Origin of the sequence: Pedobacter cryoconitis (genome assembly GCF_014207135.1) — a bacterium.
Taxonomy (GTDB): domain Bacteria; phylum Bacteroidota; class Bacteroidia; order Sphingobacteriales; family Sphingobacteriaceae; genus Pedobacter; species Pedobacter cryoconitis_D.
The window spans coordinates 1-115,343 of record NZ_JACHCC010000011.1 but is presented as its reverse complement, the minus strand read 5'-3'; the positions used below and the strand labels follow the sequence as shown (position 1 = coordinate 115,343).

At 39.2% G+C, this 115,343-nt stretch carries 110 protein-coding genes (1 of these 110 running past the window's edge); 59 read left to right on the top strand and 51 right to left on the bottom strand.

Going from position 1 to position 115,343, the window contains the following annotated elements; genetic code table 11:
- The 4 genes in view from HDF25_RS20030 to HDF25_RS20015 are tightly spaced (at most 1 nt apart) and all read right to left on the bottom strand, a layout consistent with a single transcriptional unit that may run on beyond the window.
- On the bottom strand, positions 1–218 hold the 5' end (the start) of the coding sequence (locus HDF25_RS20030) for a hybrid sensor histidine kinase/response regulator (protein ID WP_184628082.1). Its footprint begins 862 nt before the window's first position; only the first 218 of its 1,080 coding nucleotides appear in the window; its start codon is at positions 216–218; its stop codon lies off the left edge, out of view.
- A gap of 1 nt (position 219) precedes the next feature.
- A complete protein-coding gene (locus tag HDF25_RS20025) occupies positions 220–2,376 on the bottom strand; it encodes a 7TM diverse intracellular signaling domain-containing protein (RefSeq protein WP_184628081.1) in 2,157 nt (718 codons plus the stop codon).
- Positions 2,363–3,070 (bottom strand): hypothetical protein, encoded by a 708-nt coding sequence (locus HDF25_RS20020; RefSeq protein ID WP_184628080.1) that lies wholly within the window; start codon positions 3,068–3,070, stop codon positions 2,363–2,365. Before HDF25_RS20020 ends, HDF25_RS20025 begins: the two co-directional genes overlap by 14 nt.
- Positions 3,057–4,223 (bottom strand): ThiF family adenylyltransferase, encoded by a 1,167-nt coding sequence (locus tag HDF25_RS20015; protein ID WP_184628079.1) that lies wholly within the window; start codon positions 4,221–4,223, stop codon positions 3,057–3,059. The genes HDF25_RS20020 and HDF25_RS20015 overlap by 14 nt, the downstream gene beginning before the upstream one ends.
- Before the next feature lie 128 nt (positions 4,224–4,351).
- Between HDF25_RS20015 and HDF25_RS20010 the strand changes: the two genes are divergently transcribed.
- Entirely contained in the window at positions 4,352–4,819 is a 468-nt protein-coding gene (locus HDF25_RS20010; protein ID WP_111631876.1) for a response regulator, read from the top strand.
- A 73-nt stretch (positions 4,820–4,892) separates the two neighbouring features.
- Here the strand turns inward: HDF25_RS20010 and rpoN are convergent, their stop codons facing one another.
- Entirely contained in the window at positions 4,893–6,365 is a 1,473-nt protein-coding gene (gene rpoN / locus HDF25_RS20005; protein ID WP_184628078.1) for an RNA polymerase factor sigma-54, read from the bottom strand.
- Between the two features lie 172 nt (positions 6,366–6,537).
- On the opposite strand from rpoN, the gene mscL reads away from it, so the two are divergent.
- Positions 6,538–6,987 carry a large conductance mechanosensitive channel protein MscL gene (gene mscL, locus HDF25_RS20000; protein WP_184628077.1) on the top strand — a complete coding sequence of 150 codons (450 nt, stop codon included), beginning with the start codon at positions 6,538–6,540 and terminating at the stop codon, positions 6,985–6,987.
- 66 nt (positions 6,988–7,053) lie between these two features.
- Here mscL and HDF25_RS19995 read toward each other — a convergent pair whose 3' ends face one another.
- On the bottom strand, positions 7,054–7,914 hold the full coding sequence (locus HDF25_RS19995; RefSeq protein ID WP_184628076.1) for a ChaN family lipoprotein: 861 nt from the start codon (positions 7,912–7,914) through the stop codon (positions 7,054–7,056).
- A gap of 129 nt (positions 7,915–8,043) precedes the next feature.
- Between HDF25_RS19995 and HDF25_RS19990 the strand changes: the two genes are divergently transcribed.
- From HDF25_RS19990 to tsaB, 7 genes are all read left to right on the top strand, one after another.
- On the top strand, positions 8,044–8,889 hold the full coding sequence (locus tag HDF25_RS19990; RefSeq protein WP_184628075.1) for a LiaF transmembrane domain-containing protein: 846 nt from the start codon (positions 8,044–8,046) through the stop codon (positions 8,887–8,889).
- 10 nt (positions 8,890–8,899) lie between these two features.
- Complete coding sequence (locus tag HDF25_RS19985; RefSeq protein WP_317618228.1) at positions 8,900–9,943, top strand: sensor histidine kinase; 1,044 nt, start codon at positions 8,900–8,902, stop codon at positions 9,941–9,943.
- Complete coding sequence (locus tag HDF25_RS19980; RefSeq protein ID WP_184628074.1) at positions 9,940–10,674, top strand: LytR/AlgR family response regulator transcription factor; 735 nt, start codon at positions 9,940–9,942, stop codon at positions 10,672–10,674. Before HDF25_RS19985 ends, HDF25_RS19980 begins: the two co-directional genes overlap by 4 nt.
- A gap of 102 nt (positions 10,675–10,776) precedes the next feature.
- Positions 10,777–10,935, top strand: a complete 159-nt coding sequence (gene rpmH / locus HDF25_RS19975; RefSeq protein ID WP_083251894.1) for a 50S ribosomal protein L34 — start codon at positions 10,777–10,779, stop codon at positions 10,933–10,935.
- Positions 10,936–10,996: 61 nt separating this feature from the next.
- Complete coding sequence (gene rnpA / locus HDF25_RS19970) at positions 10,997–11,416, top strand: ribonuclease P protein component (RefSeq protein ID WP_184628073.1); 420 nt, start codon at positions 10,997–10,999, stop codon at positions 11,414–11,416.
- Positions 11,403–11,633: a membrane protein insertion efficiency factor YidD gene (gene yidD, locus HDF25_RS19965; protein ID WP_184628072.1), complete on the top strand. Its 231-nt coding sequence runs from the start codon at positions 11,403–11,405 to the stop codon at positions 11,631–11,633. Before rnpA ends, yidD begins: the two co-directional genes overlap by 14 nt.
- Positions 11,634–11,658: 25 nt before the next feature.
- Positions 11,659–12,345: a tRNA (adenosine(37)-N6)-threonylcarbamoyltransferase complex dimerization subunit type 1 TsaB gene (gene tsaB, locus HDF25_RS19960; RefSeq protein WP_184628071.1), complete on the top strand. Its 687-nt coding sequence runs from the start codon at positions 11,659–11,661 to the stop codon at positions 12,343–12,345.
- Here tsaB and HDF25_RS19955 read toward each other — a convergent pair whose 3' ends face one another.
- Both HDF25_RS19955 and HDF25_RS19950 read right to left on the bottom strand, forming a co-directional pair.
- Complete coding sequence (locus HDF25_RS19955; protein ID WP_184628070.1) at positions 12,346–13,758, bottom strand: DUF5723 family protein; 1,413 nt, start codon at positions 13,756–13,758, stop codon at positions 12,346–12,348.
- A 47-nt stretch (positions 13,759–13,805) separates the two neighbouring features.
- Complete coding sequence (locus HDF25_RS19950; RefSeq protein WP_184628069.1) at positions 13,806–15,389, bottom strand: hypothetical protein; 1,584 nt, start codon at positions 15,387–15,389, stop codon at positions 13,806–13,808.
- Between the two features lie 263 nt (positions 15,390–15,652).
- Between HDF25_RS19950 and HDF25_RS19945 the strand changes: the two genes are divergently transcribed.
- The 3 genes from HDF25_RS19945 (at position 15,653) to priA (ending at position 19,657) form a co-directional block, all read left to right on the top strand.
- On the top strand, positions 15,653–16,528 hold the full coding sequence (locus HDF25_RS19945; RefSeq protein ID WP_184628068.1) for a hypothetical protein: 876 nt from the start codon (positions 15,653–15,655) through the stop codon (positions 16,526–16,528).
- Positions 16,529–16,789: 261 nt separating this feature from the next.
- Positions 16,790–17,176: a DUF423 domain-containing protein gene (locus tag HDF25_RS19940; protein ID WP_184628067.1), complete on the top strand. Its 387-nt coding sequence runs from the start codon at positions 16,790–16,792 to the stop codon at positions 17,174–17,176.
- On the top strand, positions 17,177–19,657 hold the full coding sequence (priA, locus tag HDF25_RS19935; protein WP_184628066.1) for a primosomal protein N': 2,481 nt from the start codon (positions 17,177–17,179) through the stop codon (positions 19,655–19,657).
- On the opposite strand, the gene HDF25_RS19930 is transcribed toward priA, so the two are convergent.
- The gene (locus tag HDF25_RS19930; RefSeq protein ID WP_184628065.1) at positions 19,654–20,337 is read right to left on the bottom strand and encodes a hypothetical protein; all 684 of its coding nucleotides are present in this window, start codon (positions 20,335–20,337) and stop codon (positions 19,654–19,656) included. The two genes, priA and HDF25_RS19930, sit on opposite strands and share 4 nt — an antisense overlap.
- 279 nt (positions 20,338–20,616) lie before the next feature.
- Between HDF25_RS19930 and HDF25_RS19925 the strand changes: the two genes are divergently transcribed.
- Positions 20,617–21,273: a protein-L-isoaspartate(D-aspartate) O-methyltransferase gene (locus tag HDF25_RS19925; RefSeq protein WP_184628064.1), complete on the top strand. Its 657-nt coding sequence runs from the start codon at positions 20,617–20,619 to the stop codon at positions 21,271–21,273.
- Here HDF25_RS19925 and smpB read toward each other — a convergent pair whose 3' ends face one another.
- From smpB to HDF25_RS19910, 3 genes are read right to left on the bottom strand one after another with little or no spacing between them, the layout of a single operon-like run.
- The gene (smpB, locus tag HDF25_RS19920) at positions 21,274–21,723 is read right to left on the bottom strand and encodes an SsrA-binding protein SmpB (protein WP_184628063.1); all 450 of its coding nucleotides are present in this window, start codon (positions 21,721–21,723) and stop codon (positions 21,274–21,276) included.
- Positions 21,724–21,775: 52 nt separating this feature from the next.
- Complete coding sequence (locus tag HDF25_RS19915; protein WP_184628062.1) at positions 21,776–23,638, bottom strand: Nramp family divalent metal transporter; 1,863 nt, start codon at positions 23,636–23,638, stop codon at positions 21,776–21,778.
- A 28-nt stretch (positions 23,639–23,666) separates the two neighbouring features.
- Positions 23,667–24,320 carry a metal-dependent transcriptional regulator gene (locus HDF25_RS19910; protein WP_184628060.1) on the bottom strand — a complete coding sequence of 218 codons (654 nt, stop codon included), beginning with the start codon at positions 24,318–24,320 and terminating at the stop codon, positions 23,667–23,669.
- 137 nt (positions 24,321–24,457) lie between these two features.
- Here HDF25_RS19910 and HDF25_RS19905 point away from each other — a divergent pair, with 137 nt between their 5' ends.
- Entirely contained in the window at positions 24,458–24,928 is a 471-nt protein-coding gene (locus tag HDF25_RS19905; protein WP_041884810.1) for an Lrp/AsnC family transcriptional regulator, read from the top strand.
- Between the two features lie 50 nt (positions 24,929–24,978).
- Here the strand turns inward: HDF25_RS19905 and ung are convergent, their stop codons facing one another.
- Together ung and HDF25_RS19895 are read right to left on the bottom strand one after the other, a co-directional pair.
- Positions 24,979–25,656 (bottom strand): uracil-DNA glycosylase, encoded by a 678-nt coding sequence (gene ung, locus HDF25_RS19900; RefSeq protein WP_184628058.1) that lies wholly within the window; start codon positions 25,654–25,656, stop codon positions 24,979–24,981.
- A 3-nt stretch (positions 25,657–25,659) separates the two neighbouring features.
- On the bottom strand, positions 25,660–26,067 hold the full coding sequence (locus HDF25_RS19895) for a thioredoxin (protein ID WP_184628056.1): 408 nt from the start codon (positions 26,065–26,067) through the stop codon (positions 25,660–25,662).
- Between the two features lie 227 nt (positions 26,068–26,294).
- Between HDF25_RS19895 and HDF25_RS19890 the strand changes: the two genes are divergently transcribed.
- Entirely contained in the window at positions 26,295–26,834 is a 540-nt protein-coding gene (locus tag HDF25_RS19890) for a DUF2892 domain-containing protein (RefSeq protein WP_184628054.1), read from the top strand.
- Positions 26,835–26,890: 56 nt separating this feature from the next.
- Here the strand turns inward: HDF25_RS19890 and HDF25_RS19885 are convergent, their stop codons facing one another.
- The 6 genes from HDF25_RS19885 to HDF25_RS19860 all read right to left on the bottom strand — a co-directional run bounded on the left by HDF25_RS19885 (position 26,891) and on the right by HDF25_RS19860 (position 33,239).
- On the bottom strand, positions 26,891–27,103 hold the full coding sequence (locus HDF25_RS19885; protein WP_184628052.1) for a hypothetical protein: 213 nt from the start codon (positions 27,101–27,103) through the stop codon (positions 26,891–26,893).
- Positions 27,104–27,189: 86 nt separating this feature from the next.
- Positions 27,190–28,911: a lysine--tRNA ligase gene (gene lysS / locus HDF25_RS19880; RefSeq protein WP_184628050.1), complete on the bottom strand. Its 1,722-nt coding sequence runs from the start codon at positions 28,909–28,911 to the stop codon at positions 27,190–27,192.
- Positions 28,912–29,050: 139 nt separating this feature from the next.
- The gene (locus HDF25_RS19875) at positions 29,051–30,964 is read right to left on the bottom strand and encodes an AMP-dependent synthetase/ligase (protein ID WP_184628048.1); all 1,914 of its coding nucleotides are present in this window, start codon (positions 30,962–30,964) and stop codon (positions 29,051–29,053) included.
- Between the two features lie 149 nt (positions 30,965–31,113).
- Entirely contained in the window at positions 31,114–31,440 is a 327-nt protein-coding gene (locus HDF25_RS19870; RefSeq protein WP_184628046.1) for a HesB/IscA family protein, read from the bottom strand.
- A 100-nt stretch (positions 31,441–31,540) separates the two neighbouring features.
- A complete protein-coding gene (gene iscU, locus HDF25_RS19865) occupies positions 31,541–31,954 on the bottom strand; it encodes a Fe-S cluster assembly scaffold IscU (protein WP_183878635.1) in 414 nt (137 codons plus the stop codon).
- A gap of 73 nt (positions 31,955–32,027) precedes the next feature.
- Positions 32,028–33,239 (bottom strand): IscS subfamily cysteine desulfurase, encoded by a 1,212-nt coding sequence (locus HDF25_RS19860; RefSeq protein WP_184628044.1) that lies wholly within the window; start codon positions 33,237–33,239, stop codon positions 32,028–32,030.
- A 124-nt stretch (positions 33,240–33,363) separates the two neighbouring features.
- Here HDF25_RS19860 and mce point away from each other — a divergent pair, with 124 nt between their 5' ends.
- The 8 genes from mce to HDF25_RS19820 all read left to right on the top strand — a co-directional run bounded on the left by mce (position 33,364) and on the right by HDF25_RS19820 (position 39,393).
- A complete protein-coding gene (mce, locus tag HDF25_RS19855) occupies positions 33,364–33,765 on the top strand; it encodes a methylmalonyl-CoA epimerase (RefSeq protein WP_184628042.1) in 402 nt (133 codons plus the stop codon).
- 8 nt (positions 33,766–33,773) lie between these two features.
- On the top strand, positions 33,774–34,061 hold the full coding sequence (locus tag HDF25_RS19850) for a hypothetical protein (protein WP_184628040.1): 288 nt from the start codon (positions 33,774–33,776) through the stop codon (positions 34,059–34,061).
- 94 nt (positions 34,062–34,155) lie between these two features.
- A complete protein-coding gene (locus HDF25_RS19845; RefSeq protein WP_184628038.1) occupies positions 34,156–34,404 on the top strand; it encodes a type B 50S ribosomal protein L31 in 249 nt (82 codons plus the stop codon).
- Between the two features lie 171 nt (positions 34,405–34,575).
- Positions 34,576–35,751: a GlmU family protein gene (locus HDF25_RS19840; RefSeq protein ID WP_184628036.1), complete on the top strand. Its 1,176-nt coding sequence runs from the start codon at positions 34,576–34,578 to the stop codon at positions 35,749–35,751.
- A gap of 125 nt (positions 35,752–35,876) precedes the next feature.
- Positions 35,877–36,638 carry a triose-phosphate isomerase gene (gene tpiA, locus HDF25_RS19835; RefSeq protein WP_184628034.1) on the top strand — a complete coding sequence of 254 codons (762 nt, stop codon included), beginning with the start codon at positions 35,877–35,879 and terminating at the stop codon, positions 36,636–36,638.
- Positions 36,638–37,477, top strand: coding sequence for a 50S ribosomal protein L11 methyltransferase (gene prmA, locus HDF25_RS19830; protein ID WP_184628031.1), 840 nt, complete (start codon positions 36,638–36,640; stop codon positions 37,475–37,477). Before tpiA ends, prmA begins: the two co-directional genes overlap by 1 nt.
- A gap of 205 nt (positions 37,478–37,682) precedes the next feature.
- Positions 37,683–39,035: a UDP-N-acetylmuramate--L-alanine ligase gene (locus HDF25_RS19825; protein ID WP_184628029.1), complete on the top strand. Its 1,353-nt coding sequence runs from the start codon at positions 37,683–37,685 to the stop codon at positions 39,033–39,035.
- Between the two features lie 28 nt (positions 39,036–39,063).
- Positions 39,064–39,393 (top strand): helix-turn-helix domain-containing protein, encoded by a 330-nt coding sequence (locus HDF25_RS19820; protein WP_041884843.1) that lies wholly within the window; start codon positions 39,064–39,066, stop codon positions 39,391–39,393.
- 12 nt (positions 39,394–39,405) lie between these two features.
- Here the strand turns inward: HDF25_RS19820 and HDF25_RS19815 are convergent, their stop codons facing one another.
- The 4 genes from HDF25_RS19815 to HDF25_RS25945 all read right to left on the bottom strand — a co-directional run bounded on the left by HDF25_RS19815 (position 39,406) and on the right by HDF25_RS25945 (position 44,966).
- Positions 39,406–40,527, bottom strand: a complete 1,122-nt coding sequence (locus HDF25_RS19815) for a GNAT family N-acetyltransferase (protein WP_184628027.1) — start codon at positions 40,525–40,527, stop codon at positions 39,406–39,408.
- 68 nt (positions 40,528–40,595) lie between these two features.
- A complete protein-coding gene (locus HDF25_RS19810; protein WP_184628025.1) occupies positions 40,596–40,790 on the bottom strand; it encodes a hypothetical protein in 195 nt (64 codons plus the stop codon).
- 467 nt (positions 40,791–41,257) lie between these two features.
- Entirely contained in the window at positions 41,258–44,206 is a 2,949-nt protein-coding gene (locus HDF25_RS19805; protein WP_317618225.1) for a two-component regulator propeller domain-containing protein, read from the bottom strand.
- Complete coding sequence (locus HDF25_RS25945; RefSeq protein WP_317618224.1) at positions 44,196–44,966, bottom strand: LytTR family DNA-binding domain-containing protein; 771 nt, start codon at positions 44,964–44,966, stop codon at positions 44,196–44,198. Before HDF25_RS25945 ends, HDF25_RS19805 begins: the two co-directional genes overlap by 11 nt.
- 164 nt (positions 44,967–45,130) lie before the next feature.
- Here HDF25_RS25945 and HDF25_RS19795 point away from each other — a divergent pair, with 164 nt between their 5' ends.
- Both HDF25_RS19795 and HDF25_RS19790 read left to right on the top strand, forming a co-directional pair.
- Positions 45,131–45,844 carry a ferritin-like domain-containing protein gene (locus HDF25_RS19795; RefSeq protein ID WP_184628021.1) on the top strand — a complete coding sequence of 238 codons (714 nt, stop codon included), beginning with the start codon at positions 45,131–45,133 and terminating at the stop codon, positions 45,842–45,844.
- Positions 45,845–45,854: 10 nt separating this feature from the next.
- Positions 45,855–46,691, top strand: a complete 837-nt coding sequence (locus HDF25_RS19790) for a ferritin-like domain-containing protein (protein WP_184628018.1) — start codon at positions 45,855–45,857, stop codon at positions 46,689–46,691.
- Between the two features lie 104 nt (positions 46,692–46,795).
- Here the strand turns inward: HDF25_RS19790 and mqnC are convergent, their stop codons facing one another.
- Positions 46,796–47,920, bottom strand: coding sequence for a cyclic dehypoxanthinyl futalosine synthase (gene mqnC, locus HDF25_RS19785; RefSeq protein WP_184628016.1), 1,125 nt, complete (start codon positions 47,918–47,920; stop codon positions 46,796–46,798).
- 99 nt (positions 47,921–48,019) lie between these two features.
- On the opposite strand from mqnC, the gene HDF25_RS19780 reads away from it, so the two are divergent.
- On the top strand, positions 48,020–49,264 hold the full coding sequence (locus HDF25_RS19780) for a M16 family metallopeptidase (protein WP_184628014.1): 1,245 nt from the start codon (positions 48,020–48,022) through the stop codon (positions 49,262–49,264).
- Entirely contained in the window at positions 49,257–50,531 is a 1,275-nt protein-coding gene (locus tag HDF25_RS19775; RefSeq protein ID WP_184628012.1) for a M16 family metallopeptidase, read from the top strand. The genes HDF25_RS19780 and HDF25_RS19775 overlap by 8 nt, the downstream gene beginning before the upstream one ends.
- Positions 50,532–50,586: 55 nt before the next feature.
- Here HDF25_RS19775 and HDF25_RS19770 read toward each other — a convergent pair whose 3' ends face one another.
- Positions 50,587–52,485, bottom strand: coding sequence for a DUF3857 domain-containing protein (locus HDF25_RS19770; protein ID WP_184628010.1), 1,899 nt, complete (start codon positions 52,483–52,485; stop codon positions 50,587–50,589).
- Positions 52,482–54,503, bottom strand: a complete 2,022-nt coding sequence (locus tag HDF25_RS19765) for a transglutaminase domain-containing protein (protein ID WP_184628008.1) — start codon at positions 54,501–54,503, stop codon at positions 52,482–52,484. Before HDF25_RS19765 ends, HDF25_RS19770 begins: the two co-directional genes overlap by 4 nt.
- A gap of 230 nt (positions 54,504–54,733) precedes the next feature.
- Between HDF25_RS19765 and HDF25_RS19760 the strand changes: the two genes are divergently transcribed.
- The 16 genes from HDF25_RS19760 to HDF25_RS19685 all read left to right on the top strand — a co-directional run bounded on the left by HDF25_RS19760 (position 54,734) and on the right by HDF25_RS19685 (position 73,924).
- On the top strand, positions 54,734–55,204 hold the full coding sequence (locus HDF25_RS19760) for a GNAT family N-acetyltransferase (protein ID WP_184628006.1): 471 nt from the start codon (positions 54,734–54,736) through the stop codon (positions 55,202–55,204).
- A 97-nt stretch (positions 55,205–55,301) separates the two neighbouring features.
- Entirely contained in the window at positions 55,302–56,771 is a 1,470-nt protein-coding gene (guaB, locus tag HDF25_RS19755) for an IMP dehydrogenase (protein WP_184628004.1), read from the top strand.
- Between the two features lie 95 nt (positions 56,772–56,866).
- Positions 56,867–57,430, top strand: a complete 564-nt coding sequence (locus HDF25_RS19750) for a hypothetical protein (protein ID WP_184628002.1) — start codon at positions 56,867–56,869, stop codon at positions 57,428–57,430.
- Positions 57,431–57,461: 31 nt separating this feature from the next.
- Positions 57,462–58,046 (top strand): TIGR00730 family Rossman fold protein, encoded by a 585-nt coding sequence (locus HDF25_RS19745; RefSeq protein WP_184628000.1) that lies wholly within the window; start codon positions 57,462–57,464, stop codon positions 58,044–58,046.
- Between the two features lie 332 nt (positions 58,047–58,378).
- On the top strand, positions 58,379–60,007 hold the full coding sequence (locus HDF25_RS19740; protein WP_184627998.1) for an acyl-CoA carboxylase subunit beta: 1,629 nt from the start codon (positions 58,379–58,381) through the stop codon (positions 60,005–60,007).
- Positions 60,008–60,027: 20 nt separating this feature from the next.
- A complete protein-coding gene (locus HDF25_RS19735; protein WP_184627996.1) occupies positions 60,028–60,663 on the top strand; it encodes a toxin-antitoxin system YwqK family antitoxin in 636 nt (211 codons plus the stop codon).
- A 106-nt stretch (positions 60,664–60,769) separates the two neighbouring features.
- Positions 60,770–61,738, top strand: coding sequence for a thioredoxin-disulfide reductase (gene trxB, locus HDF25_RS19730; protein ID WP_184627994.1), 969 nt, complete (start codon positions 60,770–60,772; stop codon positions 61,736–61,738).
- Positions 61,739–61,961: 223 nt separating this feature from the next.
- The gene (locus HDF25_RS19725) at positions 61,962–62,225 is read left to right on the top strand and encodes a hypothetical protein (protein ID WP_184627992.1); all 264 of its coding nucleotides are present in this window, start codon (positions 61,962–61,964) and stop codon (positions 62,223–62,225) included.
- A gap of 545 nt (positions 62,226–62,770) precedes the next feature.
- A complete protein-coding gene (locus HDF25_RS19720) occupies positions 62,771–65,461 on the top strand; it encodes a glycoside hydrolase family 2 protein (RefSeq protein ID WP_221450972.1) in 2,691 nt (896 codons plus the stop codon).
- 25 nt (positions 65,462–65,486) lie between these two features.
- Positions 65,487–67,406, top strand: coding sequence for a glucosamine-6-phosphate deaminase (nagB, locus tag HDF25_RS19715; protein ID WP_221450971.1), 1,920 nt, complete (start codon positions 65,487–65,489; stop codon positions 67,404–67,406).
- Positions 67,407–67,438: 32 nt separating this feature from the next.
- Complete coding sequence (locus HDF25_RS19710; RefSeq protein ID WP_184627990.1) at positions 67,439–68,710, top strand: sugar MFS transporter; 1,272 nt, start codon at positions 67,439–67,441, stop codon at positions 68,708–68,710.
- A gap of 14 nt (positions 68,711–68,724) precedes the next feature.
- Complete coding sequence (locus tag HDF25_RS19705; RefSeq protein ID WP_184627988.1) at positions 68,725–70,143, top strand: glycoside hydrolase family 125 protein; 1,419 nt, start codon at positions 68,725–68,727, stop codon at positions 70,141–70,143.
- Positions 70,144–70,226: 83 nt separating this feature from the next.
- Entirely contained in the window at positions 70,227–72,107 is a 1,881-nt protein-coding gene (locus tag HDF25_RS19700; RefSeq protein ID WP_184627986.1) for a beta-N-acetylhexosaminidase, read from the top strand.
- Positions 72,108–72,184: 77 nt separating this feature from the next.
- A complete protein-coding gene (locus HDF25_RS19695; protein WP_184627984.1) occupies positions 72,185–72,817 on the top strand; it encodes a hypothetical protein in 633 nt (210 codons plus the stop codon).
- Entirely contained in the window at positions 72,795–73,589 is a 795-nt protein-coding gene (locus tag HDF25_RS19690) for a DUF4369 domain-containing protein (protein WP_317618223.1), read from the top strand. Before HDF25_RS19695 ends, HDF25_RS19690 begins: the two co-directional genes overlap by 23 nt.
- 20 nt (positions 73,590–73,609) lie before the next feature.
- Complete coding sequence (locus HDF25_RS19685; RefSeq protein ID WP_184627979.1) at positions 73,610–73,924, top strand: hypothetical protein; 315 nt, start codon at positions 73,610–73,612, stop codon at positions 73,922–73,924.
- On the opposite strand, the gene HDF25_RS19680 is transcribed toward HDF25_RS19685, so the two are convergent.
- Together HDF25_RS19680 and HDF25_RS19675 are read right to left on the bottom strand one after the other, a co-directional pair.
- Positions 73,925–74,524, bottom strand: a complete 600-nt coding sequence (locus HDF25_RS19680) for a hypothetical protein (RefSeq protein ID WP_184627977.1) — start codon at positions 74,522–74,524, stop codon at positions 73,925–73,927.
- Entirely contained in the window at positions 74,511–75,008 is a 498-nt protein-coding gene (locus tag HDF25_RS19675; RefSeq protein WP_184627975.1) for an RNA polymerase sigma factor, read from the bottom strand. Before HDF25_RS19675 ends, HDF25_RS19680 begins: the two co-directional genes overlap by 14 nt.
- A gap of 300 nt (positions 75,009–75,308) precedes the next feature.
- Between HDF25_RS19675 and HDF25_RS19670 the strand changes: the two genes are divergently transcribed.
- The 4 genes from HDF25_RS19670 to rpmA all read left to right on the top strand — a co-directional run bounded on the left by HDF25_RS19670 (position 75,309) and on the right by rpmA (position 78,098).
- Entirely contained in the window at positions 75,309–76,694 is a 1,386-nt protein-coding gene (locus HDF25_RS19670) for a dicarboxylate/amino acid:cation symporter (RefSeq protein ID WP_184627974.1), read from the top strand.
- 45 nt (positions 76,695–76,739) lie between these two features.
- A complete protein-coding gene (locus HDF25_RS19665) occupies positions 76,740–77,252 on the top strand; it encodes a hypothetical protein (RefSeq protein ID WP_184627972.1) in 513 nt (170 codons plus the stop codon).
- 84 nt (positions 77,253–77,336) lie between these two features.
- The gene (gene rplU / locus HDF25_RS19660; protein WP_184627970.1) at positions 77,337–77,648 is read left to right on the top strand and encodes a 50S ribosomal protein L21; all 312 of its coding nucleotides are present in this window, start codon (positions 77,337–77,339) and stop codon (positions 77,646–77,648) included.
- Between the two features lie 60 nt (positions 77,649–77,708).
- Complete coding sequence (gene rpmA, locus HDF25_RS19655) at positions 77,709–78,098, top strand: 50S ribosomal protein L27 (RefSeq protein ID WP_184627968.1); 390 nt, start codon at positions 77,709–77,711, stop codon at positions 78,096–78,098.
- Positions 78,099–78,171: 73 nt separating this feature from the next.
- On the opposite strand, the gene HDF25_RS19650 is transcribed toward rpmA, so the two are convergent.
- The gene (locus tag HDF25_RS19650; protein WP_184627966.1) at positions 78,172–78,534 is read right to left on the bottom strand and encodes a helix-turn-helix domain-containing protein; all 363 of its coding nucleotides are present in this window, start codon (positions 78,532–78,534) and stop codon (positions 78,172–78,174) included.
- A 337-nt stretch (positions 78,535–78,871) separates the two neighbouring features.
- On the opposite strand from HDF25_RS19650, the gene HDF25_RS25940 reads away from it, so the two are divergent.
- On the top strand, positions 78,872–79,690 hold the full coding sequence (locus tag HDF25_RS25940) for a response regulator (protein WP_184627956.1): 819 nt from the start codon (positions 78,872–78,874) through the stop codon (positions 79,688–79,690).
- 15 nt (positions 79,691–79,705) lie between these two features.
- Here HDF25_RS25940 and HDF25_RS19640 read toward each other — a convergent pair whose 3' ends face one another.
- Genes HDF25_RS19640 through rnr form a run of 3 tightly spaced genes read right to left on the bottom strand, consistent with a single transcriptional unit; the run spans position 79,706 to position 83,981 of the window.
- Positions 79,706–80,674, bottom strand: a complete 969-nt coding sequence (locus tag HDF25_RS19640; RefSeq protein WP_184627954.1) for a polyprenyl synthetase family protein — start codon at positions 80,672–80,674, stop codon at positions 79,706–79,708.
- Positions 80,674–81,840, bottom strand: a complete 1,167-nt coding sequence (locus HDF25_RS19635; RefSeq protein WP_184627952.1) for a carboxypeptidase-like regulatory domain-containing protein — start codon at positions 81,838–81,840, stop codon at positions 80,674–80,676. The genes HDF25_RS19640 and HDF25_RS19635 overlap by 1 nt, the downstream gene beginning before the upstream one ends.
- A gap of 8 nt (positions 81,841–81,848) precedes the next feature.
- A complete protein-coding gene (rnr, locus tag HDF25_RS19630) occupies positions 81,849–83,981 on the bottom strand; it encodes a ribonuclease R (protein WP_184627950.1) in 2,133 nt (710 codons plus the stop codon).
- Positions 83,982–84,142: 161 nt separating this feature from the next.
- Between rnr and HDF25_RS19625 the strand changes: the two genes are divergently transcribed.
- Entirely contained in the window at positions 84,143–85,018 is an 876-nt protein-coding gene (locus HDF25_RS19625; protein ID WP_184627948.1) for a mechanosensitive ion channel family protein, read from the top strand.
- Positions 85,019–85,025: 7 nt separating this feature from the next.
- On the opposite strand, the gene HDF25_RS19620 is transcribed toward HDF25_RS19625, so the two are convergent.
- Positions 85,026–86,744 carry an ABC transporter ATP-binding protein gene (locus HDF25_RS19620; protein ID WP_184627946.1) on the bottom strand — a complete coding sequence of 573 codons (1,719 nt, stop codon included), beginning with the start codon at positions 86,742–86,744 and terminating at the stop codon, positions 85,026–85,028.
- Positions 86,745–86,945: 201 nt separating this feature from the next.
- Here HDF25_RS19620 and HDF25_RS19615 point away from each other — a divergent pair, with 201 nt between their 5' ends.
- The gene (locus HDF25_RS19615; RefSeq protein WP_184627944.1) at positions 86,946–88,259 is read left to right on the top strand and encodes a nicotinamide mononucleotide adenylyltransferase; all 1,314 of its coding nucleotides are present in this window, start codon (positions 86,946–86,948) and stop codon (positions 88,257–88,259) included.
- A 36-nt stretch (positions 88,260–88,295) separates the two neighbouring features.
- Here the strand turns inward: HDF25_RS19615 and HDF25_RS19610 are convergent, their stop codons facing one another.
- The 4 genes from HDF25_RS19610 to HDF25_RS19595 are packed head-to-tail and all read right to left on the bottom strand — an operon-like array spanning position 88,296 to position 90,193.
- Positions 88,296–88,733, bottom strand: coding sequence for a hypothetical protein (locus HDF25_RS19610; protein ID WP_184627942.1), 438 nt, complete (start codon positions 88,731–88,733; stop codon positions 88,296–88,298).
- Between the two features lie 40 nt (positions 88,734–88,773).
- Positions 88,774–89,211, bottom strand: a complete 438-nt coding sequence (locus HDF25_RS19605) for a hypothetical protein (protein ID WP_184627940.1) — start codon at positions 89,209–89,211, stop codon at positions 88,774–88,776.
- A 44-nt stretch (positions 89,212–89,255) separates the two neighbouring features.
- Positions 89,256–89,702, bottom strand: a complete 447-nt coding sequence (locus tag HDF25_RS19600) for a GNAT family N-acetyltransferase (RefSeq protein ID WP_184627938.1) — start codon at positions 89,700–89,702, stop codon at positions 89,256–89,258.
- Complete coding sequence (locus HDF25_RS19595; protein ID WP_184627936.1) at positions 89,702–90,193, bottom strand: YajQ family cyclic di-GMP-binding protein; 492 nt, start codon at positions 90,191–90,193, stop codon at positions 89,702–89,704. The genes HDF25_RS19600 and HDF25_RS19595 overlap by 1 nt, the downstream gene beginning before the upstream one ends.
- Before the next feature lie 170 nt (positions 90,194–90,363).
- Here HDF25_RS19595 and HDF25_RS19590 point away from each other — a divergent pair, with 170 nt between their 5' ends.
- The 3 genes from HDF25_RS19590 (at position 90,364) to HDF25_RS19580 (ending at position 94,164) form a co-directional block, all read left to right on the top strand.
- Positions 90,364–91,104, top strand: coding sequence for a hypothetical protein (locus tag HDF25_RS19590; protein ID WP_184627934.1), 741 nt, complete (start codon positions 90,364–90,366; stop codon positions 91,102–91,104).
- Positions 91,105–91,216: 112 nt separating this feature from the next.
- Complete coding sequence (gene ppk1, locus HDF25_RS19585) at positions 91,217–93,274, top strand: polyphosphate kinase 1 (RefSeq protein ID WP_184627932.1); 2,058 nt, start codon at positions 91,217–91,219, stop codon at positions 93,272–93,274.
- 5 nt (positions 93,275–93,279) lie between these two features.
- Positions 93,280–94,164 (top strand): exopolyphosphatase, encoded by an 885-nt coding sequence (locus HDF25_RS19580; protein WP_184627930.1) that lies wholly within the window; start codon positions 93,280–93,282, stop codon positions 94,162–94,164.
- Here the strand turns inward: HDF25_RS19580 and HDF25_RS19575 are convergent.
- The 13 genes from HDF25_RS19575 to HDF25_RS19515 all read right to left on the bottom strand — a co-directional run bounded on the left by HDF25_RS19575 (position 94,130) and on the right by HDF25_RS19515 (position 107,451).
- Complete coding sequence (locus tag HDF25_RS19575) at positions 94,130–94,696, bottom strand: 4'-phosphopantetheinyl transferase superfamily protein (RefSeq protein ID WP_184627928.1); 567 nt, start codon at positions 94,694–94,696, stop codon at positions 94,130–94,132. The two genes, HDF25_RS19580 and HDF25_RS19575, sit on opposite strands and share 35 nt — an antisense overlap.
- Positions 94,683–94,946, bottom strand: a complete 264-nt coding sequence (locus tag HDF25_RS19570; protein ID WP_184627925.1) for an acyl carrier protein — start codon at positions 94,944–94,946, stop codon at positions 94,683–94,685. Before HDF25_RS19570 ends, HDF25_RS19575 begins: the two co-directional genes overlap by 14 nt.
- A complete protein-coding gene (locus HDF25_RS19565) occupies positions 94,924–96,216 on the bottom strand; it encodes a beta-ketoacyl-[acyl-carrier-protein] synthase family protein (RefSeq protein WP_184627923.1) in 1,293 nt (430 codons plus the stop codon). Before HDF25_RS19565 ends, HDF25_RS19570 begins: the two co-directional genes overlap by 23 nt.
- Entirely contained in the window at positions 96,209–96,655 is a 447-nt protein-coding gene (locus HDF25_RS19560; RefSeq protein ID WP_184627921.1) for a 3-hydroxyacyl-ACP dehydratase FabZ family protein, read from the bottom strand. The genes HDF25_RS19565 and HDF25_RS19560 overlap by 8 nt, the downstream gene beginning before the upstream one ends.
- Positions 96,656–96,707: 52 nt before the next feature.
- Positions 96,708–97,760, bottom strand: a complete 1,053-nt coding sequence (locus tag HDF25_RS19555) for a type III polyketide synthase (RefSeq protein ID WP_184627919.1) — start codon at positions 97,758–97,760, stop codon at positions 96,708–96,710.
- On the bottom strand, positions 97,744–98,469 hold the full coding sequence (locus tag HDF25_RS19550) for a methyltransferase domain-containing protein (RefSeq protein ID WP_184627916.1): 726 nt from the start codon (positions 98,467–98,469) through the stop codon (positions 97,744–97,746). The genes HDF25_RS19555 and HDF25_RS19550 overlap by 17 nt, the downstream gene beginning before the upstream one ends.
- Before the next feature lie 2 nt (positions 98,470–98,471).
- The gene (locus HDF25_RS19545) at positions 98,472–99,602 is read right to left on the bottom strand and encodes an NAD(P)/FAD-dependent oxidoreductase (RefSeq protein ID WP_184627914.1); all 1,131 of its coding nucleotides are present in this window, start codon (positions 99,600–99,602) and stop codon (positions 98,472–98,474) included.
- A 124-nt stretch (positions 99,603–99,726) separates the two neighbouring features.
- Positions 99,727–100,452, bottom strand: coding sequence for a 6-phosphogluconolactonase (pgl, locus tag HDF25_RS19540; protein ID WP_184627913.1), 726 nt, complete (start codon positions 100,450–100,452; stop codon positions 99,727–99,729).
- Between the two features lies 1 nt (position 100,453).
- Positions 100,454–101,968 (bottom strand): glucose-6-phosphate dehydrogenase, encoded by a 1,515-nt coding sequence (gene zwf, locus HDF25_RS19535; RefSeq protein ID WP_184627911.1) that lies wholly within the window; start codon positions 101,966–101,968, stop codon positions 100,454–100,456.
- A gap of 18 nt (positions 101,969–101,986) precedes the next feature.
- Positions 101,987–103,402, bottom strand: a complete 1,416-nt coding sequence (gndA, locus tag HDF25_RS19530) for an NADP-dependent phosphogluconate dehydrogenase (RefSeq protein ID WP_184627909.1) — start codon at positions 103,400–103,402, stop codon at positions 101,987–101,989.
- A complete protein-coding gene (locus tag HDF25_RS19525; RefSeq protein ID WP_184627907.1) occupies positions 103,392–104,168 on the bottom strand; it encodes an ROK family protein in 777 nt (258 codons plus the stop codon). Before HDF25_RS19525 ends, gndA begins: the two co-directional genes overlap by 11 nt.
- 206 nt (positions 104,169–104,374) lie before the next feature.
- The gene (locus HDF25_RS19520) at positions 104,375–105,052 is read right to left on the bottom strand and encodes a YiiX/YebB-like N1pC/P60 family cysteine hydrolase (protein WP_221450970.1); all 678 of its coding nucleotides are present in this window, start codon (positions 105,050–105,052) and stop codon (positions 104,375–104,377) included.
- A gap of 29 nt (positions 105,053–105,081) precedes the next feature.
- Complete coding sequence (locus tag HDF25_RS19515; protein WP_221450969.1) at positions 105,082–107,451, bottom strand: M1 family metallopeptidase; 2,370 nt, start codon at positions 107,449–107,451, stop codon at positions 105,082–105,084.
- 150 nt (positions 107,452–107,601) lie between these two features.
- On the opposite strand from HDF25_RS19515, the gene HDF25_RS19510 reads away from it, so the two are divergent.
- The 6 genes from HDF25_RS19510 (at position 107,602) to HDF25_RS19485 (ending at position 115,097) form a co-directional block, all read left to right on the top strand.
- Positions 107,602–108,084 (top strand): DUF6702 family protein, encoded by a 483-nt coding sequence (locus HDF25_RS19510; protein WP_221450968.1) that lies wholly within the window; start codon positions 107,602–107,604, stop codon positions 108,082–108,084.
- A gap of 56 nt (positions 108,085–108,140) precedes the next feature.
- Entirely contained in the window at positions 108,141–108,338 is a 198-nt protein-coding gene (locus HDF25_RS19505; protein ID WP_184627903.1) for a hypothetical protein, read from the top strand.
- A gap of 215 nt (positions 108,339–108,553) precedes the next feature.
- Complete coding sequence (locus HDF25_RS19500) at positions 108,554–109,153, top strand: TetR/AcrR family transcriptional regulator (protein ID WP_184627901.1); 600 nt, start codon at positions 108,554–108,556, stop codon at positions 109,151–109,153.
- Between the two features lie 207 nt (positions 109,154–109,360).
- Entirely contained in the window at positions 109,361–110,494 is a 1,134-nt protein-coding gene (locus HDF25_RS19495; protein ID WP_184627899.1) for an efflux RND transporter periplasmic adaptor subunit, read from the top strand.
- 12 nt (positions 110,495–110,506) lie between these two features.
- On the top strand, positions 110,507–113,698 hold the full coding sequence (locus HDF25_RS19490; RefSeq protein ID WP_184627897.1) for an efflux RND transporter permease subunit: 3,192 nt from the start codon (positions 110,507–110,509) through the stop codon (positions 113,696–113,698).
- The gene (locus HDF25_RS19485; RefSeq protein WP_221450967.1) at positions 113,685–115,097 is read left to right on the top strand and encodes a TolC family protein; all 1,413 of its coding nucleotides are present in this window, start codon (positions 113,685–113,687) and stop codon (positions 115,095–115,097) included. The genes HDF25_RS19490 and HDF25_RS19485 overlap by 14 nt, the downstream gene beginning before the upstream one ends.
- Positions 115,098–115,343 lie beyond the last annotated feature (246 nt).

Sequence of the window (115,343 nt, the reverse complement as noted above, 5' to 3'; positions counted from 1 at the left end):
GTATGTGCAATGCTCTTGAAGAATTCTACACCAGTGGTTTGTGGCATCTTCTGATCGGCAATAATAACCTCTACTGGCAGGTTTTCTAATACTTTTAATCCTTCAGCGGCAGAATTTGCTGTGTAAATTTCATATTGTCTCCTAAAACTTGCTTTGAATGCGAGGAGGTTATTCTCTTCATCGTCAATATATAAAACTTTAACAGGCGAGCGAGTCATATTATTGTATGTTTAGAGGCAAGGTAATAATAAATTCTGTACCTATATTTACTTTTGTTACAACATCGATATGGCCTTTATGTTTTTCTATGATACTAAATACAATAGAAAGGCCTAATCCTGTGCCTTCTCCAACCTGTTTGGTCGTGAAGAATGGTTCGAAAATCTTCTGTTTAACCTCTTCTGTCATTCCTGTACCAGTATCCTTAATACTGATTTTTACCTGATTTTCTTCTGCTGTGGTAGTAATATAAATATATTCTTCGGGTTGAGGGTTTTCTTTAATCTTCAGGGCATGGATAGCATTGGTAATCAAATTCATAAAAACCTGATTTATTTTTCCGGGCAGACATTCTACCAGGGGAAGCTGCTGAAAATCCTTGACCACATTAATATAGGGTGGAAGAGTGCTCCTTAACAGAACCAGGGTAGACTCCAGCCCTTCATTTAAGTCAACAGGTTTGGTATCGCTTTCGTCCAGCCTGCTAAAGTTTTTAAGGCTTCTGATAATCTCTGCTGTCCGTTTAGCTCCTTCGCCAATTCCGGAAAGCAATGAATTAATTTCAGTTTTTATAAAGTCTATATCAATCTGTTTTTTGAACTTGTCTATTGAGGTCAGCTGTTCCTGGATATTCTGATCTGGATCGAGGTTTTCATACTTTTCGATAACTTCGTACAGATCGTTAATATCTAATCCCAGAGGTTTAATATTTGACGTTACAAAATTGATCGGGTTATTGATCTCGTGTGCTATACCAGCTGTTAGCTGACCTAAACCTGCCATTTTCTCAGCGTCAACCAATTGGGACTGGGCTTCTTTTAACTCTTTAAGTGTAAGGTTTAATGTGAGATTTGAATTTTGTAATTCTTCGGTACGTCGGTTAACCTGGATTTCGAGTTCGACGTTTTGCTCGCGGATCAACCTTTCATTCTCTTTGGATATTTGAAGGGCCTGTTCCTGTGATTGTTCCTTGTCCTTTCTGTAAATATTGATTTTATCTGCCAACGCAAACGAAAGTAAAGTAATCTGTATGACCGAACCAATTTCTAAAATGTAAGAAGTAAAGAGATTGTACTCAATTAAGTTGAAATTCCTTAAAACAAAGATGACTACACAAAGAAGGAATATGGTATAGGCAACCAGGAAAAACAGTGCCGGACGCGAGCCTTTTCTCCTGATTACATTGGCTACGTAAAGAAAGTACAGGGATCCGAATAAAGCCAGGGTTTGCAGGCATTTTATGCTATTAATATGCTGACCGGAAATCCACAGACCAAGCGCAATAAAATAAAACAGAATAAAGAGGTTTATTCCAATATGTAATTTCGGGGTCTCTATTTTTGTCTGTAAAAATCTCTTTAAAAATAAGGCAGTTGTTATCCCTGAAAAGAAAGGGACCAGAAATGAGCTGTTTATGGCCAGCCACGGACTATCCGGCCAGAGAAATTTAAAGGCATATCCCTGGAAAGTTGCCTGTGTGAGACCTACGAAAAAGATATAAAAAATATAGTAGATGTAACTTGGGTCCTTAACCGTGAATGATATAAACAGATTGTATAAAATCATAATGATAATAATCCCTGCATAAATCCCAAACAGGATATTCTTATTGTTATCATTGACCAGTACGATTTTTGCCGTTCCCAAAGAAATAGGAAGCTGGATCTGATCCGTGGAACTGATGCTGATATAAAAAGTTTCCCTGCCTTGTCTGGCAATTTTTATCGGGAATATGTAATTCGGGTTATTAACCAGTCTTTCGTGAAAAGGTCTGAATTTTCCCAGTTTTGAGGAGGTATAGAGCTTATGATTATTGATCCGGTATAAGGTAATGCTGTCAATTGCAGGCTGAGCGATAACAAGCATCAGGTTTTCTGCTGCGCTTTGATTATCTATAGTGAATTTAACCCATATTTTATCAGAGGTTATACCAAGATTAGGAACCTTTTGATTAAGGTAATTGAATTTACGGCCAATAATATCAGCTATAGTTAACGTTTTGGAAGGGTCTTTGAAAATCGAAATACCATTTTCGACTCTTAGGATCTGGTCCTCATTTTTAAAAACTAATGTACTGTCTTGTGTTGCAGCATAAGTTAATGCCGTATTCAATGTCAGCGCAAGAAGCAAAAAAAGTATTTTTTTATACAGGGTCATGGAGATTTGGAATGTGTAAATTATATTCTAGCTGGTACATCCCTTTGGGGCCTCTTTCTTCAAAGACCTGATGTGGGTTATCACGCAGGGAGAGGATCTTTATCCGCTCAGACTCGTCTGCATTACTCAGATCTTCGGGATTTCTAAGACGCATTGCGGTGGCAACCAGATCGTCTTTTGGATAATAGAAAAGACCGTTGTTACCTAACGAGGTTTCGATCACACAACCAACCCTTTTCCCCATCCGGACCGTTACTGGCGCACATAATACAAACAGGCTCACAATAGGTAGTTTAGCGGCCAGCACTGAACCTACTCTGGCCAGTACGTGACTTCCGATTCCCATACCTGCAACCTCCCTTGAATTCCATAAACCGCATAGTTCGCAAGTTCCTCCACGCTGCTGGTCAATGTCAATCATATCATAGACCTTGGGGTCATATTTACCAATAGCAGAAGCGATAGGTAAGTCATATTTTTCACTCTTTATCTGAATTCTCGCCCCGCCATATACAAATTTTGTTTCTTTATCCTCAACTAAGATGACAACGGTTTTAGGATCTTCAACCCAGTCCTGTCTGTTTGAAGTAATCTGTGTTATCCCATAGAGCTCAAGCAATCTTTTGTGACCAACAATAAATTTCGAGCATGCCTCAGGATCATCAGGAGCTCTGAATGTTCTAATGTGTATCATTGTCTCCGTTTATATTAGTAATCGTATTAAACTCATCCAGGAAGAGATTGTCAAAATCCACGAAATATCTACCTGAAGAGCTAAATTGTTTAAGCAGGATTCTTCTGCTTATATCAGTGATCATTGCACCACCCAGTGTAACTGCAGATGCAAGTTGTGGCCACCCGACTATCGTTTTGTTCATTTCTCCGACTGATCTCATCATGGCTTCAGATAAGTTTTCATAGCCAATGATTTTTGCCAGGTAACCTATCTTTTCAGGAATGGTAAGCTGATTTAATTTTTCGGTCAGCTGGTCGGTAGTCAGTTCCTCCAGTTCATTTACTTTTCCATGGAAAATTGGTCTTCCAGGCTCCAGATCGAAGCGTTCCACATCGAGCATGCCTTTGTCGTTGGTATCCATGACTACCGGGATACCCAACTCTTTAGCTTTGATACGGGCAAGGATTTTGATGTCAATACCATCACATTCTTCTACGAGGATATCGAGTTTGCCACCAGCTGTAAAGAAGTCATCAATGTTATCCGCTGTAATGCCTTTTGTGAAACAAACTACATTGATAAAAGGGTCTAATTCAGCAATTTGTCTTGCTGCAACGATAGATTTATTCAGTCCGAGATCTTGTACATTGACTTTGATCCTGTTCATATTGCTGAGCTCTATCTCATCAAAATCGGCCAGACGCAATTCTCCGCAGGTACGTTCCATAGCGAGGGTTAAAGCGATACTTTGCCCCACAGATAGTCCGATAACGCCTATTTTTTTATGTTTAAGGATATTTATTTCTTCGGGTGTGATTTTATAAACATTCCTGCTGGTTCTTACCTGGGCAAACTCCTGTTCATCCAGGGTATGTACCAGTTTATTTGACCATGGGAAATATACCCATACGCCATATTTATCTGTTTCAGTGTTCAGATGGAGTTTGATCAGCTCAGCTGACTCTTCAGGAGTCAGTCTTTTTTGTGGATTATTCAGTTTAATCAGCTCTGCCAGCTGACTTAAAATAGTATCATAAATGATCAGGTTTGGATTGTTTGAGATTAAGTTTTTAAGCTTCTCACCTTCATCCGGATTGATTAATCTGAAATATACGGGACGGTAAATCATTGAATGGTCGGGAGCATTAATACTAGAATTAATCTTATCCATTTTTGCAGTATTGTGTGAGCTTTTGTGTAAAATTGATCAATTATTATTTAGAAATAATTTTTATCCGAAATTAGTTTTTTAGAATTTATAAAAGCAATATATTTAACAAAAAAATCCAATAAATAACAATGAATTCCGACGCCCCAATTAATGTGCTTTATGTGGATGATGAAGTTCATAATCTTAATTCTTTTAAAGCTGGCTTTAGAAGGAAATTCAACATTTTTACCGCAGAATCTGCGGTAGAGGGACGGAAGGTATTAGAAACTGAACTCATTCATGTGATTATTACGGATCAGCGTATGCCGGTAACAACCGGTATAGAATTTCTGGAGTCTATCATTCCTGATTTTCCTGATCCGATCCGAATATTACTGACTGGTTATGCAGATATAAATGCTGTGATCGACGCGATTAACAAAGGGCAGGTTTATAAATATATCCAAAAGCCATGGATGGATGAGGATCTCCGGATCAACATTGAGAAGGCTTATGAGATTTATGCACTGAGAAAAGAGAATAAAGAACTGACTGAAGCTTTATTGGTTGCGAATAAACAACTGGAGTTCCTCTTAAGACAAAATCTCCTTTCTTAAATTTAAACAGGCGCTAAGCTAAATGCAAATGGAACCCTGAAGGTTCCATTTGTGTAAATAGGGTATTGATATTTTATAGTTCTTTTCTCAATCTTGCAACCGGGATATTCATCTGCTCCCTGTACTTCGCAACAGTCCTTCTGGCAATGTTATAACCCTGTTCTTTCAGGATTTCAGTTAGTTTCTCATCTGCCAGTGGTTTACGTTTATCTTCATTACCAATACAATCTTCCAGAATCTTCTTGACTTCTTTATTAGAGACTTCTTCACCACTTTCTGTCTGAATAGCTTCTGAGAAGAATGATTTCAGCAGGAATGTCCCAAATTCGGTTTGGACGTATTTTGAGTTGGCTACCCTGGAGACAGTAGAAATATCCATGTCAATTTTATCTGCAATATCTTTCAGGATCATGGGGCGCATTTTACGCTCATCTCCGGTTAATAAATATTCATATTGATACTGCATGATCGCATTCATTGTTTTTAGTAATGTCTGCTGGCGCTGTTTAATTGCATCGATAAACCATTTGGCTGAATCGAGTTTTTGTTTTACAAATTGTACAGCTTCTTTAAGCTTTTTGTCCTTCTGTGCAGCTTTATCATAGTGCTGGAACATATCGATATAAGAGCGGCTTACTCTGAGTTCAGGAGCATTTTTAGAATTCAGGGTCAGAATCAGGACTGAGTCATTATTTGAAATATGGAAATCAGGAATGACTTGTAATTGTTTGGTAGTTACCTGGTTGGAGTCTCCTGGTTTTGGGTTCAGACGAAGGATTTCTGCAATGATTTCCTTGAGGTCTTCACTGCTTAAACCTAAAGATTTTTCCAGCTTGTCATAATGTTTCCTCGTAAATTCATCAAGGTAGTTTTCTACAATCGTGATCGCTTTCTGAATAATCGGATTGTTCGGATCTTTTCTGCGCAATTGTAAAGTCAGACATTCCTGAAGATCACGGGCAGCAATTCCGGGAGGATCAAAACTCTGGATAACTTTCAGCATTTCCAGAACATCTTCTTCTTCGACCATTGCATTTTGTGAAAAGGCCAGGTCATCAATCATGGAAGTTACGGGTCTTCTCAGGTATCCGTCGTCATCCAGGCTACCGATGATTTGTTTACCGATGATGAAATCCTGATCAGATAAGGGAACAAGGTCAAGCTGTTCCTGCAGGCTTTCGAAAAAAGTACTTTCAATAGCTATTGGAGTTTCTTTTTTTTCTTCGTCATCATCACTGTTGTTATAGGAAGTGCTGTAATCGTTTCCACCATCATCCTGTAAATAATCATCTACATTAAATTCATCAGTACTTTCTTCCTTAGATCCTCCATCAAAGTCATCAGGAGCGTCGTTTAGGTCATCGTATTCTCCTTTGGGTTCATCAGCGATCATTAAACTCGGGTCTTCAAGCGCTGGATTTTCTTCTAACTCTTCTTTTATTCTGGTATCAAGGGAAACAGTAGGCACCTGCAGCAATTTGATAAATTGAATTTGCTGAGGCGATAACTTTTGAAGTAACTTTTGTTGTAGATGTTGTTTTAGCATGTTTTGTAGCAAAGGTATTTTGACCCGTTTCAAAAATAAGCATTTGGTTTATATATCACCCATAGTGTTGAGCTAATATTGCGTTTGAATGAGTTTTTCGAAGAAAAAAGATAGTTTTTATAATAAAGTTTATATTTTTATTGATAGTTGAACACCATGAAAAATTAAAATTATGAGTTTTGTAAAAGAATTTAAGGAATTTGCCTTAAAAGGAAATGTAGTCGACTTAGCAGTCGGTGTGATTATTGGAGGTGCTTTTGGCAAAATTGTAACCTCCATGGTTAATGATTTAATTATGCCGCCTATCAGTTTAATAATTGGTGATAAGGGCTTTGTTAATTACTATTTGCCATTAAGCGATAAGGTAAGGGCCTTCGTCGCAGCTAACCCGACTGCTTCTCTGGAAGATGCAAAAAAGGCTGGTCCTGTTTTGGCATGGGGTAACTTTGCAACAGAAGTTATCAATTTCGTTATCCTTGCGTTTATTATCTTTTTAATGGTGAAAGCTATTAATAAACTGAAACGTAAACAGGAAGAGGTAGTTGCTGCTGATCCGGCTCCAACTAAGGAAGAAGTGTTATTAGGCGAAATCAGAGATTTATTAAAAACGAAAAGTTTATAATTCATATACTTAAAAGGACAGACAAGCCCCTTCACCAGGGCTGTCTGTCTTTTTTTTTGCGACGGATTACTTTTTTGAAGTCAATATGATAAAATCACCAGGTTCAGCCTGGTTTTTGGCCCAGTCCGGACTTGAAATGTCTTCGGCAGCGAAACAGGATATAGTTAATAACTTTAGTTTTGGGGCGTATTTTCTAAGCTGGTTAGTAATTCCGAGATGTTCATCACTATGAAATCTTCCATTCACCTGAAATATCTTTTTACCCGGATTCTGAAGGGCGTATTGGGCAATCGACCAGGCCATAGTTGCATCCCATAAATTCTGTGTCTGATAGATCTTCATCGCTCCCATATCATGTCCCCCGAGGGTTTCAATAAATTTATTGTAATATCTGCCAGTAGCGGTGTCAATAGGCAGGGGAGGGAGGAATGCTTTTGAAGCAGCAGGGAAATCATTTAATTTATTCAGGCCCGAGAAAGTTACGGCATTGCTGTACCTTGTAGCAGCATTAGCGGCAATAACATTTGCTTTGTTTTGCTTTGCCAGTTCAATCAGGGGTTTATAATCATTGTAATTGTTCCAGGCACGGGCTTCTTTGATAAAGTTCTTTTCAGAGATGACACCGGCAAGGTATTCATTCATGATTGGCTGTACATCGGTAGAGAACATTTCCATGGAAAGGGCAGTGCCGGGATAGGTTTGGAGCAGTCCGCTGAAAATCTGTGTTTCCAGCAAATGACCAATAGAATCATTGTGTTCCTCACCAAAAAACAATACATCTGCATTTTTTGTTTTTTTGATCAGTTCTGCTACACTAATAGTTTTCTTAGTTTTTGTTTCAAATATTTTATAAGATTGATCTGTATTCTGAGCGAATAAGAAGACGGGGATGAATACCCAAAAGAGGATCAGAAGGTTCGTTTTCATACTTCAAAGTAACACATTATATTTTACCGGTAAAAAAATGATGTTCACCGGGGTTTTGCAGCTATATGGACAATCGTTATATAGTAGTCCGGGTTTATCTGGTAGTTTTGACTAAAAGAAATCAAGGTTATGGAAAAGTATAAATATAATAGTCACTCTAACAGAATCTGGAGTGGTTTGATCCTGCTGCTTATAGGATTAGTTTTTTTGTTAAGGAATTTTGGACTTGATATCCCTTATTGGGTATTCAGCTGGTCTACATTATTAATATTGATAGGTTTGGTCATTGGGTTTAAACGTAATTTTCATGGTGGCGCCTGGTTAGTCATGGTCCTTGTTGGCACCTATTTTACGTTACAGAATGTCGTTGATATAGATCTGTCACAATATTATTTTGCTGCCGGATTTATTATCCTGGGTTTATTCCTAATTTTAAAGCCAAAAAGCAAATATCATAGCCGGTTTCAAAAGAACCCTTTTGATCCTGCAGCTGTTGGGGGAGATAGTTTTTCGGCAGATCCGGCAGGAAACACCAATGAAAACGGAGAAAAAACTGCAGATCCTGCAGCGCAACATTATAATTATGGCGGCTGGAAACGTGGCTATAGACATAGTGGCTGGACATCCGAAGATGAAAACGACTATATAGATTCGGTCAATGTATTTGGTGGCAGCAAACAGCAAATCTATTCAAAGAACTTTAAAGGTGGGGATGTGATTTCAATTTTTGGAGGTTGTGATCTGGATCTAACCCAGGCGGATTTTGAAAATGGAGTAACCATAGATATAGTTGCCATATTCGGGGGTGTTAAATTAATTATTCCTTCTACATGGGTGGTGAAATCTCAGGTGTCACCCATATTTGGCGGATTGGATGATAAAAGAACGGTTAGCCCGGTTAACGTTGAGCCACTTAAAATAATTACGATAAAAGGAGTAGCTTTATTTGGTGGAGTAAGCATAAGCAACTATTAAATAATTAATCGTGACGGATAACCCATTGTTAAACAGGAAGGCACAAAAAACGGCAGCTCTACTCTATCTGTCCTGGACAGGAGCGTTTATACTGCTGTTTTTTTACACGCTGAATTTCAGCTGGCCCGAATCTGTTGCGGACAGCGTGATTACCAATACGCTTTTGGCCTTCTCCTGCATTATCATTAGTACTGTTTTAAGATTTTATCAGCCTAAAGATGAGATCATCTTGTTTGTGATCATACTTGCTGTTGCCTTAGCAGTACTGATTGCTTTTATAAGCAGGTTCCTGTTGAGCCATCTTTTTTTTAACGATCATACTTATGTGAATTTTCTGGGGTTTTCTCTGATTTTCAGAATTATTGTTCTATTTGTTTTTCTGGCCTGGTGCGCATTTGCAAATGTGTTATGGTATCGTCTCGAAGAGCAGTCAGAAATGAAGGAGCGGCTTTTTACTACGCAGAATTTAGCAAAGGAAGCAGAACTGAATAAGCTGAGACATCAGCTACAGCCACATTTCTTATTCAATAGTTTAAATTCAGTATACGCACTGACAATTGTAAATCCTAAGGAAGCAGGGACGATGATTACTAAACTTGCTTCTTTTTTACGGGGGACCCTGAAGCGGGACGATGAGGTGTGGGTGAGTGTAGCTGAAGAAATGGAGTATATTCAGTTATATCTGGATATTGAAAAAGTGAGATTCAGTCACCGGTTAAATCTCAATGTTAATATTGATGAAGATACTCTTGGGCTTTCTTTGCCCGGGACGTTATTGCAGCCTATTGTAGAGAATGCTATAAAATTTGGTCTTTATAATACCTCGGCGGCCATTCTGATTTCTCTTTCTGTTAAAGTTGAAGACAATCTATTGAAAATCAGTGTTGAAAATCCATATGACCCGGATATGAAAGCTACCGGTGGTACGGGGTTCGGTTTATCTGCAATCCGCAGAAGATTATATCTTCTTTTTGCAGACAGTACACTTTTGCAGACCAGCGCGACAAAAGAAAATAAATATATTACTACGCTTAAAATACCACAAAGAATATGATAAGAACGATACTTATTGATGATGAACCTTTAGCCAGGGATATTGTGAAACATTACCTGAGCAATTTTCCTGAAGTGGAAATCGTTGCAGAGTGCAGCGATGGTTTTGAAGGGATAAAAGCAATTACGCAATTTCGTCCTGATTTCATCTTTCTGGATATACAAATGCCAAAGATTAATGGTTTTGAAATGCTTGAGCTGGTTGAGAACCCTCCGGCAGTAATATTTACAACAGCATTTGATGAGTTCGCTATTAAAGCTTTTGAAGTGAATGCGGTTGATTATTTACTCAAACCGATAGAACTGGAAAGATTTGATCAGGCTATGCAAAGACTCCCTTCTAAATTAAAGCAGCCTGAAGCGACAGCTGAGCTGTTGGAAACTGCTTCGCTGAGTCCTGCTCAGCATAACAGGGTAGTGGTAAAGAGTAACGGAGTCATCAAAATTATCGCTGTTAATGATATTCATTATTTCGAGGCCGATGATGATCATGTGAAATTAAGCACTACTGATGGTATTTTCTATAAGAATAAGACGATGAGTTTCTTTGAAAAAACACTGGATCAGGAACAATTTATACGGATTCATCGTTCTTATCTGATTAATCTGGGGCAGGTAACAAAAATTGAACTCAAAGAAAAAGATAGCTATATTGTGCTCCTGAAGTCCGATATCTGGCTGCCTGTCAGTAAAACCGGATATGTTAAACTAAAGGCTGCCCTGGGTTTATAAATAAAAATGCAAACATAGGCTGCATGTATTTGCATTTAAGAAAAAATCGCATTATATTTGCACCTCTCAATTAAAAAATAATAGTTAAGATATCATACAGTTATGAAAAGAACATTCCAACCTTCGCAAAGAAAGAGAAGAAACAAACACGGCTTCCGCGAAAGAATGGCTACAGCAAACGGTAGAAGAGTATTAGCTTCTCGTCGTGCAAAAGGAAGAAGAAAATTATCAGTTTCTGACGAACGTCGTCACAAAGCATAATTTTGATTGCAGCACTTTAAGTGCTGGCAGATCTTTATTCTGCAAATCTGCGATCAAAAACATGAAAAATTTTACCAAAGAAGAACGGTTATGTAGTAGGAAATCATTAGACCTGCTATTTAAGAACGGTTCTTCTTTTTTATTATATCCCTTCAGGGTTTCGTACTTATTTGTACCTGAGAAAAGTGCTTTTCCGGTACAGGTGGTAATCAATGTCTCCAAAAAGAGGTTTAAGCGTGCGCATGACAGGAATCTGATCAAACGCAGGACCCGTGAAGCCTACAGGTTACATAAAGCATCTGCGCTTTATCCTCTGCTCAATCATCCGGATCAGTTACTTCTGCTTTCCCTTCAGTTTGTTGGAAAGGAGCATTACGATTATGCATTTTTTGAAAAGAAATTAGGTAATGCATTCAAAAAACTGATGCTGACTATTGAACCTTCCGTGGATTTATCTGCTTCGAAACATGAAACCGATTAAACAGATCATTGGCTGGTTCTTTCTTGCCCTGATTAAATTTTATCAGTGGTTTTTGTCGCCGCTCCTTGGAGCCAGCTGTCGTTTTACGCCAACCTGTTCGCAGTATGGAATAGAAGCCATTAAAAAACACGGCCCTTTTAAAGGAGGCTGGCTTACACTTAAACGTATTGGACGTTGTCATCCCTGGGGTAAACATGGGCACGATCCTGTTCCATAATTTTAAATCTGCTATCTTTGTCTTAATGGCTACAATACTTCAATTAGAAACTGCTACCCAAGTGTGTTCAGCTGCAATAGCTGTAAACGGTGAAACAATTGCATTAAAAGAACTTGCCGCTCAGAATATCCATGCAGGTAGTCTGACGTTATTCATCAGAGATGTAATGGAAAGTGCTGGTCTGGCCTATCCAGAACTTGATGCCGTTGCCGTAAGTAAAGGACCTGGTTCTTATACTGGATTGAGAATTGGAGTTTCTACAGCGAAAGGACTTTGTTTTGCTTTAGATAAACCATTGATCGGAATTGATACCTTAAAAATGATGGCGCAGGGTTTCCTGAACACAGCGGGTAATTACACAGGTTTGGTTTGTCCGATGATTGATGCCCGCAGAATGGAGGTTTTTACAGGTCTGTATCAGCGCGATCTTACTGAGGTTTTGCCGGTAGAAGCTAAAATTATTGATGGAACCTCATACCAGGAGCAGTTAAACAATCATCTGATTACTTTTATCGGAGATGGAGCTATGAAATGCAGTGATTCCATTGTTTCTCCGAATGCGTTGTTTTCTGATCTTAATTTTAATTCTGCATCAAATATGAGTGCTTTGGCTTATTCGGCCTTTAGCACTGGTGATTTTGTGGATTTAGCTTATTTTGAACCTTATTATCTTAAGGATTTTGTCATTACTCAGGCAAAAAAGAAAGTCTGATTATTGTTTCTTCTTGAAAACACTAAATAATTTACTGAAGAATCCGGTTTCTTTCGCATCATCTCCAACCCCTGGCATATAACTGCTGTTCAGCGGGTGTTCAACGGTATAGCCAAATTTAATCCCGACACCCATGTAGACAGATGCACCGGCGTAGCTGTTGTTTACTGTAGGTTGCTGTTGGTAGGCCGCTGATTTCAGAACATTATCACTCCCCAGGAAAAATTCAAAGTTAGGTGTCTGATATTTGGCTTGTGCACCTAACATCATAAATCCATTCAGATTATAAATGGGAGAAAGACTGACTGAATACTCATTGTAAGCGAAATTGTTCACAAAGGCAATGTCACCGCCTTTATTCCATAAGTTTTTAGAGACAATGAAATTAGGGGTGTAAAAGTCGAATTTTTTGGAAACGAGGAAATCGGCTTTGGCATTTGTTGGGGTATAAAAGCTTTTTTGCTGGTCATGGCTGATAAACAAATCTTCCAGGTTTTTCTCGAACACACTTGGCGGTTCTCCGTTTACAGCTGTTACCTGTCCTTCATTGTCAGGAATGAAGATAGAATGGGAATTTTTATTCCATCTGATAAAACCTAAATCCTTAATACTTCCCATCAGGAACACGCCACTTTTTGCGGTATACGTTGTGCCAAATCCTACAGACAGACCTGGATTTTTGAAATCAGGTATCAGTGTTTTCGTATCCAGTTCTTTAGCACGCAGGAAATTTGACTGATACGTACCCCCGACACCAACGGTAAGCTGTTGTGCTACCGGGTTGAATTGCAGATCCGATTGGGTTATGTTTATTTTGTTATAAGTAATTCCGCTAAGCAGACTTAGCTTTACACCAAAGGCCAATCTCTTATCAATGTTCTCTCTGTAATTCATACTGAACTGATGATAGGACTGGACATTTCCATTTCCGTTAAAGGGGGAGTCCTGGTTGCTTTGTCTGTCAATAAATCGCTGGATATCATTAAAAAGAATCAGCGATTCATTGGTATAATCTGCGTAGCTGTCAGTACGGAGCTGCCAGGAAAAACCAAGTTCCTTGTGATATTTATAAGATTGAAAAATCCTGAAAGTAAAAAGATAGATATTGGAGTTTTGATAGACTTGATTTCTGGCATTGTTCCCTATAGGAATGCCATTGGTATTAAAAGTTCCATTATTGATTAAACTCCTGAGACCAAAGTTGGAATCTCCTTTATTAGCCACATTAAGACCAAAGTAAGGTATCAGGAAGTTTGAAGCATACTGACGTGATGAATCCAGTAGAAATGCTTTTTGCGCTGGATTTTCAAATGCATCAAATAAAGTCTTTGTATTAAATAGCCCGTATTGCTGTGCTTTCAGTTGTGTAGTTAAAATCAGAAAAAGGCTTAATATTAGGTATCTTTTTGCCATAGGGTCAAAACAAGCCTAAATATGGGGATTTAAAAAATAGATCCTGCTTATTTATTTGTTAAATTTTCGAGTGTATCCGGACTGATTTCGGGTATGGTATTGAGCAAAAGATTGGTTTGGAACTCTCCTTTATCACCACTCAGCTGATAAACGAATGAGCTAAAGCCTTCAAGCCCCTGTTTATTGATGTAATGATTATAATAAGGAAGATAAATAGTTTTTCTGACCAGGTCTCCAGAGTTTTTACGGTTAATATAATAAGTGATATTAGCTGTTTTTGAAATCTGGCTGTAGATGTTAATATAATCCTGGGTGTTGATGAGTAGTTTATTACTCCGGTAAGCCTCCAGAAAGGAACTGAGTGCAGCAGGCTGATTGGAGACAATCATATTGTTGTCAATGATGGCATAGTATGGTCTGCTGAATTGTTTAAAGGGTTCACCAAAATAGCAGTATAAAAGACCCGATTTTTTGAATCTTTTGATATCCGGATTATAATCATCACTCATATCCAGTAAAAACTGCTTTACCTTGTCTCCGTTAGTCAGGTTGACAGCAGCCAGATTTTCTGAAGATTTAAGCTGGAAAGTGATAAATTGATTCTTGAAGTATGCGGGGAAAATATCTGCTGTATTCAGGTGATATTCCTTGTTGAAATCTTGTATGGTCCTGTTGACCTTCTGATCCTCTTTATTAATCTGAAACCAGTTGGCCAGCGATTTTTTCCAGATATTATAATCTGCCATTGCATATAACCTGAAGTTCGCTGTGTTTTCTGGTAGTAAGTTATCAATGCTGTTTTGCTGTGGACTGAGTGCCGTAAACAGTTTCAGGTAATTTTTCGGATCATGGATTTCGGAATTACCATTGAAAAATACTCTTTCCCGGCTGAAATTATAATTAAATGTGGCAAACGAATTCTGATGATTAAAGACTGAAAGGCCCCCGTTTAAATTGCCTGGCAGGATTGACTTTAAAATAGCAGGGACTTTATTGAAATCGACATATAAATTTCCCAGGCTGTTTTTACTGAATTTATTGCCTGATTTAATATAGGCTACAAACTGATGATTCTCTTCGGTCGGTTCATGTACCATCGCTGTTTTAATCAGTTCGCTATTATTTGATAAAAGGATCAGGTTCTTTTCGATATTCAGATAAAATAAGGAACTGTCTTTCAGTGCCAGTTTCAGAATTCCGTTTTCTGTAGTAATCGTTATTCCTTTGGACTGTATTGCAGTGATTAGTTTTGGCTTTTCTAATTCATCATTTAACTGTGTACTGACCAGATAGTCTATCTCTTTGTTTTTTCCGGCTGCAAAGCTGATAAAGATATTGTGGTTGCCAATCAGATTGCTGACTGTGGGGCCTGACATCAGTTCGTTTTTTAATAGACTGAGCTGCCCAAATTTCTCTTCCCCCAGTAGTTTTCTGAAAAAATGCTGGCCCTTCAATACTTCAAATACACTTTTTTCATTCTGAATGCAGAATATCAGGCCGGAATTTGCAGTTGCCGCATACAGACTCGTTTCCTGATAAGAAGTTTCGCGGGTCAGATTCGAAAAGTACAGGTAAGCCATGCCGGCAATTGCTGACATCAGGATAAATAGGGTGAAATATATTTTTTTCATTGTGTCTCAGAGCCGGTGTAAAATTCATCCAATAAAAGACCTGATCAATCTAAACTGGCTCCATACAAATTTAGGTTAATTAAGGCGAAATCTGCTAAAAAGGGAATCTATTTCTTGTGTTGTTATCCATTTGAAAGCGCACTATGTCTGGATTCTTTTAAAACTGCCGGCGAAAATTATTGAATAGGTTGTTTTAATTAATCATCAAGATGATGTCATAATTATTTTATTACTATAGCTTTGTTTTATACTAATTATTTAAAATGAAAAAAATATACTTAAGTCTGATGATTACGGTTGCATTTACATATTCTTCCTATGCTCAGTGGGTTGGTAATGTCAATATAAACAATACCAATACGGGGAATGTGGGGATTGGGACTACAACGCCGATGCAAAAACTGTCAGTCTCCAACAACGGGGCAGAAGGGCTGGAGGTTTATCTTGGCTCACCCGTTGGCTTAGTAGGATTGCAATCCTATAACCGAGTGACAAATACTTACTCCAGAATGCAGTTTGATGCAAGTAACTTTACCTTTTCAAAAGGGAATGTGGGAATTGGAACTTCAAATCCAATGCAGAAGTTTGCAGTCTCGAATAATGAAGCAGAAGGACTTGAAATTTATCTTGGATCGCCTGTCGGCGTAGTTGGTCTTCAGTCATTTAACAGGGCAGCAAATGTTTATTCAAAAATGCAGTTTGTCGCCAGTAATTTTGCATTTACAAGTGGAAATGTGGGGATCGGAACAACAGATACGAAAGGTTATGCTTTTGCTGTAAACGGAGATGCAGTTGCGAATTCGGTTACTGTGAAAATGTATCCCTGGGCTGATTATGTATTTGATAAGAGTTACCATTTAATGCCCCTTGCTGAAGTGAAATCTTATATAGCTGTAAATTCAAGACTACCAGAAATGCCCTCAGAGAAAGAAATCGCTGAAAAGGGATTAAATTTGGGGGATATCAATAAATTACTGACTAAAAAAGTTGAAGAGCTGACCCTATATCTGATTGAGAAGGATACAAAAATTAAAGAAATGGAGCAAAAACAACAAATGGAAACTCAGAAACAAAATGAGATTAACCAGAATTTACAAAAGCAACTTACGGATTTACAAAACCATCTGATCAAAGGCTGACAGATTTCTTCCCAATAGGTGTCTGATTCAGATGCCATTTAGGATTACCGTCAGCTTAATGTAATGCGGTAGGGAAATACCAGGATTGTTTTTAAATATTAACGAAATGCAGTTTAGGTTTCTTAATTTTGCCAGGCTGCAACTTCGTCCTGATCATTTCAGGAAGGAAGGCTACCAGAAATAATCAGGACTCGTTTCGCTTAAAAATAAGCTATAAACAATTTTACCATCTAAATTGAAACAGACTCTAAGACAAATTGAATGAATAGACGAATAATTTTAACTGCTTCTTTTTTTGGAGCAGTCGCTGTAATACTGGGTGCATTTGGTGCACATAGTTTGAAAAATGTTCTTTCCGCTGATCAGCTGGCCATATGGACCAAGGGAATTGAATATCAGTTCTATCATACTTTTGCGTTGCTATTTCTCTCCACATTTGCCAGATTCAGGACTAAACTGGTTGATTTTGCATATTATAGTTTTACTGTTGGTATCCTGTTTTTCTCAGGGTCACTTTACCTGCTGGCAACACGTGGGATATTAAATTTAAATTGGGTAAATGTGATAGGCCCGATTACTCCTTTAGGAGGATTATTATTAGTTACAGGCTGGATTTTCCTATTTTTCGCCGCTTTAAAAAACAGATAGATGCAGGAATTTAACGATATGGATTTTACCGAGAGGGATACTTTGTTTATAGAGGTGATTTTACCTCTTTCTCTTTCGAAAAACTATATATATCGTGTTCCTTTTGATTTAAATGAGCATACTGCTGTTGGTAAAAGGGTAATTGTCCAGTTTGGGAAAAACAAAATCTATACGGCACTGATCAAAAGCATCAGTCAGACAGCTCCCGAACTTTATCAGGCTAAATATATCATCGATGTGATTGATGAGCATCCGGTTGTCAACAATAAGCAACTGGAATTCTGGAACTGGATGACCTCGTACTATCTGTGTAATGAAGGTGAGGTTATGTCTGCAGCCCTTCCTGCCGGACTAAAACTGGCGAGTGAGACCATTATTATCCTGCGTGAGGAGATTTCCCTGGAAACCATTGAAGTCACTGATAAAGAAAGTGTATTACTCACTGCACTCGAAAAACATAAAAGGCTGACTGTAGATCAGATTTCCAAATTATTGGGACAGAAAACAGTATTCCCCCTGATCAGGTCTCTTTTGGACAAAGAGATTATCTATATCGCTGAAGAAGTCGTTGAAAAATATAAACCATTATTAAAATCATATATTACCCTGAATCCGTTTTATACTGAAGAGGGGAATTTCAAACATCTTTTTGAAGTTTTAGAAAGGGCACCTAAACAGCTGGATGCTTTGTTGATGTATGTAAAGTTATCGAAAGCAGGAATTGAGATTTCAAGACAACAGTTACTGGAAGATAGTAATTGTGGTCAGGCAGCATTAAAGTCATTGTTGGATAAAGAGATCTTCTTTTTGAAGAAAAAAGCGGTAAGCCGTTTGAATGATGAGTCTGATGATATGATTCTTAATTTCAAGCTAAGTGCTGCTCAGAGTGTAGCCTTACAGAGGATTGAAACGGAGTTCCAAACGAAGGATGTTGTGTTATTACATGGTATAACAGCTTCTGGTAAAACACAGGTTTATATCAAGATGATCGAGCAGGCGATAGAAAATGGCGGCCAGGTATTATTCCTGCTTCCGGAAATTGCCCTGACTACGCAAATTGTTGAAAGAATAAAGCGTTATTTCGGAGATGCTATTGGCGTTTATCATTCAAAATTCAACGACAATGAACGTGTGGAAATCTGGAATAATGTTATGAATGGCAAGTATAAAGTTGTTCTGGGAGCCCGTTCTGCAGTTTTCTTACCATTCAAAGACCTGAAGCTGATTGTCGTAGATGAAGAACATGAGTCATCCTATAAACAAAATGAGCCTGCACCCAGATACCAGGCAAGGGATGCTGCTGTTTATCTGGCACATCTTCATCAGTCAAAAATTATACTGGGTTCAGCTACTCCATCGATAGAAAGCTATTATAACGCAATGCAGCAAAAATATGGTTTAGTTACGCTTAATGAGAGATTCGGAGGGGTAGAGCTTCCTATTCAGGAAGTTGTTGGTATTGCTGAGGAAACCAAGAAAAAGAAAATGGTTTCCTATTTTTCCAGCGTATTAATCGATGATATTGCGGCAACAATCGAAAGAAAGGAACAGGTAATCCTTTTCCAGAACCGACGCGGTTATGCGACGATTATGATCTGCAAAACTTGTGGTTTTGCTCCGAAATGTGTGAATTGTGATGTGAGTCTTACCTTTCATAAAAGTAGTGGTAAACTACATTGCCACTATTGCGGATATCATGAGAGCAGTATGAACATTTGTCCTGCCTGTGGTTCTGTACATATTGAGCAGAAGGGTTTTGGAACAGAAAGGGTAGAAGAGGAATTAAGCCTCATTTTTCCTGATGTTAAGATAGCCAGACTGGATGTAGACAGTACAAGAACCAAGAATAGTTTGCAGAAGATCATCGGTGATTTCCAGGAAAAGAAAACTGATATTCTGATCGGAACGCAAATGGTTGCTAAAGGACTCGATTTTGATAACGTTACATTGATTGGGGTAATTAACGCAGATACCTTGCTAAATTATCCTGATTTCAGGGCTTTTGAACGCAGTTTCCAATTGTTGGCACAGGTAGCCGGGAGAGCAGGAAGACGTGATAAGCAAGGCAAAGTGTGTATCCAGGCTTATGATGCTGACCACAGGATTATTAAACAGGTAGTTGATAATAATTACCTGGAGATGTATAAAGATGAAATAACTGAGCGTAAGCAGTTTCAGTATCCGCCTTTCACCAGGCTGATCTTTATTAATATGAAACATAAAGATTCAAATATACTGAATGGGGCTTCAGCAAGGTTTGCAGCTATGCTGAGAACACAATTGGGAACAAGAGTTCTTGGACCGGAACAACCGCTGGTTTCGAGAATCAGAAATTATTATATCAAACAACTCATCATTAAATCAGATAAGGCCACAGCTATTCAAAAAGTCAAAGCTGTACTTAAGCAAACAATTACTGATTTTAATACCGAGAATACCTTTAAAGGTGTAATCATACAGATAGACGTTGACCCCTATTAATCCTTATTTCCAAGGTGGAACTGTATGCCTATAGTAATCGGCTTAAATAGTATTTCTTGTTTATGCCCGGTCGTTTGTGTAAGTGTGGCAGAAAGATCCTGGCTGATAGTCTGCGTGTGCAGATAGGAGATGCAGTATTGAAAACCTCCTTCAGCAAAAATAGAAATCTCATCAATCGGATTGATCTTTATTCCGAATGCCGGAGCAGCGGTAAAACCATCTTTTATAGTTTCTAATGCATCTGTTGCATAAATCTTCCGTTGCAGGTTTATACTATTCTGTATGCCTGAAAAACGATTATATCTATAACCTGCATCAAAAGCGAAATATGGTTGTATACGTGCGTAATTAAGGTTCTTTTCGAATCCTATGCTGATATTATAATCTGTAATCCGGCCATTATCCAGGTTGCAGTTTGTACAATCACTTTGAAAATTAATATTATTATGAATAAAATTTCCGCTTAAACGATAGCTAATCTGATGGTCATTTAATTTCAATAGAGCACCAGAGAAATAATTAGTTAGATATTTCTGTTGATCCTGATCAGCAATTTGGGGTAATTGTAGGTAGCTAAATCCGATTAGTCCAATAGTGAAATTATATTTTGGGTTAACCTGAGAAAAGGTATTTGTAGAGAGAAACATAAATAAACAGCAGGGTAGAAGTATCTGTTTCATAGAGAGTTATACGTCAATTGGATGATTGAAAATATATAATATTTTGAATAAATCCGTGGAAAATTGGGTAACTATTTTTTTTTAAATTATTAAGTAATATTCATTTTTCTGTTGAAATAATATTGCCCTTTTAGTCTTTAAGCACTCAAGTATTTTATCTTTTGCTTAATAGTCCGAAAAGAAGCTAAAGATCTGAAGAGGGGGATCTTTGCAGGAATACGGTAAATTCCTCGAATTAAAACCTTAGAAATCGATTTCAAAGCAGTATTTTTGAAATCAATGGCATACAAGTTTGTAGATAATTACCGGGAAAGGGGAGCGAGGAAGAAATTGGTCGAGCATCTTAAATCAAGAGGCATAGCAGATGAACGTGTTTTAACGGCAATTGGCAAAGTACCAAGACACTTTTTCTTTGATGAAACGTTCTGGAATCAGGCTTATAAGGATATTGCTTTCCCAATAGGTGATGGGCAGACTATTTCCCAGCCTTATACAGTTGCTTATCAAAGTGAACTATTGCATATCAATAAAGGCGATAAGGTACTTGAAATAGGCACCGGATCGGGTTATCAGACCTGTATATTAATGGAGTTGGGTGCAGAGGTATTTACGATTGAAAGACAGGAAAGTATTTACAAACATACACTTAGAGTACTTCCTGGAATGGGCTATAATGCTAACTTCTTTTTTGGTGATGGTTCAATGGGGATTGCTGATCATGCACCTTATCATAAGATTATCGTCACTGCCGGGGCACCATTTGTCCCTGAAATCTTATTGAAACAACTTAAGGTTGGTGGAATCCTTGTTATTCCTGTTGGGAATGAACATTCGCAGATTATGGTTACAGTTATTCGTGTCAGTGAAACGGAGTATGAAAAATTCGAACTGGATACTTTCAGATTTGTTCCATTGGTCGGGGACCAGGCCTGGTAATTAACCTTTCATTGCCCGGTCCATTTCACGTTTAGATTCACGGTCTTTGATGCTATCTCTTTTATCAAAGTCTTTCTTTCCCTGTGCTAATGCAATTTCTATTTTTGCAAATCCTCTTTCATTGGTAAAGATGCGAAGCGGGACAATGGTATAGCCTTTTTCTTCACTTCTGAACTTTAGTTTTTTCAGTTCTTTTTTTTGCAGAAGCAAAACCCGGTCACGTTTAATATCATGATGATGGAATGAGCTGTGACTATATTCAGAGATGTGTAAGTTTCTAACGTATAATATGTTACCTATAAACATACAAAATGCATCTGTCATGTTTGCTTTCCCCTGTCTGATTGCTTTTATCTCCGTCCCTAATAAGGCCAGCCCGGCATTGAATTTTTCAACAACGTGGTAATCGAAGTATGCTCTTTTATTTTTTATTTGAATATCGTTCGTCATAGAATCAGCTAATATCCGAAAGAATTGCCGATTTATGGCAGTTTATCTGAATTTATCTGACCACTAATACAGGGATGGTAATTTTATGTCTTACGGCATCTACAGTTGTACCAAATATTAAATCTTTCAGCCCTTTATGTCCGTGAGCACCCATAACCAGCAATTGTAGCCCGTTAGTCTCCGATATTTCAGCAATAGCCCGGGCTGCGCCGCCAAAACCTATATGTGGAATGCCACGATAACCCAATTTTTCGAGGTTATGACAGTATTTTTCAAGGTTTTCTGCATCACTCAGGGTTTCGTAATCCATTGTCGCCTGTCCGTGATAACGTGCAGCAGCAGTTTCTACAATATGAATCAAATGATAATCTGCTTTTTTACCTCCCTGGATTAAGGCATGCCTGATCGTATTCAGGTCATTCTTGGAAAAATCAACAGTAATACCTATCTGAGTATAGTGGATCTGGTCGATATTGTCAATGGCTAAGGCGCTTCCATGTGGTACATTTTTTCTGGATCTGACTTTGGAACTTAGAATCGGGTATACAAAAACATAGACCAGGAGCAGACCTATTAAAACTGCTGCAGGGATAATCAATCCATAGATGTACCATCCGTGTGTTGCAGAAGCCCATCCTGAAATTTCTTCTATAACCAATTTGATGTTCAGAGCAACAATTACTGCTGCACTTATCCAGGCTAATATTTTGACCCATAATTTGATTGCAAAACCTTTCATCTCTTTTTGATCAGAGGTGAAATGGATTAATGGGATGACAGCAAACCCAAGCTGGAGACTCAGTACCACCTGGCTCAGAATCAGCAGACCGCTCAGGGCATCATTGCCAAAATATAGAATTGTGAAAAAGGCTGGTATAATAGCGAGCAGACGTGTAATTAAGCGGCGGATCCAGGGTTGTATTCTTAAATTCAGGTGGCCCTCCATTACGATTTGTCCTGCCAGTGTACCAGTAATGGTTGAGCTTTGTCCCGCTGCAATCAGCGCTACAGCAAAAAGAGTTGGGGCAACATTACCAAAGATGTGCCCGAGTAATTTATAGGCATCCTGTATTTCGGCAACTTCATGCAAGCCATTTTTATAAAATGCGGCAGCGGCCAGGATCAGAATGGCGGCATTTACAAAAAATGCCAGGTTAAGTGCAATGGCAGTATCTATGAAATTGAATTTTATAGCTTCTTTTATTCCCTTATTATCTCTTTCAAATTTCCTTGTCTGGACCAGAGAAGAATGGAGGTATAAGTTATGAGGCATTACGGTTGCCCCGATGATTCCTATTGCAATATAAAGTGCCTCTCCTGATAGTACCGACGGTTTTAATCCCTTTACAATTTCTTTTACAGAAGGTTCAACAATGAACATCTCTACTAAAAATGAAATCCCGACTATAAAGACCATAGAAACTATAAATACTTCCATTTTACGCATCCCTTTATTCATCAGGAAAAGAAGTAGGACAGTATCGAAAATAGTAATACTGATCCCCCAGATCAATGGGAGTCCGAAAAGTAAATTCAGTCCTATTGCCATTCCAATGATTTCAGCGAGGTCACAGGCAATAATAGCGGTTTGCGCCAAACCAAATAATGGGATATTTACCCATTTAGGATAAGCATTTCTCGAAGCCTGTGCCAGATCCAGTCCCCTTACAATACCTAATCTCGAACTCAGTGATTGTAATAGTAAGGCTATTAAGTTTGACATCAGCAAAACCCAGATCAGCTGGTAACCGAATTTACTACCACCAGCAAGGTCAGTTGCCCAGTTTCCGGGGTCCATATAACCCACACTTACCAGGTACGCCGGACCAATGAAGGATAATATTCTTCTCCACCCTGTCCTTTTGCCGGTATCTACGCTCTGATGTACTTCACTTAATGATTCTGTATTCTTCATTAACAATAGGTCTTTTAATTATTTTATCTTATGATTTTAGAAGGATATGTTCTGCTACCTTTTTACTTACGTTAATCTTCTGATCATTCATCATGAGTTCTACAGAACCATCATAGGCTGTAATCTCAATTATCTTTATAGCTGTACCTATAGTCAGACCCAGTTTCTCCAGATGGATCAGAAAGGGAGAGGAGTGTTCACTCACGCCGACGATTATACCACTTTGTCCTTTGGTCATCTCCGTCAGGTGTATGTTTTCCAGATCCTCAAAATTTCCATGCTGGTCCGGGATCGGATCACCATGAGGATCTCTTTTAGGGAAACCCAGAAAATCGTCCAGTCGCTCTACCAGTACTGCCGAATTAATATGTTCCAGTTCTTCGGCAATATCATGTACTTCGTCCCATCTGAATTTGAGCTTGTCAACCAGAAATACTTCCCATAGCCTGTGTTTTCTGACTATTTTGATGGCTGCTGTTTTACCTTTTTCAGTCAGAGTGACTCCCTGATATTTAATATAATCAATTAAATTCTTGTCTGACAGCTTTTTAAGCATGTCCGTGACAGATGCAGCTTTGGTCTTCATTCCATTTGCAATAGCATTAGTCTGGACAGTTCCTTCTTCTGCCTGGGACAGATGATAAATGATTTTAAGGTAGTTTTCTTCGGTAAATGAATGCATTATATTGACCTAATTAAAGATTTAGATAAATCTAAAAAATTTTAGATAAAATAATGCATAATTTTATTGTTTATTTTTAGAATTAAATTTGGTAAATAAGGTGTTCTTATTCTACCTTTGAGTTCAAGATCGATAAAATGGCAGCAGAACTAGACAAGATAGATTTCAAAATACTTAAACTTTTACAGGAAAACGGTAGAATAACCAATTTGCTTCTTTCCCAGGAAATTGGATTATCGCCGGCACCTACCCTGGAGAGGGTTAGGAAACTGGAGATGTCGGGCTTCATCAAAAGCTATCATGCTTTGGTTGATGAAGAAAAATTAGGACTGGGGATTAAGACTTTTATTCAGGTACAACTGGATTTTCATAAGAATAATACTATCCAGATATTCCTTGATGAAGTCAATCAGATTAAAGAAATTACAGAATGTCACCATGTAACCGGACAGGCAGACTTTCTTTTAAAAGTTTATGTAAGTGACATTAAAGCTTACGAACGTTTAATCATGGACAAAATCAGTAAAATCAGTGTGGTGAAGACCTTTCAGACAATGATGATTATGTCAACTACTAAGAAAGAACCTATTGTTCCATTAGAGTACTAAAAGGATTAAGCTTTTTCCTTCATTGAAAGAGTCAGCCAATTAAAGGTGGATCAGCTGATCTGCCAGTTAATTGGCTGACGTCCTTCGGATATCAGAATTGCGTTAGTCTTTGAAAAAGGTTTACTGCCAAAGAATCCATTATAGGCAGAGAAAGGTGAGGGATGTGCAGATTTTAGAATTGTATGTTTCGTTTCATCAATTAATACAGCCTTCTGCTGTGCAAATTTCCCCCATAATAAAAATACAATTCCTGTTTTTTGCTTCGATAACTGGCTGATGGCCTGATCAGTAAATGCTTCCCAACCCTTTCCCTGATGAGATCCTGGCTCATGTGCCCTGACTGTAAGTGAAGCATTTAATAATAAAATGCCTTCATCTGCCCAGGCAGTAAGATTACCATGGTTTGGTGTTTTGAATTCTTCTATGTCGGTTTCGAGTTCTTTATAAATGTTTTTCAGCGATGGGGGAGTAGTTACTCCTTTTTGTACCGAAAAGGATAATCCATGTGCCTGACCATCTCCATGATAAGGGTCCTGTCCTAAGATTACGACTTTGACCTGATCAAATGGGGTGTGGTTAAAGGCATTAAAAATATCAGCCCCTTTGGGGTAAACTAGTGTACCTGATTCCTTTTCCTGTAACAGAAAAGCTTTCAGGTCTTTCATATATTGTTTTTCAAATTCAGGTTCCAGGACGTTTAACCAGCCTGGTTCTAATGCTGCTGACATTCTTTATTGTTTTAATATTTCAACCATATCAATTTCCAGAGTAGCTTCCGGCCACTCCGTAATACGACCTATTTCTTTGCGATGGGCTGTTAAAATAAACGTAGGTACCTTCTCTATACTTAAATTCTCCGTTAAGCCATTGGCTGACTTTTTCATTTCATCTACACAAATCAGGGTAATTGTTTTTTCTTCGACACCCGATTCATCCAGGATTTTATAAAAGTGTGGTACCTGCAATCTGCTGTCACTGCACCACACACCCATAACTATAATGATTTCCTTGTTTTCTAACAGCGGTTTTAATTGTTGCAGTACGACAGGATCTGGTTTATAATCAGGATATTCCAGATCGTACTTTTCTTTCATTTCCGGAAACTCCATGAGTTTACTGCGGGCAGACATATCAGGCATAATCAATCAGTACTATTTTTATAATCAGGGACCTGTGCAGTCTCTGTAAAGAGAATCAGAGACAGGTTTTACCAAAGATAAGCATCTTTAGCGCCTGTTTAAAATTCATCTGTTAAATCAAATTTAAACGGGCCTGGAGAGGAATAGTTTTTTTGTTTAAATTATAATTTTAAATCTGATTTTTGGTATATAAACACGATATTTGCACGAAATAATTAAAAATAGATATGCCAAACGTAGTAAGACTTATTGCAGCTTTTGTGGGATTGGGAGTTGCTGTAGCACTCATGATTTTCGGTTTTTGGGGTTGGGGAATTTTAGCTGTATTGATCAGTATTTTAATTGTAGTGACCTTTTTCTACAATGAGAATATGCTTCTTGCACAATGGTTCCTGCGTAAAGATGATATGCCTAAGGCTGAACGTTATTTAAACAGAATCACCAATTATGAGACGCAGCTGATCAGAGTTCAGCACGGTTATTACAATTTGCTGGTTGGTTTAATTGAATCGAGAAAAGCACCTATGCAATCAGAGAAGTATTTCAAGAAGTCTTTGGCCCTGGGAATGCAGATGGATCATAATATAGCATTGGCTAAACTGAGTTTAGCTGGTATTTCAATGGGAAAACGTAATAAGAGAGAAGCTCAGATGTACCTGACAGAAGCTAAGAAAGCTGATAAAAATAAATTACTGGCAGACCAGATCAAACAAATGAAAGATCAGTTGGGAATGCTGGATAAACAACAACAGGTAAGATACAGGTAGTTAAGAGAAGAACATACATATAGTATTATAAAAATAGCCACTTTACGTGGCTATTTTTATTTATCGTATAAACTGTCAAAATTTTCAACGGTTCCGAGTTCACCTCTGCTAATAATATCATCCTCCATGTACTCTTTTTTTCTGCTGAAGAACAATTGTTCAGATTGAATTCTCTTGATCAACTGACGTATAAGAGACAGGTCAAAAGCATCTTTACTTAGTTTAATGCAGTATTCATTTTCAGTTATCTCAAGACTAGAGTTATTCATAACATTCAATTTTATTGTTTGTTAAAAATAGAAAAGGCTTGTTGTAATTCCTTACAGCAAGCCTTTAACTTTTTGTTATGATTATGTTAAGAGAACCAGGCGGTTACCTCTTCTTTTGTTGGCATAGTCAGTTCCAGCTTTAACTTTTTACGCATACCGCCTAAATCATTAAATACTTTATTGGCGTTAGCACCCGAAAGGTCTTCTATGGTGTTAAAGCCCATTTTACGGATCACCTGAACCCATTCTGCTGGTATTCCTGCATTGACAAAATCTTCATCACTGGTTACCTTAGCTTTCTTCTCAGGTCTCATCTGAGGGAAGAAAAGAACCTCCTGAATAGTGGACTGATTGGTCATCAACATCACTAAACGGTCGATACCGATACCCAAACCAGAAGTAGGAGGCATTCCATATTCCAATGCACGGATAAAATCATCATCCATCGCCATAGCCTCGTCATCCCCTCTTGCAGCCAGTTTTAACTGATCTTCAAAACGTTCTTTCTGATCAATCGGATCATTCAACTCAGTATAGGCATTGGCTATTTCTTTACCAACTACAAAAAGCTCGAATCTTTCTACCAGTCCTTCTTTACTACGGTGTTTCTTAGCCAGCGGAGTCATTTCAATCGGATAGTCGGTGATGTAAGTAGGCTGGATTAAATTAGCTTCAACTTTTTCACTGAATAACTCATCGATTAGTTTTCCACGACCCATAGTAGCGTCGATCTCAATGTTAAGACTTTTGCAGGTCGCTTTAAGCTGGTCTTCAGTCATGTCAGAAACATCAATTCCGGTGTACTTCTGGATGGATTCGTACATGGTCAGTTTCTCGTACGGGCCTGCAAAGTTAATCTCATGTTCCCCCACTTTGACAATAGGAGAGCCATGTGTAGCCATTGCTACCTTTTCAAGACATTCCTCTACCATACCCATCATCCAGATATAATCTTTGTAGGCGACATAAATTTCCATTGAAGTGAATTCAGGATTATGCGTACGGTCCATTCCTTCATTTCTGAACATTTTGCCAAACTCATATACACCGTCAAAACCAGCAACGATTAATCTTTTTAAATACAGCTCATTAGCAATTCTCAGATACAGAGGCATATCCAATGTATTATGATGTGTCTCAAACGGACGCGCTGCAGCGCCACCATGAATAGGTTGCAGAATCGGTGTTTCTACTTCCATCCAGCCTTCCTGATCAAAATAAGCTCTCATGGTGTTGATTACCTTAGAGCGTGTCATGAAGATCTGTTTAAAGCCCGGATTTACGGTAAGATCCACATAACGTTGTCTGTATCTTAATTCAGGATCAGTAAAACCATCAAATATATTTCCGTCTTCGTCACGTTTTACGATAGGAAGAGGTTTTAATGATTTTGAAAGTAATTTGAATTCAGTAACGTGTACAGATATCTCGCCGGTTTGGGTAGTAAATACATAACCTTTAATTCCGACGAAATCACCAAGATCCATTAGTTTCTTGAAAACTGTATTGTAAAATGTTTTGTCTTCATCAGGACAAAGCTCGTCTCTTTTTAAATAGACCTGGATACGGCCTGAAGCATCCTGTATTTCTACAAAAGCTGCGCTACCCATAATACGTCGGGTCATAATTCTGCCTGCAAAACTAACCTGCTGATAGGCATCCTTATTGTTTTCGTAATTAGCCAGTATATCGGCTGCATTCGTATTGATTTCATATCCTTCTGGTGGATAAGGATCAATGCCCAGTTCACGTAACTGGGTTAGCGCATTTCTACGCAATATTTCTAATTCTGATAATCCTGTACTCATATGTGTTATTATATTCGGCTGTTGCCGGATAAGCTCTGATTTGTGAGTGATCTGAACGTTTCCATTCAGATACCTTGCAAAAATAGTAAATTAGAGCCTGTTTTTTTTAGAAAATTCCAGAGCCTGTTTAAACAGGCTTTTAATCAGCCTCAACTGATTCGGTATATAATTCATTGATAGCCTCGGCATAGATCTTTTCGACCGCTTTACGCTTTATTTTCATGGTAGGAGTAATCTCACCATCCTCGATACTGAATGGATTTCTTTTAATCCTGAAGTTTTTAATCCGTTCAAATTTTGATAATTCACCGGATAGCTTCCTGATATCCTGTCCAATCCACTCCACGATCTCCGGTTCATTGATAAAGATCTCCGGTTTCGTAAAGAAAGCATCTGGTAAGTTGAACTTTTCCTGCAAACTTTCTCTGTTGGGAATGATAATAGCGGTCAGATATTCTCTTTTATCTCCAATTAAAAATAGTGAATCAATTTTAAGACTTTTCAGGTAAATGTTTTCAACTGGAGTAGGATAAACATTTTTTCCATAAGCATTCACGATCATGTTTTTCAAGCGGTCGGTAATTTGAAGATTACCTTTGTAGAAGCGACCGATATCACCAGTATGAAACCAGTTGTTTTTATCTATAGCTTCGGCAGTTTCTGCCGGTTTATTAAAATACCCTTGCATTACACAATGTCCGCGAACTATAATTTCTCCTTCTTCACATTCAAAATTTTCCTGAAATGATTCATGTGTTTGTATGCTGATCATCTCTTTGGTTTCGATATTCTGAATGGCGACCTCAATACCAGGAATAATTCTACCTACAGTGCCATATACCTGTCTGTCATATTCAGTTACAGCCATTACCGGCGATGTTTCCGTCAAGCCGAATCCTTCCAGGATTTTAATACCCAGATTACCGAAAAACTCCCCGACATTTTTAGGAAGGGCTGCTCCGCCCGAAATCATGAATTTTAATCTTCCACCAGTTTTCTCTTTGATTTTACTGAATACTAATTTTTCAGCGATGCTTTTTTCTACAGACAGGATGATACCCGCTGATTTTCCAGCTTCAATTTTCTGGCGGTAATTTTGCCCTGTTTCCAGTGCCCAAAGAAATATCTTAGCTTTTAATCCGCCTTCGGCTGTACCACTTTTTATAGCTTTATCATGAATACGTTCCAGTAAACGAGGTACACAGCTCATAACCGTAGGTCTGATTTCAGCCATGTTTTTGGCTAGCAGTTCCAGACTTTGTGCGTAGGCAATTTTGCATCCCTGGGCGCAGCATACATGATAAGTAGCTGTCCTTTCAAAGACATGGGATAAAGGGAGAAAAGATAAAAATACGTCTGTCTCATCAATTACCGGGATCTGCTGCAGACAAACCTTTACATTTTCCACAAAGTTACTATGGGAGAGCATTACTCCTTTCGGAGTACCGGTAGTTCCTGAAGTATAGATCAGGGAAGATATATCTGAAGGACGTACAGTTGCTCTGGCTTCTTTTATTTTAACCTGATAAGTAGATAGCAGTTCCTTGCCCTGTTTTAAGACCTCCCCGAAACTGATGATACTTTTGTTCAGTCCTTCAGGGATAACCGTTTTGGTGTATTCTGCAAAAGCAGGAATAATATATTGAAGGTGCCTGCAGTTATCTGATATTTTCAGGATCTTTTTATAAAGAAAAGGATTGCCAACAAGTAAAGCTTTTATGCCCGAATCATTAATAATATATTCTACCTCCTGTTCAGATAAGGTAGGATAAATGGATACATTGATTGCGCCAATCTGCTGGATCCCCTGATCATAATACACATAATCGGGACCGTTTTCAATCATCAGGCCCATTCTGTCACCTTTGGTTATTCCCTGTGCTAAAAAGAATGCAGATACGTAGTCAGCTTTGTCAAGCGTCTGCTTAAATGAGATATTTTCCCATTCATTATTCTTTTTATGTATTAAGAATGTTTCTTCAGGTTTGTGAATGTTTTCTACTACGTTTCTTAAAAGACTGGGAACGGTAGAGAATTCGTTAAATGATACCATGTTATTTTTTTTGCGAGGGCAATAATAAAGTTTTTTACATTAAAAACACAATTGGCGTTTTCATAATCCCTTTATATTGCGGTCAGTGCAAATTTTCTGAATAGAAAAAGGGCACGATAAAGTGCCCTTTCCAAATATAATTTATAAGATTAAACAGAGAAACTCTCTCCACATCCACAAGAACGGCTTGCGTTAGGGTTGTTGAAGTTAAAGCCTTTTCCATTTAGTCCGTCTGAGAAATCAAGTTCAGTACCGGCCAGATATAAAAATGATTTCATATCCAGGGCGATGCGGATTCCTTTATCTTCAAAAAACTGATCTCCTGTTTTCTCTTCGTTATCGAAATCTAAATTGTAGGATAAGCCTGAACAACCTCCACCTTTTACTGAAACACGTAAAAAGTAAGTAGTATCCATTTGCGACTCCAGCATTAAATTATCAATCTTGCTTTTCGCTTTATCTGTTATGGTGATCATATGCTTAATTATTAAATTCTGAAACTATCTTGCCGATTCAAAATTATTTTCTGAGATTCTAATCATCCGTATACTGGTTTTTTTAATCTCAGACAGTATTTTAGTGGTGTGATTTAGGTAAAGCGATTGGCTCCATACCATTTTTTACACGATAGTCGTTGATTGCAGATTTGATTGCATCTTCAGCTAATACCGAACAGTGAATTTTTACCGGAGGTAAAGCTAATTCCTCAACAATATCCATATTGTCAATAGTCATTGCCTCATCTACAGTTTTTCCTTTTAACCATTCTGTTGCTAAAGAAGAAGAAGCAATTGCAGAACCACAGCCAAAGGTTTTAAATTTAGCATCAGTAATTACATTGTTTTCGTCAACTTCGATCTGAAGACGCATAACGTCACCACATTCCGGTGCTCCTACTAAGCCCGTACCAACTGATTTACTATCCTTATCTAAAGTACCAACGTTGCGGGGGTTGGTATAGTGTTCCATTACTTTTTCTGAATATGCCATTTTTATTTTCCTCCAGACCTCTTTTTCGGGAGATCTATTTTAAATATTTTAATTTATAGATAGAAGCCTGAGACTAGTGCTCAGCCCATTCAATTTTACTTAAATCAATTCCTTCTTTAAACATCTCCCAAAGCGGAGACAGGTCTCTTAAGTGATTAACTGCTTTTTTAGTGTTTTCAATTGCATAATCAATCTCCTCTTCCGTAGTGAAACGTCCAAGACCAAAACGAATAGAAGAATGTGCCAGATCATCAGAAAGACCTAAACTTTTTAATACGTATGATGGCTCCAGCGAAGCTGAAGTACAGGCAGAACCAGATGAAACAGCCAGATCTTTCATGGCCATCATCAATCCTTCACCTTCAACATATTTGAAAGAGATATTAGCTACATGAGGTAAACGATGTTGTGTATTACCATTTACATAACTTTCTTCCATTACTGATAATGCACTTTCCAGTTTATCACGCAGACCTGAAAGACGTTTAGCTTCTTCGTCCATTTCCAGACGGCATAATTCACAGGCTTTACCTAAACCAACGATTCCCGGAACATTTAGTGTTCCTGAACGCATTCCGCGCTCATGACCACCACCGTCCATTTGAGCAGTTACTTTAACCCTTGGGTTCTTACGGCGTACATATAATACACCAACACCTTTAGGTCCGTACATTTTATGTGCACTGAAAGCAAGCAGGTCAATTCCGTCAGCATTCACGTCTACAGGTATTTTACCTACAGCCTGTGTTGCATCAGTCATAAACAGGGCACCAAATTTATGAGCAATAGCAGATATTTCTTTAATCGGCTGAACTACACCTATTTCGTTGTTGCCATACATGATCGTAACCAGGATAGTTTGTTCTGTCATCGCTGCTTCTAATTCAGCAAGATCGATCAGACCATCTTCTTTAACCTGTAAATAAGTAACTTTTGCACCTAATTTCTCCAGGTGTTTGCATGTATCTAAAACTGCTTTATGTTCAGTTGTAGCGGTGATAATATGATTACCTTTATCCTGATACATCTCAAACACACCTTTAATACCAAGGTTGTCTGCTTCTGTTGCTCCTGAAGTGAAAATAATTTCTTTCTCAGTACAGCCAATTAGTTTAGCAGCTTGTTCACGTGCATAATCAACACCTTCTTCTGCAACCCAGCCAAAGGCGTGGTTACGGCTTGCGGCATTACCGAATTTGGTGGTGAAGTAAGGCAACATGGCTTCAAGCACTCTTGGGTCAAGGGGGGTTGTAGCGTTATTATCTAGATAAATAGGAAGTTCCATCGTATATAATTTATTCTTTTGATAAACAAAGGTACTAAAAAAGATTGCCAAAGAATATAAATAATCCCTATGAAGGTATAGTTAAAACATGCATTTTTACATTCGTTTAACGTTTAAAGTCAGCATGAATAAAATTGAACATATAGGGATAGCTGTAAAAGACCTTGATGAGTCCTGCAGGCTTTATGAAAAATTGTTGGGTACAGCGGCCTATAAACGGGAATCAGTAATCTCAGAGGGGGTGGACACAGCTTTTTTTCTTACTGGAGAAAATAAAATTGAACTTCTTTCTGCTGCTGCTGAAGACAGCGCGATAGCTTCCTTTATTGCGAAAAGAGGAGAGGGGATTCATCATATTGCATTTGATGTCGATGATATTTACGCCGAGATGATAAGATTAAAAAATGAAGGTTTTGTACTTTTGAGCGAAGAACCTAAATTTGGCGCAGACAATAAACTGATTTGTTTTGTTCATCCTAAAGGGACTAAGGGGGTGTTGGTTGAACTGTGTCAGGAAATAAAATAAAAGATTTAATGGATGATTTTAAAGCACTCAGCAGACTTATCGGAAACGATTTTGAGCTGGAAGATGAGCTGTCGGTGGTGCAGTTGAGAGAGAAGATGGTTTATGCCTTCTCCTGGTTACTGGATAACGATATCTCTAAAATGATGAACATTTTATATCGTACCGATGTAGATGAAGAAAGATTAAAATCTTTACTGATCAGTAAGTCGGAACTGCCATCTGCTGAAGTAATTGCAGATGAATATATTAGAAGGCAGATGCAGAAAATAGAAACCAGGAAAAAGTATAGTACATAATTTTTTAATAATCCTTGTAAATAAAAAATATAATTAGGATATTTGCATCCTTCAAAATAAGCGACAAATAAGTACAAATAAGTATATATTCATTATGAAAAAAGATCTTCACCCATCAAACTATAGATTCGTAGTATTTAAAGATATGTCTAACGAATACGCTTTCTTAACTAAATCTTGCGTAGAGACTAAAGAATCTGTGACTTGGGAAGATGGTAACGAGTACCCTCTTTATAAATTAGAGATTTCACACACCTCTCACCCGTTCTATACTGGTAAAATGAAATTGGTAGATACAGCAGGTCGTATCGATAAATTTAAAACTCGTTACGCTAAGAAATAATCCTAGAGTTAGAAGAAATAATTCTAAAGTCCCGATGCTAAGCTTCGGGACTTTTTTTATTTTTGTCCATTTATATAAGATAATATAAAACACCTTAAGCCGGACAATTTTCTATATTGCCAATTGCAATGGCTTGATAATAAGTACTACTACGAAAACCAATATATTCAGATGAAGATTAATTTATTTGATGATCATTCGGCTTTATCCCTAAGGCCGCTTACTTTTACCCGGCCTGTGGCCGATCTGCGTTTAGGTATATTAACAATCGCCGAAAAATGGGAAAAGTATTCTGCTAACCAGACTGGATTCTGTACAGCTGGTTATCTTTCAGCCAAATACCCTGTCCGCAGAGATGCTGATATTTTTGTAAATGGTTCAGTTTGTCCCGATCAAAATCTTTTTGCAGCTGTCAGTGATCTTCAGGAAGGAGAGGTGCTTTTACAGGATAACTTCATAATCGCCTATAAAATTAATGGCGGTGTAATACATGATTTATCACAGGCATCAGGATTGCGTCCTGTTAATTACAAAGGAACCTTTACCCGGATCAGATTTCCGGAAGATATCTTCAGAAATAATGATTTGCAGTTAAGAGCTGATTTTAGTCTTTTAACAGAAGGCCGGACCTCCGGAAAACTGAGTACGACTAATGTCGTTCTTGGAGACGAAATCTTTGTAGAGGAAGGCGTGACGGCAGAATGTACTACTTTCAATACCCTGACAGGCCCGGTTTATTTAGGGAGAAATTCACAGGTATGGGAAGGAAGCCATATCCGGGGTTCTTTCGCCCTGGGCGAAAACTCAAGAGTGAAGATGGGTACCAAAATTTATGGGCAAACCACTATCGGGCCGTTCAGTACAGTGGGAGGAGAGATTAATAACGCCGTAATCTGGGGCTATTCTTCTAAAGGACATGAAGGTTATCTCGGTAATTCGGTCATGGGGCAATGGTGTAATATAGGAGCCGATACGAATAACTCTAATCTTAAAAATAACTATGCCGAGGTTAAGTTATGGGATTATGAGCGTCAGGAATTCAGGAAAACAGGACTTCAGTTTTGTGGCTTAATTATGGCTGACCATGTAAAATGCGGTATAAATACAATGTTTAATACTGGTACTGTAGTAGGAGTTAGTGCAAATGTCTTCGGTGCAGGGTATCCAAAGAACTTTATTCCTGATTTTGCCTGGGGGGGACCACAGGGATTTGAGGTTTATAGTCTTGAAAAAATGTTCGAAACAGCAGAAAAAGTATTTGAACGTAAAAATGTTCAATTTAATCAGATAGAAAAAGATATATTGGCATCGATTTTTGAAATAACTTCAAATTATAGATATTTTTAAGAGAGTTTGTGTATTTTTATCAGCTATATGTGTAATTACGCGACTTGAAGTGGTGTTTATAATTTCAATCATTTGCTTTAATATCAAAAAATAGGAATACAGTTAAAATAATAATAGATTTAATTATGAGAAAGAAAATAGTAGCAGGAAATTGGAAAATGAATACCGACTATGCGGAAGGTATTTCATTATTTTCAGAAATCGTTAACATCGTAAGAGATGAGAAAAAAGGCGATCAGATTGCTATCATATGTGCTCCATTTATCCATTTAAACAGCTTATCGAAATTAGGTGGTGAGACTGTTAAAATTGGTGCTCAAAATTGTCATCAAAATGAAAGCGGAGCTTTTACCGGTGAAATTTCTGCAAAAATGATCAAGTCTGTTGGCTGTGAATATGTAATTATAGGGCATTCAGAACGCCGTCAGTATTTTGCTGAAAGCGATGCTTTGCTTGCTGAAAAAACTAATATTGCTTTAACTAATCAATTAACACCTATTTTTTGCATTGGCGAGACATTAGACGAAAGAAACAATGGTAATTTCTTTGAAATCTTAAAAGGACAGCTGGAGAATGGTCTCTTCCATTTAAATCAGGAAGAATTTTCAAAGGTAGTTATTGCTTATGAACCAGTTTGGGCGATAGGTACAGGACTAACTGCTACGGCTGAACAAGCCCAGGAAGTACACGAATTTATACGCGCTGAAGTTGCTGGTAAATACGGAGAAGATGCTGCTGAAGAAATATCTATATTATACGGAGGTAGCTGTAACCCCAAAAATGCGGCAGAGTTATTTGCTCAGAAAGATATTGATGGTGGATTAATAGGTGGAGCTTCACTGAAATCACGTGATTTTGCGGATATTGTAAAAACATTTAACGCTTAATGCAATATATTCAGGTTACTTTCAGCTTTAGGCTGATTCAGGAATATCAACAAGACTTATTAATTAGTGAACTGGCTGAAATCGGATTCAACACATTTGAAGAGACTACAAACGGGTTTTCTGCATTTATAGATTCCGATAGCTATAGGGAAGAGAACCTTAAGGATATCCTTCTTCAGTTTGAAGGTGAATTCGATTACGATTATACTGTAACCGAAATTGCTGCAGAAAACTGGAATGAAGAGTGGGAGAAAAATTTCGAGCCCCTGATCATTGATGAGACCTGTTACGTAAGAGCGACTTTTCATCCTCACCAACCAAAATATAAATATGAGATTGTTATAGATCCCAAGATGGCTTTCGGGACGGGGCATCATCAGACAACAACCATGATGATGCAGTACATACTGGAAAGCGATGTTTCTGGTAAACTGATCCTGGATATGGGATGTGGTACTGCCATATTGGCTATTCTTGCTGCTAAAAAAGGTGCAGGAGAATTAATTGCTATCGATAACGATGAAGTATGTTACCTTAGTGCAAAAGAAAATTCACTGCTGAATAATATTCACAATATCACTGCATTGTGTGGTGGAAAAGAAGTTATTCCTGCCAGGACATATGATATTATTCTCGCCAATATTAACCGCAATATTTTACTGGATCAAATACCTGTATATGCCGGTGTATTAAAAGGCGGAGGAGAGATTTTCTTCAGTGGGTTTTATGAAGAACCAGATTTACAGATGATTAAGGATGCATGTGAGGCGTTGGGGATAAATTATTGCGATCATAAAAAAATTGGAGACTGGGTAGCCGCCAGATTTATAAAGGCATAATAAGAGCCTGTTTAAAGATTCATCTGCTCATTTGTTTATGCTTCTTTTTAGCTGCAACATCGTCTTATTCATTTCAGGTAGGAAGGCTACCAGAAATAAATAATCCTCGTTTCGCTTAAAGATAAGCTATAAACAATTTGAGCATCTAAATCTAAAAAGGCTCTAAAAAAAAGTATTTTTTGCTTTATTTTTTTTAATATTTGAGATGCGAATACATTTTATAGCTATTGGAGGAAGTGCAATGCACAATCTGGCGATAGCTTTGCATAAGAAGGGATTTAAAGTAACCGGGTCAGATGATTTGATATTTGAGCCCTCGGCAAGCAGATTATCCAGGTATGGGATTCTACCAGAAAAACTGGGTTGGGATCCTGCATCAATCACTCCGGATCTGGATGCTGTCATTCTGGGAATGCACGCACTGATAGATAATCCTGAATTATTGCGGGCGCAGGAATTGGGCTTGAAAGTCTATTCTTATCCCGAATATATTTACGAACAGACTAAGGATAAGCTACGCGTAGTGATAGGAGGAAGTCATGGTAAGACGACTATCACTTCAATGATCCTGCACGTATTGAATTATTATCAAAAAGATTTCGATTATCTGGTAGGCGCTCAGCTCGAAGGATTCGATACGATGGTTAAAGTCACTGATTCTGCTCCTTTAATTATTATTGAGGGAGATGAATATTTAGCCTCTCCGATAGACAGAAGACCAAAATTTCATTTATATAAAGCAAATATCGCGGTAATCAGCGGTGTTGCCTGGGATCATGTGAATGTGTTTCCCACTTTTGAAAATTATCTACATCAGTTTGAACTCTTCATCGATACTATTGAGCCAGGAGGTAAATTAATTTATTGTAAGACTGATGAAGAATTACACAAATTGGTTGAAAATACTTCAAAGGAAATTATTAAGGAGGAATACGAAATTCCCCCTCATTGCGTTACTAATGGTATAACTTATTTATTACCGGAGAATTTACCGCTGAAAATTTTTGGTGACCATAACCTGATGAATTTAAGTGCGGCGAAATTGGTTTGTAAAGAAATAGGGATTTCTGAAGATAAATTTAATCAGGCGATTACTTCGTTTAAGGGAGCTGCAAAAAGGCTTGAGTTGTTAAACACGGAAAAAAGCACTAATGTGTACAAAGATTTCGCACATTCTCCTTCAAAATTAAAAGCTACCATTGAGGCGGTAAAGTCACAGTTTGAGGAAAGAAAGTTAGTAGCCTGTATAGAATTACACACATTTAGTAGTTTAAATAAAAATTTTTTACTACAATATGCAGATACGATGATCCAAGCAGACAATCCTATCGTATATATAGATATAAAAACATTTCAACAAAAAAAAATTAAGCCTTTCACAGAAATGGATGTTCGAACAGCATTTAATAGCGAAAAGCTTACGTTTTTTGATAATGCCTCTACTCTTGAGCAATACTTGAGAGAATTAGATTTTAACCAAACTAACCTATTGTTAATGAGCTCTGGTAACTTTGGTGGTATAGATTTAATTAAACTGGCACGTGAGTTGAATACTTAAAGAACAAAACACACCTAAATTTATAACAATGAACATCATCGGTAAGAACATCAGACAGCTTCGCCAGAAAAATGGCTGGAGTCAGGGCGAAGTAGCTAAAAGACTTAACATTTCAATTCCCGCATTTTCGAAAATCGAAACAGGAATTACGGATATTAATATCTCGAGGCTTGCTCAGATCGCTAATCTATTTGAAGTTTCTACTATGGACATTATCTCTAAAGAGGGAGAGAATCCACAGTCGGTAAATTTTGAAGAGATCAATAATTTAAAAGCGAAACTCTCATTGAGAGAAGAAGAGATTATTAAACTTCAGAAGAAGGTTATTGATCTTTACGAGGAAATCAGAGAAAAATAGAAAATCTTCTCTTTAAGAGAAGATTTTACGCATCGTCAGGTGTCGCTTCCCAAAAGTGGCACCTGTCGCTTGATGAATAGCAAGCATCTTATCATTGAAATCACCTACCCAGGATAATTCGAGTTCATCATATTGATTCAATGGCAAAACATATTCTTTAAGTTTAATGAATAAAGCAGATTCCAGTCCGTGTTTCTGATAAGCAGTTTTTGTACCCATTACAATCGCTCTCATTCTGTTTACACCTTTCCATCTCCGGTAAACAAATTGCAGTTTTTCTATTAAACCCAGTTTTCCCTTAAAGTTCTTAATCATTTGATTAGCATCAGGTATGATAACTACGAAAGAAGCCGGTTCTCCGTTCAGGTAAGCGAACCAAATTAGTTTTTCATCCATTATCGCCTCCATCTGTTTGAAACTCTCTTCAAGGGTCTCTTTTTTGATGGGGACAAAATTTTCAAAGTCCTTCCAGGCATCATTATAGATTTCCATCAGGTCCTGTACATATTTGGCTGAATTCTTTTTAGAAAAGTGCTCGAAGGTATATCCAGGTTTATTGGCTACCCAGGTAGCGATTTTTGTAAAACGTTCAGGGAAAGGTTTTCTGACTTCCAGATGATTGGTAATCTGCTGGTAGGAAGTTACAAAACCGTAATTTTCGAAAAAAGCCTGGTAATATACCGGGTTATAATTCATTCCATAGGATGGGGGAGTGAAACCCTCAACCAGCAGTCCCCAGAAATTATCGTTTTCTCCAAAGTTGACCGGGCCGTCCATGGCTTCCATTCCACGTTCTTTCAACCATTGCTGACCCGCTTCGAATAATTTAAAAGCGGCTTCCTGGTTATTGATGCATTCGAAAAACCCTATGCCGCCGGTTGGCTGATCATAGTTAAATGCTTTTTTTGAATTGATGAAAGCAGCTATTCTTCCGATCGTCTTTCCCTGTTCATCTCTCAGTATCCACCTGGTACATTCACCGTGTTTAAAAAAAGGGTTTTTTCCCGGATCGAAGACTTTTTCAATGTCCTGGTCCAGGGGGCAAATCCAGTTCTGATCATTTTGATAGATATCGTGTGGAACCTTTAAAAATTCTTTTTTTGTCTGTGAACTGGAAACGGGAACTAGCTGCATTTAATTGAATTTAAATAAAAAAAAAGCATCTTTTTTTAAAGATGCTCTATATGGGTTGACAGGATTATTTAGTAGTCATCATCATCATCACCAAAGTCGTCGAACGTATCAAGGTCATCTAATGGCATATCAAAGTCATCATCGTCGTCGTCATAAGTTTTCTTTTTCTCGACGGAGCCATAAGAATTATCATCATTCATTTCTTTGTCCTGTGCCTGATCATCTAATGAACTTTTCTTAACAGATTTTTTTGGAGTTGTCATTTGTCTTAAATAAAATTACCAGAGGTTGTTGATACGTTAAAAATACAAAAAATCTTTTTAAATAGCATCAAAGCTGTTTTTAATCATTTTTTGCTTAATCAAATTTAATATAAAAAGCTTTTCAAAAAAAGAATTTTTTCAAATTTTGCCTGAAGATCTTCAAGAGGTTGCTGATCAGATCAATTATTGTCTCTGTAAATTAGCAAATGAATTTTAAACAAGGTCTTTTTAACATTAGGGGGCAAAAAAAAAGTGGTAAAGCTTTTACTTTACCACTTTTTAACACACAAATGAAACCTGAATTGAGATAAGTTTTAGGTTAGGTTAAAAATATCTTTTGCCAATTCTATAAGAACGCGTTTTACAAACTATGTTTGTTTTAATATCTATAACAAGTTTAATGCAAATTTCAATCGAAACGAATAATACTTAGTAAGTGGTAGGTATCATTGAGTAAACGGTAAAAGCTATCTGTTTGGGACTAGAATTGAGATAGTTGTGCCCGAATTACCATTCTGTCTGATGCTGATTTGTATAGGATTTGCCTCAATCTGATTAATCAGGTTGATCCTTTCCTGTGTAAGGCTCATGCCTTTACTCTCATGTTTTTCTCTTTTTATCTTCAGCGAGTTCTCGATACCTATCCCGTCATCGATAATCTGAATCAACAGGGAGTCAGGCTCCTGATGATGAATTTCAATAGAGATCCGTCCGCCATTTTCCATAGGCATCAGTCCGTGCCAGATCGCATTTTCAATATAAGGCTGCAGGATCATGGAAGGAATCATCGTTTCATCCTGGTCGATATCTTTGGCAATATTGATCGTATAACTGAATTTTTCTCCAAATCTTTTCTTTTCCAGTGCCAGATAAAGAGAAAGATATTCAATTTCTTCCTCCAGGGAAATAAAACTTTTGGTACATATGTCCAGGTTTTTTCTGATCAGTTTGGCAAAACCAGTCAATATCTTATTTGCAGATGAGGTGTCTTTGGTATTGATATAATGCTGTATAGAATTCATTACGTTAAATACAAAGTGAGGGTTCATCATAGCTTGCAGTGCCTGTTGTTCCAGCATCAGGATTTTGTTCTTTAGCAAGAGCCTTTGCTGCTCTTTATCTTTTTGCTGTTTGGTTACAATGACAGCAATTTTATAAAAACTGAAGCTTGCAATCAGCAGTATCAAAAATATAAACCACCAGGATTGCCAGAAATGAGCTTTTAAAAGGAAGGTGACCCCCACAGGCTTGCTCCACTGACTGTTATTTGTTTTTGCACTCAGTTCAAACTTGTATTGCCCTGGTTCGAGAGAGGAAAACTCCAGCCTTCTGTTTTTGGTTTCCGTCCATCCATTGGTCGATTTTAATCTGTATCTGTATAAAATATTGTTGTCCTGGAAATCGAGGGCGCTGTAATAGAAGGTAATGTTATTATCTGCCGGTGCTAAGTTAAATGGGGCAGTATTGATCTTCAATGAATTTCTGTTACTTATAACAGCTGATATCAGTACTTTAGGTACTTCCTTATTCCTGTCAAAAGGGGTGTTGGCGAAGAAGACCAGTCCATGATTCGTTGCAAAATAAGCAGTATCCTTGTCAATATATAACTCATTGACATCATTATCCAGCAGGCTGTTAGTGTATTCAAATGATTCTACAGGGTTCTTTCCGTTCAGTGAAATCCTGTTTACCCCGTTATTGGTAATGACCCAGATATGGTCATGCTGAATAAATAGTTTTTTGCAAATATTATTGGCCAGTCCGTCTTCTCTGGTCAGCTGCCTGATCAGCAGATTGTTTTTTAAAATGAGAACTCCATAACCATCTGTGGCCAGCACAATTGTTCCATCTGGCAACTGCGCAATATCATTGATCCTTTTGGTGAATAATGGATGTTGCTGATACCATTTGGTCAGTTTCCCACCAGCTAATTCTGAGAGGCCGTTGACATTGGAAAACCACAACTGATCATTTTTATCATAATAAACCCGGTACGATCTGCTGCTGAAAAAGTTTTTTCCGTCCTTATAATCGGATGAAGCAAACGATAACTTATGGAAAGGGTCATCCAGGATAACCACTCCGGAAGATAAGGCAAGCGAAAGACGGTTTTTACTGCTTATACTGAAGTTTTTCAAGACAAATCCGGAATTATGAGTTTCCTGAAGATAACTGATATTCTTCCCCGGATCAGTATTATTGCGCAACATCCCTAAACCATAATCCGAACTGAAAAAAATATTTTTTCCGTCAGAATCACTACTTAATTGTTTAATGGCATTAAATTTCTTTTTGTCAGGGAGATCGATTTTACTGATTTGCTGACCAGATTTTTTAAGGATGTTGATCTTTCCGTTATCCATTCCCAGCCATAATTTGCCATCATGATCTTTCATTACACTTTTAACAGTATTACTGCTTAAGCCATTGTGATTGTCGATAATGTAGACCCTTTTCGATTTTTTTGGCAGCATGTAAATCCCATTGGTTGTGGTGAACCACATATTTTCCCTGTTGTCTTTGATAACCTGGTTTGTCGTCAGGTTAGGTAAATAATGTGTTTGAACTCCACCTGCTTCCAGATGATAAACTCCTGAACCTGTTGTCATCCAGAGTTCCTGCTCATTCTCAGCATAGAAATAACCAGGATTGTCAGAGAGAAGGGCGCTGTCAATTTTCATGGTCAGCGTCTGCTGGTCCCCATTTTTGAGATTCAGTCCTTTATTATCCAGGAAAAACATAGTTCTGTCTGGCAGGTTCTCTGCGGTCTTATAAGACAACTGATTGATACCAGATGATGTTTTATTGAAGTTTTTACCATCAAAAAGACGCAGACAATGTGCACTGGATGCCCAGATTCTACCCATTTTGTCCTCATAGACGAAAGTATTGATAAACTGGCCGGAGTGATCTGTTGAAGTATATTTTTTCAGTGATCTGCCATCCCAGCGGGCCAGCATATTTTTGTTGGTTCCGAACCATATATTGCCTTTGCTATCCTCAAAGAATGAGGTGACAACACCGTTAAATTTTAATAATTTCAGTAATATATTGTTGCTTTCATTATAGATCACACCGTCCTTGAAATAGCTTAACTGGCCATTCAGAGCTGAAAACCATATTCTGCCAGACCTGTCCTCATTAATTCTGATAATCTGGTTATCAGGTAAGCCGTCATCTACAGAAAATGTTTCAAATACCTTTCCATCAAACCTGCTTACACCAGCATCAGAAGAAACCCAGATATACCCCTTCTGATCCTGCAAAATAAAATAGCAATTATTACTTGGAAGCCCATCCCTGGTACTGTAATGTTTAATGAAAGTGGTTTGACCATAGCTAAAAAAACCTGAAACAAGTAAAAGGATAAGTAGAATAAATCCCGTTATGCCCGGCTTTTTTGTTTTATTTATCACTGGTGAAGCTGGTATATTGTTTAACTTTTTCTGCAAAAATACTCGCCCTTCTGCGAGATACAGCAATTTTCTCTCCGTTTGTCAATAAAACTTCCAGACCATTCCTGGAATTGTACTCTTTTAAATAATTTAAATTGACAATACTTGATTTGTGTATACGGATAAACTGGTTTTCAGGTAAAATTTCTTCATAATCCTTGAGAACCCTCGATACGGTAATCTTTTCCCTGTTGTCCAGGTGAAAGATGGAATAATTGCTGTCAGCCTCGATACGGATAATTTCATTCAGATCAATTAGTGTATAACCCTGGCCATTAGGCAGACTCAGTTTCCTGATTTCTGTCCGGTCGGCTAAATTAATTGCTAAGTTTTTTAAACGCTCATTTCTCTCCGATTCCAGATCACTCAACCTGATATATCTCGAAGCCTTTTCTACGGTTTCCTTGAGTTCATCAATATCAATAGGCTTTAGTAAATAATCCAGCGCATTAGCTTTAATTGCTTTGAGCGCATACTGATCATAGGCTGTTGTGAAAACTACCTGTGCGTGGTTTAGTTTCGCATCTGGAATGAGCTCAAACCCATTTTTACCAGGCATAGCGATGTCCAGAAAAATAAGGTCGACCTCATGCTGAGAGAGCAATTCCCTGGCTTCATCCACAGATTTTGCAATCCCACAGATATGTACATTTTCACAATTTTCCTGTAAAAGAAAATAAAGTGAAGAACGCGCAAATTCTTCATCATCTACTATAATCACATTGAACACGGGCCGATATTTTTATAAGGTGAAATTATCAAAAAAATAGGGGAGACAAGAATTTTTATTCAAAACTCAAAAACCAAAGCGTTTTATCTCGCGTATGTCACGGTATAATCATGGGGGCCCTCACATTGTTGAACCATATTATAAAAATATTTCTTATGAAAAGTTTACAAGAACAAGAGACAGAATTGCTGTACAAAGAGAGCGGTATTCTGACTGCCAAACTGCAACGCAGATCGTTTCTGCAATATGCAGGAGCAGGCGTGGCTGGGGCAGCCTTAATAGCTGCCGGCTGTAAAAAAGATCACAACAATGATAATGGGCTTAGCACTGGTGTTGATTTGGGTAGTGGAGATTTAGGTATATTAAATTATGCTTATGCACTCGAACAGTTAGAAGGTGCATTTTATGATACAGTCGTAAAATCTCCATACACGAATATTTCGCCTTATGAGTTGTCCTTGCTGACTGACATCAGGGACCATGAACTGGCACATCGTGAGTTTTTCAAAAAAGCTTTAGGGACTAATGCTATACAAGCCTTAACTGTAAACTTTTCGGCTATCAATTTTACTGATAGAACAAGTGTCCTGACAGCTGCTAAAGCCTTTGAAGATTTGGGTGTATCAGCTTACAACGGGGCAGGTAAATTAATTAAATCGGCAGATTATTTATTGATCGCCGGAAAAATCGTTTCAGTTGAGGCTCGTCATGCTGCATTGATCCGTGATTTGCTATCTAACGGAACTTTTGCGGATAACACTGTGATCGATGTTAATGGATTAGATGCTGCAAGATCACCTCTTGCCGTTTTATCTATAGCTAAAGCCTATCTGTCAACACAAATTAACGCCTCTAATTTACCTTCTTAATCAGGAAATCATGAATATCATCAACATATTAGAAGAAATTGAAAAAGTGGATGGAGAAGTATATGAACGCTTAAATCCACGCAGAGCGGCCATGAAACAATTTTACGGTTTCGGTTCTAAAGTAGCTTTGGCAGCTCTTCCACTGGCTTTGGGTTCTATGTTTAAAAAAGCCTATGGGCAAACAACGACCAGTGTATTGGGTGTGCTGAATTTTGCTTTAACACTGGAATATATAGAATATAACTTTTATCAGACCGGATTAAATACACCAGGTTTGATCCCAGCCGGAACTCCGGCATTGGCAGCACTAACTAATATCCGTGATCATGAGCTGGCTCACGTTAATTTATTAAAAGGAGCGATCACCGGATCAGGAGGTACGCCTGTATCATTTACAGCTTCGCAGTTTGATTTTACCGCACAAGGTAATTTTAATGCTGTATTTACTGATTATCCTACTTTTCTGGCTGTTGCCCAGGTATTCGAAGATACGGGCGTAAGAGCCTACAAAGGTCAGGCAGCAAATTTAATGGGCAGCCCAAGTGTGTTACAGACAGCTTTGCAGATTCATTCTGTAGAAGCTAGACATGCTGCGCACATCCGTGAGATGCGTCAGGCACCAGCGGGAGGAGGAGTAACTGCATTGAGACCATGGATTACCGGAGCTAATGACAGCGGGGTGCCTGCTGCAGCGGCAAATTATGCAGGTGAAGATAATGTAGTACAATTAGGTATTAATATTCCAGGACTTGGATTTTCTGTAAATGCATCTACTGCCGCATTTGACGAACCATTAACTATGGCAGCCGTTAATGCTATTGCCAGTTTATTTATTAAAACATCATAATATTTGAGGAGAGGTTTGTGAGGGGGAAGAAGGGAGAGGAAGGCAGACCTTTCCCTTTGTTTATCATTAAAAAACCCGGGTTTGTTGCCCGGGTTTTTTATATATTAGTAATTGATAACCTGTTCTTCCAGATGTTCCGGTAAATCACGGTAATTATATTGTTGTCCCCTTAACTGAGGTTCAAATCCGGCTTCTCTGATTGCGTCCTGAATTCCTTTAGCTGTAAAACGATGTGGTGCACCGGCAGCAGAAACTACATTTTCTTCAATCATAATAGATCCGAAATCGTTTGCTCCGGCATGTAAACATAACTGAGCTACACTCTTACCTACAGTCAGCCATGATGCCTGGATATTTTTAATATTAGGCAGCATGATTCTGCTTAGTGCAAGCATTCTGATGTATTCATCTCCTGAAACATCATTGGTAATCCCTCTGAGACGTTTTAATAGGGTGCCATCATCCTGGAAAGGCCATGGAATAAAGGCTAAAAACCCTTTTGCATGTTCAGGTTTTTCACTTTGTACTTCCCTGATCCATACCAGGTGCTCAAAACGTTCATCTATCGTTTCCACATGACCGAACATCATTGTTGCAGAAGTTGTGATATCCAGCTGATGTGCTGCACGCATTACGTCCAGCCATTCCTGCCCGCCACATTTTCCTTTGGAAATCAAGCGGCGAACTCTGTCGTTCAATATTTCAGCGCCTGCACCCGGAAGGGAATCCATACCGGCAGCTTTTAAAGCACTTAAAACTTCTGTATGTGTCAGCTTATCCAGTTTAGCCACATGAGCAATTTCGGGCGGGCCCAAAGCATGCAGTTTCAGGTCAGGATAAAGCTCTTTTAATTTGCGAAAAAGATCAGCATAAAATTCCAGTCCCAGATCAGGGTGGTGTCCACCCTGTAAAAGCAACTGATCACCACCGAGGCGGAAAGTTTCTTCGATTTTAACCTTATAAGTCTCAATATCTGTAATATAACTCTCGTCGTGTCCAGGTCTTCTGAAGAAATTACAAAACTTGCAGTTTGCAATACAAACATTGGTTGTGTTTACATTTCTATCAATTTGCCAGGTAACCTTTCCACTGGGCACTTGTTTTTTTCTCAGCTCATTGGCTACAAAAGCCAATTCGGCTGTAGCAGCATTGTGGTACAAAAACACACCCTCTTCTTTACTTAAAAAGTCGAATTGCAGGGCCCTTTGTAATAATTCGGCAGTATTCATACGACAAATATACCATAAGTTCCGCTGTTTTTATTTCATCAAATTATCACATTTAGCCTAAATCATTATTCCTATATTTGACAGAATTATATATTTTTTATGGTAGATTTTAATCGTTTTACATTAGCTAATGGCTTACGTGTCCTGGTACACGAAGATGATACAACCCCAATGGCTGTATTAAATATCCTGTATGACGTTGGAGCCAGAGATGAGGAAGAAGGTAAAACCGGCTTTGCACATCTGTTTGAGCATCTGATGTTTGGAGGATCTGTCAATATTCCCGTTTATGATGAACCACTGCAAAGAGTAGGAGGAGAAAATAATGCTTTCACCAGTAATGATATTACCAACTATTATATCACTTTGCCAGCAACCAATATAGAAACTGCCTTCTGGCTTGAAAGTGACCGTATGCTTAGCCTGGCATTTTCTGAAAAAAGTCTGGAAACACAAAGGAATGTAGTTTGTGAAGAATTTAAACAAAGATATCTGAATCAACCTTATGGTGACGTATGGTTGAAATTACGTCCGCTTGCTTACAAAAAGCATTCTTATCGCTGGGCAACTATCGGGCAGGATCTTCAGCAGATTGAAAATGCATCGATGGAAGATGTGAAAGCATTCTTTAAAAAACATTATAATCCACAGAATGCAATTATGGTTGTAGGTGGAAATGTAAAGACCGAAGAAATTAAATTGCTGGCCGAAAAATGGTTTGCTCCAATTCCTGCCGGAGATAAATATGTCCGGAACTTAATTCAGGAACCAGTTCAGACCGAGGAACGTAAAGAGACGGTGATTGCTAATGTCCCTTTGAATGCATTTTATATGGCATTTAAAATGCCTGCGCGCAGAGATGCCGATTACCAGACTTACGATCTTTTATCCGATGTACTTTCTCAGGGACAGTCATCAAGACTTTATAACAGCTTATTAAAAGAACAGCAGCTTTTTAGTGATATTCATGCTTATATTACAAGTAGCCTGGATGAAGGGTTATTTGTAATTGAAGGTAAATTGAGCGAGGGTGTAGCCGTAGAAACTGCAGAAACGGCCGTTTGGGCAGAATTGCACCAGATTTCTACAGAAGAAGTGAGCCAGACAGAATTGACCAAAGTGAAAAATAAATCAGAATCAATTATGGTATTTGCTGAAATGAATCTGCTGGATAAAGCAATGAACCTTGCTTATTATGAACTGCTGGGGGATGCAGATGGATTAAATACCGAGATCAATAAATATCTCGCTGTTGATGCTGCACAGATATTAAAGGCCGCTAAAAAGACTTTCGTCAGAGAGCAATGTTCAACTTTATACTATTTAAATCTCGAAAATGCTTAACCGAACCCTTATACCTGAATCAAGACAGGTGAATGAGATAAATTTTATTGCTCCCAAACAACAGGAACTGGCAAACGGGATTAAAGTATTTACTGTGAATGCTGGCAAACAGGAACTCGTTCGTATTGAATTTGTTTTTGAAAATGTGAACTGGGATGAATCAAAGCCACTTCAGGCAATTGCCGTCAACCATCTGATCAATAATGGAACGGCTAAACTGACAGCTAAAGAAATTGCTGATCAGGTTGATTATTACGGTGCATTTTTGCAGACTGAGTATGGTGCAGATCAGTCCAGTATCAAAATATACACCTTAAATAAACACTTGCAGGAAGTATTACCAATTTTATGGTCTATACTGAATGAGAGCATTTTTCCTCAGCAGGAGCTGGATATCTTTAAACAAAATCAGCAGCAATCCCTTAAGGTCAGCCTGCAAAAGAATGATTTTATTGCCAGAAAAAACTTTGCGCATGCTATTTTCGGAACTTCAACTTATGGATCTGATATAGAAGTTGAGGATTATCAGGCTATAGAAAGAGCAGACCTGGTTAGTTATTTCAATGCAGCCTATAAACCAGAAAACTGTACCATATTCGTAGCCGGGAAATTTGAGCAGGCTGAGTTTGACTTGCTGGATGCTTCATTCGGAAAAGGATGGAACAACCAGGCAGTTTCAAAGGTCAATGAATTCTCATTTGATTTTTCACCTAAAGGGGAGATTTTTATTGAACGGCCGGATGCGATACAATCTGCAATCAGGATGGGAACACTGAGTATTAACCGGACGCATGTAGATTTTGCTGGTTTTCAGGTAATGAACTGTTTGCTGGGTGGTTATTTCGGATCAAGACTGATGGCAAATATCAGGGAGGATAAAGGATATACTTATGGAATTGGCTCTGCCATTGTTTCCATGAAGGATGCCGGATACTTTTTTATCGCGACTGAAGTTGGTGCAGATGTTTGCACAAGTGCTTTAAATGAAATTGAGAAAGAGATTGATTTGCTTAAAACAGAACTGGTTACAGAAGAAGAACTAAGTCTTGTACGCAGTTATATGTTAGGCTCTATGCTGGGGAGTCTTGAAAATGCTTTCTCCCATGCAGATAAATTTAAGAATATCTATTATTCCGGACTGGGTTATGATTATTACGATAATTATATTAAAACAGTGAAATCTATCACGGCTGAAGAGTTGAAAGCTTTAGCCAATAAATATTTGAATACAGCTGATTTTACCAAAGTAGTAGTTGGTAAGAAGTAAGAATAAAACCTGCTTAAGATTCATTTAATGAATCTTAAGCAGGTTTCTGGTTAAACTAATTAACTTTAGCCAGTACCACTTTTTGTTTATCCGCCAGATAGATTTTCTTGTAAAAATCTACAAGGTCCTTGTATTTTTCCGGGGTATATTTTTTACTGTTCATCTGCTGGTTCCGGGTGTAGACAATAGTATTGTCTTTCAGCACAGCCTTAGCCGTATATTTTCCGAATTCAGATTCGAGCAAAATGTCCTGAGGAACAAATTCTGCCTTATATCCCTCTGGTAAGGTGTAAATAATTTCGTCTGTGTCCCTGTATCCATAAGGAACGGAAAAAGAAGTTTTTCTGTTCTCTACTTTAGCCGGAACACTTTCTCTCCGGTTTAATAAATTCAAAGTCAGAAATAGCTTATCTCCTCCCTGCGTTAACATCTGTGAACTATTTAACACAATGTCTTCCTCAATTTTTGGGGAGGTTTTATCAGGTTGCAGAAAGCTGGCAGATGAAATTTCCATATTAGGTATACCCAGATTATTCATCAGTTTTTTGCGCTGTTCTACAGGCTCGATTAACAACATTCTCAGCATACCTTCATATTGCGCATTACAGTAAGAGGTTTTGATATGAATGGCTGCAGACCGGTCAGGGGCTAATAATACCGTGGTTTTGCGACTCTGCAGATTGGCTTCGGGGGTATAAACAGGTGTATTTACCAGTTTTCCGCCCTCTTCCGTGACAAGAAGCACGGTTCTTGCGGCATTGTCATCTCCAATATAACCGACAGGGGTATGCTGACTTGTACATTCCAGCCAGGTCGTGTCCTTTGCTGCCGGAACACATAAGATCATATGATTAGCTTGTCCAAAACTTGCATATTTAGTCTTCAGAGAGGGTAGGCCAGAACCTATAATAACCAGGTGTGAAGCAATACCTGCTTCAGATAAAAGCGCTTTCATATAGTTGGATAATGCTTTGCAGTCTCCATAGTTCACTGCCGCGACCTTCTCGGCAGTGATAGGCTTAAATCCGCCGATACCCAGTTGAACACCAACATATCTGGTATTGGATTGCAGATATTGATAAAGAATAGCAATTTTCTCTTTATCAGTTTTCGCAGATGCAATTAATGTTTTAACAATTGCCTTCGTGTTTTCAGGTAAGATTTGCCCGGAGTTGCTAAGCTGGTATACCCATGAGCCCAGATTTTTCCAGTTTTCGACATTACCTTTTGAATTGTCATATTCAAATTCATTCGGAGATGCAGTTACCCATGGCACCAGATTTTTAAGTCCCACAGACATCGGTTCATGCTCAAAGGCCGGAAGCTTCTGACAGGCCCATTTATAGGTTGTCTTGGTATCGGTTACTGTAGAATCTGTTTTAAGCTGTTCGCTTTTCAGATACCTGAAATTAATGGACTTCGGAATCTCTAAAGTATAAGATGATTTCTCTATAGCCAGATCGTATGCTTCAATCGGTTCCCAGGATGGAAATGAAAGATAACCATTATAATCCTTGCTGTAACTATATTCGATGGTATAAGGATAGGTGGCATTTAAGAATACCAGGCCTTTTCTTCTGTTATCATCATACATTGTGCCTTCGGACGTGATACTTTCATCCTTAAAGTCGGAGCTTTTATAAGATCTGATTTTAATTCCTTTGGCATCATACATGACGGCTTTCAGATTGTATATGGAGGAAAATTTATCATAATACTCGGACATATAGCTAAAACCATCCCCATTCTTATTCAGAACGGTGATGGCAATTTTATAATTATAGGTAGCGTTATGTGTGTTTTTAACTGTGAAATTCTGTTCTTCCATCCGGACAACAGCCGTTGATTTAGTCAGCAGTTCTGCCGGAATACCAGCAGTATCATATGTTTCCTGTGCACTGGCAAGACCTGTACAGCAAAGTAGGGCTAAAAATAAGCAGGTATTTAATTTCATGATTTTTTGAATACAATTTGTTCAGCTTGTTTGCGAACGATGTTTTTATAAAGCTCTTTCAAATTGTAATATTCATCAGGGCTGTAAGTTGTTTTGAGAATGGAAATTTTACTAACCATATTTAGCCTGTTACCCTCTACGGTGTACAGGATACTAAATGTTCCGCCATCATCAGGTAACTTGAATCTTTCATTTTTAGGGATCTGGTCCAGTTTGTAATCTTCAGGAAATTCGATAGATAAGCGGTAGCTGTGTTCATTTGGATGGGCAAAATCTACAGGGAAATTCCTTTCTTCCAGACTGAATGGATTTTGTTTAACCCTTTCAAATAATAGAGGGGTGAAATAAGAAAGATTACCTGCAGTTTCGATATTATCTTCAATGGTGACATCCATACTCTCTATTAATGCTTCATCCGGATTATTTACATTGTCTATCTTGAAATTACTGATTTCCAATCCTGGTTTATTGAGCTTGTATCCTTTCAGAAACTCTTCTTCATTAGTGGCTGTCTGATAAGAATTTCTGGTCTCAACAGCGTCATAGTTGTTTTTTGAAACAGATAAGGTACCTTTTAATTTATTCTCTTTATCCAGAACAAGATTGTAAAAGACACTGGTTTTGCTGGCTAAGGTATTATCCGTAGATACCCATTCTCCGTCAACAGCTGTTCTGTCGATTTTAAGACCCTTGTGATTTAAGTTCTCATAACTTAAGAGATCCTTAACATTATTTTTATCAACCGCATCGAGTAAATATTTTTTCTCTCCGTTTCCGGCCATCACAATTACACTATTAAACTTTGTAGCCAGCGGATAACCGGGGTGAGTTCCATTCTCTCTGGTACTGACCAATACAGGGTAACATTCCAGTCCGGCAGCATCCAGTAAACCTAGTAATACCAGGTTGATTTCTGCCGAGTTACCGGATTTTTTCTCCAGAATAGCCTTTTGATTAGAGGCCTCTGTATAGACGCGGTATTTATTATCCCATTTCAGATTGTTTTTGACATAATTGAAGATGAGATTTGTCTTGGCCTCAGGATCTGTCTCCTGTTTGATAATTTCTTTAACCAGTGCTTTGCTGGCGCTGTTTTTACGGATAAAGCCGCCAAAGCTTTCGTGATCCATCATCTCCTTGACAATCTTTGGCCAGGTAGAAGTATAAGCCTTATAACCAGTATTTGGAAAATTGGTTGCATTCAGCTCGAAACCAATTTTACTAATGTAATCATACAATGTAGTAATATAGCTTTCACTCTTGATGGCCGGCGCATCTTCAACATAATACTGTGATTCTACAGTTGAGATCGATACATTTTCCGTTCTGCTTGTCGCATTGGGAATAGAATAATTACTTGTGCTGCTAATTGGCTTTAACTGATTGATATTGATATATCCCCCTGCATTTATTTTATAAATATAATAATCAGGTACAATTATGCTGAAAGAAGAATAACGGGTAGGGTAGCGGTCCTGAAAATACCAGTCATCAAGTCTGAAGGTAAAATCAGATTTTGTTCTGTATCTGTATTCGATGATTGAGCCTTCTTTAATATTAGGCAGCGTGAATTTTTTGACAATGTGTTTATCATCCAGCCGGCTGGTAAATTTAGCATCATTGTTCATTTTACTGGTTTCAACCTTACCGTCTTTCAGATTATAGGTAGCTCCGTTAATGAAGTCCATTTTTTCTTCTGAACCCTGTCCATCGCGGTATAATCTGACTTCGACATTGGCCAGGTCATAGGCTTGTTTGTTAATGATTTTATACCTTACATGTCTTTCCAGAACGTAGACAAATGTACCAGAGGGGCCAACTTCAAAATGGGCGTTTCCAACTTCAAAAAGTTTAACGGCGGCAGCAGCCGAATCGGCTCCATGAGCCTTAGTTTCAAATTCTTCGGGATTTACTTTTCCATATTTAAAAGTTAGTAATTTTTCCGGAGTTTTCTGTGCGGAAACCTCGATTTTAAGAAATAGCAGGGCTATTAAAATGAGGTTTAATTTTTTAATCATGAGCGTGTCTTTTGTTTTGCAATTTTAATACTAAATTTCCTAATGAAAAAACATTTTTAAATTTGCCTAAAAACGACATTACCCGATATTATGCACTTTTGTGGGAAATAAGGAAGGGAGATGTAAAAATAATTCTATTTCTTTTCTACCGTTTTTCTATCTGAAATATTTGTTCATATTTGCGCCGGATAAAGCTCATCCTTTAAAAGGAATGGTTACAAAACATATTTATGACGCTCAATAAAATCGATATCAACAATTTCGTTTATAAACTGAATCACGATCTGTCTACCGTTGACTGGACTTACGTTTGCGAACTGTTTTCCAGGATAGAATGGAGAACAAGAGTAGAAGCAGAAATTGAATCAGCATTCAGAAAAAGTACCTGGACGTTGTTTGTGTATCACGAAGATCAGCTAGTTGCTTTTGGAAGAGTGGTGGGAGATGGAAGGTACTACGCTGTCATGGCAGATATTGTAGTAGATCCGGATTTCCAGGGAAATGGTTTAGGCAAAAAAATAATCAATATGCTAAACGGTCAACTGGAGAATTATCATTTTGTAAATCTGACAGCTGCGCCTGGAAAGGGAGACTTCTATCAGAAGCTGGGCTGGAAAAAACAGACCACCTCTTATATTTGGCCACAGGGGCCTAAACAGCTGAGACAGCATTGTGAGCCGGAAGAAGGCACAGAGATTTAATCTGATTGTCATCTTCTCTTTATTTTGGGGAACTATTTCGGATTTGAAATAATTTGTGTAGATTTGCCCGGCAAGTAATAACTCCTAATTATTTGCTATGCAACTCGATCCCCAAAAATTTATTGCCGAAGGACTAACATATGACGATGTCTTATTAGTTCCAGCCTATTCTGAAGTCCTTCCACGTGATGTAAACACCGGAAGTTATTTAACCAAAAAAATACGTATTAATGTCCCTGTAGTTTCAGCTGCAATGGATACTGTTACCGAATCGGGACTTGCAATTGCAATTGCACAGGCCGGAGGTATTGGTATGCTGCACAAAAACATGAGCATTGAACGTCAGGCTGAAGAAGTAAGCAAAGTTAAACGTTCTGAAAGTGGAATGATTCAGGATCCGGTAACACTTCGTGCTGATGCTATCATCGCCGATGCTTTCCAGATCATGACAAAATATAAAATAGGCGGTATACCTATTATTGATAATGACAACAAACTCGTAGGTATTATTACCAACCGTGACCTTCGTTTTCAAAAAGATATGCAGCGCCCGGTTTCAGAAGTGATGACTTCAGAAAATCTGATTACTGCAGCAGAAGGTACTACACTGATCCAGGCAGAAGAAATTCTTCAGGATTATAAAATTGAAAAACTACCTGTGATCAATAAAGAAGGCCACCTGGCCGGATTGATTACTTTTAAAGATATCCAGAAATATAAAAATTATCCTAAAGCCTGTAAAGATGAACGTGGCCGCCTGAGAGTTGGTGCTGCTGTTGGTGTGGCTGCTGATAACATAGACCGCGTTGCTGCCCTTGTTAAAGCTGGAGTTGATGTGGTTACTGTAGATACAGCACACGGACACTCTAAAGGAGTAATTGACATGGTTAAGGCCATTAAAGCCCGTTTCCCTGACTTACAGGTGATTGCCGGTAATATCGCTACGGCCGAAGCAGCTCTTGCCCTGGCAGAGGCTGGTGCTGACGCTGTTAAAGTGGGTATCGGACCAGGTTCAATCTGTACAACCAGAATCATAGCAGGTGTGGGAGTACCTCAGCTATATGCAGTTTATGAATGTGCACAAGCCTTAAAAGGTACAGGAATTCCTGTTATCGCTGACGGAGGTATTAAACAAACAGGAGATATCGTAAAAGCACTTGCGGCAGGTGCCAGTTCAATTATGGCAGGTTCGCTGTTTGCAGGAGTTGAGGAGTCGCCAGGCGAAACTATCATTTACGAAGGGCGTAAATTTAAATCATACCGCGGAATGGGTTCTGTAGAAGCGATGCAACATGGCTCTAAAGACCGTTACTTCCAGGATGAAGAAGATGTAGTTACCAAACTTGTTCCCGAAGGTATTGTTGGCCGTGTACCTTATAAAGGTACCCTGTCAGAAGTAATTTATCAATATGTAGGAGGTTTAAGAGCAGGAATGCACTATTGCGGAGCAGCAACCATTGAAGAGCTGCAACAAGCTAAATTTGTCCGGATTACGGCTGCTGGTATGAGAGAAAGTCATCCACATGATATTTCTATCACTAAGGAAGCACCAAATTATTCACGTTAAGATTTTTTGAATCCCCATTTTTAAATCAATCAGTGCTTTTATATAAAGCGCTGATTGATTTTTTTATTATATAATAATATATTTTAGAAAATTTTATGAGAGTAGAAATCGAAGTACCTGTTCCAGGTGTTTATATAAATGACTTTGACAAAATCGCTGTACCAGCTTTTATGGATGAAGTTGAAGGAGGCGTTACATTATCGTTCCTCGGTATTGAAGCCCTGAAAAGTTATCAGTCAGAATTGCTGACCCATGATGAGGCAGAAGGATTCGAGCAGCGGAATGAAGTAAGAGCCAGGATTAAGAAGGAACTGAAAAAAGCAATATCAGAGAATCTGGCAATCATGGGCGCTATCCGTGATTACGCTGAGGCTTTATTCACCTTTATTTATGACAGGGAAGGACATAGAGAAGATAAAAAACGAATTCTTAATGAGGTGATCCAGAATATAAATACAGCCGGAGATGGCCAGGAACTGGAGGAAGCTATCAAAGAATCAACTTATGAATTAGGTCCATTGGTTTTGAGTTATAGATTAACCTTCAGAAACTATTCTTTTAATACTATAGATTTTGATTTTCCGGCTATTAAAAGTCAGTTGACAGCCGATCTGGAAAATCTGAAAAATGAGTTCACAAAGAATACCGGAAAAGCTTAATGCTAGTGTTAATTATTAAATAATTTTTCAAATGAAATCGATTTGTGTTTATTGCGGTGCAAATTTTAATGGTGATCCGGTATTGCGGGCAGCAGTAGAGAATCTTGCACAGGCATTTGTTGATCAGGAAATCCGTCTGATCTATGGAGGTGGAAGTGTTGGAGTGATGGGAATTATTTCAAATGAAGTTATGCAACGTAAAGGTCAGGTAACTGGTGTTATTCCCCAGTTTTTATTGGACCTTGAAGTGGGTAACCAGGAGGTGACAGAACTGATTGTGACCGAAAATATGCATCAGCGTAAGCAAAAAATGGCAGATCTTGCTGAAGGATTTATTATCCTCCCAGGTGGGTTCGGAACTTTAGAAGAGTTTTTTGAAGTCCTGACCTGGTTACAGCTGGGCTTACATAATAAAGCAGTAGGTGTATTGAATATAGGTGGGTTTTATGATCATCTGTTTGCTCAACTCGATGTTATGGTTGAACACAAGATGTTAAAGCCCGCTAACAGGGCTTTAGTGGTTGATGCAGCCGAACCGCTTGAATTATTGCAGAAAATGAAATCATTTCAGGCTTCACCAGAATCGGTATGGTATAAAGACAGGGATCTGACCTGATCTGTACTTCTTAAAGCTGTGCCGGCTTATGTTTCTATACCGGTACAGCTTCATAATAATTTTCCTGTAAACAGCATGAGACAGAGCTGAGTTCTGTATGTGTTCAGTTATGCTTTGGTTCGGACTTTGTTCGGACTTCGTTCGAAGATTGTTCGAAGATCCTTCGAACGGAGACGAACAAAATCCGAACCATCTCTGAAGTTAATACAACCTCAGCTCAAATCAGCTCACTCCCCAATATCAATTGTGTCTGAAGGAGAATAAGAAGATTTTATCTTGTAAAATTTGTATTTCTCTTTCTATAATTTGGCAGAATGGTTTAACTTGCCGGAATGAACATCGAATTCAATAAAAACGAAGATATCAATAAGCAGCTGGTGTATGATCTGAAGACCAGGCTGAAAAAAATATTTGCAGGCGGAGGCGAAAAGAGTGCTGCCAAACAGAAAGAAAAAGGTAAAATGCTGGCAAGGGAAAGAATTGCCTACCTGATAGATAAAGAAAGTGAATTCCTTGAAATCGGAGCTTTTGCTGCGGATGGTATGTACGCAGAACAGGGAGGATGCCCATCAGCCGGAGTAGTCTGTGGAATCGGTTATGTATCAGGTCGTCAGTGTATGATTGTTGCCAATGATGCAACAGTGAAAGCAGGAGCCTGGTTTCCGATGACAGCTAAAAAGAATCTCCGGGCGCAGGAAATAGCAATGGAGAACAGATTACCGGTGATTTATCTGGTAGATAGTGCCGGTGTTTATCTGCCTATGCAGGATGAAATTTTCCCTGACAAAGAGCATTTCGGCAGGATGTTCAGGAACAACGCCATGATGTCTGCTGACGGTATCGTCCAGATCTCGGCCATTATGGGATCCTGTGTTGCGGGTGGTGCTTATCTGCCTATCATGAGCGATGAAGCCATGATTGTTGAAGGAACCGGTTCTGTATTTCTCGCAGGTTCTTACCTGGTTAAATCTGCTATTGGCGAAGATGTCGATAATGAAACCCTCGGCGGAGCGACTACCCACTGTGAAATATCAGGTGTTACTGACTATAAACAGCCAAATGACAGTGCCTGTCTGGACAGTATCCGCAATATCATGAGTATGCTGGGAGAACCGCAATCCGCAGGATTCAGCCGGGTAAAACCAGCAATGCCGAAGTTAGATCCGGAAGAAATATATGGTATTTTACCCGAGAACAGAGAGAAACAATATGATATGCATGAAATTATTTACCGTCTGGTAGATAACTCAGAATTTGAAGAATATAAGAAAGAATATGGCCAGAGTATAATCTGTGGTCTGGCAAGGATAGATGGCTGGGCGGTAGGTATTGTGGCTAATCAACGTAAGGTGGTGAAGTCAAAAAAAGGAGAGATGCAGTTCGGCGGAGTGATTTATTCTGACAGTGCAGATAAATCGGCACGTTTTATCATGAACTGTAATCAGAAAAAGATTCCGTTGGTGTTTTTACAGGATGTGACCGGTTTTATGGTAGGAAGCAGATCAGAGCAAGGTGGTATCATTAAAGACGGGGCAAAAATGGTTAATGCTGTAGCTAATTCAGTGGTTCCTAAGTTCACTATTGTAATTGGAAATTCTTATGGGGCCGGTAACTATGCCATGTGTGGTAAAGCTTATGATCCCCGATTGATTTATGCCTGGCCAAGTGCTAAAATTGCCGTAATGGGTGGTTCTCAGGCGGCCAAAACATTATTACAGATTCAGGCAGCTTCTTTAAAGTCAAAAGGAGAAACCATTACCCCTGAAAAAGAAGCCGAATTACTGAAAGAAATTACGGATAGATACGATAGTCAGACTACCCCGTTTTACGCAGCTTCAAGGTTATGGGTAGACGGCATTATTAATCCTCTGGAAACTCGTAAGGTGATTTCTATGGGTATTGAGGCCGCCAATCAGTCACCAATAAAAAGACAATTCAATGTTGGAATTATCCAGACCTAGTTCCTAAATTTGAACACATAATGAAACGGATTATTATTTGTTTTTTCTTTCTTCTGGCTGGTCTATATTCACAGGCACAGATTAAAACGGTTTTGCTGGATAGCAAAGATCAGCTTACGCTCGATTCTGCTTTGGCAGTTACCTATGGGGTATTTGGTAAAATTGAAGGCGATTCGGTGTATACTTTCAAAAAGTATGACTTTACCGGGGTTCTGTTAGCTTCTGGTTCATTTCAGGATGACAAGATGGAAATTCCGCAGGGTAAATTTGTTTACTATAGTTGGATTACCCCCGATAATAACACTACAAATTCGGGATTTGAGATCAATGGTAAAGAGAGATTTATTGAGCTCACCGGAAATTATATTGACGGGAGGCGCAGTGGCCGCTGGATTACTTTTTATCCGGACGGTACGATCAAGCAGGTTGTGACTTTTTCGCAGGGTATTATTCATGGTCCGTATCAGGCCTTTGATGCGGATGGCAAGGTACAGGTGGCTGGTATATACAGATCTGGAAAGAAAGAAGGTACCTGGATACTGAGCGGTGGGAAACAGGAAAATGAGTATGTGGACGATAAATTGATCTCCACGCTGAAAGGTAAAAAACTTAGGGAGAAACAACTGGCAGCTCAAAGCGTGAAGGCACCAATTTAATCCTTTGTACATCCGGCTTTAAAACTTTAATTTTGCATAGTAAAAGAATACAGGGCATGACCCCGGAACGGGGTGGGGATGCTATATTATAATAGAAAATATAATTATGGATACTTATCAAGAAATAGAACACGTTAAATGCCTGATCATAGGTTCCGGTCCGGCTGGATATACTGCAGCTATTTATGCTGCCAGAGCAGATTTAAAACCTGTTTTATATACTGGAATGGAAGCCGGAGGGCAACTTACCCAGACTACCGATGTAGATAACTTCCCGGGTTATCCCAATGGGATTATGGGACCTGAAATGATGGAAGATTTCCGCAAGCAGGCAGAGCGTTTTGGAACAGATATCCGTTTTGGTTATGTGAGCTCTGTCGATTTCAGTTCTATGCCGCATAAAATTGTGGTAGATGAAATTAAAACAATTACAGCTGATACTGTGATTATCTCAACTGGTGCAACTGCAAAATGGTTGGGTTTACCAAGTGAGCAACATTACAATGGATTTGGTGTTTCTGCCTGTGCAGTTTGTGACGGGTTCTTTTTCAGAGGACAGGATGTGGCGATTGTAGGGGCAGGAGATACAGCAGCAGAAGAAGCTACCTATCTGGCTAAATTGTGTAAAAAAGTATATATGCTGGTTCGTCGTGATGAATTCAGAGCTTCAAAAGCTATGGTTCACCGTGTATTGAATACGCCTAATATTGAAGTAATTTATAATTCTGAGGCTAAAGAGGTTTTAGGAAACGGTAAGAACGTAACAGGACTTAAGATCCAGAACAATAAAACCGGCGAAGAAACAGATTTAGCAGTAGAAGGATTTTTTGTGGCTATTGGTCATAAACCGAATACTGATATGTTCAAAGGCTGGTTGAAAATGGATGAAACAGGTTATCTTATAACTGTTCCGGGTTCAACAAGAACCGATGTTGAAGGTGTTTTCGCCTGTGGAGACGTACAGGATCATTATTATCGCCAGGCAGTAACTGCTGCGGGTTCAGGTTGTATGGCTGCACTTGATGCGGAACGTTACCTGGCCGCTAAAGAGCACGAGGTAAAAGTAGTGTCTTAGATTCTCTCCTATATAATTGAATAAATGGCCCGTGAGTTTAGCTTACGGGCCTTTTGTTTTTAAAGGAAATCTCAAATTAAATATTTTGGGATTTCTGGCCCTAGCAAACAGACAGATATCATCGTAAATTAGACTAATCAGTAGGGAAAAGCCGAAAACCCTGAACAGAGTAGGTTCAAATTAAAGTTTTCTGATCGTTTTTTGATTTATAAAAGCGATTTATATGATGGCTAGATGTTGGTATGCCTATAAAGGGACTGGTAACCCGACTTTAAGCAGTAGTTATATTTTACTGAGTAAAGTTAAGCCTGGTTGTTTAAATGGATGTATAGTTTGCGCGATATATGTTCCCGCTTGTGGCGTAACGCCTAGTAGCCCACTACCTTCAAATATTATAGGGTATATAAATAATCTGCTTGCGTCATGTGTAGCTCAACCACAGGTACCTGCTGGAACTAAGTTTTATGTTTATGGTAAAGCCGATTAAGATTGGTAATTACAACTGGATAATTAAGAGCAACTTGTAACACACAAAAGAGACCGCCTCTTAAGCAATTAGGAGGCGGTTTTTTTATTTATAGGATTTCCATATGCCTGATGTTTTTTATTTCTGTTTTTTACACAATATGATATAGACAGAATTGTTTTAATCATGTTACCATATCTAAAATCAGCATACCAGGCACATTCATAGCTGTTTATATACAAAATCACTAAGCAGCTGACCTATTCCGTTTTGTATTCTCCATATTTTATTATAATTTCATCAATTTAATAAGCTAAATCGCTTTACTATTATAATTGTTGATAGAATTTTGAATAATTTTAGGGTATTGGCAGACTTAATTTACTGTTAATACTGATCATTGTCAGAAATGTATTTCTTTTAAAGGCCAGGTTCTTCAATTTAATTGATATTCCCCCTGGTTACGTTCTTTTGCTGTCAGACCCTGTGACATTAATTCAGCCTGTGAAATTAATTGAACATATTTAATATTAAATTCAAAAACCAAATAAATACAAAAGTAAATAATGTTAAAAATCTACAAATTCCGATTGCTCAAAATGCTGTTTTCAATGCTGGTTGTGCTCGCAACATTTAATCAGTCATCAGCTCAAGATCAATATGAACTCAATTCGGGCTGGCTGTGTATGCCATCTGCTAAAATTAAAGCGAAAGGATCTGAAATTTCAAATGCTACTTTTTCAATGGCTGGCTGGAAAAAAGCAATTGTTCCGGGAACGGTACTGACTACGATGCTGGCTAACCAGGAAGTCCCTGATCCTTTTTACGGAATGAATAACGAACTGATTCCGGATATCTATAAAACAGGAAGGGAATACTATACCTACTGGTTTGCTAAAGATTTTAAGGAAGCGGTTCCGGCAGCGGATGGTCAGGTCTGGTTAAAGTTCAGAGGAATTAACTACAGCTGCGACATCTTTCTGAATGGCCAGAAAGTGAATACTCAGCCTTTCAAGGGGATGTACCTTAGAAAATCCTTTAATATTACTAAACTCCTTTCAAAAAGCGGAACAAACAGACTGGCAGTCATTGTCTATCCTCCTGATGAAGTAGGAAATCCAAATGGAGGACAGGGTGGTGATGGAACTATTGCTAAAGGTGTAGCACATCAATACACTGCAGGCTGGGACTGGATCCGTCCGATCAGAGACAGAAACACTGGAATCTGGGATAAAGTATATATAGAAAAAACCGGAGCTGTAAGTCTGGATAATCCACATGTGGTTACACTTGTACCAGGGAAACGTCAGCAGACAGGGATACAACAGCCTGCACTGATTAAAGTTTCGGCTGAACTGAAAAACTCGACAGCTAAAGTGATCAGCGGAAATCTGGTTTATACACTGAATGGACAGAAAGTGATTCAACCGGTTAAATTGCAGCCGAACAGTGCAGCTGAAATCAATTTTCCTGATTTAAGTCTTAAAAATCCAAAATTATGGTGGCCTGCTGGTTATGGTAAACAGGATCTGTATCCAATGCAAATCAGCTTTTTAGAGAACGGAACCAAACTTTGTGACAGCCAGACAGTAAATGTTGGTGTGAGAGAGATTCAGACAGAATGGAACGTCACTACCAAGAGTAAAGAAGTACTGGTTAACGGACAGAAAATTTTTATTAAAGGAGGTAACTGGATCATTTCCGATGCAATGCTCCGTTTTACCAAATCCAGATACGATACCGAAATCAGGTACCATAGGGATATGAACCTGAACCTGATCCGGATCTGGGGAGGCGCATTAATTGAGCGCCCTGAATTTTATGAGGCCTGTGATAAATACGGTATGCTGGTTTTCCAGGATTTCTGGATGTCTGGTGACTGTAACGGCAGATGGGAAGACCCCCAGAAACTCGAAGATCAGTGGAAACGCAGACAATACCCGGATGATCATCATTTATTTTTGGAATCAGCAGCTGATATGATCAAAATGGTGAGAAATCATGCATCCCTGGCTATCTGGTGCGGAGGAAATGAAATTACTCCTCCAGATGATATTCTGATTCCGCTTCGCGATCAGATTTTACCGAAACTGGATGGTACCCGTTGGTTTATAGACTATTCAAATTCGGACAGTATGTCTCAAAATACGCTGGGTGGCAACGGAGATGGTCCTTATACCATTCAAAATGTAAGTACATTCTGGGAAACCAAAACTTTCCCGTTCAATTCTGAAGTAGGATCAGTTGGAGTAGGTGATCTGGAATCTCTGGAAAGGTTTATCCCTAAAGCCAATCTGATTGCTCCCGAATATATTGCCCCTGAAAAACGTAAGGCTAAAGGTCCTTCCGAAAAAGTTGATTCAGTCTGGGATTATCACAATTATCTGGGGGTAGGTTACGAACAACATATTTTACCTTATGGTAAACCTGCGGATATTGCAGATTTTGCCAAAAAAGCGCAGTTAGTGAATTATGATCAGTACAGAGGGTTAATGGAAGGTTTCAGCTCACATATGTGGGACTGGTATACAGGTGTCATCATCTGGAAAACACAAAATCCATGGACTTCGATGCGGGGACAGATGTATGATTACTATCTTGATCCGAATGCCTGTCTGTTTGGTCTTCGTTCGGGAAGTGAATTATTGCATGCCATGTATAACCCGGTTGACGGGATGCTGATGCTGGTAAATAATGATTTAAAAGGAAGACAAAACATCATGCTGGATGCAAGGGTACTTGATATGGATGGCAAGGAAACTTCTTTAACAAAGGTTTTCTGTTTCATGGATCCTTCGAGCGTTAAAAAAGTGATGTCTGTTAAAAAGATTGTAGATGAGCTTTCGGCAAAAAAAGGAGCATTCCTTTCACTGCAACTGCTGGATGAGAACAAAAAACTGTTGAGCAATAATCTGTACTGGCTGGCGGATAATAAAGGGATGTATTCTGGTTTGAACGAACTCAAAGCTTCGGCGATTAAAACCAGTGCAAAACTAGTAAAGACAGGTCAGATCGAAGTTACGGTGACTAACCCGGCTAATGGCCCTGTGAGTTTCTTTAACCGTGTTTCATTGGTAGATGGACAAACTAAAAAGCGCATTTTACCTGTATTCTATGATGATAATTATTTTTCTATCCTCCCTGGAGCAGAGAAAAAAGTGATCATCGATTATTATCCTGAAAAAGGAGCTGCGATGCCGGTCATTACCCTGACAAACTATATCGGACAAGAACAAACTATTCAGATTAACCCATAGAACCAAACCTTATATATCAATAAACATGTCAAGATTAAATTTATTAGAAGAGACGAGATACGAGAAGCTGCCCGTTAGTGTTTATGCCGATGAGCAAACCGCAAGTATCGAAGTCGCAAAAAGGATTTCATCACTAATTATTTCAAAACAGGAAAAAGGAGAACAAGTTGTATTAGGTCTTGCTACCGGCGCTACTCCTGTTAAAGTTTACAAAGAGCTGATCCGTCTTCATCAGGAAGAAGGCCTGAGTTTCAGTAATGTAGTGACTTTCAATCTTGATGAATACTACCCGATGAAACCGGACGCGAAACAGAGTTATGTTCGCTTTATGAATGAGAATCTTTTTGATCATATTGATATTAACCGGGCAAATATTAACATCCCCGATGGTGAATTGAAAAGAGAAGATATTGAAGACTTCTGTTTGAAATACGAACAGAAGATCAGTGGTTTCGGCGGTATTGATTTACAACTGCTGGGGATTGGAAGAACAGGTCACATCGGTTTTAACGAGCCGGGATCTGCCCCTAATTCGGGGACCAGGCTGGTGACTTTGGATGAACTGACCAGGAGAGACGCCTCGCGTGATTTCGGAGGAGTAGCAAATGTACCTACCAAAGCGATTACGATGGGAATTGGTACTATTTTCAAAGCGAAGGAAATTATCCTGATGGCCTGGAATGAAAAGAAAGCCGCTATTGTGAAAAAAGCTGTTGAAGGTGAAATCTCTGCTGATGTACCAGCTACTTATTTACAGCTTTCACCAAACGTTGAATTTATACTTGACCAGGATGCGGCCTCTGCTTTAACCCGTTTTGATACACCATGGTTAGTGAAAGATTGTGTCTGGACAGACCAACAAGTTACCAAAGCTGTAATCTGGCTGGCGAAAACGCTGAACAAGCCTATTCTTAAATTAACTGAAGACAATTATAACAATCATGGGATGGCACAGCTGGCTACACAGCGCGGGCCTGTTTATCAGATCAATATCCAGATTTTTAACAAGCTGCAACATACTATTACCGGCTGGCCGGGAGGTAAACCGAATGCCGATGACAGTCAGCGTCCGGAACGTGCAGAACCAGCTTTAAAAAGAGTTATTATTTTCTCTCCTCATCCGGATGATGATGTCATTTCGATGGGAGGTACTTTTATCCGTCTGGCAGATCAGGGACATGAGGTTCATGTCGCTTATCAGACTTCAGGAAATACAGCTGTATGGGATGATGATGCCTTACGTTTTGTAGAATTCTCGATTGATTTCATGAAATCAAGGGAAGAAGATACTGCTGCTTTACAGGAGATGTATGATAACATGAGAAGTTTTATCAGTACGAAATCGCCTAATCAGACAGATCCCGAAGAAATCCGTACCGTGAAGAAACTGATCCGTAAAGGAGAGGCCATTGCAGGGGCGAGGTTTGCAGGTGTAGAAGATCAGCGTATCCATTTTATGGACCTTCCTTTTTATGACAGAAGTAAGTTCAGTAAAGAGGTAGATTATGAAGATGATATCATCCAGACGATGGAACTATTACAGCAGGTAAAGCCGCAACAGGTTTTTGCAGCAGGTGATTTTGCAGATCCGCATGGTACACATAAAGTATGTTTCAATATTCTGCTCGAAGCGATGATCCGCCTGAGGAAAACAGAAAGCTGGACAAAAGACTGCTGGTTGTGGTTATACAGAGGTGCATGGCATGAATTTGAAACCCATGAAATAGAAATGGCAGTGCCACTTTCGCCACAAGAGGTAGAAAGAAAAAAACTGGCTATATTTAAACATCAGTCACAGAAGGATTTGCCGGTTTTTCCAGGTGAAGACTCGAGAGAATTCTGGGTAAGGGCGGAAGAGCGTACCCAGGAAACAGCAAGGGCTTATGACCAGTTGGGACTGGCTGAATATGAAGCTATGGAAGCATTTGTGAAGTGGAAGTTCTAATCTTTAATGATCACCTCTTAATTTTATATTAAATGACAACAACAGTTAAAAAAGGGATGCCACCTATCTTCATTATTGGAGCATTGTTCTTTATTTTCGGGTTTGTAACCTGGTTAAACTCAGTACTGATCCCCTATCTTAAACTGGCCTGTGAGCTCAATAACTTTGAGGCTTACCTTGTGGCCTTTGCGTTTTACATCAGTTACCTCGTGATGGCTATTCCATCTGCGAAAGTGCTTAAAGTGACCGGCTATAAAAAAGGAATGGCCCTTGGCCTGATTATTATGGGCGCGGGGGCACTGGTTTTTATCCCGGCAGCACTGACCCGTACCTATGGACTTTTTCTGTTAGGTTTATTTATTCAGGGTACAGGACTGGCGTTATTGCAAACCGCTTCTAACCCTTACATTACTATTCTGGGCCCACCGGAAAGTGCGGCAAAAAGGATTAGTATTATGGGGGTGTGTAATAAGGTAGCCGGTGCAATAGCACCGATCGTATTAGGGGCAATTGCCTTAAAGAATGCGGATGGTTTTCATGACCGTCTGTTGCTGATGAATCCGGCAGAGAAGATTGCAGAATTGAATGAGCTTGCTTCAAGAGTAATCCTGCCATATGTCGTAATTATCATCGTACTGGTTGTCCTGGCAGTATTGATTTATGTATCCGATTTACCTGAGATAGATACTGATAAAGAAGATGAAACTGTGTCGAAGGCAACAGCCGGCAAAACAAGTATCATTCAGTTCCCTCACTTGTTGTTAGGTGTTATTGCCGTATTCCTTTATGTAGGTGTAGAGGTAATGGCTGGTGATACAATTATCAGTTATGCCCATTACCAGGGTATTCCACTGTCTACAGCTAAATTTTTCACCACTTTCACTCTGATTGGAATGATTGCGGGTTACGGAATCGGAATTGTCTGCATCCCTAAGTATATCAGTCAGGAAAATGCGATGAAGTGGTTTGCTGCCCTGGGTATTGTACTCACTTTAATTTCGCTTTTTACAACGGGTTATACCTCAGTTTTATTTATCGCTTTATTAGGACTGGCCAACTCTTTAGTGTGGCCGGCGATATGGCCGCTTGCACTGGCAGGACTGGGCAGGTTTACTAAAATAGCCTCTTCCTTATTAATTATGGGGATTGCAGGTGGTGCAATTATTCCACTTTGTTATGGTGCATTAACAGATCAGTTTAATGCACAGCAAGCATACTGGATTATGGTACCTTGTTATATATTTATCTTTTATTATGCTGCGGCCGGTCATAAAGTGCAGCATAAAAATTCAATACAACAATAAAACACCAGATATAGATGAACAGAAAAGATTTCATTACCAGTACAAGTCTGCTGACCGCAGGCTTGTTTTTGAGTAAAGATTTAAGCGCGTTTGAGTTGGCTTTTCCTAATGTAAGAGTCCCGCTGAATAAAAGGAAATTTACTAGCCCTGCCGTTGAGAAGGCTATTCTTAAATTTCAGCAGAAAGTTTCGGATAAAGAATTAGGATGGTTGTTTAACAACTGTCTGCCCAATACACTGGATACGACTGTGTCGTTCTCTACCAGAGATGGCAAACCGGATACTTATGTAATTACCGGTGATATTGATGCCATGTGGCTCAGAGATAGCTCAGCGCAAGTCTGGCCATATCTTGCTTTTATGAAAGAGGATAAAAAGCTGCAACAACTAATTGCCGGCATTATCCATCGTCAGGCACATTACGTACTTAAAGACCCTTACGCAAATGCATTCTATAAAGATGGTGGGCAGAAAAGCGAATGGGCAAGTGACCATACGGATATGCAGGCAGGTGTACATGAACGCAAATGGGAGATTGATTCCCTTTGTTATCCGATGCGTCTGGCCTATAACTACTGGAAAATGACTGGTGATGCAACTCCATTTGATGAGGAGTGGAAGAAATCCATTCATACCATTCTGGCTACTTTCAAAGAACAGCAGCGAAAAACAGGATTAGGTCCTTACCATTTCCAGCGGGATACCCCTAAACCTACAGATAGTCTGCCGATGGCAGGTTATGGTTTCCCGGTAAAACCTGTTGGGCTGATCTGTTCAATGTTCAGACCTAGTGATGATGCTACTATTTTTCCTTTCCTGATTCCGTCCAACTTTTTTGCTGTAGTGAGTTTAAAACAAATGGCAGAAATGTTCAGGTCGATTTTTAAAGAAGAAACATTTGCAGCAGAATTGACTGAACTGGCCACAGAGGTAGAAGCAGCCATACAGAAATATGGAATTGTGGAACACCCTGTATATGGAAAGATCTATGCTTTTGAAGCAGATGGTTTTGGAAATGTAAACCTGATGGATGATTCAAACGTACCTAGCCTGCTTTCACTTCCTTATTTAAACGCAGTGCCGGTTACTGATCCTATTTATCAGAATACCAGAAAGTTTGCGCTTTCTGAGCACAATCCTTATTTTTATAAAGGACGTGAAATAGAGGGGATTGGTGGTCCGCATGTGGAGCAGCAGGATATGATCTGGCCGCTCAGCATTATTTGCAGAGGGCTGACCAGTACAGATGATGAAGAGATCAGACAGTGTATTGCAGCTTTGAAAAAAACACATGCTGGTACAGGTTTCATGCATGAATCCTTTAAAAAGGATCATCCGGAGACTTTCACCAGGTCATGGTTTGCATGGGCAAATACCATATTCGGAGAGTTTCTGTGGGAGGTGTTCCTGGCAAAGCCACACTTACTGAGTTAATTCTTTTAGCCCTGATCCGTCATCAGACAGATCAGGGTTTTTAATACACAACAAATTGAACCAATATAAACTATAATCAAATCATGAACAAAATCATTTCAGGGCTTATTCTGGCCTGTGTAACGCTGAGTGTAAAAGCTCAGACGGATGAAAATCTGGGGATTATACCGGCACCGGTATCTGTCGCAAAAAAAACAGGTTTTTTTAAACTCGATAAAACTGTTGTCCTGGTTTCCAATGAAACATCCAATGCAGCAACAGCCGATATTCTGAATGCTTATATCACTACTCAGGGTGGATTTGCTTTAAGGTCAGCTAAAGAGGCGGCAGGTCAGCGTGCTATTATCCTGAGTTCTGCCGGAGCAGATCAGTTACCTGAAGAAGGTTATGTACTGGAAGTAAATGGTAAAAACATAACTGTTACCGGAAAGGGTGCAGGATTGTTTTACGGGGTACAGTCACTGATGCAGATGATGCCTGAAAAAAAAGGGCAGGAAATTGATGTGCCTGCAAGTACAATTAAGGATTATCCAAGATTCAAATACCGAGGGATGCACCTGGATGTCGGTAGACATACCTTCCCTGTAGCCTTTATCAAGAAGTATATCGATCTCATGGCTGCTTATAAACTCAATAGCTTTCACTGGCATTTAACAGAAGATCAGGGCTGGAGAATTGAAATTAAAAAATATCCTAAACTGACCTCGGTGGGCGCAGAAAGAGCAGGTACAATTGTAGGTCATCACCCTGGTGTGACTACTGACAATACACCTTATAAAGGGTTCTATACACAGGATGAAGTGAAAGAGGTTGTCGCTTATGCGACCAAAAAATTTGTGACTGTGATTCCTGAAATTGAGTTACCAGGACATAGTTCTGCTGCAATTGCTGCTTATCCTCAGTTAAGCTGTTTCCCGGACAGAGATACTTTTATCGATCCGAAAACGCCATGGGCAGGTGACAGAAAAGGCAAACATGTACAACAGACATGGGGTGTTTTTGATGATGTATTTGCACCTACTGAATATACTTTTAAATTCCTTGAAGATGTGCTGGACGAGGTTATGGTCTTGTTCCCTTCAAAATACATCCATATCGGTGGCGATGAAAGCCCTAAAGAGTACTGGAAACAATCTCCTTTCTGTCAGCAGCTGATTAAAGAAAAAGGGCTGAAAGATGAGCATGAATTACAGAGTTATTTCATTCAGCGTATCGAAAAATACATCAATTCTAAAGGAAGGTCTATTATCGGATGGGATGAAATCCTGGAAGGCGGACTGGCACCAAATGCGACTGTGATGTCATGGCGTGGGGTAGAAGGTGGTATTGCTGCTGCAAAACTAAATCACGATGTCATCATGACCCCTGGAACCACCGGATTATATTTTGACCATGCACAATCCAGTTCAGCCGGAGAACCGGTAAATATTGGTGGAAACGCACCTTATTCAAAAGCTTATGCTTATGATCCGGTTCCGGAAAGCTTATCAGCAGACCAGAAGAAATATATTAAAGGTGTACAGGCCAATGTCTGGACAGAGTACATTGAGACTCCTGAAAAAGTAGAGTATATGGTTCTGCCAAGAATGTTTGCCCTGGCTGAGATTGCATGGACTCCACTGGATAAAAAGAACTTTAAGAATTTCTCGGAGGACAGAATTCCTCTGCACCTGGCCCGTCTGGATAAAACCAATACCAATTATTGGGTGCCTGTTCCGATTGGCCAGACAGATAAGCAGATTGACGGACAGGATATTACAATTGACCTGAAAGTGCCTGTTCAGGGAGCTAAGATCTATTATACTTTAGATAATACAACCCCTTCGGAAGTTTCTGCGCAGTACCGTTCTCCTTTAAAAATTAGTGTACCTAAAGGCAAGAAACTTTTATTAAAAACCATTGTGGTTACGCCTAAAGGAAAACATAGCGTGATTTTAGAAACTCCATTAAACAACGCCGGGTAACAGGCAGGAGCTTGTTTTGGTAAACAAATTTGGTTCAAATCCTTTTTTAGCATAAATTGGCTTAAAAAAAGAACCGGATGAAACGACCTCAATACATTTTACAGCAGTCTGCACTTTGCGTGGGACTGCTGTTTTTGTTTGCCTGTAAACGTAGCCAGCCCATGAAGATTTCGGCCTCACCAGAACAGCATGCCCAGGAGAAAGCAGTGGCTAAAAATACTGCCGGCACTTTTCCTTTTCATAAAGATATTACGATCAAACCCGGACTCCATTTTGAAGTACTGAGCTGGGGAAGAGGGGTAGACAGTCTTGGCGGTTATCTGATCCTGATGTCCGATTCAGCTAAAAATAATTACAAGTCTTTCTCTGTTGAACGTCACGGAGTGATTACTGATGTCTGGAACATGGATATGGATAATGATGGTAATCCTGAACTCTATATTGAACTACTCAGTAAAAAGAATGTGAAAGACCTGAATGTCTATGAATATAATAATGGTAATTTCAATAAGATCAGTTTTCCGCCTTTAAGTGCCAAAATGAAGAAAGTTTATGGAGGGGATGACCGTTTTATACAGAAAAACGGAGAATTGTTCAGATCATTTCCTGTGGTGAATTCTGCTGACACGACGCAAAAGAATGGGACAATGAAGATGCTGCATTACAGCTTAAGAGGAAATAGTTTTAATGTCGAAGAGGTTAAAGAATAAAATACCCGTAATGAGAGGGATAATAATCATTGTAATTTGTGTAATACCTTTAATAACAAGGTCTCAAAATAGGTTTACTATCCAGGGCAGGTTGAATAAACTGAATGACTCGACAAAAGTTTATTTGCAATACCCCGATACATCTGGTTTTGCTTTTAAGGCAGTTGATTCTACATTAATTATTAATGATCAGTTTTCGTTCATACTCAAAAACAATGTGCCCGAAAAGGTGTTTCTTACCATTAACCATAAGAATATAGCATCGCCACCAACTGATGACTCCTACCAGTTGCCTGTCTATCTTATGTCTTCCAATTCATCTCTTCTGGTTGTATCAAATACAAATAACATTAAAGATGCCATGGTTACAGGGTCTAAAAATAATAAAGATTATACCACCTACCATAATCTGCTAAAGCCTCTTGAAAAAGAAAGCCAGGCTCTGCTTGCTAAATTTAAAGCAAGAGGAGATGGTGCTCTCAAGGATACTTTATTTATGAAAGAGCTGATCAGTCAGAGGGACATTCAGAATAAAGGTTTTTTGGATTTAGCACTACAATTTATGAGAAAAAACTATGATTCTTACGTTGCATTAGAGATTTTGCAATCTTCTTTTGTACACGGTTTCCTAAACCATAACATTGCTGAATCTGAGTTTGATAAATTTTCATTGGAATTAAAAAAGACTAACCTTGGGAAATGGATTTCTCAGGCTATCATAAATTCCAAAATTGAGCCCCGTGGCGATGGACCACGGGTAGGTAATAATTGATAAGGAGATTATAATACTCCTTGATTAAATTCGCAGGGACATATGATGATGAATACTACATTAAATATTTTGATGGAAAACCCTATGTATCATTATCTCTGCTGCTAACTTTATACCATTTTGATGAATCAAAATGGTATAAAGTATTATATCCAATAGAATATGTTGAAGGCTATGGGTATAGTTTTTTAGAATTTATGAAGCTTTTATTACCTGAGAGGCATCCAGACGACAAATGGTTGGGAAATATAAGCCCTGAGGCGTGCAATAGATTCTATTTTAAAGATTTGACTGTTGCAGAAATTTTAAGTGTATCGGATCAGAACAGGAATTGATTATTCCTGTTCTTTAAATTGCGCACTGATCCTTTCAAATTTCTCGATTAAAAGATCAATGCGCTCTTTTTCTTTATTCATATAAGATTTACGCAGGATGGTTGCGCAAAAGGCCATCCATAATATGGTGAACAGGATAATGACTATTTGTATCCATGGATTCAGATGGCTTAACGTTTCAAAGAAAAACAGGATGAAACCAACTGATATCGCTGCGGCATAAAACCAGTAAAGTTTGTTGTACAAATTGAAACGGCTTAACTGATATTCATGTAATCTGGTCAGAAATGCACCCGGATGTTCTGTAAAATCATTTCTTGAAATCAACCTGTGCTCGCGGTATAAAAGAATGGTATAGATAGCTACCACCAGGACAATGATACCGATACCTAAGAAAGTAGCCCAGGAGTTAAAATCGAAATAGAAAAGCAAAGAGCTGATCGCCAGAAAGGAAATGACCATTCCGCCAATATTGAAAAGAGATTTGGTACGGATGGAGTGTACTTCTTTTTTTGCCTGGTTCAGCATCTCATCCGAGGTGATCTTCACCTCCACGGAATGAGTTTGCCAAAGAGACTTTATGTTTTCAAATTCTTGCATGCTGATTGTATAATTCGGTGAGTTTTTGTTTAATCCGGTGAATCTTTACCCTTAGATTCCCTTCGCTGATTCCCGATATCTCGGCTATCTCGTGGTAAGGGAGTTCATCCAGTACCATGGTAATAATTAAACGGTCGTTTTCTTCCAGTTTGGATATTGATTTATATAACAGGGCTACCTGTTCATTTTTTTCTGAGAATTCTTCTACTCGGTTTTCAATGATATTTTCTGTAAGTTCATCCTTAGCCTGTCTTTTTTCAGAACGGAGATAAGTGAGACAGGTATTCACTGCGATCCGGTAGATCCAGGTAGAGATCAGTGATTTCTGTCTGAATTTATCGAGATTCTGCCAGACTTTAAGAAAAGTCTCCTGGAGTAAATCATTGGCCGAATCTGCATCGCCTGTATAACCATAACACAAATGGAATATCTTCTTGGAGTTAGTATCAAAGATTTGCTTAAATAAGATGTCTTTCTGATCCAAAGGGCGTTGTTTTTAGGGTTTGACCTCGTTTGCAGGGAATTGTTACAGTAAAAAATGGTTTTTACATTTTCAATTACCCCAGAGTATTGGTTTAAACCAGTTAAGTTATTTGTTTACAGTTTATTGATGATCAAAAAATCACCGGATATTTTTTAGCTGAAAACACCTTTCCGGTAATAATTTAAGCCAATTTTAAAACAATAAAATATAACAATTTTATTTGGCAGATCTAAACTGGTTCTGAAAATAAGTTTATTATTGTAGTTTTACCCTCGGAAAAAAAACATACAACCAAATATAATGTCAAAAAACAACAGATTAACATTCTTTATATTCTTAGCACTGGTACTGGGCATTGTCTTGGGTTACGTATTAAATGTACAATCATTCGATACTTATAATACAAAAATTACTAATGCTGATAATCTGGCTAAAAGTACTGAAGTCAAAATTGGTGCAATTAAAGATACAACGAGTGTTCAGTATGCACAACTAAAAACGGTGAAAGCTGAAGCGCTGAAGACCAGAAGAGAAAATGAGAAAATCAGAGAGGAAAAGCTGGAACCGCTTACTTTACTGAGCGATATTTTCCTGAGATTAATCAAAATGATTGTAGCACCACTGGTCTTTGCCACATTGGTAGTCGGTGTAGCTAAAGTAGGGGATATCAAAGCAGTGGGAAGAATAGGTGGTAAGACCATGCTCTGGTTTTTGAGTGCCTCTTTATTATCGCTATTCCTGGGAATGATTATGGTTAATATATTCAGACCGGGTGAGGCGATGCATTTGCCGCTTCCAAGTAGTCATGAAGATACTGGTATTCATAAGGTAGCTGTATCTATGAAGGATTTCATCTCGCACATTATACCAAAGAGTATGGCTGAGGCGATGGCAACTAACGAGATTCTTCAGATCGTTGTCTTCTCCCTGTTTTTTGGTGTTGCAACTGCGGCTATTGGTGAAAAAGGAAAAATTATCATTGAATTCTTTGATGGTGTTGCCCATGTAATCCTGAAAATGACAGGTTATGTAATGAATTTTGCCCCATTTGCTGTATTTGGCGCGATGGCGGCTATTATAGCGAAACAGGGGTTGAGTGTATTATCCACCTATGCTTTATTTATAGGTGAATTTTATTCTAGTATGCTGATGTTGTGGTTGTTGCTGATTATGATCGGTTATCTTATCCTGAAAAAGAGGGTATTTAACCTGATGGACAGAATGAAAGAACCGGTATTAGTAGCTTTCAGTACAGCCAGCAGTGAGGCTGCTTATCCAAAGACTATGCTGCAGCTGGAAAGATTTGGCTGTAAGGATAAAATTGTAAGTTTTGTACTACCATTAGGATACTCCTTTAACCTGGATGGATCTATGTTATATATGACTTTTGCTTCGTTGTTTATTGCGCAGTCTTATGGTATCCATTTATCGTTTCAACAACAGATTACCATGTTATTGATCCTGATGCTGACCAGTAAAGGTATTGCCGGAGTTCCAAGGGCTTCATTGGTGGTAATTGCGGGAACAATTTCAACTTTTAATATTCCTGAAGCAGGTCTGGCCTTATTAATAGGTATTGACCCTCTACTGGATATGGGCAGGTCAGCAACGAACGTGATTGGTAACAGTATCGCCACAGCAGTTGTCAGTAAATGGGAGGGAGAGCTTACAGAGCCCCTAGACTAAATTATACGCCAGCTTAACAAAAACACAATTTATATAAATAAAACAATGAGTACCAAAGCGAAAAAGATCTTTTTATTGCTGACCATAGTAGTCCCTTTTCTGGCCTATTGTGTGATTTATTATATGCCGATCATCAAAAATGCACCATTCAGATCTGACGAGTTCGTGTCTTTTCAGTTTAAATGGGGTGAAGGAGATAAACTTGTCAATACCTATGATTCTGCGACTGGTGACTATCAGTACCTGAACCAGAAAGACTCTCTGATCAAAACGAATGTTAAGCTGAGAGAGAATGACATTATTTATTTACATAATAAAGCCAATGAACTTGGGTTCTGGAACTTTCCTGATGTTATTTCCAATGCAGGGACGGATATCAATAAATCCAAAGCACTGCGTTATGTGATGATATTCAATTATAAACGTAAGACCAAAAAGGTGGTTTTTGTTACTGATTACAGCGATATTGCCAAATTAAGGGATGTAGCCAAGCAAATGACCGTGCTGCTTACCCAGAGCATAAATGATGCTGAAGACAGATACGGTAAGAAAAAATAGCAGACGCTATGATTTTATAAATATATATTCTATATTTGCACCTCGATAAAAAAATAAACAATTTAAAATACTAATTATTTAACAATGTACGCAATAGTAAATATAGCAGGACAGCAATTCAAAGTTGCAAAAGACCAGCACCTTTTTGTACACCGTTTACAAGGAGATGAAGGCGCTAGTATTGAATTTGACAATGTATTGTTGGTTGAAGACGGAGGAAAGATCTCTGTAGGTGCACCTTTATTATCAGGAGCTACTGTTTCAGCTAAAATCGTGTCTCATTTAAAAGGCGATAAAGTAATCGTTTTCAAAAAGAAACGTAGAAAAGGTTACAAAAAGAAAAATGGCCACCGCCAGTATTTCACAAAAATCCAGATCTCTGGTATCAGTTTATAATTAGTTGTTAAACAAAAATTATCAGTTTTATAACTGTTAGTTGATAAAATATAAAACAAAATGGCACATAAAAAAGGAGCCGGTAGTTCCAGAAACGGACGTGAGTCTCATAGTAAACGCTTAGGTATCAAAATTTTTGGTGGTCAGGAAGCTATTGCAGGAAACATCTTAGTACGTCAACGCGGAACTAAACACCATCCTGATAAAGGCGTAGGTATCGGTAAAGACCATACTTTATTCGCTCTTGTTGCTGGTACTGTAGTTTTCAGAAAGAAACAAGATAACAAATCTTATGTTTCTGTATTACCTGCAAGTGTAATTAGCGAAGTTGTAGCAAAAGCTGCACCAGCTAAAAAAGTAGTTAAAGCTAAAGCTCCTGTAGCTGAAGCACCTGCTAAAAAAGCACCAGTTAAAAAAGCTGTTAAAGCTGACGCTGCTTCTGCAGAATAATCTTTAACTTATCTCATAAAAAGCCGCTACGTTTTCGTTGCGGCTTTTTTTATGAGCCAATTTTTGGAACCCCTTAGGATAATGCAATCCTGGCTTTTATATTTTGCAATTCATTTTCCAGTTTTTCTAAACACGTGGAGAAGTTCTTAAGGCTCGTTTCCAGTTCATTCAGTAAGCCTGCCACCGGAACAGGGTCCAGTAATGCAGCGGTCTGGTTTTCTTCTCCATGTAATAACCATTCGTAACTCTTCTGATAATGTTTAGATAGGGCACAAAGCGTATGGAATGATGGGTACTGATTCCCCAATTCAATCTGAGAATAATTACTTCTTGACAAATTCAATAAATTAGCTATATCTACCTGAGCATAAGCTTTTTCGAGTCTTAATGACTTAATTCTCGCCCCTAGTATTTTCTTTGATAGAATTTCTTGCATAAATAATATTTTTTTTGTTGGTTTGTGAATTATTCTATTGGTGTAAAAAAGGCAATTATCGAACCATTACCGCCAATTTTATAAATTGATAATCTTTATTGGGAGATCTCAGGATTTAAAGTAGCTAGTTAAATGTTAAAAAGAAATTAAATGAGTGCTTGTATTTGTGTCATGCTAAAGGAAATCAACTATGAAGCTTAATGCTTACTGTGATTGTTATGCCGATAACTCTTATTTCCTTTTTAATAAAAAAAACCAGATTACTTTTTTTAACATTCACTCTATAGAAAAAATAGGGTATTTTTTGGCCAAAAATCCCAAATGTGGGGAATTTTTTGTGGAAATCATTTCACAGAAATATGAAAAGGCATTCTCAAAACTGGTCGCCGAGTGTTTTGAGGGGAAATCTTTTAGCATTGAGAAGCGATTAAAAGTTAAAAACCAGGATGATGTTTTATTACAGATTGTATTGACCCCGGTTTTATCGGATCCCGATGAACCGCTGGTTGCCTGCACGGTCATAGACAGTAACAGGAAGTCCAATCAGATGAAGTTGCTGGATGAGTATTCCCATCTGGCATCTCATGACCTTCGTGCGCCTATTACCAATATATTGAGTCTGTCCAGCCTGATGAACTTTCCCGATATGGAATCGTTCGACACAGCCAGGATCAAAGAATTATTAAGGGATATCAATTACCAGGCGGAGAAGCTGGATGATATTATTAAGATGCTGAACAGACTGATCAATAAAGAACAGGCACCCAGAAATTTTATGTCGGATCTTGCCATAGCAGATTCCAAACATATTATGCTGGTTGATGATGATTCACTGACCAACAAGCTGCATCATATGATCATTACTAAACATAATAAAAATAAAAGAGTAGTTCAGTTTGACAGTTCAACCCATGCGCTCGATTATCTGAAGGAAAATAAGCCGGATTTAATCCTGCTTGACCTGAATATGCCTGAAATAGATGGATGGACCTTTTTAAAGCTGCTGGAGGAACAAAAGAATGCAATTGATGTGGTGATCATCTCTTCTACCATTGACCCCGCAGAGCGAGTCAGAGCGCAGTCTTACAGGGCTGTTAAGGATTTCCTGACGAAACCCTTAACCTATGACAAAATCAAACACCTGGTTGATAATTAGTTCTGAATTTAAGACCTAATGTTCCCTTTCGATCAGGGAATGTGCAAGCTGTAAAAGCTCATCTTTTTTAGCTGGTGCTGCACTAACTTTATCCAGTGCGGAGAAGGCAATATCCAGGCTATGTTTCATTTTCGTAATAGCGAGATCTCTTATGCCATACTGATTATAAAGGGTTGTGATTGCTTCTATTTTAGCAGGATAGTCTGTGTTTGAATATTGTGATTCCAGCAAACTCAGATCCTCTCCTTTGGCCAGTTCTTTTAGTTTCAGCAGCAGGAATGTCTGTTTGTTGGAAATAATATCACCACCAACCTGTTTTCCGAATTTTGCAGGATCGCCGAATACATCGAGGATATCATCCTGCAGCTGGAAAGCAATACCGAAATTCTCCCCGAAATCATATAGATAATTAGCATCCTCTTCAGTTGCCCCAGCTACGATGGCACCCAGTTTCATCGCACCAGCAACCAATACGGCAGTTTTTAGCCGGATCATATTGATATATTCCCTGATGCTGACATCTGTCCGCTGCTCAAATTCCATATCAAGCTGCTGTCCTTCACAAACTCCCTGAGCAGTAGCATTGAAGCAATGTAAGGCATTCTTCAGCACAGCTGCATCTAATCGGGTCAGGTGTTTGTTGGCTTCTACCATCATAACATCTCCGCTTAGAATGGCATTATTTACTCCCCACTTGATATGAACGGTATCCTGTCCTCTGCGCAGTGGGGCATTATCCATGATATCATCGTGGATCAGGGTGAAATTGTGGAAGGTTTCAATGGCCAGGGCCGCCTCCATGGCTTTGGAAGCCTCATGATTGAACAATTCACTGGAAAGCAGCAGCAGAACTGGTCTGATCCTTTTACCTCCAAGACGCATAATATAACTTATCGGTTCGTAAAGTTTGCCTGGATTAGCCGGGTATTCGACCTCTCTGATTGCTTTTTCAATTAATTGCTGTAACTCAAAAATGGTATGCATTATTTTTTTAATGGTGTGTTTTTTTCTAAAATTTCTATTGCTGCCTGTTCCTTCTCCGTCCTTTTGATCCCTGGGTTTTTCTTCCAGAAATCGTCGTTATATGTCATTGCTTTAACCAGTTTGGTATCATTGATCTCCAGGTCAACGGCTTCCAGTTCACGACGGTTTATAGTTTCATCATCAATCATATAAAGTGTAGAATACAGGTCGGTCTGCTGCACCCCAAAACCCAGTACTTTTAAACTATTAGAGGTATTCAGCATGGAGTAATCCAAAACATTATCGCCTTGTTTGTTTACCCGGTATTGCGCAATAAAGGTAGTCTCTTTATTCTTTACACTGACAGGCCCGGAACTTTTAAAGTACATCCCTTTAATTACGCCTTCAATCTTCAGCACATTATTGGTGACTGTATTGACATAATAGCTACCTTCAAAGCGTTTTCCTTTTAATTTGTGTTTAGGCGTACAAATGATTTTCGCTATCTCTTCTCCATCCTGTGTAAAGGTGCCCGCCAGTTTAAAATTATAAAGGGAATCAACTTTTTTTAGCAGCGGTTTCTGATGAATGGAATTAGCCAGATAACCCGTTAAAATAAAAGAAAAGAAGCTGGTATTGGTATAGGAGATGCCTTTTACGCCTTGCAGATGACGGGCCTGTGTAGGGTGCCAGGCAATTAATCCATAGGGTTTCCATTCTGCATCCAGCCAGATTTCATTCAGGTACACCGGACGATCTGACTCATAGGCAATCTGTCTTAACAGGGCTCTGCCATAATTGGATTTATTATAAGTTTTGTATGCTTTATCAGCAGCATCCTGCATGATCGCAATCGCCGGATTACCAACGGTCACTTCTTTGAGCGTCATGGCCTGTGGATCAAGCGCAATCTTCAGGTCGGTTCCGGCAGTAGTAACCCGTAAACCGGCACTGGCATAATTCAGGTGACTGATTAGGATTTGAACTGGTAATTCAGGAACTACCAGCTCAAATTCTCCGTTTTCATTCGTTAATGTACTCTTCAGATTTTTGACCTGTACAGTCGCAAAGGCAATAGGGGTACCCGTATTTTTTTCTACGACTGTGCCTGCAATTTTTTGCTGGGCCAGAACGTAAGCCGAAGACATGAACAATAAAAGAAAGAGAACAGTGCCTGATTTATACATTCTCCTGCTTATTCCTGTACCAATGAAAAGTCGATCTGTCTTTTGGATAAGTCTACTCTTTTCACTTTAACTTTGACCTCATCGCCCAGTTGATATTTCTTTTTCTTACGCTGACCGACAATGCAGTAATTCTTTTCATCGAGGACATAAAAATCATCAGCTATATCCTTCAGTCTGATCATCCCTTCACATTTGTTCTCGATCAGTTCCACGTACATTCCCCATTCGGTTACACCAGAAATGATACCCATAAATAGTTTACCTACATTTTCTTCGAGGTACTCGACCTGTTTGTATTTGATCGATGCACGTTCTGCATCAGCAGCACGTTTTTCCATCGCAGAAGAGTGGGAAGCAGCTGTTTCATATTCTTCCTCGTTTGCGGAACGTTCTCCGTTCAGGTAGGCTGCCAGCAGGCGGTGTACCATGACATCGGGGTAACGACGGATAGGAGAGGTGAAATGGGTATAATGGTCAAAGGCAAGGCCGTAATGGCTTGTCTTTTTAGTCGTATAAACTGCTTTAGCCATAGAACGTATAGCCAGTTGCGTCAGCACGTTCTGTTCTTTTTTACCTTCTACATCTTCCATCAGGAAATTCAGGGATTTCGCAATATCCTTATCCGACTTCATGTTGATTTTATAACCAAAACGGGCCGCAAACAGTGCGAAGTTTCCCAGGTTTTCGAGATTCGGAGAATCGTGGGAACGATAGATGAAAGTATATTTTGACTTTCCTTTTCCTTTTTTAGCGATAAATTCAGCTACTTTTTTGTTAGCCAGCAGCATGAAATCTTCGATCAGTTTATGGGCGTCTTTACGTTCCTTAACATAAACTCCTACTGGTTTACCTTTTTCGTCCAGTCTGAATTTTACTTCAGTACTTTCAAAGCTGATCGCACCATTTTTAAATTTCTTGTCACGCAGGATGTAGGCCAGCTCATTCAATTTTAGAATTTCGTCCGCATAGTCCCCAGCTTTATTCTCGATAACTTCCTGGGCCTCTTCATAACTGAAACGTCTGTCAGAATGGATAACCGTCCTGCCAAACCATTCTTCTACTACATTTGCTTTTTCATCCAGTTCGAAAACTGCAGCAAAACATAGTTTATCTTCATGAGGACGTAATGAACATACACCGTTACTCAGTCTTTCAGGAAGCATCGGGATTACGCGGTCAACGAGGTAAACAGAAGTTGCCCTTGAGTAAGCTTCTTTATCCAGGTAAGTCTTAGGCTGCACGTAATGCGAAACATCAGCGATGTGTACACCTACTTCGTAATTGCCATTAGGCAGTTTTTTGAAGGAGATGGCATCATCAAAGTCTTTGGCATCGGCAGGGTCAATAGTGAAAGTAACTGTTTCCCTGAAATCGCGGCGGTTCTTTAATTCTTCTTCAGTAATCTGTTCCGGAATTGCATTGGCTTCCGCTTCTACTTCTTTAGGGAAAGACAGTGGAAAACCATACTGTGCAAGGATCGCGTTCATTTCAGTATCATTCTCTCCTTGTGTACCCAGGATATTAATGATTTTTCCAATCGGGTTTTTAGCCCCATCCGGCCAGTCAGTGATTCCTACCAAAACCTTTTGTCCATTTTTAGCACCTCCAAGGTCACTTAAAGGAACAAAAATATCCTGCTGCATTTTTCTATCGTCAATAGAGACGAAAGCGAATCGGTCGGAGATCTTAATTACACCGATAAAATCGGTTTTTAAACGCTGGATGATTTCTACGACTTCACCCTCGTTTTTCCTGCCTCGCTTTTTAGCGTAGATATAAACTTTTACTTTATCGCCGTTAAGTGCATTATGCAGTTTACGGGCTGAGACGAAGACATCTTTTTCAAATTCATCATCCGGAATGATAAATGCTGCGCCATCGGCAGTCATGTCTACTCTTCCGGTAATAAAGGTTTTTAAATCCTTCAGTTTGAATTTTCCTTTTTGAGGTTCCGTAAAAACGCCCTTATGCACCTGTTCTTTAAGGATTTCCAAAATGGTTTCCCTTGCTTCGTCATCTTTTATGTTGAGTTTGGCCGAAACCTGTTTGTAGTTGAGGGCTTCATTGTTGCTATTCTCTAAAACATCACTAATTAACTGGGTTAAAACGAGTTTTATTTGAGAAGATTTCTTTTTTGCCATAGGTATATGTGTCAATATTCCGAAGGTAACACTTTGAAATGATTTCTTTAGCCTTGAAGGCCATAAAATCCAATATTATAGCCCTTCAGGGGCTTTAGCTATTTGTATAATTGTACATTTATGCGGAGCTTTAGGCCGGCTGAAGGATTGCCGGTTTTAAAATGATAGAAGAAAAACAAAGGAGTACAAAAAGGGAATTTCTGATGATCGTGATCAAAACCATTGTTTTTTTAACACTGGTATATTTTGGTGCTGAGCAGCCGTTACTATTCATCAATTATCCCGTTATAGCCCTTATTGCCCATTGCTTAACTGTATTTATGGGGCCCAGTACACTGGTTTCTTTCATCCGGCTGATTGTAATTTACTGGTATATTAAAAAGCATCGCTTCAAACCAAATATCAAGGATAATTTTATTCTGGGTATCAACAGGATAGTTTCAATCCTGAACACTGCATTTGGTGTGATTACCTTTATGATCCTGATGGGGATAGATCCAATTAAGTTTTTGACGAGTATAACCATTGTGGCGGCGGCCATTGCAGTGACTTTTAAAGATTATATTACCAATATGATCAACGGACTGATCATTATGTTTTCTGACCGCTTATCCCTTGGAGATCATATTAAAGTCAATGACAACGAAGGTAAGATCCTGGATATTACGCTGATTAATATGATTCTTCAGAATGAAGATAATGATATGGTTATCATCCCGAATTCGGTGGTTTTCAGTTCAGTAATTATCAATCAGTCTAAACAGAATATCAAAAAACTAAGTATTGAATTCGAGCTTGCCCTGCATTTTGGTTATACACCCGATTTCCTGGAGAAACGTTTAGCAGGTGTAGTGGAAAGCTATAGGGATAATATCGTTTCCGGTGGCCTGACCATTAAAACGCTGGCTATCAATAAGGATATTACCCGTTTTAAAGTACAGGTTTTACTGAATAATTATGATAAACTGAAAGAAAGGCTGATCAGAAGGGCCCTGAATACTGAAATTATCAGGTTATCTATCACAGAGCCCTCTTAAACCATTTTTAACCAGCCAGATTGAGTTTTCCGGGGATGGCTGCAATCAGTCTTTTTGTATAATCGCTCTGCGGTTGTTCATAAATAATTTCAGGGAAATTCTCTTCTTCAATCCGGCCTTTATTCATCACAATCATCCTGTCGGAAAGGTGTTTAACTACGGCCAGATCATGAGAAATAAAAATGTAAGTCAGCCCCATTTCCTGCTGTAATCTTCTGAGTAAATTTAATACCTGTGCTTGTACGGAAACATCCAGTGCAGAGACAGATTCATCGCAGATAATGAGTTTGGGCTGAAGGGCAAGGGCCCGGGCAATGACAATCCTCTGGCGCTGGCCCCCGGAAAATTCGTGCGGGTAGCGGTTGAAATGTTCTGCTTTCAGATCCACCAGTTCGAGCAAATGCTGTACATGTGCTTTGCGTTGTGTCTGAGAATCAAATACCTGGTGTACCTGTAAAGGCTCCATTAATGCATTACCTACTGTTAATTGCGGATTTAAAGAAGAATAAGGGTCCTGAAAAATGAGCTGGATATCCCGTCTCAGTTTTCTGAGGTCATTGTTTTTCAAACGGGTAATATCCTGTCCTTCAAAGGAAATAGTACCTGAAGTAGGCTCAATGAGCCGCAGTATCGTTCTGCCAAGGGTGGTTTTACCACAGCCTGATTCTCCAACCAGTCCCAGTGTTTCTCCGGGATATAAGTTGAAACTGACATCATTAACTGCTTTTATGGTTTCGGCCGATTTTCCGAACAGTCCCTGTCTGACCGGGAACCAGGTGCAGATATTTTTAATTTCAAGTAGTGGAGAGGCTTGATATAATAGTGTTCTTCTGTCATCGATTTCCTGTTGCGTATAGCTGTTGACAGCCAGTAAGTGGGCTACTGGTTCATCCGTTTCCGGCTTCAGAAAGTCGGCCACTACGGGTAGTTTCTTTAAACGGTATAAAGGAGAGGGCCTGCAGGCAAGTAAACCTTTGGTATAAGGATGTCTGGGCTGCTGGAAAATCTGAGCCAGTGGGCCCTGTTCGACAATGACTCCTTTATACATGACGGCAACGTCATCAGCAATTTCACTGATTACGGCCAGGTCATGAGAAATGAAGATCATGCCCATATTCCTTTCCTCTCTTATTTTTAGCAGTAATTGCAGAATGGTCTTTTGTACGGTTACATCCAGGGCGGTAGTCGGTTCATCAGCAATAAGCAGCTCTGGATTACAGCTCAGTGCCATGGCAATCATTACCCTTTGTTTCTGTCCTCCGGATAACTGATGCGGAAAAGTGTCAAAAATAGTTTCGGGGCGGGGGAGTTGTACCTCTTTGAAAAGTTCAATTGTTTTTTCCTTTGCGGCTTGTTTATGGATTTTCTGATGTAACATAATTGCCTCCCTTACCTGATCGCCGCAGGTAAATACAGGGTTAAGCGAGGTCATTGGTTCCTGGAAGATCATGGCGATCCGGTTACCTCTGTAGGTATTCATCTGCTGATCAGAAAGTGCCAGCAGACTGGTTCCGTTGAAAAGGATATCTCCGCTGATCCTGGTTGTGGCAGGGTCATGTAAGCGCATGACCGCAAACGAGGTTACCGATTTTCCCGAGCCTGATTCCCCTACAATTCCTAAGATCTTTCCTTTTTCAGCATTAAAACTGATCTGGTTAACTGCGGTATGCCAGGAATGTTCCTCCTGGTTAAAAAACTGGATATTTAGATCAATTACATTTAACATCTGAGGTACAATATAGATAAACCATCATGATTTTTCAAATCATACAACGAAATGAATCTAAAATCATGATAGCTCATTAACCGCTCAAACCGCCGAAGGCAGCTTGAAGACAAAGAAAAAACAATAAAAAACTACTGAAAAAACAATTATATTCTAATGAAATTATCCCTTAAATTCCGGCTTTTGTGCTATTTTTGCAGTATGGAAAGAGAAATTCTTGATACCAAGCGTAAAGCCCTTAATATTAATTTAAACCCTGATATTTATGGAACTTTTGCTGAAATCGGGGCAGGGCAGGAAGTCGCACGTAATTTTTTTACAGCGGGTGCAGCTTCAGGAACAGTAGCCAAAACTATGTCTGCTTATGACATGACTTTTAGTGATGCCATCTATGGCGCCGAAGAAACAGGCAGGTATGTCAGCCAGTCGAGACTGACTAAAATGCTGAACCATGAATTTGGTCTGCTTACCGAAAGACTTTTCGGAGAAAAGTATGATACCAGATGTTTCTTTGCTTTTGCTGATACGGTTACCACCCTGAATTACAACAAGTCCAATGATCCGCATGGTTGGATTGGTATCAAATTTCAGACGGAACCTTTTGGCGAGCCTAATGAAATATTTTTCCATGTACGTTTACTGGATACAGATGCAGCTTTGCAGCAGAATGTATTAGGGATCATCGGGGTGAACCTGGTGTATGCAGCATTTTATTATCACTCCGATCCAAAAAGGATGATTGAATCTCTTGCTGATAACCTGACTGTGGGTTCTGTGGAGATTGATCTGATCTCTGTAAGCGGACCAGCTTTTAAGAATATCAATAATATCCTGCTGAACCTGTACCTGATTGTCAAAGACTTTTCGGATGCGGCTATTTTTGATTCGCTTGGAAATCCTTGTCTTCCAAAAGATCTTTTGTACAAAAAGGATATTATGATCCTGCGGACTAAATATGCGCAGAAATCACTGCCAAACTTCAGTATGTTCAACAAGGCCGTAGACCAGTTCAGAAGGACCGAAAATGTGAAGAAAGAAAACCTGAGTGTTTTAATTGAGGTGCTTTTATCCAACGTGCTGACTGCTGATACCGATATTTCTGAAAATATTGACCTGGAGGCTGTTGCATTACGTGCAGAGCAGCTATGTAAAACAGGAAACCTGGTTATTGTTTCGAATTTTGCGAGACATAATAAACTGGCTAAATATCTGGATAGGTGCAAACCAAAAAGTGTCGGGATCTCTACCAATATCAACAACCTGAAATTTGTATTTAACTCTTCTAATTTCGGGGATAATTACTCTAGTATGCTGCTGAGTTACGTGAGTGATATGTTTACTAAAAACGTAAAACTGTTTGCTTATCCCTTCCTGGATAAAAAATCAAACAAAGTCATTACTACGGTAAATATGCCAGTAACACCAGAGGCTAAACCCTTATTCGATTTCCTGATCCTGAACGGCTATATTACAGATATTAAAGAATATAGTGAAACGGATGTAAAGACTGTTTAAACCATGAAGCCTGAGGAGATTAACGAAGTACCGATGTTATTTACAGGCTTTATCTAAATCCAGCAGTAATTTTTTATTGAAAGCAATAGCGATTAAAGAATCCTGGGCTGTATCGTATTCAAATAACTGTCTTTTTTTACGGTCAAAACTGAATCTTGCAATTACAGGTTCACGGTCCGGGTAGCTTTCATGAACACTATAATCATAGGTTTTAGAATAGGTCAATGCACTATCCAACTTTGGGTTCGGGCTTCCTTCATATAAAAGACCATAAGATGTACCACCGTTTGCGATGATTCTTTCGGCCAACCCTTTCGTCAGACTTTTATAACGGGGCGAGGTAGTCAGAATCTGATAAATTATCTGGTGGCAGGGGCGTGTGGTTTTGTCTCTTTCAGGCTGATCCTTTGGGATACAGGAAACAGATAATAAGAAGCAGGCAGCTAAGAGGCAAATGAATTGGATTTGTTTCATTCCAGTATTTAAATGATGTGGTCAATGATATGGATGTTGTTTAGGCTGTATCTCCAAAAGATAGAAAGAGTACTGCAGTCAGAGCAAATGTTAAAATCAGTCCGATCAGACTGATCAGGAATACTCTCCAGAAACCAAATAACTGTCCTCCTTTTTGAATATGATCTGCTATCTTATCTTTCTGATAACGCTGAAAGATATATTGAGCCATACAGGTTATGAACAGAGGAACTATAAACTTAGGAATCTTATCTAATAAAGCAGAAGGCAAAATGCACACCAGGCTAAGTAATCCTAAAGTGAAAAGCACTCCAAAAATCCAGATCTGTTTTGCTTTGCCAGTTTCGCCCGAAAACTTATAATTCTCAGCTAACAGGTATGTTGCTGTTAAAGGACCACCCAGGATGGTGCCGAACCAGACTGAATTTTCTTTGTAGGCTTTTGTTTCAGGTGATTCGTTTATCCCTGTTTGTTCCATAAATATGTAACGTTAATTGTGATGAGAGACCAGAAAGATGGGTATTAATCTTTCTGGTTTTTATAAATATCATTAATGGTAATACCCATGATATTTTCAGGGTTTTCCAATGCTTTAAATCCAAATTGACTGTAGAGGTTATGCGCGTCTCTTGTCGCTAACATATATCTTCTTAATCCTTGCAAATCAGGATGGAAAAGCATTAAGGTCATGAGTTTTTTAGATAAACCCTGACCTCTGAATTCTTCGTCCACATATACATCTGCCAGATAGGCGAAAGTTGCGCGGTCAGTAATCCATCTGGCAAAACCGATCTGGTTTGTTCCCTGGTAAATACCAAAACAAAGGGAGTTTTCTACAGATCTTCTTACGGTTTCCAGTGGTATCTCCTTAGCCCAGTATGATTTGGTACTCAGGAAAAGATGAACGGCACTGACGTCAATTTTACTCTTGTCGTCCGAGAAAATAAATCCGTTATCTGCAATTTCCATTAGTTACGCATGTTGATGTATTGAAGTGGCTGTCCGAAATCCTCACCTTTGCAAAGTGAGATTACTTTCTGCAGATCATCGATACTTTTACTCTGAACACGTAACTGATCATCCATCACTGAAGCCTGTACCTTAAGGCCGCTGGCTTTGATCTTTGCAACAATTTTTTTGGCTGCTTCTTTATCAATTCCTTCCTTGATGGATACTTCTTTGCGGATCATATTACCCGAAGCGTATTGCTCTTTTCCAAAATCAAGACTTTTAGGATCCAGGTTTTGTTTGACCATTCTGGAGATAATAGCATCCTCAATTGCTTTCAGACGCATGTCATCTTCGGTAACTATTGTGATTACATTAGTCTTTTTATCGTGATCAATGGTACTGTTAGAAGTAGAGAAATCATAACGGTTAAGGATTTCCTTTTTTGCGTTGTTCATTGCATTGTCCAATGTCTGCGCGTCAACTTTACTTACGATATCAAAAGTGGGCATGATTATAGCTTTAGTATAAAAAAAATATTAGATTTATATATTAAATTATTTAACGTTCTGGCTAAAAATTATATTTTAAGCAATTATGTGCAGCAATCGGCCAGCCAAAATTAATAGAACCAGGTAGCACATGATAGCTTCATCACCTTTTTTAAAAATAAATTAAACCGATGAAAACTAACAAATCAAAAGTGCAAAAAAATAATGCTAAAAAAGCAGTTAAAAAAGAATTAGAGCAGAGCCTTACGCAAAAGTTCTTTGAAGCAGTCTCCCATTTAGGACATGATGCTGAAAAAATTGGAGAAGAATTAGCCAAGGCAGCTAAAGGTGTTGCCAGTAAACTGGCCAAAAAATTTAAAGCTGCAAAAGCAGAAACCGCTAAGCAAGTCAAACCTACCAAAAAAGAGTTAGCTAAAAAAGTTGAACAGGCTAAAAAGGCAACTATCAAAGAAGCTAAAAAGGCTAAAAAAGAAGTTCAGAAAGCTGTAGCGAGTGTTAAGCCATCAGTAAGCAGTATCAAGGTACCGGCTATTGGAAGTGAAGAAAAGGCAGCTGTACTGATTGCTAAACCAGTGAAAAAGACTACTGAAGTAGCTAAGAAGCCTGTTTCTACAGTGAAAAAAGTAGTGGGAACTCCAAAAAATGAAGCAGCAGCCGGGTTAAAACCTAAATTAAGTACTGCTGCCCAGGTACAAAGAGCAAAGCCAGTAAGTAAAACAGGTACAGTTGTAGCTGGTGCAGCTAAAAAGGTAGTAAAAGCGCCAGTAAGCAAAGTTGTTAAAGCAGCTCCGGCAGCCAAAACTGTAGCTAAACCAGCTGTCAAAGCTACTACTAAGCCTGCTGCCAAACCTGTTGTTAAACCGGTCGTAACCGCAGAGGTCGTGACTGAAAAAACAACGGAGGAAAGTTAATTTAAAAATATTTTCACCTAGATTAATGCTCGAATAATTAACACTGACTTAACAATAGAATTTGCAGTTTTGAGCATCCGTTCCCATAAGGGATTTTTTTTGATATTAACCCATGACTAAGAAGAAGGTACCATTTTTAAATAGAGAACTCAGCTGGTTATATTTCAATGAACGGGTTTTACAAGAGGCGGCAGATGAAAGTGTGCCGCTGATTGAAAGAATAAAGTTTTTATCTATTTTTTCTTCTAACCTCGAAGAATTTTACCGGGTACGTGTCGCTACAATGACGAGGCTGTCCAATTTAAACGACAAGGCTAAAGAATTGCTTGGGTTTAATCCCAAAAAAGTACTGAACGAGATTAAAAATATTGTCGTTAAACAGGAACGTAAATTTGAACAGCTTTTTCAGGCTACGTTGATTAATGAGTTGGCTCAGAACAGGATTTTCATTCTGAACGATACACAACTCAATGTAGCGCGCGGAGAGTTTGTGAAAGAACATTTCCGTGATAAAATATTGTCTAATCTGGTCCCGATTATGATCGATCTGGATAAACCCTTCCCAGAACTTAAGGACCGGTACCTATACTTTTTTGTAAGACTGAAAAAGAAGGCAGGCAAAAAAGATGAAAAGTACGCACTGATTGAATTACCTCCGGATTTACCGAGGTTTTTGGTGCTTCCGGAAACGAACGGGTTGAAATTTATTATCCTGGCTGAAGATATTATCAAATACTGTCTGGATGATATATTTTATGTATTTAAGTATGATGAAGTCGATGCATACTCTATACAGCTGACCCGGGATGCAGAGCTGGATATTGATAAAAATGTAAGTGATAAGTTTATCGATGAACTCAAAACCAGTCTCGATAAACGGAAAAAGGGTAAACCTATGCGTTTACTTTACGATACGGAAATGCCCTTTGATATGCTGGGTGTTCTGGTAGCCAAAATGAAAATTGAGGCAGAAAGCCTTATTCCGGGAAACAGGTATCATAAATTTGGAGACTTTATCCGTTTTCCAAATGTCGGAGATAAAAGCCTGGAATATCCGGTCAATGTTCCCTTAAAGGTTTTTGGCTTACACAGGACACAAAGTATCTTTAATAAACTCGGGGAAAGGGATTATCTGGTGAACCTGCCTTATCAGTCTTATGATTATATCATTTTATTTCTCCGTGAAGCTGCTATTGACCCTAAAGTAACAGCTATTAACATTACGCTTTATCGCCTTGCAGAAAATTCAAGGGTAATTAATGCGCTAATCAATGCGGCAAAAAATGGCAAAAAAGTCAACTGTCTGGTAGAACTAAAAGCACGCTTTGATGAACGGGCAAATATCTTCTGGACGAACAGGCTGGAAGAAGAAGGGGTACATGTAAATTATGGATTAACGGATTATAAAGTCCATTCCAAAATCTGCCTGGTTACCCGGATAGAAAAAGGCCGTCCGGTATATTATGCTAATCTGGCTACAGGGAATTTTAATGAAAAAACGGCTAAACTCTATTGTGATCATAGCATCTTCACTTCTAAAAAGGAGATTACACATGATCTGATCAAACTTTTTGCTGCCCTGAACAAACGTACAGTAGCGACGGGATTCAAATACCTGATTGTTTCGCCACTGGAATCCAGGACGAAGTTTTATACTTTGATAGACCGTGAGATCCGGATCGCGAGGTCGGGAAAACCGGCTTATCTGATTTTCAAGGTCAACAGTCTTGCCGACGAGGGTATCGTAGAAAAACTATATGAAGCCAGTAATGCAGGCGTGAAGGTTAAACTAATCGTGAGGGGGATCTGCTGTCTGGTACCAGGGGTAAAAGATTTCAGTGAAAACATTACCGTAATCAGTATCATTGATAAATTCCTGGAACATGCACGTGTTTTCATCTTTGGAAATCATGGTAAAGATGAAATGTACCTGTCTTCGGCAGATCTGATGAGCAGGAATTTTGAACACCGTGTCGAAGTAGGTTTTCCGGTTCTGGATGAAGATGTCAAACAGGAGATCAGAGATATTATTGACTTCCAGTTACAGGATAACGTAAAGGCGAGGGATATCACCAGGTTAAATAACAATAAATATCACAAAAACCGTATCAGCACGAAAGTGAGGGCACAGGTTCAAACTTATAATTACTTAAAAAACAAACACCAGTAGAGAATATGCTCAGATATGCAGCAATTGACGTTGGCTCTAATGCCGTTAGACTGCTTATTGCAGATATAACTTACAATGAAAACGGGTTTGGTTTTAAGAAGAATACCCTGGTCAGGGTACCGCTGAGATTAGGGGATGATGCATTCCTGGATCATAAAATCTCGGCCCGCAAAATCGAAGACCTGGTTAAAACCATGCAGGCTTTCAAAAACCTGATGGATGTATATCAGGTGACTAAATATCTGGCTTGTGCTACATCGTCTATGAGAGAAGCACAGAATGGACGTGAGATCATTAAAACTATCCAGGAGCAGGCGAATGTAGATCTTGAAATTATAGAGGGACAGCGTGAAGCCAATATTATTTACGCCAACCATATAGAAGATGACCTGGATATTAAGAAGAACTATCTTTATATAGATGTTGGTGGTGGTAGTACAGAGTTATCTGTTTTTGTCAACAAAGTTCCCGTAGCTTCGAAATCATTTGATATCGGTACTATCCGTATCCTTGATAACCAGGATAAGGAAGAGACCTGGGAAGAAATGAAACTCTGGGTAAAGGAACAAACCAAATATCATAAAAACCTTGCGGGAATAGGTACTGGTGGAAACATCAATAAGTTATATAAGATGGCTAACGAGAAGGAGGGAATGCCTTTAACCTTCTTAAAGCTGAAAGCACTTTACAATCAGTTGAACAGTCACTCCCTGAAAGAGAGAATTCAGATTTTTAATTTAAATCCTGATCGTGCGGACGTTATTATTCCTGCCAGTGAGATTTTTATTACGCTGATGAAATGGACGGGCATCAAACAGATCCATGTACCAAGAGTAGGTATGGCAGATGGGATTATTAATCTGCTAATAGAAGAGAATCTGAATAAATAACAGCGAGGTAGCTGCCGTGGTGGCTAACCGAAACTGCATGCTTCTGACCAGTAATAGTATGGACCATCTCCGGAAGTCCGGACCTGTTTCTGGTCAGCTGATAAAATGCCGATAAACGGTTAAATACTTCATTGTAATCTGGTACAGGCCGGAGGTATTGTAAATGAAGGTTTTCAAAATCGGGCAAGGCAGAAACTACAGAAGAATGGAGTAGGGGGCCTTTGATCTCACTTTGGCTATAGAGTTTTTTTTCAAGATAGCTGATCTTTCCTGATGCCTTTATCCCATCCGTTAACAGATCATCACAAATATATTTCAGTGGTTCATAAAGTCGGATCCCGGTTTTCCGGTGAATGATTTTATAGGCTGCTTCTTTCATGCTCCAGATCAGCCATAACATCACAGCAGGTTCACTGGCTTGTAAAATCAGTTGCTGCTCATCTGATGTACAGATTTTATCCAGGTATCCTTTTCGTTTCCAGTTACTGTCGAGTCCCGCTTTCTTCAGGTCTACAATATCATTTCCGATCATTTTCTGCGAGTTTAGCTTCAATAATCTCCATGGCAGCTTTTACATTTAACATTTTTGCCATTGAATCATTATCAATTTCAATCCCGAATTTTTCTTCAATATCAAGGACGATATCTACCAGGTTTGCAGAGTTGACCTTCAGATCTGTAATGAAATCTGTCTCTTCACTGATATTTTCCAGGGTAGTTTTGTCCTCAGTATACGGACTTACAATTTCCTTAATGGCGCTAATTAATGCTTCTTTCTCCATGGTGGTATCTTTTTAATAGTAAACAGGCATTTACATCACCGAAACCAAAACTGGCTTTAATCAGGATATCGAATTCTCTTTCAAGACAAACACGGGGAATCTGCAGCGGGTCTACGAGTTTCTCAATTTCAGGATGAAGGTCTTCACAATTGATATTTGGAAAAATAAACCCTTCACTAATTTGTAGAACTGAAGCTACACATTCAATACTACCCGAAGCACTGATGCAATGACCAGTCATTCCTTTGACTGAATTGATATAGGGGAAGTCCTTTCCTGAACGTCCGAGAGCCTTAACCCAGTTTTCTATTTCGAGTGTGTCTTTTGAAGTGGCTGTTAAATGACCGTTAATCACCTCTATTTCGGTGGGGTTTACTCCTGATGCTGCTAAAGCTGAAACTATACAACGTTGTACCGCCTGGGCATTAGGCGCGGTCATTGTTCCGGTGCCGCGCTGTCCGCCTGCATTGACATTTCCTCCGAGTATTTCAGCGTAAATTTTGGCTCCTCTGGACAGCGCATGTTCCAGGCTTTCTAAAACCAGGGCACCTGCGCCGCTTCCTGGAACAAAACCACTGGCAGTTTCACTCATCGGACGGCTTCCTTTTTCAGGGTTGCCATTATGTTTATAGGTACATACTTTCATAGCATCAAAACCACCCCAGATATAAGGCCCACTGTCACTAGTGCTGCCGGCGAGCATAATTGTTGCCTGCCCGTTTTTGATGCGCTCATAAGCCATTAAAACGCTCTCTGTTCCTGTTGCACAGGCAGAGGAGTTGGTCGTTACCTGGTTACCCAGTCCGATTTTTCCGGCCAGGAGTGCGCTTACCCCGCTGGCCATGGTTTGTGCGACAACGGTACTCCCGAGTTTTCGGATTTCAAGATTGTCCAGTTTATAAATAGCACTTCTGAATTTATCGATACCAGAAGTGCCTGTGCCAAATACAGTACCACTTTCCCAGTCTGGTACTTCGGAGTCTGCTATTTCAAGTCCTGCATCTTTCCAGGCATCCATACCGGCAATCACACCATAAACGATACCTGTACTATCCAGGTTTCTGATTTCAAGTTCTGTAAAATACTGGCTCAGCCTGGCTTCATCTATCACAGGTTTCCCTGCTATCTGACAAGAGAAAAGAAGCTGTTCCAGTTGCGGATCATGGCGGATGCCAGACAAGCCGTTTTTCAGGGCATGTCTGAATTGTCCGAGATCCGCACCATTTGGTGAAACAACTCCTAAACCGGTGATGACTACACGATTAGTCATGCATTTTTGCAGTTACCATTCCTGAAATGTTTCCTTTACAAACGGTTTCTCCAGCTTCATTTTTCATCACGACATTACAGTTTAATTTTTTAAATCTGAAATACACTTTTTCGGCAGTTACCGTTACTTTTTCACCCGGGAATACTGGTTTCATAAAATCCATTGCCGTAGAGGTCAGCATGACATGTGCTTTCATCTCTGTATTTGCGCTTTCAGAAAGATAGATACCCAGACAAACCAGTCCGATCTGTGCCATGGTTTCTGTTAAAATAACGCCTGGCGTAACCGGAGCATCTTTGAAATGTCCTTTGTAAAAATCAAGATCTTTATCAAAGGTATAAGTGCCTGTTGACCCGTTCTCATCTATCTGTAAGAGTTCATCTACAAATAAAAAGGGTTTGCTGTAAGGTAGTTTCGCTAATATTTCCTGTGGGTTCATCTGTTTATATTAATTGATCAGTTTTAAGGTGTAAAGTAAATACAAAAATCGTTTACCATTGCAATAAAATTCGCTGTGCAGTAAATCCGGGGCCGAAACTCAGCATCAGGCCCTTTTCACCGGATGCAGGTTTTTGCTCCATAATCCGCTCAAGGACATACAGTACCGTGGCGCTTGACATGTTTCCGTATAATCTTAATACTTCTTTTGTATCATTAATGTTTTTGCCTAATGCACCAAATAAATTCTCGACAATCTCTATGATCTTTTTCCCACCGGGGTGAAAGATCAGATGATCGATAGCTGCAATTTCTAAACCATGTCCGGCCAGAAAAGGATGGATGATATCGGGAAAATGTGCTGCAATGGTATCGGGAACGGCAACATCCAGTACCATCTGTAATCCTGTATTACAGAGTTTAAACCCCATCATATCTTCGGCATCGTAAAAATGGTACATAGACTCACCCAATACTTCCGGGCCTTCATCATCAGGATGCGAAGATAACAGGACACAAGCTGCCCCATCGCCAAAAATAGCGGCACTGACTATGTTGGCCATAGAGAAATCGTGACGTTGAAAAGTCGCAGTAGGGGATTCTACAGCCACAACAGCGGCTCTTTTACCAGGGTTGGCTTTCAGAAAGTTCTTGGCATAAATTATTCCTGATACGCCAGCGGCACAACCCATCTCTGTGACAGGGAGGCGGACAATATCCTGTCTTAAATTCAAGCTGTTGATCAGGTAAGCATCGAGTGAGGGGATCATAATTCCGGTACAGCTGACCGTAATGATAAAATCAAGGTCTGCACTTTTCCAGCCTGATTGGTCAATGGCTGTACGCAAGCATTTTTCGCCCAGTTTAATCCCTTCCCGGATATAAATATTATTCCGTTCTTCGAGACTGAGCTCACCAAAAACTTCCTCGGGAGACATAAATGAATAGCGCTTGTCTACTGCAGCATTTTCAAATATCTTTTTGACCTTACGGATAAACCTTTCATCCTGTCCCTGCAACCAGGTTTCCAGAAAAGGAAGGATTTCTGCCGTCTCTCTTGAATATTCAGGTAAGGCTTTGCTGACACTTTTAATTTTTACGCTCATGTTGTTTTAAGATCCATTGGTAGCGGAACGCCCATTTCCATTTAATATAGTAAAGTTTAAGTGCTGATTGCTCTGAATATGATATTAAATCAGCTCTTTTAAATCCGCGAAGTATGGAGATCAGTCCATCTTTACGCGACATCTCATTAAGGCCGAACACAAAACATAAGGCCAGAAACAGGTAATAAGCAATTGCGCTGCGCTGTAAATCGTTGATTACAAAACCTAGTCTTGCTTTCAGCTTAAAACTTTGGAGCAGGGAGATGATTTCAAGGTTATTAAAGTGGTGTAAAGTTAGCGTGCAAAGCAGAATGTCCGTCTGTTCGATAGCATCCGGTTCTTTCAGTATATCTGCACATTGATAACTGATATCCGTATATCCGGCAGACAAACTACGGGCGTGTTCGATGGTGAAATTATTGGCATCAATACCAGTAAGTATAAAATTTAAGCTTTCTTTCTTTGCGTAATCAGCCAGTGTTCTCAGCATATCTCCGTTGCCACATCCTATATCTGTAATACGTATAACGGCTGATTTTGGTTGTGCACTAAGCAGATATTTAATTCCTTCCAGGGTAACTTTGTTTCCACCCAACAGACGGTTGATGCTGGCAATTTTATCCAGTGCATCTCTCAATATTTCTCCTTCCAGCTTGAAGTCATCCATGATTTCCGGCTCAGTGCTTCTGTATCTGGTATCTACAAACATGATTATTTAACCGTTATAATGTGACCGTGCGTTTTTCTGATCAGCATAGGGAAAATAAAAGGTATACGGCTCATTCCGGTAATTAAAAGATCGGCCAGGTATTTTTTATTTAAAATGGCTGATAAATTACTACCCATCCATAGTCTCTGTTGAAAGTGGTAGTCCCATGATATCAAATAGCGTTTTTCCAGTATGGCCCTACTCTGAATAACACCGCGGAAAACATCAATTAATAATTCTGCACAAATCTGTGCACTATGAATAGCCATAGCCATACCATTTCCGCAAAGGGGATGAATCAGACCGGCAGTGTCGCCGATCATCAGAATATGGTCCTTGACTACTTCTTTTGCACCGAATGCTAACTGACTGATCGTTAAAGGTGCTTCAAACAAGGGTTGACTGTTTTCAAAAATATCCTTTAAGTGTTTGTTCTGATAGAGCACTTTCTCCTGGAAAGTGGAGATGTTTTTGTATGTTTTAAAATTATTGTAATCGGTGAGATAACAGATGTTTATTTTATCATCTTCTACTTTGGATACCCCGCAATAGCCGCCACTAAAATTATGTAATGCCACCAGGTCATTGGCAAACTCTCCTTTATAATGAGCCTTAACAGCGAGAAATGGTGATTTTTTCTGAACAAAAGGTCTTTTTAATTTATGATCAATGGAAGATCTTTTACCATAAGCACCGATAACATACCTGGCCCGAATCTGTGAACCCTGGAGGGTGAACAGTGTAAAAGAATCATTTTCGAAACTAATCTGGTCAATACTGTCATGGACTACCAGCCCCCCCCGGGTGACGAACCTTTCGTAAAGAAAATGATCAAGCTTAAACCTGCTGATGCCAAAACCGCCAAGAGGAAGAGGAGTGAAAATGCTTTTTTCCGAAAGGGTAGTAAACTGAAACCTGGAGATGGTTGTGGGGTTCAGCTCCTTTGGATTAACGCCTAGCCATTGCAGGTAAGGCATAACCTCATTCGAAACATATTCGCCACAGACTTTATGATGGGGATAGGTCTCTTTCTCGATCACAGTTACCTGTAGTCCTGCCCGTTGAAGATGTAGCGCAGCAGTTAAGCCAGCAAGTCCGCCACCAATAATAAGAATATCTGTTTGAAATGGCATAGCTGAATTTAACTATACAACAAAACTAACAGGCGAATTGTTCATTTGGATCTAACCTTCGCTGAAGGGCAAAAAAAAGCCCTGTTCCGGATTGACGAAACAGGGCCATTAGCTGTTTTAAAAACTAGTTGTCCAGTAATTGTGCAGCATCACTGTCCAGGAACCAGGTCAGGCTGCCATCAATCGGATCAATCAACTGTGAAGGATATACTTCAGGAGTTTTAGGATCACCTTCGATAACATGTTTAAGCGCATCAGCTTTAGCTTCACCAAAGACAAGGAAAGCAATGTTTTTTGCCTTATTAATCAAGGGAGCTGTGAAACTGATTCTGTAAGTAGACAATTTATCTACATAAACACTCTCAACACCTACTTCATTGGAACCTAAAATTGTAGTACCAGGGAACAGTGAAGCAGTATGACCATCATCGCCCATGCCTAATAAAATAAGATCGAAAGCCAGGTCAGCACCATCAAAATGAGCTGAGATTGCTTTTGCATATTCAATGGCAGCTTTTTCAGGAGCCAGGGTTGTATCCACAAAAAAGATATGGTCAGCAACAATGTTTAAAGGATCCAGAATAGATTTCTTGGCCATCAGACCATTATAACTTTCATGTCCCGGAGGTACATTACGCTCATCGCCAATAAAGAAATATACTTTTGACCAGTCTAATTTCTCGCGGTATGTTGTAGACAGGATCTGGTATAGTTCTTTTGGAGAATTACCTCCCGTCAGTACAAAATTAAAACAATCTCTTTCAGCAATAGCTTTTTCGGCGATTGCAATGATGTAATCTGCCATGTCATTCAGCAGTTCACTTTTTGTTTTATAAATGAGTAAGTTCATACTAATCCTTATTTTTTAATGGTAAAGTAAACCAGTGGAAACCATCTCTGGCAATCAGTGCCTCAGCATCTTCCGGTCCCCACGAATCTGCAGGGTAGTTAGGGAAACTCAGGGAAGTTTTACTCTCCCAGGCATTGATTACAGGCATTAATAATTCCCAGGCACTTTCTACCTGATCTGCACGCATAAATTGTGTCTGATCAGCAATCATTACATCCAGTAACAAGGTTTCATAAGCTTCAGGAGCTTCTGAACTGTAAGTTCCTTTATAATCGAAAACCATATCTACAGGATTTAAGACCATATCCAGTCCTGGTCTTTTAGCCTGAACCTGTAAACGAATACTCATTTCGGGTTGTATGCTGATGATCAGTCTGTTTTGCTGCCAGTGTTCGGTTACCCCTGCTGGGAAAACCTGGTGAGGCACATCCTTAAACTGTATTGTAATCAGGGAAGAGGTTTGGAATAAACGTTTTCCTGTACGTACATAAAATGGAATTCCCTGCCAGCGCCAGTTATCTACAAAGAATTTGGCAGCGGCAAAAGTTTCAGTATTGGAATGTGCATCCACATCTTTTTCAGATCTGTATCCCGGAACTTCTTTACCTTCAACCCATCCTTTGGAATATTGTCCGCGGACAGTACTCAACCTGATATCATCAGGTCCAAAAGGACGCATTGCTTTCAGTACATCAACCTTTTTGTTTCTGATTTCATCAGCATCAAAATTAATTGGCGTTTCCATTCCGATTAAGCAAAGCAACTGGAGAATATGGTTTTGTATCATATCTCTTAAAGCACCTGCACCATCATAGTAACCTCCGCGGTCTCCGACACCCAATTGCTCAGTTACAGAGATCTGCACATGATCAATATAAGTACGGTTCCATAGCGGCTCCAGGAAAGAATTGGCAAAACGGAAGGCCATGATGTTCTGAACGGTTTCTTTGCCCAGGTAATGGTCTATTCTGTAAATCTGTTTCTCGGTGAAGATACCTGTTAACAGTTTGTTTAATGCTCTGGCAGTTTCTAAATCGCGGCCAAATGGTTTCTCAATTACGATACGGCAATTGTCTTCATTTCCAGCAAGATCATATTTAGCAATACATTCTGCAATCAGCGGGAACAGGTTGGGCGCTACAGCCAGATAATAAATTACCTGTGTTTTAGGGCCAAACTTTTCTTTAAGCTTTTCAATGCTGTTTTTCAGGTCCTGAAAGGTTTCTGGTGCAGATACATCAACAGGATTATAATAAACGTTCTCAGCAAAGCTGGCCCATTTATCTTTTTTTACCTTTCCGGCACGGGAGAATGAATTGACCCCTTCCATAATGGTATCCCGGAACTGCTGATCAGTAAGTTTACTTCTTGCAGTGCCGATGATTGCATAATCCTTAGGCATAAAGCCGTCCGAATACAGATTATAGATCGCTGGCGCAAGTTTGCGCATATTTAAATCCCCTGTGCCACCAAAAATGACAAAAACGGTTGGGTTAAGACATTGACTTGTTTTCATCTGTTTATATCTCTTATATTATGATTTTACTGGATTCCAGATTGCATGAAATGTTCCTTCTGCATCTGTACGTTCAAATAAGTGTGCACCAAAAAAGTCTCTTTGTGCCTGGATTAAGTTAGAAGGCATTCTTTCTGTTCTTAACGAATCAAAATAGGTCAGGGCAGAAGCAAATGCAGGAACAGCCAGTCCGGTTGATACCGCATGGCTAACTACTGATCTCATACCAGGAAGAATTTCTTCTAGTTTTTTAGCTACACCAGCATCAGCATAAAGATGTTCCAGATCTGGTTGTTTTTTGTAAGCCTGGTAGATATCTTCCAGGAATGCAGCTCTGATAATACATCCACCACGCCAGATTTGCGCGATTTCATGTAAGTTCAGGTTATATTCATAAGTAATAGAGGCTTGCCATAATAAATGAAGGCCCTGTGCATAAGAAGTGATCACTGCAAAATATAAAGCTTGTTCCAGCTCTACAATAAATTTGTCTTTATCTCCTACAGTTGGTTTTCCCTGTGCATAGGTTTTTGATAAAGCAACACGTAAACTTTTGAATTTAGATAAATCTCTGGTACTTACTGCTTCGTTAATCGTAGGAATTGGTAACTGTAAGTCCATAGAGACCTGAGATGTCCATTTACCTGTACCTTTGGATTTGGCTTCATCTTTAATGTAATCTACCAGGTAACCACCTGTTTTCTCATCTTTAAAGGCGAATATATCTTTGGTTACTTCTAACAGGAAAGACTGCAGACGGCCATTGTTCCATTTTTCAAATACATCGTGAATTTCTTCATTTGAATATTCCAGGGCATTTTTCATAATGTCATATGCTTCTGCAAGCAACTGCATCATGGCATACTCTATCCCGTTATGTACCATTTTAACAAAGTGTCCTGAAGCTCCCGGACCGATATAAGCTACACAAGGATCACCTTTTACTTTTGCAGAAACTGCTTCCAGGATCTCTTTCATATCGCCATAAGCAGTTTTATCACCACCAGGCATAATACTAGGACCGAAACGGGCACCTTCTTCTCCACCTGAAATTCCCATTCCGAAGAAATGGATTCCCTGTGCAGCTAAGTCTTCTGCTCTTTTAGTAGTATCTGTAAAGTGTGAGTTACCGCTGTCAATAATAATATCTCCTTTATCCAGTAAAGGAACTAATTCCTGGATTACACTGTCAACGATTGGTCCTGCAGGAACCAAAAGCATAATCCTTCTTGGCAATTCCAGGCTTCCAATAAAATCTTCTAATGAGCTGTAAGCAGTCAGGTTGTGTTTTACGCCATCTTCTTTAAGTTTCTGGATCATCTTAGGATCCTTGTCGTAACCTGTAACTGCAAAGCCTTTATCGGCCATGTTCAACAATAAATTGCGGCCCATTGTACCAAGGCCGATCATTCCTAATGTGAATTTACTTTCCATTTGATGTATTTGATTTTGGATACGTAGTGAAAACGTGATATTTTTCTTCAGCAGCCCATAATTTGGCGCCACCTTTGATACCATCTCTGTTGGAAACAAGATGGATATTATGATCTAAATCGATAGTAATATATTTGGCATTACCACCACCAAGATAGAGCTGGTCATAGTTAAAAACGGTCTTATAAATTTCTATAATACGTTTTAATCTTTCATTCCATTTCTTTTCACCTTCTTTCTGAAAGGCTTTCTCCCCAATGTAATCGTCGTAATCTTTGTTTTTGGTGATAGGAAGATGGGCCAGTTCAAGATGGGGAAGTAGTTCTCCATCAAAAGTAAGTGAAGTGCCGAAACCAGTACCTAAAGTAAGAACGATCTCAAAGCCTTTGCCTGATATAATACCAAGTGCCTGCTGATCGGCATCATTAATTAACCTGACAGGTTTTCCTAAAACATCACTGATGTGCTGTGCAAGAGGATAGCCCGCCCATTTATTCTTTGCTAAATTAGGAGCTGTTTCTACAACGCCACATTTGACATACCCCGGAAAACCCATTGCGATTTTACCATAAGGCGCCAGTGGAGCAACTAATTCATGAATAACGTTAATAACGGCTTCGGGAGTAGAGTTCTTTGGTGTTGGAAGTTTAGTGTACTCAGAAAATAATTCACCATCTTCAGTTAAGATGCATGCTTTGATACCAGTACCACCTATATCAATTGATAAGATATGGGTACTTTCTTTTTCTTTTTCTTTGTCGGCCATAATCCTTTTTTTATGAATATTGCTTTTTAAGCTTTAAACCAATATTTGATGATTCAAATTAACAAATTTCCAGCCACATAAAACCAGAAACAGCACAAGAATGTCTAATTATCGGGCATAATTGATGAAAAAACCAATAAATGTACTTTAAAGATGAAATTAGAGGTTAATTTGATATCTATATGACTTTCTGGGAGCAATTGACTTTACTTATATTGCCCCAGAATATCAATTTTATCAGATAAAGATATGCCTCCGGGATTACAACCTGGTTTGCCTTCAGGAACGTCCATTTTTAAGTTATCAAAATAGGCTTTCCATACCGGGAAAAAGGCTCCTGAACCTGGTTCCTTATAAGTCATCGGAAATAACTGAAAGAACGGCTGATCATGATTAGCAGCTTTAAAAGCATCGTAAATTAACTCGGAACAGTAATATTTTCCATTATTATATAAGTACTCATCGTCATAGGGAACACCCATCTGCTGCATCGCAAATGATAAGGCCGAAGGAATCAGTTTTTGATAAGCTGGTTTCAGTCTTCCCAGGTAATGCGGATGGCTGGACTTGGCTAAAAATACTTTGAGAGGGGTCAGGTGAACATTTTTGCCCGATGCTTCAATGACTAGTGTACTATCATTTCTAAGCAGGACCATTCCCATATGACTAAATTTATTACCCTGATAGCCCTGTGTAACGGCATTGATAGCGTCGCAGAGCGGACCGCAATCGAGATTCTGAAAAATGAGATCCCCGGCTTTTAATTTGATGTTTTCCTGTGCCCGGGTGTTTACTGAAAACAGGACAGCAGTACATATACAGATCAGTAGTTTACGCATGATAGACTGTAAAATTACAAAAAAACCTGCCTGAATGATAAACATTCGGGCAGGTTCATGTCATAATTTATAATTTACTGAATGCCTTTTGCGCTTTGCATCGGATTAACACCCATTGACTGGCCACGTGCAGCAGTAGATTTTTGTTTAAACAACTGGAATTTGGAAACTTCAGCTTTGCCACCCCAGGTGTTATTGCTTTCGTCAATATCAGCTGTTTCGCGCATAGGATCAAGTCTGATGGCTGTCACTTCTTTATCCTGAACATAGAACTTAGAAACCTGCTGTTCATTGTGTCTCCAGATCTGGGCAGGTATCCTGTCGATTTTTTTTGTACCATCAGCGTAAGTGAATTCGACGATGATCGGCATAATCAATCCACCTTTGTTACTGAAGGACAATTCATAAAAGAATTTACCAGCATATTTGGCCTGATCATCAGAGGATAATGCTTCAAACAATACAGGAAGTTCCTGTTTTTGCTCTTTTTCATTATACTTCTCTATTCCACGGTCATATCTCCAGTAAAAATCCTGTGTTGATTTATCCTGATCAGTATAAAATTTAATGTTTTTGTCTTCTCTGTTTCTGACCTTAGAAATGTCATCAAAAGCGTTGACCTGCGGAGCTTCCAGTTTCACCATTTTTACTTTGGAAATAGGGACTTTGGAGTTTACATCTGCTTTAGCAAATTTAACCCCGTCAAGAGCAATATCACATGGATCGGTACTGTAAAACCAGCCTCTCCAGAACCAGTCCAGATCTTCTCCGCTGGCATCTTCCATCGTTCTGAATAAATCAGCAGGCGTAGGATGCTTAAAAGCCCATCTTTTAGCATATTCTTTAAACGCGTAATCAAAAAGCTCTCTGCCCATGATAGTCTCTCTCAGAATATTTAATGCTGTAGACGGTTTGGAATAGGCATTAGGACCAAAACGTTCAATATTTTCTGAGTTGGTCATAATTGGTTCCAGCTGATCTTTAGGTAATTTCATGTAATCAACGATCGTATAGGCTGGCCCTTTTTTAACAGGGAATTTATTATCCCAAAGCTCTTCAGTCAGGTATTCCAGAAATGAGTTCAAACCTTCGTCCATCCAGGTCCACTGACGTTCGTCACTATTGACAATCATAGGGAAGAAGTTATGTCCTACCTCATGGATAATTACACCCAGCATACCATTTTTAGCACTTTCACTATAGGTGCCATCTTTTTCTGTCCTGCCGTAGTTAAAACAGATCATCGGGTATTCCATCCCATTAGCTGCCTCAACGCTTTGTGCGACAGGGTATGGATAAGGGAAAGTGAAATGTGAATAGGTTTTAACTGTATGGGCTACCGCTTTGGTAGAATAAGGTCTGTATAAATTATAGGCTTCCTTACCATAGAAACTCATACACATTACCGATTTATCTTCTACTTTCTGGGCCATTGCATCCCAGACAAATTTTCTGGATGAAGTCCAGGCAAAATCACGGACATTATCGGCTTTGAACACCCAGGTTTTGGTTGCAGTACTTTTAGTGGTCTCTGCTTTTTTAGCTTCGTCTAAAGTTACAATTTCAACAGGCTCTGTGGCAGTCTTTGCCTTATTATATCTGGCCAGGGCAGCAGGGGATAGTACGGCGCTGTAATTAATACACTCACCGGTTCCACCCACCGTATGATCTGCAGGAACAGTCATCTGTACTTTGAAATTTCCAAAAGTCAGTGCAAATTCACCTCTTCCGGTAAACTGGTGGTTCTGCCAGCCCTGGAAATCACTGTAAACACATAATCTCGGGTACCATTGTGTCATGGTAAACAGGTAATTTCCATCTTCAGGGAAGAATTCATATCCACCACGTCCGCCACCAGCTATTCTGTCGGTAATTTTATATTTCCAGGTTACATTAAATACAAACTGCTGACCTGATTTTAATGGTGCAGGTATTTCTACACGCATCATCGTTTTGTTGATCGTATATTTTAATTCTTTACCCAATGCATCCGTAATCTTCAGGACAGAAACCCCTTTACCGTTATCAGGCTGATCAAATGCCATTTGATCCAGTGCTCTGGTAGTAGTGAATTCAGGAATTTTTGTACTGTTTTGATAATTCGCATTGCGCAGGTTGTTATGCTCATTTTCATCGAGCTGTAACCAGATATAGGTTAACACATCAGGCGAATTATTGAAGTAAGTTATCTTCTCTGCGCCTGTAAGCTCAAGCTGCTTTTCATCGAGGCTGCATTTGATGTCATAATCCGCGCGCTGCTGCCAGTATTTTACTCCTGGTGCACCACTTGCTGTCCTTTGCTCGTTAGGTGTCGGGATAATGGTCCCTAACTGTTCAAATTTATTTCCGTGGTTACTGCCCGGATTGTTTTGAATGTTCTGGGCCAGAGAAACCTGCACTGAAGAGCAGCAGAGCAGGAGCATGGCGGTAAAAGTTTTATTCATTTGGTTTGTATGTTGAATTTGAGGGGCTGTTTAGGATTTATTTGATAAATAATAAGCAGACTCTAAATTTAAACCGTTTTTTTGTAAAGCAAAAATCATATCCGTGTTATGTTGTCTTTCTTACATCAATCTCTATTAATTTGTTACGTTGTGTTTGGTACGCTTAAACCAGAAGCAGCCGGAAGCAGGGGCAAACACCCTTTACATCTGAGTTCAACTGAATTAAACTATAATCTCAAGGAGGGAACCCTGGAGGTGAGCTGCCGGATTTTTACCGATGATTTTGAAGATATCCTAAGCAAGAAATATAAAGTTAAAGCTGATCTTTCTTCAGCAGCGAAACATAAGGAAATGGATCAGCTGATCAGCAAATATATCGCAGCCCATCTGCAGTTTGCTGCTGACGGAAAACCACTCTCTTTAAACTATCTTGGTTTTGAGAACGACAATGAAGCCATTGTGGTTTACCTGGAATCGTCGAAAGTTAAAAGTATCGTTAAACTGGAGACCAGCAGTACCATTTTGTATGATCTTTTTGACGATCAGACCAATATTTTTCATCTTACCTCGAAAGGAAACAGGAAAAGTTTTAAGCTCACTTACCCGGATAAAAAATCGGTAGCTACTTTGTAAGCTGATCTCAGTGTTAGGAGGGAATTTACTATACCAGGGAACAATTTTATCTATTTATGATTAGAAAAATAGCACCAGTACTCAAAAGGGTGATGATGAAAGATGCCAATGATGAACAGCATGATTTTGAATATTGGTTGAGCAGACCAGTAAAAGAACGTGCCGCTGCAGTAACTCACATCATTTCTCAATCTTTAACAAAGGGACAGAGAATAGATAAAACAAAACTGGTAAAGACAAGAATACACTCATGACATTAGCCTAAGATTTTGTTAAGTCGTTAACGTAAAAAATAAGGTTTACATTTCTGCAATCTCAAAAACGGATAAACATTATCTAAAATAAACTGCATTTAAAAGCTTATTTCGGCACTTTTCACAGTTGTGACAATACTTTGATATAGATTTTTAAAACTAGTTATACATTTGTCTAACACTGTTAGATTATTTACACAGTACAAATAATTATCATGGGTAGTAAGGAAAGAATTCAAAGGATTAAGGAAGAAACAAGAGCTAATATTCTTGATGCTGCCTTGGATATTGTCAAAGAAGACGGTTGGCAAGCCTTAAGCATGCGTAAAATTGCTGATAAAATTGAATACACTGCGCCAATTATTTATGAGTATTTCGCCAATAAGGAAGGTATTTTACTGGAATTAACGCGAAAGGGAAACGGTCTTTTACTGATAGAACTGAAAGCGGCCAAAGCTGAACACAATACGCCCGAAAAACAATTAGAGGCTATGTGGATTGCCTATTGGGATTTTGCATTTGAACACACCCACCTTTATCAGGTTATGTTTGGGGTAGACATGATGTGCTGTGAACAAAAGAAATCTTTACCGGAAGCAGAAGCTGCACGTAAACTGATCAGCGATACGATTATACAAATCATGGATGATAAGGCAATTTGTCAGGATAGAGTTTGCCGGAAGTACTATACCTTCTGGTCTATTATACACGGATTAATCTCTATTAACCTGGTCAATAAAGGCACCAACGAAGAAATGAATCAGCATATCCTGAGAGATGCTATTCACGGAATTATCCGAACAATAAACGATTAAAAAATTTTTTTATGGAATACTTAACACTGTTAGATTATCTATACGTAATTAGTCAGCCACTAAGGAAGAAGTCTGTACGCACTATTTCGTTTTTTTTACCCCATAACTTAACAGTGTTAAATAACCTATTTACGTTAAAGAGACATTACCCCAATATTAACAATACATCTTACCCAAACAATCACCAGTTAAACAACAATTAACGTTATGAAACTACCAATTTTACTTCTTGCTGTTTTATTTATCGGCTGTTCCAGCGATAAAGTCCAGGTAGCCGCTCCTGTGGTACAATCACTTCCGGTTATTTCTTTACATAATAGTTCTGAGACTACTTTTACCGAATATCCGGCTTCTATACAAGGAGCTGTTGATTTGGAAATACGCCCTCAGATTTCAGGCTCTCTGGATAAAATCTATGTGAGCGAAGGTGCCCTTGTTCAGAAAGGTCAGCCACTTTTTAAAATCAATGAACTTCCATTCAAGGAAGCAGTTAACAATGCTAAAGCCTTATTACATGCAGCACAGGCAGCTGTAACCAATGCACAACTCGAAGTAGACAAACTGACACCGCTGGTTAAAAATAAAGTGGTATCTGATTTCCAGTTGAAAAGCGCAAAAGCTACCCTTCAGTCGGCACAAGCCAGTGTAGAACAGGCAAAAGCCGGAGTAGCTACAGCCAATATCAATCTGGGTTATACTTTAATCAAAGCGCCTGTAACGGGTTATGTAGGCAGATTACCTAAAAAACAAGGAAGTTTAGTAGGTACGGCCGATCCTATAGCGCTTACTCAGCTTTCGGATGCACATGAAGTGCATGTTTATTTCTCTTTAGGAGAGGATGACTTTATTAATTTCAACGCGACATATCCTGGTAAAACAGTAGCTGAAAGACTTAAAAAACTACCTGGTGTAGCTTTAATTCTGGCAGATCATACGGTTTATGCTCAGGAAGGAAAAATCGATATGGTAGATGGACAGTTTGATAAACAAACAGGTTCCATTGCCCTGAGAGCTACATTTCCTAATGCACAAGGTCTGTTGAGATCGGGTAATACCGGTAAATTAAGACTGAGCATCAGTCATCCTGATGCGCTGCTTGTTCCACAATCTTCTACAATAGAGGTTCAGGACAAAATGTTCGTTTACACGGTTGATGCCGGAAATAAAGTGAGCAAAACTCCAATTACTATTCTGGGTACTACAGGCACTAATTACCTGGTTAAAGACGGATTGAAATCAGGAGACAAAATTGTTTTTGAAGGTATTGACAAGCTGAAAGAAGGCGAAGTGATCAAACCCGAAAAACTAAAAGAAGAACCTATTAAAACTGCATCAAGATAATTTACATAGATTATGTTTAAGAAATTTATAGACCGACCCGTCTTAGCCACTGTTATTTCCATTCTATTGGTGATATTGGGGGTATTGGGACTTACTAAATTGCCTTTACAGCAATTTCCGGATATTGCGCCTCCAGCTGTTCAGGTCACAGCACTTTATCCTGGTGCGAATGCCGAAACCGTATTACGTTCTGTAGCCCCTTCTCTCGAAGAATCAATCAACGGGGTAGAGAACATGAGTTACATGAGCTCAACAGCAAGTAATGATGGATCACTGGTTATTTCAGTTTATTTTAAACTGGGAACCGATCCTGATCAGGCTGCTGTGAACGTGCAAAACCGTGTAGCACAGGCAACCAGTCAGTTACCTGCCGAGGTTATCCAGGCTGGGGTAACTACTGCAAAACAACAAAACAGCTTAATCATGGTATTGGACTTACACACCAACAATGAGAAAAGCTATAACCAGACCTTTTTAGCCAATTATGCTCAGATCAACCTGATTCCTGAATTAAAAAGGATCCAGGGTGTTGGACAGGCAAACATCTTTGGTGGAAGCAGGGATTATTCGATGCGTGTATGGTTAAATCCAGCACAGATGGCAACCTATAACCTGACGCCAAATGAAGTGATGGCAGTTATTAAAGATAAAAACTTAGAAGCTGCCCCAGGTAAATTCGGGGAGAGCAGTAAGAATGCTTTTGAATACGTACTGAAATATAAAGGTAAATTAACTAAACCAGAGGAGTATCAGAACATCATTATCCGTTCTAATCCTGATGGTTCATTTTTACGCCTTAAAGATGTAGCCAGGGTAGAATTGGGGTCTTATACTTACTCTAACTTAACTCGTGTAGACAGTAAACCAGGTCTTAACATCGCGATTCAGCAGTTAAGCGGATCTAACGCGAATGAGATTCAGATTGCGATTACCAAATTCATGAAAAAAGCCGAGAAGGAATTTCCTAAAGGCGTAGCTTATGATGTGGTATACAGTACTAAAACTTCACTGGATCAGTCTATTGATCAGGTTATCCATACTTTGATTGAAGCATTTATCCTGGTATTTATTGTTGTATTTATCTTCTTACAGGATTTCCGTTCTACGTTAATTCCGGCGATTGCGGTTCCGGTAGCGATTCTGGGAACATTCTTTTTCATGAAGCTTTTCGGCTTCTCAATTAACTTGTTAACCTTATTTGCATTGGTACTGGCCATCGGGATTGTAGTGGATGACGCGATTGTGGTCGTCGAGGCGGTCCATGCGAAGATGGAACATAAACATCTTGGCCCAAAACCAGCTACTACTGCGGCGATGCATGAGATTACCGGAGCGATTATTTCGATCACACTGGTGATGAGTGCGGTGTTCTTACCGGTTGGTTTTATGGAAGGTTCGACAGGGGTATTCTACCGGCAGTTTGCTTTTACACTGGCAATTGCGATTGTAATTTCAGCTGTTAATGCGTTGACACTGAGTCCTGCTTTATGTGCTTTGTTTTTGAAAGAAAACCATAGTGCGGCACACGATCCGAGTAAACCAACTAACTTCAAACAACGTTTCTTTAAAGGCTTCAATACAAGTTTTGATTCGTTAACCAACAGATATGTCGGAAGTCTGAAATTCCTTATCCGTACTAAATGGGTAGGACTTGCAGGTTTATTAATCGTTATTCTGGCTACTGTCTGGATGGTGAAAAAAACTCCTACAGGATTTATTCCTTCAGAAGATCAGGGCTTCATCGCTATCTCAATGTCACTGCCAGCTGGTGCATCACTTGAAAGAAGTACTGCGGTATTAAAAGAAACAGAGGTTTTATTAAGACCACTGGCTTTCACTAAACTGTTTAACGTATTGTCAGGTTTTAACCTGCTGACACAATCTAACAGTCCGTCTGCGGGTGCGATGTTCGTTTTATTAAAACCAACACAGGAACGTGGAGAAGTGAAGGATATCAATGCAATCATGAACATCATCAGGGGCAAACTGGCTGGAGTTAAAGGAGCGAATTTCTTTGTCTTTACTTTCCCTACAGTTCCAGGTTTTAGTAACGTGGACGGTTTGGATATGGTGCTTCAGGATAAAACTGGTGGTAGAATTGATAAGTTCAGTGGTGTTGCCTATAACTTTATCGGCGAGCTGATGAAACGTCCTGAAATTGCAGTAGCTTTTACTTCTTTCAGAGCAGATTATCCGCAGCTGGAACTTCAGCTGGATGAGGCCAAAGCCGAACAGCTGGGCGTATCGGTAAGAGATGTCCTGACAACGATGCAAGCTTATTTTGGTAGTGCGCAAGCTTCAGATTTTAACAGGTTTGGAAAGTACTATAGGGTAATGGTTCAGGCAGATGTTGCTGACCGTGCAGACCCTTCATCAATGGATAATGTTTTTGTGAAAAACAGATCCGGCGAAAATGTACCAATCAATACCCTGGTGAAATTACAAAGAGTTTACGGACCAGAGACTGTATCCCGTTATAACTTGTTTAATTCAATCGGAATCAATGCAATGGCGAAACCGGGCTATAGCTCGGGTGATGCCATCAGAGCAGTGGAAGAAGTAGCCGCTAAGCAGTTACCTTCAGGTTTTGCCTATGAATTTACTGGTTTGACTAAAGAAGAGATTACTTCAGGTGGTCAGTCAGTTATCATATTTGGTTTGTGTCTGGTCTTTGTGTATTTCCTTTTATCAGCACAATATGAAAGTTATATCCTGCCATTAGCTGTTATTTTATCTATCCCAACTGGTGTATTCGGTGTGTTTGTTGCAATCGGTTTAACCGGAATAGAGAATAACATCTATGTGCAGGTGGCACTGGTCATGCTGATCGGATTGCTCGCCAAGAACGCGATTCTGATTGTAGAGTTTGCGGTTCAGCGAAGAAGAGCAGGTAATACATTGGTGGCTTCTGCTTTAGAGGCTGCTAAGTTAAGGCTGCGCCCGATTATTATGACCTCACTTGCCTTTGTGGTAGGATTGATTCCAATGATGCGTGCCAGTGGTCCATCAGCTTTAGGTAATCACTCGATCAGTATCGGCGCTGCCGGAGGTATGATTACCGGAGTAATCCTGGGATTGTTTATCATCCCTGTGTTATTCGTCATCTTCCAGTTTTTACAGGAAAAAGTGACTGGAAAACCTCAGGAACCAGCTTTACAAGAACACGAAGAACCTATTAATATCAATGAATATGAAACTGTCTAAAAATATATATGCTGCTCTTTTACTTGTACTCGTTTTGGGTGCCTGTAAAGTCTCTAAGGATATTCCTTTACCAGCCAAAGCTGCCCCTGAAAAATTCAGAGGCAGCCAGGAAACTGACACTGCGAATATTGCTGCTCTTCCTTATAAAGAATTCTTTAAGGAAGAGACGATCCGGAATCTGATTGATACCGCGATCAGGAATAATTATGATATGCAGATTGCATTGAAAAATATGGAAGCTGCTTCTCTGTTATTCAAACAATCAAAACTGGGTAACCTGCCACAATTAAATTTGTCAGTAACCGGAAATACAAGCCGTCCTTCTGATAATAGTTTGAATGGTTTGCAAATTGGCCAGTTTTCTCAGTCAAAACATATCGAGGACTATAGTGTATCGGCAGGTCTGAGTTGGGAAGCAGATATCTGGCGTAAAATTGCGAATCAGAGAAATGCGGCAGGTGCAGCTTTTATGCAATCTGCTGAAGTCAAAAAGGCTGTTCAGACCAGATTGGTTTCGAATATAGCACAGAGCTTCTATCGTCTGATTATGCTGGATACACAGTTAGAAATAGCCAAGAAAAATCTGGCATTGAACGATAGTACGCTGACGATTATCAGATTACAGTTTGATGCTGGTCAGGTAACTTCTTTAGCTATTCAGCAGGCAGAAGCACAGCGTTTGGTTGCTGCCGGACTGGTGCCGCAGCTGGAGCAGAATATCGGTCTTGAAGAAAATGCTTTGAGTATTCTTACAGGAGCTTTCCCAAAAACTATTGCAAGAATCGGAACTCTGAATATGATGAATGTTCAAAGCCAGGTAGGGACAGGTATCCCTTCCAGTCTGCTGAGTCTGAGACCTGATGTGAAAAATGCTGAATTGGAACTGGTTAAGGCAAATGCTAAAGTAGGAATTGCAAAAGCAAACCTATATCCTTCGCTGGTGATTACTGCAAACGGTGGTTTGAATTCATTTAAAGCAAGTAACTGGTTTAATATTCCAGGCTCTTTATTTGGAACGGTAGCTGGTGGGTTGACACAGCCTATCTTTCAACGTAAACAATTGAAGACACAATATGATGTGGCAATAGTTGACCGTGAAAGAACTGTGCTGGAATTCAGGTCTTCTGTTTTAACTGCGGTAGGCGAAGTGTCTGATGAATTGGTGAAGATAGAAAAACTGAAACAACAATATACAATTGCCGATCAGCGTGTGAAAACTGTTCAGGGTGGCTTGCAGAATGCAAACATGCTGTTTAAAAGCGGTATGGCTAATTACCTGGAAGTAATCAACGCACAGAGTAATGCTTTACAAAGCGAACTTGATTTAGCGACTATCAAAACAGCACAGCTGAATGCTGTTGTTGAATTGTACAGAGCTTTAGGTGGTGGCTGGAAGTAATCAATGAAAAAAGGGCTTTTGAATGCGGCCCTTGCAGAAAGGTAATATTCCTTTCTTAAAAAAGCTGTACCGGATCCGGTGCAGCTTTTTTTTGTTCTGATTTTTAGTGTCGTTCTCCAGGTTTAGGAAACACTGGCTGCTATATTGCGATTGTCCATTCCTGCCCTGAGTTTACATAAGAAAGTTTTTCAAAGCAGAAAAATGAGTATAGAAAACGAACATCCCAAGAAAGGGAAAGGAGGCAGA

Bases quoted from the DNA above. Each gene is read 5' to 3' on its own strand.
- HDF25_RS20025 (WP_184628081.1), bottom strand. From the start codon at position 2,376: ATGACCCTGTATAAAAAAATACTTTTTTTGCTTCTTGCGCTGACATTG.
- HDF25_RS20020 (WP_184628080.1), bottom strand. From the start codon at position 3,070: ATGATACACATTAGAACATTCAGAGCTCCTGATGATCCTGAGGCATGC.
- HDF25_RS20015 (WP_184628079.1), bottom strand. From the start codon at position 4,223: ATGGATAAGATTAATTCTAGTATTAATGCTCCCGACCATTCAATGATT.
- HDF25_RS20010 (WP_111631876.1), top strand. From the start codon at position 4,352: ATGAATTCCGACGCCCCAATTAATGTGCTTTATGTGGATGATGAAGTT.
- rpoN (WP_184628078.1), bottom strand. From the start codon at position 6,365: ATGCTAAAACAACATCTACAACAAAAGTTACTTCAAAAGTTATCGCCT.
- mscL (WP_184628077.1), top strand. From the start codon at position 6,538: ATGAGTTTTGTAAAAGAATTTAAGGAATTTGCCTTAAAAGGAAATGTA.
- HDF25_RS19995 (WP_184628076.1), bottom strand. From the start codon at position 7,914: ATGAAAACGAACCTTCTGATCCTCTTTTGGGTATTCATCCCCGTCTTC.
- HDF25_RS19990 (WP_184628075.1), top strand. From the start codon at position 8,044: ATGGAAAAGTATAAATATAATAGTCACTCTAACAGAATCTGGAGTGGT.
- HDF25_RS19980 (WP_184628074.1), top strand. From the start codon at position 9,940: ATGATAAGAACGATACTTATTGATGATGAACCTTTAGCCAGGGATATT.
- rpmH (WP_083251894.1), top strand. From the start codon at position 10,777: ATGAAAAGAACATTCCAACCTTCGCAAAGAAAGAGAAGAAACAAACAC.
- rnpA (WP_184628073.1), top strand. From the start codon at position 10,997: ATGAAAAATTTTACCAAAGAAGAACGGTTATGTAGTAGGAAATCATTA.
- yidD (WP_184628072.1), top strand. From the start codon at position 11,403: ATGAAACCGATTAAACAGATCATTGGCTGGTTCTTTCTTGCCCTGATT.
- tsaB (WP_184628071.1), top strand. From the start codon at position 11,659: ATGGCTACAATACTTCAATTAGAAACTGCTACCCAAGTGTGTTCAGCT.
- HDF25_RS19955 (WP_184628070.1), bottom strand. From the start codon at position 13,758: ATGGCAAAAAGATACCTAATATTAAGCCTTTTTCTGATTTTAACTACA.
- HDF25_RS19950 (WP_184628069.1), bottom strand. From the start codon at position 15,389: ATGAAAAAAATATATTTCACCCTATTTATCCTGATGTCAGCAATTGCC.
- HDF25_RS19945 (WP_184628068.1), top strand. From the start codon at position 15,653: ATGAAAAAAATATACTTAAGTCTGATGATTACGGTTGCATTTACATAT.
- HDF25_RS19940 (WP_184628067.1), top strand. From the start codon at position 16,790: ATGAATAGACGAATAATTTTAACTGCTTCTTTTTTTGGAGCAGTCGCT.
- priA (WP_184628066.1), top strand. From the start codon at position 17,177: ATGCAGGAATTTAACGATATGGATTTTACCGAGAGGGATACTTTGTTT.
- HDF25_RS19930 (WP_184628065.1), bottom strand. From the start codon at position 20,337: ATGAAACAGATACTTCTACCCTGCTGTTTATTTATGTTTCTCTCTACA.
- HDF25_RS19925 (WP_184628064.1), top strand. From the start codon at position 20,617: ATGGCATACAAGTTTGTAGATAATTACCGGGAAAGGGGAGCGAGGAAG.
- smpB (WP_184628063.1), bottom strand. From the start codon at position 21,723: ATGACGAACGATATTCAAATAAAAAATAAAAGAGCATACTTCGATTAC.
- HDF25_RS19915 (WP_184628062.1), bottom strand. From the start codon at position 23,638: ATGAAGAATACAGAATCATTAAGTGAAGTACATCAGAGCGTAGATACC.
- HDF25_RS19910 (WP_184628060.1), bottom strand. From the start codon at position 24,320: ATGCATTCATTTACCGAAGAAAACTACCTTAAAATCATTTATCATCTG.
- HDF25_RS19905 (WP_041884810.1), top strand. From the start codon at position 24,458: ATGGCAGCAGAACTAGACAAGATAGATTTCAAAATACTTAAACTTTTA.
- ung (WP_184628058.1), bottom strand. From the start codon at position 25,656: ATGTCAGCAGCATTAGAACCAGGCTGGTTAAACGTCCTGGAACCTGAA.
- HDF25_RS19895 (WP_184628056.1), bottom strand. From the start codon at position 26,067: ATGCCTGATATGTCTGCCCGCAGTAAACTCATGGAGTTTCCGGAAATG.
- HDF25_RS19890 (WP_184628054.1), top strand. From the start codon at position 26,295: ATGCCAAACGTAGTAAGACTTATTGCAGCTTTTGTGGGATTGGGAGTT.
- HDF25_RS19885 (WP_184628052.1), bottom strand. From the start codon at position 27,103: ATGAATAACTCTAGTCTTGAGATAACTGAAAATGAATACTGCATTAAA.
- lysS (WP_184628050.1), bottom strand. From the start codon at position 28,911: ATGAGTACAGGATTATCAGAATTAGAAATATTGCGTAGAAATGCGCTA.
- HDF25_RS19875 (WP_184628048.1), bottom strand. From the start codon at position 30,964: ATGGTATCATTTAACGAATTCTCTACCGTTCCCAGTCTTTTAAGAAAC.
- HDF25_RS19870 (WP_184628046.1), bottom strand. From the start codon at position 31,440: ATGATCACCATAACAGATAAAGCGAAAAGCAAGATTGATAATTTAATG.
- iscU (WP_183878635.1), bottom strand. From the start codon at position 31,954: ATGGCATATTCAGAAAAAGTAATGGAACACTATACCAACCCCCGCAAC.
- HDF25_RS19860 (WP_184628044.1), bottom strand. From the start codon at position 33,239: ATGGAACTTCCTATTTATCTAGATAATAACGCTACAACCCCCCTTGAC.
- mce (WP_184628042.1), top strand. From the start codon at position 33,364: ATGAATAAAATTGAACATATAGGGATAGCTGTAAAAGACCTTGATGAG.
- HDF25_RS19850 (WP_184628040.1), top strand. From the start codon at position 33,774: ATGGATGATTTTAAAGCACTCAGCAGACTTATCGGAAACGATTTTGAG.
- HDF25_RS19845 (WP_184628038.1), top strand. From the start codon at position 34,156: ATGAAAAAAGATCTTCACCCATCAAACTATAGATTCGTAGTATTTAAA.
- HDF25_RS19840 (WP_184628036.1), top strand. From the start codon at position 34,576: ATGAAGATTAATTTATTTGATGATCATTCGGCTTTATCCCTAAGGCCG.
- tpiA (WP_184628034.1), top strand. From the start codon at position 35,877: ATGAGAAAGAAAATAGTAGCAGGAAATTGGAAAATGAATACCGACTAT.
- prmA (WP_184628031.1), top strand. From the start codon at position 36,638: ATGCAATATATTCAGGTTACTTTCAGCTTTAGGCTGATTCAGGAATAT.
- HDF25_RS19825 (WP_184628029.1), top strand. From the start codon at position 37,683: ATGCGAATACATTTTATAGCTATTGGAGGAAGTGCAATGCACAATCTG.
- HDF25_RS19820 (WP_041884843.1), top strand. From the start codon at position 39,064: ATGAACATCATCGGTAAGAACATCAGACAGCTTCGCCAGAAAAATGGC.
- HDF25_RS19815 (WP_184628027.1), bottom strand. From the start codon at position 40,527: ATGCAGCTAGTTCCCGTTTCCAGTTCACAGACAAAAAAAGAATTTTTA.
- HDF25_RS19810 (WP_184628025.1), bottom strand. From the start codon at position 40,790: ATGACAACTCCAAAAAAATCTGTTAAGAAAAGTTCATTAGATGATCAG.
- HDF25_RS19795 (WP_184628021.1), top strand. From the start codon at position 45,131: ATGAAAAGTTTACAAGAACAAGAGACAGAATTGCTGTACAAAGAGAGC.
- HDF25_RS19790 (WP_184628018.1), top strand. From the start codon at position 45,855: ATGAATATCATCAACATATTAGAAGAAATTGAAAAAGTGGATGGAGAA.
- mqnC (WP_184628016.1), bottom strand. From the start codon at position 47,920: ATGAATACTGCCGAATTATTACAAAGGGCCCTGCAATTCGACTTTTTA.
- HDF25_RS19780 (WP_184628014.1), top strand. From the start codon at position 48,020: ATGGTAGATTTTAATCGTTTTACATTAGCTAATGGCTTACGTGTCCTG.
- HDF25_RS19775 (WP_184628012.1), top strand. From the start codon at position 49,257: ATGCTTAACCGAACCCTTATACCTGAATCAAGACAGGTGAATGAGATA.
- HDF25_RS19770 (WP_184628010.1), bottom strand. From the start codon at position 52,485: ATGAAATTAAATACCTGCTTATTTTTAGCCCTACTTTGCTGTACAGGT.
- HDF25_RS19765 (WP_184628008.1), bottom strand. From the start codon at position 54,503: ATGATTAAAAAATTAAACCTCATTTTAATAGCCCTGCTATTTCTTAAA.
- HDF25_RS19760 (WP_184628006.1), top strand. From the start codon at position 54,734: ATGACGCTCAATAAAATCGATATCAACAATTTCGTTTATAAACTGAAT.
- guaB (WP_184628004.1), top strand. From the start codon at position 55,302: ATGCAACTCGATCCCCAAAAATTTATTGCCGAAGGACTAACATATGAC.
- HDF25_RS19750 (WP_184628002.1), top strand. From the start codon at position 56,867: ATGAGAGTAGAAATCGAAGTACCTGTTCCAGGTGTTTATATAAATGAC.
- HDF25_RS19745 (WP_184628000.1), top strand. From the start codon at position 57,462: ATGAAATCGATTTGTGTTTATTGCGGTGCAAATTTTAATGGTGATCCG.
- HDF25_RS19740 (WP_184627998.1), top strand. From the start codon at position 58,379: ATGAACATCGAATTCAATAAAAACGAAGATATCAATAAGCAGCTGGTG.
- HDF25_RS19735 (WP_184627996.1), top strand. From the start codon at position 60,028: ATGAAACGGATTATTATTTGTTTTTTCTTTCTTCTGGCTGGTCTATAT.
- trxB (WP_184627994.1), top strand. From the start codon at position 60,770: ATGGATACTTATCAAGAAATAGAACACGTTAAATGCCTGATCATAGGT.
- HDF25_RS19725 (WP_184627992.1), top strand. From the start codon at position 61,962: ATGATGGCTAGATGTTGGTATGCCTATAAAGGGACTGGTAACCCGACT.
- HDF25_RS19720 (WP_221450972.1), top strand. From the start codon at position 62,771: ATGTTAAAAATCTACAAATTCCGATTGCTCAAAATGCTGTTTTCAATG.
- nagB (WP_221450971.1), top strand. From the start codon at position 65,487: ATGTCAAGATTAAATTTATTAGAAGAGACGAGATACGAGAAGCTGCCC.
- HDF25_RS19710 (WP_184627990.1), top strand. From the start codon at position 67,439: ATGACAACAACAGTTAAAAAAGGGATGCCACCTATCTTCATTATTGGA.
- HDF25_RS19705 (WP_184627988.1), top strand. From the start codon at position 68,725: ATGAACAGAAAAGATTTCATTACCAGTACAAGTCTGCTGACCGCAGGC.
- HDF25_RS19700 (WP_184627986.1), top strand. From the start codon at position 70,227: ATGAACAAAATCATTTCAGGGCTTATTCTGGCCTGTGTAACGCTGAGT.
- HDF25_RS19695 (WP_184627984.1), top strand. From the start codon at position 72,185: ATGAAACGACCTCAATACATTTTACAGCAGTCTGCACTTTGCGTGGGA.
- HDF25_RS19690 (WP_317618223.1), top strand. From the start codon at position 72,795: ATGTCGAAGAGGTTAAAGAATAAAATACCCGTAATGAGAGGGATAATA.
- HDF25_RS19680 (WP_184627977.1), bottom strand. From the start codon at position 74,524: ATGCAAGAATTTGAAAACATAAAGTCTCTTTGGCAAACTCATTCCGTG.
- HDF25_RS19670 (WP_184627974.1), top strand. From the start codon at position 75,309: ATGTCAAAAAACAACAGATTAACATTCTTTATATTCTTAGCACTGGTA.
- HDF25_RS19665 (WP_184627972.1), top strand. From the start codon at position 76,740: ATGAGTACCAAAGCGAAAAAGATCTTTTTATTGCTGACCATAGTAGTC.
- rplU (WP_184627970.1), top strand. From the start codon at position 77,337: ATGTACGCAATAGTAAATATAGCAGGACAGCAATTCAAAGTTGCAAAA.
- rpmA (WP_184627968.1), top strand. From the start codon at position 77,709: ATGGCACATAAAAAAGGAGCCGGTAGTTCCAGAAACGGACGTGAGTCT.
- HDF25_RS19650 (WP_184627966.1), bottom strand. From the start codon at position 78,534: ATGCAAGAAATTCTATCAAAGAAAATACTAGGGGCGAGAATTAAGTCA.
- HDF25_RS19640 (WP_184627954.1), bottom strand. From the start codon at position 80,674: ATGCATACCATTTTTGAGTTACAGCAATTAATTGAAAAAGCAATCAGA.
- HDF25_RS19635 (WP_184627952.1), bottom strand. From the start codon at position 81,840: ATGTATAAATCAGGCACTGTTCTCTTTCTTTTATTGTTCATGTCTTCG.
- rnr (WP_184627950.1), bottom strand. From the start codon at position 83,981: ATGGCAAAAAAGAAATCTTCTCAAATAAAACTCGTTTTAACCCAGTTA.
- HDF25_RS19625 (WP_184627948.1), top strand. From the start codon at position 84,143: ATGATAGAAGAAAAACAAAGGAGTACAAAAAGGGAATTTCTGATGATC.
- HDF25_RS19620 (WP_184627946.1), bottom strand. From the start codon at position 86,744: ATGTTAAATGTAATTGATCTAAATATCCAGTTTTTTAACCAGGAGGAA.
- HDF25_RS19615 (WP_184627944.1), top strand. From the start codon at position 86,946: ATGGAAAGAGAAATTCTTGATACCAAGCGTAAAGCCCTTAATATTAAT.
- HDF25_RS19610 (WP_184627942.1), bottom strand. From the start codon at position 88,733: ATGAAACAAATCCAATTCATTTGCCTCTTAGCTGCCTGCTTCTTATTA.
- HDF25_RS19605 (WP_184627940.1), bottom strand. From the start codon at position 89,211: ATGGAACAAACAGGGATAAACGAATCACCTGAAACAAAAGCCTACAAA.
- HDF25_RS19600 (WP_184627938.1), bottom strand. From the start codon at position 89,702: ATGGAAATTGCAGATAACGGATTTATTTTCTCGGACGACAAGAGTAAA.
- HDF25_RS19595 (WP_184627936.1), bottom strand. From the start codon at position 90,193: ATGCCCACTTTTGATATCGTAAGTAAAGTTGACGCGCAGACATTGGAC.
- HDF25_RS19590 (WP_184627934.1), top strand. From the start codon at position 90,364: ATGAAAACTAACAAATCAAAAGTGCAAAAAAATAATGCTAAAAAAGCA.
- ppk1 (WP_184627932.1), top strand. From the start codon at position 91,217: ATGACTAAGAAGAAGGTACCATTTTTAAATAGAGAACTCAGCTGGTTA.
- HDF25_RS19580 (WP_184627930.1), top strand. From the start codon at position 93,280: ATGCTCAGATATGCAGCAATTGACGTTGGCTCTAATGCCGTTAGACTG.
- HDF25_RS19575 (WP_184627928.1), bottom strand. From the start codon at position 94,696: ATGATCGGAAATGATATTGTAGACCTGAAGAAAGCGGGACTCGACAGT.
- HDF25_RS19570 (WP_184627925.1), bottom strand. From the start codon at position 94,946: ATGGAGAAAGAAGCATTAATTAGCGCCATTAAGGAAATTGTAAGTCCG.
- HDF25_RS19565 (WP_184627923.1), bottom strand. From the start codon at position 96,216: ATGACTAATCGTGTAGTCATCACCGGTTTAGGAGTTGTTTCACCAAAT.
- HDF25_RS19560 (WP_184627921.1), bottom strand. From the start codon at position 96,655: ATGAACCCACAGGAAATATTAGCGAAACTACCTTACAGCAAACCCTTT.
- HDF25_RS19555 (WP_184627919.1), bottom strand. From the start codon at position 97,760: ATGAGCGTAAAAATTAAAAGTGTCAGCAAAGCCTTACCTGAATATTCA.
- HDF25_RS19550 (WP_184627916.1), bottom strand. From the start codon at position 98,469: ATGTTTGTAGATACCAGATACAGAAGCACTGAGCCGGAAATCATGGAT.
- HDF25_RS19545 (WP_184627914.1), bottom strand. From the start codon at position 99,602: ATGCCATTTCAAACAGATATTCTTATTATTGGTGGCGGACTTGCTGGC.
- pgl (WP_184627913.1), bottom strand. From the start codon at position 100,452: ATGAACTTACTCATTTATAAAACAAAAAGTGAACTGCTGAATGACATG.
- zwf (WP_184627911.1), bottom strand. From the start codon at position 101,968: ATGAAAACAAGTCAATGTCTTAACCCAACCGTTTTTGTCATTTTTGGT.
- gndA (WP_184627909.1), bottom strand. From the start codon at position 103,402: ATGGAAAGTAAATTCACATTAGGAATGATCGGCCTTGGTACAATGGGC.
- HDF25_RS19525 (WP_184627907.1), bottom strand. From the start codon at position 104,168: ATGGCCGACAAAGAAAAAGAAAAAGAAAGTACCCATATCTTATCAATT.
- HDF25_RS19520 (WP_221450970.1), bottom strand. From the start codon at position 105,052: ATGTTTATCATTCAGGCAGGTTTTTTTGTAATTTTACAGTCTATCATG.
- HDF25_RS19515 (WP_221450969.1), bottom strand. From the start codon at position 107,451: ATGAATAAAACTTTTACCGCCATGCTCCTGCTCTGCTGCTCTTCAGTG.
- HDF25_RS19505 (WP_184627903.1), top strand. From the start codon at position 108,141: ATGATTAGAAAAATAGCACCAGTACTCAAAAGGGTGATGATGAAAGAT.
- HDF25_RS19500 (WP_184627901.1), top strand. From the start codon at position 108,554: ATGGGTAGTAAGGAAAGAATTCAAAGGATTAAGGAAGAAACAAGAGCT.
- HDF25_RS19495 (WP_184627899.1), top strand. From the start codon at position 109,361: ATGAAACTACCAATTTTACTTCTTGCTGTTTTATTTATCGGCTGTTCC.
- HDF25_RS19490 (WP_184627897.1), top strand. From the start codon at position 110,507: ATGTTTAAGAAATTTATAGACCGACCCGTCTTAGCCACTGTTATTTCC.
- HDF25_RS19485 (WP_221450967.1), top strand. From the start codon at position 113,685: ATGAAACTGTCTAAAAATATATATGCTGCTCTTTTACTTGTACTCGTT.